The organism is Roseovarius amoyensis, from assembly GCF_003260265.1.
In the GTDB taxonomy this organism is placed as follows: domain Bacteria; phylum Pseudomonadota; class Alphaproteobacteria; order Rhodobacterales; family Rhodobacteraceae; genus Roseovarius; species Roseovarius amoyensis.
In genome coordinates, this window is the sequence record NZ_QITQ01000002.1 from 163552 (window position 1) to 276152 (window position 112601).

Annotated in this window: 104 protein-coding genes and 3 pseudogenes (2 of these 107 only partly in view); 43 read left to right on the plus strand and 64 right to left on the minus strand. The window is 65.7% G+C overall.

The window, feature by feature from the left end:
• Positions 1–1053, plus strand: the 3' portion of a protein-coding gene (locus DL899_RS02805) for a CaiB/BaiF CoA transferase family protein (protein ID WP_111732253.1). Its footprint begins 63 nt before the window's first position; the window shows 1053 of its 1116 coding nt (coding positions 64–1116); the start codon falls outside the window, past its left edge; it ends in the stop codon at positions 1051–1053.
• A 68-nt stretch (positions 1054–1121) separates the two neighbouring features.
• Here DL899_RS02805 and lpxK read toward each other — a convergent pair whose 3' ends face one another.
• From lpxK to DL899_RS02820, 3 genes are read right to left on the minus strand one after another with little or no spacing between them, the layout of a single operon-like run.
• Positions 1122–2117, minus strand: a complete 996-nt coding sequence (gene lpxK / locus DL899_RS02810; protein WP_111732254.1) for a tetraacyldisaccharide 4'-kinase — start codon at positions 2115–2117, stop codon at positions 1122–1124.
• Positions 2117–3313 carry a 3-deoxy-D-manno-octulosonic acid transferase gene (locus DL899_RS02815; protein WP_111732255.1) on the minus strand — a complete coding sequence of 399 codons (1197 nt, stop codon included), beginning with the start codon at positions 3311–3313 and terminating at the stop codon, positions 2117–2119. The genes lpxK and DL899_RS02815 overlap by 1 nt, the downstream gene beginning before the upstream one ends.
• A gap of 6 nt (positions 3314–3319) precedes the next feature.
• The gene (locus tag DL899_RS02820) at positions 3320–3562 is read right to left on the minus strand and encodes a DUF4170 domain-containing protein (protein WP_111732256.1); all 243 of its coding nucleotides are present in this window, start codon (positions 3560–3562) and stop codon (positions 3320–3322) included.
• 124 nt (positions 3563–3686) lie between these two features.
• On the opposite strand from DL899_RS02820, the gene DL899_RS02825 reads away from it, so the two are divergent.
• Positions 3687–4433 carry a glutamine amidotransferase gene (locus DL899_RS02825; protein ID WP_111732577.1) on the plus strand — a complete coding sequence of 249 codons (747 nt, stop codon included), beginning with the start codon at positions 3687–3689 and terminating at the stop codon, positions 4431–4433.
• Positions 4434–4528: 95 nt separating this feature from the next.
• On the opposite strand, the gene DL899_RS02830 is transcribed toward DL899_RS02825, so the two are convergent.
• The 6 genes from DL899_RS02830 to DL899_RS02855 all read right to left on the minus strand — a co-directional run bounded on the left by DL899_RS02830 (position 4529) and on the right by DL899_RS02855 (position 11263).
• Positions 4529–5869: a S41 family peptidase gene (locus DL899_RS02830; RefSeq protein ID WP_111732579.1), complete on the minus strand. Its 1341-nt coding sequence runs from the start codon at positions 5867–5869 to the stop codon at positions 4529–4531.
• 8 nt (positions 5870–5877) lie between these two features.
• On the minus strand, positions 5878–7023 hold the full coding sequence (locus tag DL899_RS02835) for a murein hydrolase activator EnvC family protein (protein ID WP_111732257.1): 1146 nt from the start codon (positions 7021–7023) through the stop codon (positions 5878–5880).
• Positions 7020–8537 carry a 2,3-bisphosphoglycerate-independent phosphoglycerate mutase gene (gene gpmI, locus DL899_RS02840; protein WP_111732258.1) on the minus strand — a complete coding sequence of 506 codons (1518 nt, stop codon included), beginning with the start codon at positions 8535–8537 and terminating at the stop codon, positions 7020–7022. Before gpmI ends, DL899_RS02835 begins: the two co-directional genes overlap by 4 nt.
• A 119-nt stretch (positions 8538–8656) precedes the next feature.
• Entirely contained in the window at positions 8657–9127 is a 471-nt protein-coding gene (gene rlmH, locus DL899_RS02845) for a 23S rRNA (pseudouridine(1915)-N(3))-methyltransferase RlmH (protein ID WP_111732259.1), read from the minus strand.
• Entirely contained in the window at positions 9128–9481 is a 354-nt protein-coding gene (rsfS, locus tag DL899_RS02850) for a ribosome silencing factor (protein WP_338049640.1), read from the minus strand. It abuts the gene before it with no gap.
• 414 nt (positions 9482–9895) lie between these two features.
• Positions 9896–11263, minus strand: a complete 1368-nt coding sequence (locus DL899_RS02855) for a mechanosensitive ion channel family protein (protein WP_111732260.1) — start codon at positions 11261–11263, stop codon at positions 9896–9898.
• A 92-nt stretch (positions 11264–11355) separates the two neighbouring features.
• Between DL899_RS02855 and DL899_RS02860 the strand changes: the two genes are divergently transcribed.
• Positions 11356–12282, plus strand: a complete 927-nt coding sequence (locus tag DL899_RS02860) for a histone deacetylase family protein (protein ID WP_111732261.1) — start codon at positions 11356–11358, stop codon at positions 12280–12282.
• 124 nt (positions 12283–12406) lie between these two features.
• On the opposite strand, the pseudogene DL899_RS20180 reads toward DL899_RS02860, so the two are convergent.
• The 5 genes and pseudogenes from DL899_RS20180 to DL899_RS02885 form a co-directional block, all read right to left on the minus strand.
• Positions 12407–12484: pseudogene (locus DL899_RS20180) on the minus strand (short-chain dehydrogenase); the annotation flags it as partial.
• Between the two features lie 35 nt (positions 12485–12519).
• A pseudogene (locus tag DL899_RS20185) lies at positions 12520–12585 on the minus strand (hypothetical protein); the annotation flags it as partial.
• Positions 12582–14111: an ATP-dependent DNA helicase gene (locus DL899_RS02875; protein ID WP_111732262.1), complete on the minus strand. Its 1530-nt coding sequence runs from the start codon at positions 14109–14111 to the stop codon at positions 12582–12584. The gene DL899_RS02875 and the pseudogene DL899_RS20185, both read right to left, overlap by 4 nt.
• A gap of 144 nt (positions 14112–14255) precedes the next feature.
• Entirely contained in the window at positions 14256–15542 is a 1287-nt protein-coding gene (gene ccrA, locus DL899_RS02880) for a crotonyl-CoA carboxylase/reductase (RefSeq protein ID WP_111732263.1), read from the minus strand.
• Between the two features lie 145 nt (positions 15543–15687).
• Positions 15688–17058 carry a 1-acyl-sn-glycerol-3-phosphate acyltransferase gene (locus tag DL899_RS02885; protein ID WP_111732583.1) on the minus strand — a complete coding sequence of 457 codons (1371 nt, stop codon included), beginning with the start codon at positions 17056–17058 and terminating at the stop codon, positions 15688–15690.
• Here DL899_RS02885 and DL899_RS02890 point away from each other — a divergent pair.
• Positions 17057–17728 carry a GNAT family N-acetyltransferase gene (locus DL899_RS02890; RefSeq protein ID WP_239494574.1) on the plus strand — a complete coding sequence of 224 codons (672 nt, stop codon included), beginning with the start codon at positions 17057–17059 and terminating at the stop codon, positions 17726–17728. The genes DL899_RS02885 and DL899_RS02890 overlap by 2 nt on opposite strands.
• 57 nt (positions 17729–17785) lie before the next feature.
• Here the strand turns inward: DL899_RS02890 and DL899_RS02895 are convergent, their stop codons facing one another.
• Positions 17786–18088, minus strand: coding sequence for a hypothetical protein (locus DL899_RS02895; protein WP_239494575.1), 303 nt, complete (start codon positions 18086–18088; stop codon positions 17786–17788).
• A 213-nt stretch (positions 18089–18301) separates the two neighbouring features.
• Between DL899_RS02895 and DL899_RS02900 the strand changes: the two are divergent.
• Positions 18302–20275, plus strand: a pseudogene (locus DL899_RS02900) (methylmalonyl-CoA mutase family protein); the annotation flags it as partial.
• Positions 20276–20292: 17 nt separating this feature from the next.
• Here the strand turns inward: DL899_RS02900 and DL899_RS02905 are convergent.
• Positions 20293–20751 (minus strand): DUF4168 domain-containing protein, encoded by a 459-nt coding sequence (locus DL899_RS02905; protein ID WP_111732267.1) that lies wholly within the window; start codon positions 20749–20751, stop codon positions 20293–20295.
• 156 nt (positions 20752–20907) lie between these two features.
• Between DL899_RS02905 and DL899_RS02910 the strand changes: the two genes are divergently transcribed.
• Complete coding sequence (locus DL899_RS02910) at positions 20908–21357, plus strand: GNAT family N-acetyltransferase (RefSeq protein WP_111732268.1); 450 nt, start codon at positions 20908–20910, stop codon at positions 21355–21357.
• A 94-nt stretch (positions 21358–21451) separates the two neighbouring features.
• Complete coding sequence (locus DL899_RS02915) at positions 21452–22696, plus strand: NAD(P)/FAD-dependent oxidoreductase (RefSeq protein WP_111732269.1); 1245 nt, start codon at positions 21452–21454, stop codon at positions 22694–22696.
• A 96-nt stretch (positions 22697–22792) separates the two neighbouring features.
• Here DL899_RS02915 and DL899_RS02920 read toward each other — a convergent pair whose 3' ends face one another.
• The gene (locus DL899_RS02920) at positions 22793–24013 is read right to left on the minus strand and encodes a phenylacetate--CoA ligase family protein (RefSeq protein ID WP_111732586.1); all 1221 of its coding nucleotides are present in this window, start codon (positions 24011–24013) and stop codon (positions 22793–22795) included.
• A 132-nt stretch (positions 24014–24145) separates the two neighbouring features.
• Here DL899_RS02920 and DL899_RS02925 point away from each other — a divergent pair, with 132 nt between their 5' ends.
• Positions 24146–24997 (plus strand): hypothetical protein, encoded by an 852-nt coding sequence (locus DL899_RS02925; RefSeq protein ID WP_111732270.1) that lies wholly within the window; start codon positions 24146–24148, stop codon positions 24995–24997.
• A 4-nt stretch (positions 24998–25001) separates the two neighbouring features.
• Here the strand turns inward: DL899_RS02925 and DL899_RS02930 are convergent, their stop codons facing one another.
• From DL899_RS02930 to DL899_RS02960, 6 genes are all read right to left on the minus strand, one after another.
• On the minus strand, positions 25002–25826 hold the full coding sequence (locus DL899_RS02930) for an ABC transporter ATP-binding protein (RefSeq protein ID WP_111732271.1): 825 nt from the start codon (positions 25824–25826) through the stop codon (positions 25002–25004).
• Positions 25827–25936: 110 nt separating this feature from the next.
• Entirely contained in the window at positions 25937–27220 is a 1284-nt protein-coding gene (locus DL899_RS02935; RefSeq protein WP_111732272.1) for an ABC transporter substrate-binding protein, read from the minus strand.
• Between the two features lie 76 nt (positions 27221–27296).
• Positions 27297–28406: a branched-chain amino acid ABC transporter permease gene (locus DL899_RS02940; protein ID WP_111732273.1), complete on the minus strand. Its 1110-nt coding sequence runs from the start codon at positions 28404–28406 to the stop codon at positions 27297–27299.
• Between the two features lie 3 nt (positions 28407–28409).
• Entirely contained in the window at positions 28410–29396 is a 987-nt protein-coding gene (locus DL899_RS02945; protein WP_111732274.1) for a branched-chain amino acid ABC transporter permease, read from the minus strand.
• Positions 29397–29560: 164 nt separating this feature from the next.
• Complete coding sequence (locus tag DL899_RS02955) at positions 29561–30379, minus strand: ABC transporter ATP-binding protein (RefSeq protein ID WP_111732276.1); 819 nt, start codon at positions 30377–30379, stop codon at positions 29561–29563.
• 175 nt (positions 30380–30554) lie between these two features.
• Complete coding sequence (locus tag DL899_RS02960; protein ID WP_111732277.1) at positions 30555–32525, minus strand: AMP-binding protein; 1971 nt, start codon at positions 32523–32525, stop codon at positions 30555–30557.
• Positions 32526–32754: 229 nt separating this feature from the next.
• Between DL899_RS02960 and DL899_RS02965 the strand changes: the two genes are divergently transcribed.
• Both DL899_RS02965 and DL899_RS02970 read left to right on the plus strand, forming a co-directional pair.
• The gene (locus tag DL899_RS02965) at positions 32755–34632 is read left to right on the plus strand and encodes a hybrid sensor histidine kinase/response regulator (RefSeq protein WP_239494576.1); all 1878 of its coding nucleotides are present in this window, start codon (positions 32755–32757) and stop codon (positions 34630–34632) included.
• A complete protein-coding gene (locus DL899_RS02970; RefSeq protein WP_111732278.1) occupies positions 34629–35330 on the plus strand; it encodes a response regulator transcription factor in 702 nt (233 codons plus the stop codon). The genes DL899_RS02965 and DL899_RS02970 overlap by 4 nt, the downstream gene beginning before the upstream one ends.
• A gap of 12 nt (positions 35331–35342) precedes the next feature.
• Here DL899_RS02970 and DL899_RS19575 read toward each other — a convergent pair whose 3' ends face one another.
• The 3 genes from DL899_RS19575 to DL899_RS02980 all read right to left on the minus strand — a co-directional run bounded on the left by DL899_RS19575 (position 35343) and on the right by DL899_RS02980 (position 39753).
• Positions 35343–35501, minus strand: coding sequence for a hypothetical protein (locus DL899_RS19575; RefSeq protein WP_204355235.1), 159 nt, complete (start codon positions 35499–35501; stop codon positions 35343–35345).
• Between the two features lie 144 nt (positions 35502–35645).
• Positions 35646–38429 (minus strand): formate dehydrogenase subunit alpha, encoded by a 2784-nt coding sequence (gene fdhF, locus DL899_RS02975; protein WP_111732279.1) that lies wholly within the window; start codon positions 38427–38429, stop codon positions 35646–35648.
• Between the two features lie 151 nt (positions 38430–38580).
• Entirely contained in the window at positions 38581–39753 is a 1173-nt protein-coding gene (locus tag DL899_RS02980; protein ID WP_111732590.1) for a thiolase family protein, read from the minus strand.
• A gap of 96 nt (positions 39754–39849) precedes the next feature.
• Between DL899_RS02980 and DL899_RS02985 the strand changes: the two genes are divergently transcribed.
• From DL899_RS02985 to DL899_RS02995, 3 genes are all read left to right on the plus strand, one after another.
• Entirely contained in the window at positions 39850–40188 is a 339-nt protein-coding gene (locus DL899_RS02985) for an STAS domain-containing protein (RefSeq protein ID WP_111732280.1), read from the plus strand.
• Positions 40154–40663, plus strand: coding sequence for an ATP-binding protein (locus DL899_RS02990; RefSeq protein WP_239494577.1), 510 nt, complete (start codon positions 40154–40156; stop codon positions 40661–40663). The genes DL899_RS02985 and DL899_RS02990 overlap by 35 nt, the downstream gene beginning before the upstream one ends.
• Before the next feature lie 245 nt (positions 40664–40908).
• On the plus strand, positions 40909–42486 hold the full coding sequence (locus tag DL899_RS02995) for a gamma-glutamyltransferase family protein (RefSeq protein WP_111732281.1): 1578 nt from the start codon (positions 40909–40911) through the stop codon (positions 42484–42486).
• An 18-nt stretch (positions 42487–42504) separates the two neighbouring features.
• Here DL899_RS02995 and hspQ read toward each other — a convergent pair whose 3' ends face one another.
• On the minus strand, positions 42505–42831 hold the full coding sequence (gene hspQ, locus DL899_RS03000; RefSeq protein WP_111732282.1) for a heat shock protein HspQ: 327 nt from the start codon (positions 42829–42831) through the stop codon (positions 42505–42507).
• A 190-nt stretch (positions 42832–43021) separates the two neighbouring features.
• Here hspQ and DL899_RS03005 point away from each other — a divergent pair, with 190 nt between their 5' ends.
• Positions 43022–43606, plus strand: a complete 585-nt coding sequence (locus DL899_RS03005; RefSeq protein WP_111732283.1) for a transglycosylase SLT domain-containing protein — start codon at positions 43022–43024, stop codon at positions 43604–43606.
• Positions 43607–43766: 160 nt separating this feature from the next.
• Here the strand turns inward: DL899_RS03005 and DL899_RS03010 are convergent, their stop codons facing one another.
• From DL899_RS03010 to DL899_RS03025, 4 genes are all read right to left on the minus strand, one after another.
• Positions 43767–44369 carry a LolA family protein gene (locus tag DL899_RS03010; RefSeq protein ID WP_111732284.1) on the minus strand — a complete coding sequence of 201 codons (603 nt, stop codon included), beginning with the start codon at positions 44367–44369 and terminating at the stop codon, positions 43767–43769.
• 81 nt (positions 44370–44450) lie between these two features.
• Positions 44451–47378 carry a DNA translocase FtsK gene (locus DL899_RS03015; protein ID WP_111732285.1) on the minus strand — a complete coding sequence of 976 codons (2928 nt, stop codon included), beginning with the start codon at positions 47376–47378 and terminating at the stop codon, positions 44451–44453.
• Positions 47379–47397: 19 nt separating this feature from the next.
• A complete protein-coding gene (locus DL899_RS03020) occupies positions 47398–48576 on the minus strand; it encodes an aminotransferase class I/II-fold pyridoxal phosphate-dependent enzyme (protein WP_111732286.1) in 1179 nt (392 codons plus the stop codon).
• 146 nt (positions 48577–48722) lie between these two features.
• The gene (locus DL899_RS03025) at positions 48723–50051 is read right to left on the minus strand and encodes an amidase (RefSeq protein ID WP_111732287.1); all 1329 of its coding nucleotides are present in this window, start codon (positions 50049–50051) and stop codon (positions 48723–48725) included.
• A gap of 100 nt (positions 50052–50151) precedes the next feature.
• Here DL899_RS03025 and DL899_RS03030 point away from each other — a divergent pair, with 100 nt between their 5' ends.
• Complete coding sequence (locus DL899_RS03030; protein WP_111732288.1) at positions 50152–51366, plus strand: FAD-dependent monooxygenase; 1215 nt, start codon at positions 50152–50154, stop codon at positions 51364–51366.
• A gap of 91 nt (positions 51367–51457) precedes the next feature.
• On the opposite strand, the gene rsmD is transcribed toward DL899_RS03030, so the two are convergent.
• Together rsmD and DL899_RS03040 are read right to left on the minus strand one after the other, a co-directional pair.
• Positions 51458–52009, minus strand: a complete 552-nt coding sequence (rsmD, locus tag DL899_RS03035; protein ID WP_111732289.1) for a 16S rRNA (guanine(966)-N(2))-methyltransferase RsmD — start codon at positions 52007–52009, stop codon at positions 51458–51460.
• Positions 52006–53217 carry an NAD(P)/FAD-dependent oxidoreductase gene (locus DL899_RS03040; RefSeq protein ID WP_111732290.1) on the minus strand — a complete coding sequence of 404 codons (1212 nt, stop codon included), beginning with the start codon at positions 53215–53217 and terminating at the stop codon, positions 52006–52008. The genes rsmD and DL899_RS03040 overlap by 4 nt, the downstream gene beginning before the upstream one ends.
• A 95-nt stretch (positions 53218–53312) precedes the next feature.
• Here DL899_RS03040 and DL899_RS03045 point away from each other — a divergent pair, with 95 nt between their 5' ends.
• Complete coding sequence (locus DL899_RS03045) at positions 53313–53801, plus strand: peroxiredoxin (protein WP_111732291.1); 489 nt, start codon at positions 53313–53315, stop codon at positions 53799–53801.
• A gap of 81 nt (positions 53802–53882) precedes the next feature.
• Positions 53883–55361 (plus strand): NAD-dependent succinate-semialdehyde dehydrogenase, encoded by a 1479-nt coding sequence (locus DL899_RS03050; RefSeq protein WP_111732292.1) that lies wholly within the window; start codon positions 53883–53885, stop codon positions 55359–55361.
• A gap of 124 nt (positions 55362–55485) precedes the next feature.
• Here DL899_RS03050 and DL899_RS03055 read toward each other — a convergent pair whose 3' ends face one another.
• The 5 genes from DL899_RS03055 to DL899_RS03075 all read right to left on the minus strand — a co-directional run bounded on the left by DL899_RS03055 (position 55486) and on the right by DL899_RS03075 (position 60885).
• The gene (locus tag DL899_RS03055; RefSeq protein ID WP_111732293.1) at positions 55486–55965 is read right to left on the minus strand and encodes an Hsp20 family protein; all 480 of its coding nucleotides are present in this window, start codon (positions 55963–55965) and stop codon (positions 55486–55488) included.
• 128 nt (positions 55966–56093) lie between these two features.
• Positions 56094–56897 carry a trypsin-like serine peptidase gene (locus DL899_RS03060; protein ID WP_111732294.1) on the minus strand — a complete coding sequence of 268 codons (804 nt, stop codon included), beginning with the start codon at positions 56895–56897 and terminating at the stop codon, positions 56094–56096.
• A gap of 51 nt (positions 56898–56948) precedes the next feature.
• Positions 56949–58268, minus strand: coding sequence for a glycolate oxidase subunit GlcF (gene glcF / locus DL899_RS03065; protein WP_111732296.1), 1320 nt, complete (start codon positions 58266–58268; stop codon positions 56949–56951).
• On the minus strand, positions 58265–59413 hold the full coding sequence (gene glcE, locus DL899_RS03070) for a glycolate oxidase subunit GlcE (protein WP_111732298.1): 1149 nt from the start codon (positions 59411–59413) through the stop codon (positions 58265–58267). The genes glcF and glcE overlap by 4 nt, the downstream gene beginning before the upstream one ends.
• Positions 59414–59445: 32 nt before the next feature.
• On the minus strand, positions 59446–60885 hold the full coding sequence (locus DL899_RS03075) for an FAD-linked oxidase C-terminal domain-containing protein (protein ID WP_111732300.1): 1440 nt from the start codon (positions 60883–60885) through the stop codon (positions 59446–59448).
• A 137-nt stretch (positions 60886–61022) separates the two neighbouring features.
• On the opposite strand from DL899_RS03075, the gene DL899_RS03080 reads away from it, so the two are divergent.
• Entirely contained in the window at positions 61023–61382 is a 360-nt protein-coding gene (locus tag DL899_RS03080) for a hypothetical protein (RefSeq protein ID WP_111732302.1), read from the plus strand.
• An 8-nt stretch (positions 61383–61390) separates the two neighbouring features.
• On the opposite strand, the gene DL899_RS03085 is transcribed toward DL899_RS03080, so the two are convergent.
• The 4 genes from DL899_RS03085 to DL899_RS03100 are packed head-to-tail and all read right to left on the minus strand — an operon-like array spanning position 61391 to position 68086.
• Positions 61391–63442 carry a hypothetical protein gene (locus DL899_RS03085; protein ID WP_111732304.1) on the minus strand — a complete coding sequence of 684 codons (2052 nt, stop codon included), beginning with the start codon at positions 63440–63442 and terminating at the stop codon, positions 61391–61393.
• Positions 63439–66189, minus strand: coding sequence for a DUF4159 domain-containing protein (locus DL899_RS03090; protein ID WP_111732306.1), 2751 nt, complete (start codon positions 66187–66189; stop codon positions 63439–63441). Before DL899_RS03090 ends, DL899_RS03085 begins: the two co-directional genes overlap by 4 nt.
• Complete coding sequence (locus DL899_RS03095; RefSeq protein WP_111732308.1) at positions 66186–67082, minus strand: DUF58 domain-containing protein; 897 nt, start codon at positions 67080–67082, stop codon at positions 66186–66188. Before DL899_RS03095 ends, DL899_RS03090 begins: the two co-directional genes overlap by 4 nt.
• On the minus strand, positions 67079–68086 hold the full coding sequence (locus tag DL899_RS03100) for an AAA family ATPase (RefSeq protein ID WP_111732309.1): 1008 nt from the start codon (positions 68084–68086) through the stop codon (positions 67079–67081). The genes DL899_RS03095 and DL899_RS03100 overlap by 4 nt, the downstream gene beginning before the upstream one ends.
• Before the next feature lie 67 nt (positions 68087–68153).
• Here DL899_RS03100 and DL899_RS03105 point away from each other — a divergent pair, with 67 nt between their 5' ends.
• Entirely contained in the window at positions 68154–68729 is a 576-nt protein-coding gene (locus tag DL899_RS03105; protein ID WP_111732311.1) for a DUF1285 domain-containing protein, read from the plus strand.
• Positions 68730–68793: 64 nt separating this feature from the next.
• On the opposite strand, the gene DL899_RS03110 is transcribed toward DL899_RS03105, so the two are convergent.
• Positions 68794–69369, minus strand: a complete 576-nt coding sequence (locus tag DL899_RS03110) for a DUF1523 family protein (RefSeq protein ID WP_111732313.1) — start codon at positions 69367–69369, stop codon at positions 68794–68796.
• A 180-nt stretch (positions 69370–69549) separates the two neighbouring features.
• Between DL899_RS03110 and DL899_RS03115 the strand changes: the two genes are divergently transcribed.
• Positions 69550–70101 (plus strand): hypothetical protein, encoded by a 552-nt coding sequence (locus tag DL899_RS03115; RefSeq protein WP_111732315.1) that lies wholly within the window; start codon positions 69550–69552, stop codon positions 70099–70101.
• A gap of 91 nt (positions 70102–70192) precedes the next feature.
• Here the strand turns inward: DL899_RS03115 and DL899_RS03120 are convergent, their stop codons facing one another.
• Positions 70193–71401: a M24 family metallopeptidase gene (locus DL899_RS03120; protein ID WP_111732317.1), complete on the minus strand. Its 1209-nt coding sequence runs from the start codon at positions 71399–71401 to the stop codon at positions 70193–70195.
• Between the two features lie 149 nt (positions 71402–71550).
• Between DL899_RS03120 and DL899_RS03125 the strand changes: the two genes are divergently transcribed.
• The 4 genes from DL899_RS03125 (at position 71551) to DL899_RS03140 (ending at position 75515) form a co-directional block, all read left to right on the plus strand.
• A complete protein-coding gene (locus tag DL899_RS03125) occupies positions 71551–72552 on the plus strand; it encodes a P1 family peptidase (RefSeq protein ID WP_239494578.1) in 1002 nt (333 codons plus the stop codon).
• A 99-nt stretch (positions 72553–72651) separates the two neighbouring features.
• Positions 72652–73302, plus strand: a complete 651-nt coding sequence (locus DL899_RS03130; RefSeq protein WP_111732594.1) for a histidine phosphatase family protein — start codon at positions 72652–72654, stop codon at positions 73300–73302.
• 17 nt (positions 73303–73319) lie between these two features.
• Positions 73320–74372, plus strand: a complete 1053-nt coding sequence (locus DL899_RS03135; protein ID WP_111732321.1) for a saccharopine dehydrogenase — start codon at positions 73320–73322, stop codon at positions 74370–74372.
• Positions 74373–74375: 3 nt separating this feature from the next.
• On the plus strand, positions 74376–75515 hold the full coding sequence (locus DL899_RS03140; protein ID WP_111732323.1) for a saccharopine dehydrogenase family protein: 1140 nt from the start codon (positions 74376–74378) through the stop codon (positions 75513–75515).
• A 114-nt stretch (positions 75516–75629) separates the two neighbouring features.
• Here the strand turns inward: DL899_RS03140 and DL899_RS03145 are convergent, their stop codons facing one another.
• From DL899_RS03145 to greA, 12 genes are all read right to left on the minus strand, one after another.
• Positions 75630–75956: a DUF3775 domain-containing protein gene (locus tag DL899_RS03145; RefSeq protein WP_111732325.1), complete on the minus strand. Its 327-nt coding sequence runs from the start codon at positions 75954–75956 to the stop codon at positions 75630–75632.
• Between the two features lie 123 nt (positions 75957–76079).
• On the minus strand, positions 76080–77429 hold the full coding sequence (locus DL899_RS03150) for a lytic murein transglycosylase (RefSeq protein ID WP_239494579.1): 1350 nt from the start codon (positions 77427–77429) through the stop codon (positions 76080–76082).
• A gap of 93 nt (positions 77430–77522) precedes the next feature.
• Positions 77523–79778, minus strand: a complete 2256-nt coding sequence (rnr, locus tag DL899_RS03155) for a ribonuclease R (protein WP_111732329.1) — start codon at positions 79776–79778, stop codon at positions 77523–77525.
• Positions 79779–80224: 446 nt separating this feature from the next.
• Entirely contained in the window at positions 80225–80989 is a 765-nt protein-coding gene (locus tag DL899_RS03160; RefSeq protein WP_111732331.1) for a TIGR02186 family protein, read from the minus strand.
• Entirely contained in the window at positions 80990–81907 is a 918-nt protein-coding gene (locus DL899_RS03165; protein ID WP_111732596.1) for a sulfite exporter TauE/SafE family protein, read from the minus strand.
• A gap of 180 nt (positions 81908–82087) precedes the next feature.
• Positions 82088–82507: a GNAT family N-acetyltransferase gene (locus tag DL899_RS03170; protein WP_111732333.1), complete on the minus strand. Its 420-nt coding sequence runs from the start codon at positions 82505–82507 to the stop codon at positions 82088–82090.
• Positions 82497–83087, minus strand: coding sequence for a tRNA (adenosine(37)-N6)-threonylcarbamoyltransferase complex dimerization subunit type 1 TsaB (gene tsaB, locus DL899_RS03175; protein WP_111732335.1), 591 nt, complete (start codon positions 83085–83087; stop codon positions 82497–82499). The genes DL899_RS03170 and tsaB overlap by 11 nt, the downstream gene beginning before the upstream one ends.
• The gene (locus DL899_RS03180) at positions 83077–83640 is read right to left on the minus strand and encodes a NifU family protein (protein WP_111732338.1); all 564 of its coding nucleotides are present in this window, start codon (positions 83638–83640) and stop codon (positions 83077–83079) included. The genes tsaB and DL899_RS03180 overlap by 11 nt, the downstream gene beginning before the upstream one ends.
• A 105-nt stretch (positions 83641–83745) precedes the next feature.
• Entirely contained in the window at positions 83746–84090 is a 345-nt protein-coding gene (locus tag DL899_RS03185) for a DUF2794 domain-containing protein (RefSeq protein ID WP_111732340.1), read from the minus strand.
• A 55-nt stretch (positions 84091–84145) separates the two neighbouring features.
• Positions 84146–84601, minus strand: a complete 456-nt coding sequence (locus DL899_RS03190) for a universal stress protein (protein ID WP_111732342.1) — start codon at positions 84599–84601, stop codon at positions 84146–84148.
• Positions 84602–84691: 90 nt separating this feature from the next.
• Positions 84692–85720 (minus strand): hypothetical protein, encoded by a 1029-nt coding sequence (locus tag DL899_RS03195; RefSeq protein ID WP_111732344.1) that lies wholly within the window; start codon positions 85718–85720, stop codon positions 84692–84694.
• A 12-nt stretch (positions 85721–85732) separates the two neighbouring features.
• Positions 85733–86203 (minus strand): transcription elongation factor GreA, encoded by a 471-nt coding sequence (gene greA, locus DL899_RS03200; RefSeq protein ID WP_111732346.1) that lies wholly within the window; start codon positions 86201–86203, stop codon positions 85733–85735.
• Positions 86204–86475: 272 nt separating this feature from the next.
• Here greA and DL899_RS03205 point away from each other — a divergent pair, with 272 nt between their 5' ends.
• The 3 genes from DL899_RS03205 to DL899_RS03215 all read left to right on the plus strand — a co-directional run bounded on the left by DL899_RS03205 (position 86476) and on the right by DL899_RS03215 (position 90776).
• Positions 86476–88122: an electron transfer flavoprotein-ubiquinone oxidoreductase gene (locus tag DL899_RS03205; protein ID WP_111732348.1), complete on the plus strand. Its 1647-nt coding sequence runs from the start codon at positions 86476–86478 to the stop codon at positions 88120–88122.
• 115 nt (positions 88123–88237) lie between these two features.
• Complete coding sequence (locus DL899_RS03210; RefSeq protein ID WP_111732350.1) at positions 88238–89944, plus strand: tetratricopeptide repeat protein; 1707 nt, start codon at positions 88238–88240, stop codon at positions 89942–89944.
• On the plus strand, positions 89931–90776 hold the full coding sequence (locus tag DL899_RS03215; RefSeq protein ID WP_111732352.1) for a 4-(cytidine 5'-diphospho)-2-C-methyl-D-erythritol kinase: 846 nt from the start codon (positions 89931–89933) through the stop codon (positions 90774–90776). Before DL899_RS03210 ends, DL899_RS03215 begins: the two co-directional genes overlap by 14 nt.
• 4 nt (positions 90777–90780) lie before the next feature.
• On the opposite strand, the gene DL899_RS03220 is transcribed toward DL899_RS03215, so the two are convergent.
• On the minus strand, positions 90781–91782 hold the full coding sequence (locus DL899_RS03220; protein WP_111732354.1) for a polyprenyl synthetase family protein: 1002 nt from the start codon (positions 91780–91782) through the stop codon (positions 90781–90783).
• A gap of 59 nt (positions 91783–91841) precedes the next feature.
• On the opposite strand from DL899_RS03220, the gene DL899_RS03225 reads away from it, so the two are divergent.
• From DL899_RS03225 to DL899_RS03235, 3 genes are all read left to right on the plus strand, one after another.
• Complete coding sequence (locus DL899_RS03225; RefSeq protein ID WP_111732356.1) at positions 91842–92063, plus strand: putative signal transducing protein; 222 nt, start codon at positions 91842–91844, stop codon at positions 92061–92063.
• Positions 92050–92823 carry a tRNA1(Val) (adenine(37)-N6)-methyltransferase gene (locus tag DL899_RS03230; RefSeq protein WP_111732358.1) on the plus strand — a complete coding sequence of 258 codons (774 nt, stop codon included), beginning with the start codon at positions 92050–92052 and terminating at the stop codon, positions 92821–92823. The genes DL899_RS03225 and DL899_RS03230 overlap by 14 nt, the downstream gene beginning before the upstream one ends.
• A 125-nt stretch (positions 92824–92948) precedes the next feature.
• Positions 92949–93119, plus strand: coding sequence for a YdcH family protein (locus DL899_RS03235; RefSeq protein WP_111732360.1), 171 nt, complete (start codon positions 92949–92951; stop codon positions 93117–93119).
• Positions 93120–93314: 195 nt separating this feature from the next.
• Here DL899_RS03235 and phbB read toward each other — a convergent pair whose 3' ends face one another.
• From phbB to DL899_RS03250, 3 genes are all read right to left on the minus strand, one after another.
• Positions 93315–94037, minus strand: a complete 723-nt coding sequence (gene phbB / locus DL899_RS03240; RefSeq protein WP_111732362.1) for an acetoacetyl-CoA reductase — start codon at positions 94035–94037, stop codon at positions 93315–93317.
• A gap of 383 nt (positions 94038–94420) precedes the next feature.
• On the minus strand, positions 94421–95596 hold the full coding sequence (locus DL899_RS03245; protein ID WP_111732363.1) for an acetyl-CoA C-acetyltransferase: 1176 nt from the start codon (positions 95594–95596) through the stop codon (positions 94421–94423).
• A gap of 175 nt (positions 95597–95771) precedes the next feature.
• Positions 95772–96611 (minus strand): EAL domain-containing protein, encoded by an 840-nt coding sequence (locus DL899_RS03250; RefSeq protein WP_111732365.1) that lies wholly within the window; start codon positions 96609–96611, stop codon positions 95772–95774.
• A 112-nt stretch (positions 96612–96723) separates the two neighbouring features.
• On the opposite strand from DL899_RS03250, the gene DL899_RS03255 reads away from it, so the two are divergent.
• From DL899_RS03255 to DL899_RS03275, 5 genes are all read left to right on the plus strand, one after another.
• Positions 96724–97296, plus strand: coding sequence for a DNA-3-methyladenine glycosylase I (locus DL899_RS03255; protein WP_111732367.1), 573 nt, complete (start codon positions 96724–96726; stop codon positions 97294–97296).
• A 130-nt stretch (positions 97297–97426) separates the two neighbouring features.
• On the plus strand, positions 97427–98605 hold the full coding sequence (gene rlmN, locus DL899_RS03260) for a dual-specificity RNA methyltransferase RlmN (protein WP_111732598.1): 1179 nt from the start codon (positions 97427–97429) through the stop codon (positions 98603–98605).
• Positions 98602–99591 (plus strand): amidoligase family protein, encoded by a 990-nt coding sequence (locus DL899_RS03265; protein WP_111732369.1) that lies wholly within the window; start codon positions 98602–98604, stop codon positions 99589–99591. Before rlmN ends, DL899_RS03265 begins: the two co-directional genes overlap by 4 nt.
• Positions 99588–100298 (plus strand): gamma-glutamyl-gamma-aminobutyrate hydrolase family protein, encoded by a 711-nt coding sequence (locus tag DL899_RS03270; RefSeq protein WP_111732371.1) that lies wholly within the window; start codon positions 99588–99590, stop codon positions 100296–100298. The genes DL899_RS03265 and DL899_RS03270 overlap by 4 nt, the downstream gene beginning before the upstream one ends.
• Positions 100299–100414: 116 nt before the next feature.
• A complete protein-coding gene (locus DL899_RS03275; protein WP_111732373.1) occupies positions 100415–100603 on the plus strand; it encodes a hypothetical protein in 189 nt (62 codons plus the stop codon).
• A 58-nt stretch (positions 100604–100661) separates the two neighbouring features.
• On the opposite strand, the gene DL899_RS03280 is transcribed toward DL899_RS03275, so the two are convergent.
• Complete coding sequence (locus tag DL899_RS03280) at positions 100662–101159, minus strand: YHS domain-containing (seleno)protein (RefSeq protein ID WP_239494580.1); 498 nt, start codon at positions 101157–101159, stop codon at positions 100662–100664.
• Positions 101160–101344: 185 nt separating this feature from the next.
• Here DL899_RS03280 and DL899_RS03285 point away from each other — a divergent pair, with 185 nt between their 5' ends.
• Genes DL899_RS03285 through DL899_RS03295 form a run of 3 tightly spaced genes read left to right on the plus strand, consistent with a single transcriptional unit; the run spans position 101345 to position 103443 of the window.
• Positions 101345–102217: an S-methyl-5'-thioadenosine phosphorylase gene (locus DL899_RS03285; protein ID WP_111732375.1), complete on the plus strand. Its 873-nt coding sequence runs from the start codon at positions 101345–101347 to the stop codon at positions 102215–102217.
• Positions 102218–102262: 45 nt separating this feature from the next.
• Positions 102263–102889, plus strand: a complete 627-nt coding sequence (locus DL899_RS03290) for a LysE family translocator (RefSeq protein WP_111732601.1) — start codon at positions 102263–102265, stop codon at positions 102887–102889.
• Between the two features lie 14 nt (positions 102890–102903).
• Positions 102904–103443 (plus strand): adenine phosphoribosyltransferase, encoded by a 540-nt coding sequence (locus DL899_RS03295; RefSeq protein WP_111732377.1) that lies wholly within the window; start codon positions 102904–102906, stop codon positions 103441–103443.
• A 9-nt stretch (positions 103444–103452) separates the two neighbouring features.
• Here the strand turns inward: DL899_RS03295 and DL899_RS03300 are convergent, their stop codons facing one another.
• A complete protein-coding gene (locus DL899_RS03300; protein WP_111732379.1) occupies positions 103453–104283 on the minus strand; it encodes an LOG family protein in 831 nt (276 codons plus the stop codon).
• A 79-nt stretch (positions 104284–104362) separates the two neighbouring features.
• Between DL899_RS03300 and DL899_RS03305 the strand changes: the two genes are divergently transcribed.
• The 4 genes from DL899_RS03305 (at position 104363) to DL899_RS20055 (ending at position 108771) form a co-directional block, all read left to right on the plus strand.
• A complete protein-coding gene (locus tag DL899_RS03305) occupies positions 104363–105280 on the plus strand; it encodes a threonine/serine dehydratase (protein ID WP_111732603.1) in 918 nt (305 codons plus the stop codon).
• A 140-nt stretch (positions 105281–105420) separates the two neighbouring features.
• Positions 105421–106248: a 2,3,4,5-tetrahydropyridine-2,6-dicarboxylate N-succinyltransferase gene (dapD, locus tag DL899_RS03310; RefSeq protein WP_111732381.1), complete on the plus strand. Its 828-nt coding sequence runs from the start codon at positions 105421–105423 to the stop codon at positions 106246–106248.
• Positions 106241–106576: a hypothetical protein gene (locus DL899_RS03315; protein ID WP_204355236.1), complete on the plus strand. Its 336-nt coding sequence runs from the start codon at positions 106241–106243 to the stop codon at positions 106574–106576. The genes dapD and DL899_RS03315 overlap by 8 nt, the downstream gene beginning before the upstream one ends.
• 101 nt (positions 106577–106677) lie before the next feature.
• A complete protein-coding gene (locus DL899_RS20055; protein WP_111732385.1) occupies positions 106678–108771 on the plus strand; it encodes a calcium-binding protein in 2094 nt (697 codons plus the stop codon).
• Between the two features lie 30 nt (positions 108772–108801).
• On the opposite strand, the gene DL899_RS03325 is transcribed toward DL899_RS20055, so the two are convergent.
• Positions 108802–109875 carry a Hint domain-containing protein gene (locus DL899_RS03325; protein WP_204355237.1) on the minus strand — a complete coding sequence of 358 codons (1074 nt, stop codon included), beginning with the start codon at positions 109873–109875 and terminating at the stop codon, positions 108802–108804.
• A 2-nt stretch (positions 109876–109877) separates the two neighbouring features.
• Positions 109878–111452 (minus strand): Hint domain-containing protein, encoded by a 1575-nt coding sequence (locus DL899_RS03330; RefSeq protein WP_111732387.1) that lies wholly within the window; start codon positions 111450–111452, stop codon positions 109878–109880.
• 276 nt (positions 111453–111728) lie between these two features.
• Here DL899_RS03330 and dapE point away from each other — a divergent pair, with 276 nt between their 5' ends.
• A protein-coding gene (dapE, locus tag DL899_RS03335) for a succinyl-diaminopimelate desuccinylase (protein WP_111732390.1) crosses the window boundary here: on the plus strand, positions 111729–112601 show its 5' portion. 279 nt of this gene lie beyond the right edge of the window; only the first 873 of its 1152 coding nucleotides appear in the window; it begins with the start codon at positions 111729–111731; its stop codon lies beyond the right edge, outside the window.

Below are 112601 nucleotides of genomic sequence, written 5' to 3' on the forward strand. Positions count from 1 at the left end.
TGGGCCGGTCAGACGCTGGCCGATCTCGGCGCAGAGGTGATCAAGGTCGAAAGCCCCGCAGGCGACGACACCCGCAAGTGGGGGCCGCCCTTCATCGACAGGGATGGCGAACGCTCGGCGGCCTATTTCCACGGCTGCAACCGTGGCAAGGCCAGTATCACCGCCGATTTCCGCACCGAAGAGGGGCGCGAAAAGGTGCGTGCGCTGGTGCGCGATGCCGATATCCTGATCGAGAATTTCAAGGTTGGTGGTCTGGTGCGCTATGGGCTGGATTACGACAGCCTGTCGGCGATCAACCCCGGCCTGATCTATTGTTCCATCACCGGTTTCGGGCAGGACGGGCCATATGCGCATCGCGCCGGGTACGACTATATCATCCAGGGGATGTCGGGGTTCATGTCGATCACCGGCGATCCTGACGGTCAGCCGCAGCGCGCCGGGGTAGCGGTGACGGACCTTTTCACCGGGCTTTATTCGGTGGCGGGGATACTGGCGGCGCTGCACCAGCGTGGGCAGACCGGCAAGGGGCAGCATATCGACATGGCGCTGCTGGATTGCGCCGTGGCGGCGACGGCCAACCAGGCGATGAACTATCTTGCCACCGGCACGCCGCCGGGGCGGACGGGGAATTCTCATCCCAACTTGGTACCCTACCAGGTTTTTGACTGTGCCGATGGTCATATCATCATCGCTACCGGCAACGACTCGCAATATCAGCGGCTTTGCGGGGTTCTGGGGTGTTCGGAACTGGCCGAGGCGCCCGAATACCTCACCAACGCTGACCGGGTGGCCAATCGGGAGGCGCTCATCGCCGCTCTGACAGAGCGCACCCGCCGGTTTTCCAAGCGCGACCTGCTGGCCGCCTGCGAGGAAAAGGGTATTCCCGCCGGGCCGATCAACGACATGACCGATGTGTTCGAAGATCCGCAGGTCAAGGCGCGTGGCCTGAAGGTGGAGCTGGACGGGGTACCGGGGGTGCGTGGCCCGTTCCGGTTCTCGGGAGCCGATCTGGTGCTGGACCGGCCCTCTCCCAGGCTGGGCGAGGACGACTGAGGCCCCGGCAGCAGCCCCTCGCGCGGAACCCAGGCGCGCCATGCGCGCCGCCGCGCGGGCGCCAGGCCTCAGCCAGACGCCACCCGGGCGAGCGCCACATCAAAAGGCGCCCAATCCCCCACCTCCAGCCGCACCGGAAGCGTAACCACCTTCTGGCGGAACGCCTGCGGCAGGCGCACCGCGTCCTTCTCGGTGGTCACCAGTTGCGCCCCCAGCAGCAGGGCCTCGTTTTCCAGCCGACTCATCAGCGCCGGGGTCAGCGGCTGGTGATCCTCCAGCGCCTCGGCCCGTACCAGGTCGGCGCCGAGCGCGCGCAGGGTAGCAAAGAACTTCTCGGGATAGCCGATGCCGGCAAAGGCCAGAAACCGGCCATCGGCCCAGTCCATGCCCGTGGGCAGGGGCGCCAGGTGCCCCCGCAGGCGCGTCAGCGTCAGCGCCTTGCCCCAGCGCGCGGCGAATTCGCGCTGCGCCGCGTCGGGGCCGATGGACAGCAGCAGATCGGCCCGCGCCAGCCCGGCCGCGACGGGTTCGCGCAAGGGGCCGGCGGGGATGCAGCGGCCATTGCCGAAACCCTTGGCCGCATCGACCACGATGATCGAGATATCCTTGGCCAGGGCAGGGTTCTGGAACCCGTCATCCATCACGATTACATCGGCATCCGACCCGGCGGCGGCGCGGGCGGCGGCGGCGCGATCGCGGCCCACCCAGACCGGCGCGAAGGCGGCGATCAGTAACGGCTCATCCCCTACATCGGCATGAGTATGGCTGCGCGGGTCGACCGCAACCGGCCCGGCCAGCGCCCCGCCATGACCGCGCGAAATGACCGCCGGGGTCATGCCCTGCGCCTTCAGCCGTTCGACAAGCGCGATCACGGTGGGTGTCTTGCCTGTGCCGCCCGCATGCAGGTTGCCCACGCAGATGACCGGCACACCGGGGCGCACCCCGCCGCCATGCGCCACGCGCCGGGCTGTGGCGCGCGCGTATAGCGCGCCAAGCGGGGCCAGCAGTCGCGGCCAGGGGCCGGGCGCCTCTGGCGGGTTGTCCCAGAATGCCGGCGCCCGCATCAGCCCGCCCCCCGTTCATCAAGGGCGGTCAGAACGACATCGACAAGGCGATCCATCACCGCAGCGTTCTGGGTGGCGACGTCCCAGGCGGCGTGCGCCATCCGCGCCGACTGGTCGGCCGGGATGGTCCGGCGCACCGCCCCGGCCAGTGTCGCGGCATCGCGCACGATGCGCGCCGCCCCGGCCCCGGCATAGTGGGCATAGGTGGCGACATGATCGCCGATATTGGGGCCGTACAGGATGGCCGAGCCATGCGCGGCCGGTTCGTCCGGATCGCTGCCGCGCCCGCCGGGCACCAGCGATCGGCCCATAAAGGTGATTGGCGCGACCCGGTACCACAGCCCCAGCTCGCCCTCGGTGTCGGCCAGGATGGCCTGGGTCGTCTCGTCGGGCAGCGCCCCCTGGGACCAGGTGATATACCGCAGATTGCCGGCCTTCAGCGCATCGTGGAAGGGGCCGCTTTCGCCGGGGTTCTCTGGTGCCATGATCAGCAGCGCGCGGTGCGAAACGCGCATGACCTCGGCATTGGACCGCACGATGATCCCGGCCTCTTCCGGGCGCAGATGCGCGGCCAACCAGACCGGGCGCGCCCGCAGAAGCACCGACAGCACTTCCTGATCGCCCTGGTCGTAGGGCAGCGGTTTAGAGGCCACCCGCAGCGGGCCGGTGACGGTTATCGCCGCCTCACGCGGTCTCAGCAGGCGGCGCAGGGCTGTCTCGGCGGCGGTGTCGCGGGCCATGATCAGCCTGAAACGCCGCAGCGTCGAACGTGTTGCGCTGGGAATGAGGCGCCAGCCGGCCCCCGGCAGATGCGCCTCGTCTGCATCGACAAGGTAAAGCGAAACGCCGCGTTTCTGCGCGGCCGCCAGCAATGCCGACCTGACATCGCCCGCCGTCCAGATGCAGATATTCGGCCTCCAGTACCCCAGAAAGGACTGCGCGGAAACGCCGTCCTCGCCCGGCAGCGGGCAGGTCAGCACGCCGGGGCAGGGCGCCCATTCGGCCAGAACGGCGGGTGAGCCGGTCAGCAGCACATGCAGCCCCGGCCGGGCCTGGGTCAGCCGTTCGCCGATTTCCTCGGCCAGCTCCGCATGGGCTGGGGTCGTGGCATGGTACCAGACGATTTCGCCCTCTGGCCGGGCCGCGCTTGGCCTTGCCGATGCCCGGCTGGCCCCCGGTCTGTGCGATCCGGCCATCGCCGGTCAGCCCAGCTCCTCGGTCGGCGAGGCCTCGGTTTCTTCGTCGCGCAGCCGGTGCAGATGGGCGATGAAATAGCGCATATGTGCATTGTCCACGGTGCGCTGGGCCTCGGCCTTCCAGGCGTTGTAGGCGCTGGCATAGTCGGGAAAGATGCCCACGATATGGATGTCGTCCACGTCCTTGAACGAGTTCTTTGCTGGGTCAATCAATTCGCCACCGAAAACGAGGTGAAGGCGCTGGGTCATCGGGCATCCTTTGGCCGGTATGAGGTCGCGCGCAGGGTATTCCTTTGCCCGGCGGGGTCAAGCCGCGTGCTTGACGGGGGCGGTGAAAGCAGCCAGTCAGGAACGGCATTTCAAGGAACCCAACATGCCCAAACCGTTTCTGGTCCTGCAGCTGCGCCCCGAGACAGAGGCCGCCGACGACGAATTCGCCGCGATACTGCGCAAGGGCGGGCTGGATGCCGGGCAGACCCGCCGCATCCGCCTGGACCAGCAGGCGCTGCCCGAGGGGTTGCGCCTTGACGATCATGCCGGGGTGATCGTCGGTGGTGGCCCGGGCTGCGTAAGCGACCCGCAAGAGGAAAAGACGCCCATCGAGGCGCGGATCGAGGCCGAGGTGCTGTCGCTCATGCCGCAGATCACCGAACGCGATTTTCCGTTTCTCGGCTGCTGCTACGGCATCGGCATCCTGGGCAGGCATCTGGGTGGTGACGTCGACAAGCGCGCCTATTCCGAGCCGGTGGGCACCTCGGCCTGCGAGGTGACGGCGGCGGGCAAGGACGATGCGCTGATGGCCGGTGTGCCGACCGCGTTCGACGCCTTCGTGGGCCACAAGGAGGCGCTGCAGGCGCTGCCGGACGGGTGTGTGCACCTGGTGCGCTCGGATGCGTGCCCATTCCAGATGCTGCGCCACGGGCAGAATGTCTATGCCACCCAGTTTCACCCCGAGGCCGACGCGGATGGTTTCGAGACCCGCATCCGCATCTACCGCAACAAGGGCTATTTCGCCCCCGAGGCGGCGGACGATCTGATCGCGATGTGCCGCGCGGCGGATGTATTCGCGCCCGAGATGATCCTGCGCAATTTCGTCACGCGGTTCTGCTCGCAAGCGTAGGCCGGGCTGATGCCCGGCCTGCGTTGTTCGGCGCCATCCGGTCTGCAGTCGCCTGAAAAGCGGCCTGCGGACGGCAAGGTGCCTGTTTGCCCGCGCTATTCGTCCACGTTCAGTTTCGCCAGCCCGCGCAGCACGTCGATGGCATAAGCCAACTGATAGTCGTCTTCGCGCAGTTTGGTGGCCTCTTCCTCGCGGCGGCGATCCTCTTCGATCTGGCGGATCTCGTCCTCGGTCAGGCTGTCATTGTCCAGCCGGCCGCGCAGATCGGCCTCTGACCGGGCGATGGGGCGCGTGGGTTTGTCCTCGGCCTCTTCCGCCTGTGCCGTGCGGCGCGGCTGTGGCACCAGGATGTCGGGCGAGATGCCCAGCGCCTGGATCGACCGGCCCGAAGGCGTGTAATAGCGCGCAGTGGTCAGGCGCATGGCGCCGTCGCCCCGCAGCGGCATCACCGTCTGCACCGACCCCTTGCCAAAACTCTTGGTGCCGACAACGATGGCGCGGTGGTGGTCCTGCAGCGCGCCGGCAACGATTTCGGACGCACTGGCCGAGCCGCCATTGATCAGTACCACCATCGGCAGCCCGTCGGAAATGTCGCCCTGGGTGGCGTTGAACCGCTCGCCATCCTCGGGGTTGCGGCCGCGGGTGCTGACGATTTCGCCCTTATCCAGGAACGCGTCTGACACCTTGATCGCCTGGGTCAGCAACCCGCCGGGGTTATTGCGCAGGTCGAGCACGACGCCCGACACCTTGTCGATGCCGCCGGCGGCCTCGATCTGTTCCAGCAAGCCGTTTTCGAGGTTCTTGAAGGTCTGATCGTTGAATGTGGTGATCCGCATCACCACCGCATCGCGTTCGAGGCGCGCGCGCACCGCCTTGATCTTGATGGTGTCGCGGATGATCGACACGTCGAACGGCTCGGCCTCGCCTTCGCGTACAACGGTGATCACGATCTCCGACCCGACCGGGCCGCGCATCAGATCGACGGCATCGTCCAGCGTCAGGCCAAGCACGCTCTCGCCGTCGATATGGGTGATGAAATCGCCCGCCTCGATACCGGCGGCGTCCGCCGGGGTGCCGTCGATGGGCGACACCACCTTGACGAAGCCCTCGTCCTGCGTGACCTCGATGCCGAGCCCGCCGAACTCGCCGCGGGTCTGCACCCGCATTTCTTCGGCGTCGTCGGGCGGCAGATAGCTTGAATGCGGATCAAGCGACGTCAGCATGCCGTTGATCGCCGCCTCGATCAGTTCCTTTTCGTCGACTTCTTCGACATACTGCGCGCGGATGCGCTCAAAGATGTCGCCAAAAAGGTCTAGCTGTTCATAGACATTGACGGTCTTTGCGGCCTCCTGCGCCAGCAGGGGCGCCGCGACCTGGGTTGTCACCACCACGCCACCCAGCGTGCCGGCGGCAGCCGCCATCAGGAATTTCTTCATGCGCATCGTCATCCTTTGTCCGTCCTGAACCACGTTTCGGGGTCGACTGGCGTGTTGTCCTGTCTGACTTCTATATAGAGCGTTTCGGTCTGCCCTGCATCCGTGCCCCCGGCGTTGCCGTTCAACAGCCCGTCAGGGTCTGTTTCGGGGCCGCCCATCAGGCCGACCGGACTGCCGCCGGGCAGCACCTCGCCCGTCTCACCATAGACCACATCCAGCCCAGCAATCACAAGCAAAATGCCCGCCTCAGGTTCCAGAATGATCACGTTGCCGAAATCCAGGAGCGGCCCGCGATAACGCACCGTCGCGGCGGCCGGGGTGGTGACCAGCGCCCTTGGCCGGGTGGCCACCACGATGCCGGGACGGGTGATGCCGGCGGCGTCCGCCTCGCCGGCGCGGCGCAGGATGGTGCCCTTGAGCGGCAGCGGCAGTGTGCCCTTGCGCTCGGCGATGCCGGGCAGGCTGCCGGGGGCCTCGTTCACGGCGATCTGGCTCAGCCCGCTGGCGAACCCTTCCAGCGTTTCGGTCGAGGCGACCAGCAGCGCGGTCTGAAGCGGGTCCTCGGTAAAGCGGCGGGGCAGGTCGGTGCGGTCGGCCATGGCCTGGCTCAGCGCCGTGCGCGCGGCCTGCGCGTTTTCCAGGCCCTCGCGCAGCTTGTCGGCGGCGCTTTCCTGCAGGGCACGCAAGACCGTGACCTCCTGCAGATCACGGCGCAGATCATGGGTCTGGGCCTCAAGCGCGGGCGTCACCTCTGCCAGCATCATCGCCGCGCGCGCGGTGCCCACGGGGCCCGAGGGATGCAGCATCAGCACCGGTGTGGGCGAGGCACCGATCCCCTGCAGCGCCCCCACGAGGCGTGCGATTTCGTCGTTGCGGGCGGCCAGTTCGCCGGCCAGCGCCTGTTCGCGGATGGCGGCGCGGCGCAGCCCCTCGCGCATGGCCTCGAGCCCGTCCTCATAGGCGCGAATCGCCTCGGTCAGGGCGCGGACGCGGTTGCGCGCGCCCTCGGCGCTGTCGACCATCTGGCCGGCCTCGGACAGCCTCTGGGCGGCGGCACGGGCGGCTTGTGCGGGGTCGACGGCGTCCTGCGCTGCGACCGGACCGGCCATCAGGCCGGCCAGCAACAGACTGCAAAGCGCCGCCGAAAGCCTCATGATACCAGGTTCTCGCCGGTCATCTCGTCTGGTTTTGGCAGCCCCATCAGCGCCAGCACCGTCGGCGCCAGGTCGGCCAGCCGGCCCGGTTTCAGCTTTGCCCCCTCCGGCCCGCCGACCAGGATGACCGGCACCGGGTTGGTGGTGTGGGCAGTGTGGGGCTTGCCGGTGGCGGGGTCCATCATCGTTTCGCAATTGCCGTGATCGGCGGTGACGATCATCGCCCCGCCGGCGCGTTTCAGTGCCTCCAGCACCCGGCCCAGGCCGCGGTCGACCTCTTCGCAGGCGGCGACGGCGGCGCCCAGATCGCCGGTATGGCCCACCATGTCGGGGTTGGCATAGTTGACCACGATCAGGTCATGGCCCGCCTCGATCGCCCCGATGACCTGATCGGTCACTTCCGCCGCCGACATCTCGGGGCAGAGATCATAGGTCGCGACCTTGGGCGAGGGGGCCATGTAGCGCTCTTCGCCCTCTTCCGGGGCCTCCTTGCCGCCGTTCAGGAAAAAGGTGACATGGGGGTATTTCTCGGTCTCGGCGGTATGGAACTGGCGCCGCCCGTGGCGGGCCACCCATTCGCTGAGCGTGTTGACCGGGCGCTCATCGGGAAAGATGCAGTCCATATAGGTGGAATGCCGGCGCGAATATTCGGTAAAGCCGCTGACGATGGCGAATTTCGGCCGCCGCCCGGTGTCGAAGCTGTTGAAATCGGGGTCGGCAAAGGCGGCGAGGATCTCGCGCGCCCGGTCAGCGCGGAAATTCAGGCACAGGATGCCGTCGCCGTCCTTCATGCCCTTGTAATCGCCCAGCACGCGCGGCTTGATGAATTCGTCGGTCCGCCCCTTGCCATAGGCGTCTGCAATGGCATCGGCGGCTGCTTGCGCGGTATAGCCCTCGCCCAGCGCCAGCGCGCGATAGGCCAGTTCGACCCGTTCCCAGCGGTTGTCGCGGTCCATCGCGTAGTAGCGTCCTGACACGGTGGCGATGAACGCGCCCTCGGGCAGCGACCGGCGCAGCGCCTCGAGATACGTCTTGGCCGAAACCGGCGCCACGTCGCGCCCGTCGGTAAAGGCGTGGATCGCCACGGGAATGCCGCGATCCGTCAGTGCCCGGACGGTGGCGATCATGTGGGTGATGTGCGAATGCACGCCACCATCGGACAGCACCCCCAGCAAGTGCGCGGTGCCGCCACTTTGTTTCATCTTTTCGGCAAAGCGCACCATTCCCGGCAGGTTGGCAAAGGCGCCGGTCTCGATCGCCCTGTCGATGCGGCGCAGGTCCATCTCGATCACGCGCCCGGCACCGATGTTCATGTGCCCGACCTCGGAATTGCCCATCTGCCCCTCGGGCAGGCCCACATCGGGGCCGTGAGTGATCAGCGTGGCATGCGGACAGTCAGACCAGATCCGGTCGAAATTGGGGGTGTCAGCCAGCGCCGGAGCGTTGGCCTCGGTCCGTTCGGACAGCCCCCAGCCATCGAGAATGCACAGAATTACCGGTTTGGGTACGCTCATGATTGCTCCTGCCTGAACGTGGCCCTTCTAGCGCCTTGTCAGGCAGAGGGAAAACCGTTTTGCGCAAACAGTCGCCCGATTGTCGTCTGGTCGCGCAATTGCCCGCTCATTCGCGGGCGTCAGGCCCGGTGATAGGGGGTGCCCGCCAGGATCGCCGCTGCGCGGTATAGCTGTTCGGTCAACATGACACGGGCCAGCATGTGCGGCCAGACCATAGGCCCAAAGGAAATGGCCATGTCGGCCCCCTTGCGCAGCGCAGGGTCCAGCCCGTCGGCACCGCCGATCAGGAACGCCACGTCAGAGCGGCCCTGATCGCGCCAGCGCGCCAGCATGTCGGCGAATTCCGGTGAGTTCAGCATGCGCCCGCGTTCGTCCAGCACCACCCGCGCGGCCCCCGCAGGAACGGCACGGTCCAGCAACGCCGCCTCGGCGGCGCGGCCACCGCCCTTGCGGTCTTCGACCTCGCGGATTTCGACCGGGCCCAGCCCCAGCGGCCGGCCCGTGCGCCCGAACCGGGCAATATAATCGTCACACAGATCGCGCTCGGGGCCGGAACGCAGCCGGCCCACGGCGCAGACATGGACGCGCATTCAACTTTGCAGTGTCGCGGCCTGCTGGTTGGGCAGCCACATCTTTTCAAGCTGATAAAAGGCGCGCACCTCGGGCCGGAAGACATGCACGATCACGTCACCAGTGTCGATCAGCACCCAGTCGCCGGCTTCCTTGCCTTCGATCTTGCACTGAACGCCAAGTTCGGTCTTCAGCCGTTCGGCCAGCTTGTCACTGATCGAACTCACATGACGGTTCGACCGGCCCGAGCAGATCACCATGAAATCGCCGATCTGCGTTTTTCCGCGCAGGTCGATCTGTACGATCTCTTCGGCCTTGTCTTCGTCGAGAGAGGAAAGGATGCGCTCAAGTTGCGCTTCGCTTGTTGCGGTCATCGCAGGCGCCACGCCTTGCGCCGCAGGGTCAGCGGCCATTGCCGCGTCAGCCGTAAAAGACAGGACATCGTCCTCCTTCGTTAAACACCGATCTGCCCCGGTGCCGGGCATACGCCAAAGGTAGCAACCACAAGGCGACATTTCAATGAAGCCGGATCAGACAACCGGCGGCGTGGCGATTTTGCGCCACGGTTGTGCAAAGGCCGGTAGTTCGGACCTGCGGGGGTGGTTTCAAGGAACGACGCAGAAACTGCCGGCCCCAACGCGGTGTCAGGTGCCTTGGGTTGCAGTCATTCCGCCCGGCGGGCACCGCCGGGCAGCGCCCGCCCGCCCCCCAAGCGGGCGCTCTCGCGCGCACCTCGGGCGGGCACTGCCCGGCGCTTGTACCAAGAGATTTCGCGCGAACGGCCGGGTTCAAGTGCGGGGTGTCTGCGATCCGCTCTCCGCTTCGCTGGCGCCGTCTGTGTCATCGCCCAGCATCCGCACCTCGCGCTGCGGGAAGGGGATCGAGATGCCGTTGTCGCGGAACGCATCCCAAAGCGCCAGGTAGACATTGCCGCGAATATTGGTCAGCCCGGCGGTGGGGTCCAATATCCAGAAGCGCAGGATATAGTCGACCGAGCTGTCGCCGAAGCCCACGATATGGCAGACCGGCTGTTTGCTGCTCAGCACCCTTTCGACCCGCTGCGCCGCCGCTATGGCTATGCGGCGCACCTCGTGCGGGTCGTTTTGGTAGGCGGTGCCGAAATAGACGTCGAGCCTGACGAAATCATTCGAATGCGACCAGTTGACCACCTGCCCCGTGATCAGATCCTCGTTGGGGATCAGGTATTCACGGCCGTCCCGCGTGGTGATCGAGACATAGCGCGCGCCCAGACTGTTGATCCAGCCGAAGGTATCGCCGAGCGAGATCACGTCGCCCGGCTTGATCGACTTGTCCAGCAGGATGATGATGCCCGAAACAAGGTTGGAAACCACCTTTTGCAGGCCAAAGCCCAGGCCAACGCCGATGGCGCCTGACAGCACCGCAAGGCCGGTCAGGTCCACCCCCACCGCCCTGAGCCCGATGAAAAAGGCGGCACCGTACAGCACGACTTGCAGGAACTTGATCGCAAGCACCTGCATCGAGGGCGAGATTTCGGCGTTGCGCCTGATCCGTGCGGCGGTCGTAATCGACACGAACCGCGCCGCGATGGTCAGCGCGACGATGACCGCCACCGCCTGCAGGATCAGCCATAGCGACAGTCGCATCTCGCCGGCTTCGATGGCGGCGCTGTCCAGCAGGCTTTGCGCCTCGTCGGTCAGACCCAGGATGGCCAGCGTCACCCATGTCCAGCCAACATAGCGCACCAACGAGCGGGCGAAACCGTTGACGATCAGCCGCGTGACGATGGCGATCACCAGCCAGGCCAGCGCCAGCTGCGCCACGAACACCAGCAGGTAGGACCGGCTGGGCCATGTCACCTCTCGCATCACCCAGATCAGCGGCCAGATCATGGCCACGAAAAACACCATCCGCAGCCTTCGGTGCAGCAGTACCAGGAAACGCATCCGCCACTTGGGCCAGCCTTCGCGCGCACGCATCCAGTCATAGATGTGCGGGCCGAGCACCTTCATCAGGATATGGGCGACGATGGCCAGGCCCACCACGATAAGCACCTGATAGGCGTTCCACGGCCTGAGCAGATCGTTGCCGAAGCTCAGTATCTGGCCCCAGACACCCAGGGCGATCTCCTGTGCGTTCGCCGCCGCATCCATCGGGGTCGCCGTTTCCTGGGCCATTGGGAAAGAGTTGCATGCGCATTCGTTTCCGGCAAGTCTAGACAATCGTTATATGCGGCGCAGGCTCGCGCCTGCATCCGCCGGAGGCCGAAATGACCACAATCCTTGTCACTCACGACGCCTGCCTGTCCCACCTGACCCCGCCCGGCCACCCCGAGCGCGTGGCGCGGCTGGAACATCTGTTGCCGGCGCTGGAGGGCAAGCCGCTGACACGGGTCGAGGCGCCCGAGGCGGCCGAGGATGACCTGTGCCTGGCGCATCCGCGCGGCTATGTGGCGCGCATCCGCGACGGCGCGCCGGCCGAGGGGCTGGCGCAGCTTGACGGCGATACGTTCCTGTCGCCCGGGTCGTGGCGCGCGGCGCTGCGGGCGGCCGGTGGGGCGATCAGGGCGGTGGAAATGGTGATGGCGGGGCAGGCAGCGAACGCCTTTGTCGCCGCCCGCCCGCCGGGGCATCACGCCGAGACCGAGACGCCGATGGGGTTCTGCCTGTTCGGGAATGTCGCCGTTGCCGCGAAACATGCGCTTGACCGGCACGGGCTGGCGCGGGTGGCGGTGGTCGATTTCGACGTGCATCACGGCAATGGCACTCAGGACCTGTTGCGAAACGATCCGCGCACGTTGGTGGTGTCGTCGCACCAGATGCCGCTCTGGCCCGGCACCGGCGAGGCCGAAGATCGCGGGCCGCATGGCAACCTGTTGAATGTGCCGCTGGCGCCGGGAACGGCCAGCGCCGCCTTTCGCACCGCCTATGAGGGGCAGGTTTTCCCGGCGCTAGAGGCATTCGCGCCAGAGCTGCTGTTCATCTCGGCGGGGTTCGACGCCCACAAGGCCGACCCGCTGGCCAACCTCATGCTGGAAACCGCCGATTTCGAATGGGTCACCGACCGGCTGTGCGAAATCGCGGCGCGCCGTTGTGGTGGCAGGGTCGTGTCGTGCCTTGAGGGGGGCTATGACCTGACCGCGCTGGCGCAAAGCGGCGCGGCGCATGTCGATGCGTTGATCCGCGCGGGTGGCTAGGGCAGATCGGCTTTACAACGGTTCCCGTCCCGGCCTTGAGCCGGAACCCTTTGGGGAGAAACGAGAGGCCCCGGGTCAGGCCCGGGGCGGGCGGGGGATAGCGCCCTAACCTGTCCGCTGCCCCTCAGCTGCGCCCGATATAGGGCATCTTGGTTGCCATCACGGTCATGAACTGCACGTTCGCCTCGGGCGGCGGATTGGCCCCACGCGCCAGCCCTTGGCCAACAGCGCCTCGGCCACGGCCCGGCCGATGCCGGAACTGGCGCCGGTCACGATTGCTGTCTTGCCGCCCTTTCCGGTCATGCCTGCGCCTCCAGCTTCAACTCCGTGGGTGCGACCTGCAGGTCATCCACCCTGAGCGGGCCGGTCGGTTTCGACAAGCGGTTGCGCACCACCCAGTGCAGCCGCGTTTCGGCCCGGGTCACCGCGACATAGGCCAGCCGTTTCCACAATGGCTGACCGGCCTCGGTGCGGCCCATGCGGGCGGCGGCATAGAGGTCAGGTGCAAACACCTGCACATCGGGCCATTGGCTGCCCTGCGCCTTGTGAATGGTCACCGCCGCCGCGTGCAGAAAGGTGGCGCCCATGCGCGCGGCAAAGGGGATAAAGGGTTCTTCCTCGTCCGGTTTCTCGATCTTGACGATCGAAGCGGCAGACAGCCGCGGTTCCTCTGCCCCCATCACGTGCAGGCGTGAAAAGCCGGGCTTCTTGCCCGGACCGAGATAGACCACCTGCGCGCCCTTGATCAGGCCGCGCGCTTCCAGGTCACGCCGTTTATCGCGGTGCTTGAGGGGCAGTTCGATCCCGTCGCAGATCAGCGGTTCGCCGGGCAGCAACGCATCCTCTGGCGCGCCATGCACGGCGCGGAAGGCGTGGATCAGGCGGATGCGCGTGGCGTTGCGCCATACCAGCACGGGCGAGCGCGCCATCAGGTCGACCTCGACCCTTTGCGCCCAACGCACCCGTTCGTCGCGGCGCGCCGCATCCTCGATCAGGCGCTCGAAATCCTCGAACCCCAGGTCAGGGTCGCCCAGCGCGTGGGCCAGGTCGAGGATCGGGTTATCGGCGGCTTGGCGATGGATGCGGTGCAGTTCCAGCCGGGCGGGGGCGGGCAGGGATTCGAATACCATGCCGCCATTGCCCTCGCTCTTGACCGGGGGCAACTGCGCGGGGTCACCGAACAGGATCAGCGTCGGAAAGATCTCTTTCAGGTCGTCCAGTTGCCGCGCGTCCAGCATCGACGCCTCATCTACCATGCCGATATCGAGCGGCGCCTCGCGGCGCTTCCAGCCGGTGATGAAATCCGACCCGCGCAGTCCGGCGGCGGCCAGCGCGCCGGGGACAGAGCGGGTGGTCTGGAAAAACGCCAGCGCCCGGTCAAGCGCGGCGTCGGTCAGCCCCTCGACCTGGGGGCGTTCGCCCTCGCCGGTCAGCCAGTCGGCAATGCGTTCGTATTCCGGGTCGTAGACCGGCGTGTAGAGGATGCGATGAATGGTGGTGGCGGGCACGCCGCGCATGCGCAGGACGCTGGCCGCCTTGTTGGTGGGTGCGAGGATCGCCAGCGTCCGGCGGTCGGGGCGCGGCTTGCCTTCCCAGTCGCCCGAAACCACGTTGACACCCGCCTCTTCGAGCGCGTGAAAGAGCGAGGCCAGCAGCAGCGTCTTGCCCGACCCGGCCTTGCCGATCACCGCCAGGACGGCGCTCTTGTCCCCGTTCGGGGGCGTCAGCAGACCCTCGTCGAGATCGACACCGGCGCCGCGCAGCATCTCGGCGATGCGGTCATAGGCCTCGGCCTGGTCGTCGGAATATACGGGTGCGGGCTGGGTCATGGCGCAACTTTAGCGCGGGGCTCTGACACGGGCCAGCGAAAGCGGCAGCCGGACCGCCCGCACAGATGGCAAAACGCCCCGGAGACGATCCGGGGCGTGTTACAATGGTTGGGCGGGGCCCGGGTCATGCCCGGGCGCGGGGGGTCAGCGGCCTGCTTCGAGCACGTCCTCGACCGTGCGCAACCCGGTTTTGGGGGCCTGCACCAGCACCGCCATGTTGCCGGGCTTGTGTTCGTTGCGCAGCATTTTCATATGCGCCTTGGGGATCTCGGCCCAGGGGAATACCTCTGACATCGAGGGGTCGAGCCGGCGCTCGATCATCAGCCGGTTCGCCGCCGCGGCCTGCTTGAGGTGGGCAAAGTGGCTGCCCTGCAGGCGTTTCTGGTGCATCCACATATAGCGCACGTCAAAGGTGCAGTTGAACCCGGATGTGCCGGCGCAGATCACGACCATGCCGCCTTTCTTGACCACAAGGGCCGAGACCGGAAATGTCGCCTCGCCGGGGTGTTCGAACACCATGTCGACGCTCACGCCTTTGCCGGTGACCTCCCAGATTGCCTTGCCGAACTTGCGCGCCTCTTTCAGCCAGGCGGCATATTCGGGGCTGTTGACCTTGGGCAGTTGGCCCCAGCAGTTGAAATCCTTGCGGTTGATCACGCCCTTGGCGCCCATCGCCATGACGAAGTCGCGCTTGCTTTCGTCCGAGATCACGCCGATGGCGTTGGCGCCGGCGGTATTGGCAAGCTGGATCGCGAATGACCCCAGCCCGCCCGAGGCGCCCCAGACCAGCACGTTCTGGCCCGGCTTCAGCTCGTGCGGGTGGTGGCCGAACAGCATCCGATAGGCGGTGGCCAGCGTCAGGGTGTAGCAGGCGCTTTCTTCCCATGTCAGGTGCTTGGGGCGCGGCATGAGCTGCTGCGCCTGCACCTTGGTGAACTGTGCGAAAGAGCCGTCGCCGGTCTCATACCCCCAGATGCGCTGGGTGGGTGACAGCATCGGGTCGCCGCCGTTGCATTCCTCGTCGTCGCCGTCGTCCTGGTTGCAGTGGATGACGACCTCATCGCCCACCTTCCAGCTTTTCACGGCAGAGCCGACCTTCCACACGACGCCCGCGGCGTCGGAACCGGCGATGTGATAGTCCTGCCCGTGCACGTCAAAGGGGCTGATCGGCTCGCCCAGCCCGGCCCAGATGCCGTTGTAGTTGACGCCCGCGGCCATCACCAGGACCAGCACCTCGTGGCTGTCGATGTCCCAGGTGTCGACGACCTCCGTCTGAAAAGATTTCTCGGGCTCGCCGTGGCGTTCGCGGCGGATCGTCCAAGCGTACATCTTTTTGGGCACATAGCCGAGCGGGGGCATTTCGCCGACTTCGTAAAGGTCCTTTTCCGGCGCGTCGTAGGGCGCGATGCCGGTGTCCGTATCCAGAGCCATGTGCCACCTCCTTGCGTCGAGATCGTTGCTGCAATGCAGAATCGCTGTTTGATTTCCCGGAAATATAAGGCGTCGCGCAACAATGCAATCCCTCAAGGGGCTAATTTTGTAATTATATAACCGTGCAATCGCAGAAAATCAGGTCTCACCCTGCTGTTGTCGGCGGCAGATGCGCGATGGAGTTCGCATAGTAGGCCAGCAGCGTACTGGCCTCGGCTGCCGGGGCGATGCGGCCATCTGTTTCCGCCAGCATTCCCCGACGGCGCATGATCTCCAACGCCGAGGATACCGTCAGTGCGACATCCGTGTCGGGCGTGATGCCGTGTGCGGGCGGCAGCCGGTCCAGCACCTCGCGCGCGCGGGCCACCAGCGCCTGTTCGGTAACCGGTCCGCCGGCCTGCACCAGAAGATGCGCCACCAGTGGCACCGGCAGGACAGGCACCTGTGCGCCGATCTCCTGCATCAGCCGCGCGCCCAGCGTCTCGACCGTGGCGCCGCCGTTGCGGGCGGTGAAATCGCGCAGCGACAGCGGCGCGCCAAAGCTGACCGCCGCCTGCCCGTGGCGGCGATGGCGTCGCGTCAGCCACAGCCGGACCTGCAGCAGGACAAAGCGCGCCACGACGCTGATTCGGGCCGGAAACCGACGTTTGCCGCGCTTGGACGCGGCGATCAGGACCCTGTCTTCGAACACGCGATCATAGTTCAGTGCCACAGGTATGAACACCACGTCGCGCCCTTCGGCCGAGCGTTCCTCGACGATGTATTTCAATATCCCCAGCCGTGGCTGCGCCAGTTTGCCGTCAAGGCTGAGCCCGCCCTCTGGGAAAACCGCCTGCGCCACCCCGCCATCGGTGGCCAGCCCGACATAGCGCGCCAGCACCCGGCGATAGAGGTCATCGGGCGATCTGCGGCGGATGAAATAGGCGCCCATCGCCCGGATCAGCGCGCTGAGCGGCCAGACCCGCGCCCATTCGCCCACCGCATAGGCCAGGGCCGAACGTTCCGCCGCGATCCAGGTGACAAGAACGTAATCCATGTTTGAGCGGTGATTCATCACGAACACCAGCGTCGCGTCACGCCCGATCCGGGTGAACGCGTCCTCGTCATGGGTGCCGATGCGCACCCGGTACAGCGTCAGGCTCAGCCATTTGGCCACGCGGGTGGCAAAGCCGAAATAGGCCGTGGCCGAAAACCGGGGCACGATTTCGCGGGCATAGCGGCGGGCCTGCTGAAAGGCGACGTTTTCGGGGACGCCTTTTTTCCTGGCATGCGCGGCGATGGCGCGGGCGACCTCTGGGTCATAGCACAGCCGCTGGATCATGTCGTAGCGGCGCGCCAGCTTGAACGGCTCTATCGGGCGTTCCAGCCGCTGGTTCAGCCGCGCCACCACCCGTTCCATCCGCCGGCGAAAAAACCAGCGCACAGAGGGAAACAGGAAATGCGACGCAAGGGTGACCGCCGCGAACAGGACGATCAGGACAAACAGCCAGATGGGCAGTTCGATGGTAGAGGTCATGCCGGTCCTTGCACGCGTGCCGAAAACACCATTTACCAGTGTCATGAAAGATCGGCCAGAACCACTTTCCCCGCAGATCGCCATCGGGTTTGCCCCCGAAGAGCGTCAGACAGCTGCATTGCTGTTCTGGTCGGCGTTTCGGGGCAAGCTCTGGCGGCTTCTGGCGCCCGAGGCAAGGGCGGTCGCCTTTATTGCCGATGTGCTAAGCCCCGATCATGCGATTTCCGCCCGTGCCAGCGACGGTACGCTGCTGGGCCTGGCAGGCTTCAAGACCGGCCGGGGCGGGCTGGTGGGCGGAGGTTTGCGCGACCTCGCCAGGGTTTACGGGTGGCCGGGCGCGCTGTGGCGCGAGCCGTTGCTGGCGCTGCTGGAACGGCGGGTCGAGCCGGGCGTGCTGTTGATGGACGGGATTTTCGTCGCCGAGGAGGCGCGCGGGCGCGGCGTGGGAACGGCGTTGCTCTCGGCCGTGAAATCGCATGCGGTTGCAGTGGGGGCGGATGCCGTTCGGCTGGACGTCGTCGACAGCAATCAGCGTGCCAAGGCGCTTTATCTTCGTGAGGGGTTTGTACCGACCGGAAACGAAGACCTGGGCGTTATGCGGCATGTCCTTGGTTTTCGCAGATCAACCCGGATGATCTGGCACAGCCGCGCAGGGGGCGCCGGGCGATAGGGTGGCGGGCAAGAAAATCGGCCCCAGGCCCATCGCGCGGCGCGGTCTTGAACGGAATCAGTTGTAGTAGAAATCGGCGATCTGGCAGATGTTCACGCCCTTCTTGACCAGCACGTCGCCATCTTCGAACGCGGCGCGGAAATCGAAGATGCAGTAACCCGTGCCATCGTCGAAGTTGATGTTGACGGATTGACCGGCTCTCAGAATGCTAGAGCCCAGAATATCTTCCTCCCAGGTTTTTGCGTCCCTGTGCGAGCTGTGAAACGTAACGATGTCGTATCCGGTGTTGTTATGAATGGTGACCCAACGATCTGCGGCGCTGGCTGGAAGCGTTGCGAGAAATGACAGCGCAATCGCCATCGCTCCGAAAATCGCAGTTCTTCTAAACATATGACTAAGTCTCCCTGTTAGGTTCGCGTAAACAATACAAATTTTCTGCGATCTGGCAATTTCTTCGATGCGCGGTTTTCAATTTCACGGGTCTTTCGCCGCGCCGCAGCGAATTGACATCCTTATTATATTCCAGCTATCAACTGCTCAACGTAACAAAATTGCGCAAACCGATTCACGAGGCCATCCATGTCGCAGACGCAGAAAGATCGTCCCTGGCTTATCCGCACCTATGCCGGCCATTCGACCGCCAAGGCATCGAACGCGCTTTACCGCGGCAACCTGACCAAGGGGCAGACCGGGCTTTCGGTGGCTTTCGACCTGCCCACACAGACCGGCTATGACAGCGATCATGCGCTCGCGCGTGGCGAGGTCGGCAAGGTCGGTGTGCCGGTCTGCCACCTGGGCGACATGCGCACACTGTTCGAGGGTATCCCGCTGGAGCAGATGAACACCTCGATGACGATCAACGCCACTGCGCCGTGGCTGCTGGCGCTTTATATCGCGGTGGCAGAGGAACAGGGCGCGGACATTTCCAAGCTGACCGGAACTGTGCAGAATGACCTGATCAAGGAATACCTCAGCCGGGGCACCTATATCTGCCCGCCCAAGCCCAGCCTGAAGATGATCGGTGACGTGGCCGAGTATTGCTATCGGAACATTCCGAAATGGAACCCGATGAACGTCTGTTCGTATCACCTGCAAGAGGCTGGCGCGACACCGGAACAAGAGCTGGCCTTTGCCCTGGCCACTGCCATCGCGGTGCTGGACGAGCTTAAGCCGCGCGTTCCGGCTGCGGATTTCCCGGCGCTGGCGGGGCGGATTTCGTTCTTCGTCAATGCCGGTATCCGGTTCGTGACCGAGATGTGCAAGATGCGGGCCTTCGTTGATCTGTGGGATGAAATCTTGCGTGACCGTTACGGCGTCGATGATCCGAAATTCCGCCGCTTTCGCTATGGGGTTCAGGTCAACAGCCTTGGCCTTACCGAGCAGCAGCCGGAAAACAACGTCTACCGCATCCTGATCGAGATGCTGGCGGTTACCCTGTCGAAAAATGCCCGTGCCCGCGCGGTGCAACTGCCTGCCTGGAACGAGGCGCTGGGCCTGCCCCGCCCGTGGGATCAGCAATGGTCGATGCGGATGCAGCAGATCCTGGCGTATGAGACCGACCTGCTGGAATATGACGACCTGTTCGATGGCAACCCGGCCGTCGACCGCAAAGTCGAGGCGTTGAAAGAAGGCGCGCGCCACGAGTTGCAGACCCTCGACGGGATGGGCGGTGCGATCGAGGCGATCGAGTACATGAAATCGCGCCTCGTCGAATGCAACGCTGAACGGCTGGGCCGCATTGAGGCGGGCGAAACCGTCGTCGTCGGTGTGAACCGCTGGACCGACGCCGAACCCAGCCCGCTGGTGGGCGAGGATGGTGGCATCATGACGGTCGATCCGGGCGTTGAGGCGGACCAGATCGCGCGGCTGAATGCGTGGCGCGCCGAGCGCGACAAGGGCGCGGTGCGGGCGGCGCTGGCGGCGCTGCGGCAGGCGGCGACCGAAGGCCGCAACATCATGCCAGCCTCGATAGAGGCGGCCCGCGCCGGGGTGACCACCGGCGAATGGGCGCAGGAGATGCGCAGCGTTCACGGCCAGTACCGTGGCCCCACCGGTGTGTCGGCAAGCCCCTCGAACAAGACCGAAGGACTGGAGGAAATCCGCGAGGCCGTCGATGCGGTGTCGGCGCGGCTGGGGCGGCGGCTGGGGGTGCTGGTCGGCAAGCCGGGGCTGGACGGCCATTCCAACGGTGCCGAACAGATCGCCTGCCGCGCCCGCGATTGCGGCATGGATATCGGCTATGACGGTATCCGCCTGACGCCCGAGGAAATCGTCGATGCCGCCCGCGAGCGGCAGCCGCATGTGTTGGGGCTGTCGATCCTGTCGGGGTCGCACCTGCCGCTGGTCGAAGAGATGATGACCCGCATGCAAGAGGCGGGGCTGGGCCATATCCCCGTCGTCGTCGGCGGCATCATTCCCGACGAAGACGCCGCGCGACTGGCCGAAATGGGCGTGGCCCGCGTCTATACGCCCAAGGATTTCGCGCTCAACACCATCATGATGGATATCGTCACGCTGGCCGATCCCAGGGCTGCGGCGGCCGAATAGACCGCCGCCCGCCGGGGTTACTGTTGTTCTGCCGGGGCGTCGGTTGCGGCGTCGGGCGCGGGTGTTTCAGACTGCGGTGCGATCCTGCTGCCTGACTGCTTGGCTCTCAACTCGGCCAGCCGATCGTTTATGCGCTGCATCAGGTCCTCATCCTCGGTGGCGGCGGCGATGATGGCAATGTATTCGGCGGGGCTGATGCCGGGGGTCTGTTCCACCAGAGCGATGGACTTTTCATCGGCCTCGGAGATCAATTCCTGGCGGGCGTCGTCGGTCTCGGCGGCCTCGATCATGGGCACGTATTCGCGCCGGATGCGGTCGACCGAGATCATGGCGTTGACGAAGCTCACGACCTGCCCGGTTGTGACATCCTCTGCCGCGATCTGGGGACCTTCCGGCGCGTCCTGCGCGGCGGCGGGAACGGCAAGCGCCGTGCCGGCGGCGGTCAGCAGCATGGCGAGGATCGTGCGATAGTTCATGAGGGGTCCTTTCCTCGGTCAGGGCGCGGTGTGTGCGCCCGATATGGCCCGGACATGGCCCCTGACGCGACCGATTGCAAACCATGGTGGCGAAAAAATGCTGCCGCGCAGGGGATTTCGGGCTAGAACGGGGCGTCACCAGCCGGAAATGCCGCCATGTCCACACCCGCCACGATCCGCCCCCTGACCGCCGCCGACCGGCCCGAATGGGCCGAGCTGTGGCGCGCCTATCTTGTATTCTACGAGACCACGCTGGACGAAGAGGTGTACGAGACCACCTTTACCCGCCTGATTTCGCCCGACCATCCCGATCAGAAGGCGCTGCTGGCGGTGTCGGACGGGCGGCCGGTGGGGCTGGTGCATACCATCTATCACCCGCACAACTGGCGGCTGGAAAAGGTGTGCTATCTGCAGGACCTTTACGTTGCGCCAGAAATGCGCGGCGCCGGCACCGGGCGCGCGCTGATCGAGGCGGTCTATGCCGCCGCCGACGCCGATGGCTGTCCTTCGGTCTATTGGCTGACGCAGGATTTCAACATCACCGCCCGGCAGCTTTATGACCGGGTCGCGGTGCTGACGCCGTTCATCAAGTACGTCCGCCCTTGATGGCAGCCCAGCCGCGCCGCTGGCCGGCGCGGCGCCAGGTCTTGTTCCTGCTTCGGCCTTGCGCTTATCTGCCGGCGGTTACCGGAGGGGGCCCATGAACAAATCGCTCAACGTCATCGTCATCGGCGCCGGCATCTGCGGGCTGAGTTCCGCCATCTGGCTGCGGCGCGCAGGGCATGCGGTCACGCTGATCGACCGCGAAGGCCCGGGCGCGGGCGCGTCATTCGGCAATGCCGGGCTCTTAGCGCAGTGGGCGGTGGTGCCGGTCAATACCCCCGACCTGCCGGTCACTGCGCTGAAATACATGGCCAACCCCCGCTCGCCGTTTTTCATGCAGTGGGGCGCGCTGCCACAGCTTGTGCCCTGGCTGGTGAAATTCGTTGCCAATTCCCGGCCCGCGCGGGTGCAGCACATGGTCAGCGGTATCGCCGGGATCGTGACCGACAGTGTCGAGCAGCATATCGCGCTGACCCGTGGCACCCGCGCCGAGCGGTGGATCGCGAACAGCGATCTCTCCTATGTCTATCCCTCTCGCCAGGCGTTCGAGGCCGACAGGCTGACCTGGGAATACAAGCGCACCGAGGGCTTTGAACCCGAGCTTATCGAGGGTTCCGCCGTGCAGGAGGCCGAGCCAATGCTCGCGCCCGGAATCGGCTGTCTTGCGGTGCTCAAGGGGCATGGTCACATCCTGAACCCCGGTGCCTATATGCAGGATCTCGCCCGTGTGCTGGAGGATGAGGGCGGGCGCGTCGTGCGGGCAGAAGCGCGCGATATCCACATCGAGGGCGGGCAGGTGCGCGCCGTCGACACCGACCAGGGGCGGATGGCGTGCGACAAGGCGGTGCTGGCTGCGGGCATCTGGTCGCGGCCGCTGATGAACAAGCTGGGGCTGAAGGTGCCGCTGGTGGCCGAGCGGGGCTATCACCTGCATTTCAGCGACCCCTCGCAGATGCCCCGCAACCCGATGATGATCACCCAGGGCAAGTTCGCGGTGAACCCGATGGCGACGGGGCTGCGCTGTGCCGGCACGGTCGAGTTGGGCAACGCGGACAAAGGGCCGTCGCGCAGGCCGCTGAAACACATCGCGCGGCATGTGAAACGCATCTTTCCGGGGTTGCGCCATGCCGGGGTAGAGGAATGGATGGGTTTTCGCCCATCGACCCCCGACAGCCTGCCGCTGATCGGCGAGATCGGCCAAACCGGCGTCTTCGCGGCTTTCGGTCACCAGCATATCGGGTTGACCGCCGGGCCAAAGACGGGGCGCATCGTGGCGGCGCAGATCGACGGGCAGCCGCCCAACATCGACCTTGCGCCCTATGACGCCAACCGCTTTGGCTGATTGCCGGGGCGTATGTGCTGCTGATCTCTGATCAGGCTGGGCGAGGCCCCGGGTCAGTCCCGGGGCGCGGCTGTCTCTGATTGAGCGCGAAACGCCCTAGTCATAGCTGCGGCGGTCTTCGATCACCTTGCCGTCATTGGGCAGGCTGCCAGGGGCGACAAGCTCGACCCGGCCCTTGAGTTTCAGCGCTTCTGTCACCGATCTGGCATAGCGTTCCGGGTTGTCGCCCTCGGCCTCGATCTGGACGGTCATGACGTCGCGTTCGCCCTCGCGGGTGGCGATCACCCGGGCGCGGGTGATTTCGTCGTGGCGGGCCACCAGCGCGGCAACCTGTTCAGGGCGCACGAACATGCCCTTGATCTTGGTCGTCTGGTCGGCGCGCCCCATCCAGCCCTTGATGCGCATGTTGGTGCGCCCGCAGGGGCTTTGCCCATCCATCACGGCGCTCATATCGCCGGTGGCGAAACGGATCAGCGGATAATCGGGGTTGAGGGTGGTCACCACGACCTCGCCCACCTCGCCGGGCGGAACCGGGTCGCCGGTGCCGGGGCGCACGATCTCGACCACGACGCCCTCGTCCACGATCATCCCTTCTTGTGCGGGGGTTTCATAGGCGATGTTGCCCAGATCGGCGGTGGCATAGTTCTGCAGGCACAGGATGCCCCGATCAGCGTATTCTTGGCGCAGCGACGGGAACAGCGCGCCGGCGCCCACGGCGGCCTTGGTGATGTTCAGGCTCAGCCCCATCTCGTCGGCCTTGTCGAGGATCATTTTCAGGAAATCGGGCGTGCCGGTATAGGTGCTTACGCCCAGGTCATGGGCGGCGCGCGCCTGCAATTCGGTCTGGCCGGTGCCGGCGGGCAGCACCGTCGCGCCCACCGCGCGCGCACCGTTTTCAAAAATCATGCCGGCAGGGACCAGGTGATAGGAAAAGCAGTTCTGCACGATGTCGCCCTTGCCGATGCCGCAGGCATGCAGGAACCGGCCCATCCGCCACCAGTCGTGCCCGGTGTTGCCGGGTTCGTAGATCGGCCCTGGCGACTGAAAGATGTGGGCGTACCCGGTCGCCTGCATGGCGCTGTAGCCGCCCAGTGGGGGCTGTGCGGATTGTTCCCGGCTCAGATCGGATTTGCGCAGCACCGGCAAACGGGCCAGCGCCGCCGCATCGGTGATGTCAGCCGGGTTCACATCGGCAAGGCTGTCGCCAAAGCCCGGCAGAGCGGCGGCCCGGGTGATCTGCTGTGGCAGGGCGCGGGCCAGATCGGCGGCGCGGCTGTCGGCCGACCGGGTTTCGAGATCGTCGAAGTAACTGCTCATATCGGCATCCTTCCGCCCAGGTACCGGGGCGTGCATCTGAAGTGTGTTGAGAATTTATGCTGCATTGCAGAAATTCTGCATACCTTTGTATGCGGTGTTTTTCGTGTATACTATCTGAGAAAGGACAGTGTCATGATCGACACAACGCAATCCTCTGGTGCCGTCCCTGTCGACATGGATCGCCGCATCGTCTTTCATCCCGCCGACCGGATCATGGAGGTCGACTTTTCGGGGTTTCATTTCGATGACAGCAAGGTGGTCAACGCCTTCTACGACCGGATCGAGGAACGTATCCAGGACACCGGCAAGGACGCGTGGTTTTTTCTGGTCAATCTCAGCGGCACCCGAATCGACCCGCCGGCATGGGTTGCCTATTCGCGGCGGGGCAAGGCGCTGAACCTGGCGCATTCCATGGGGTCCGTGCGGTTTGATGCCGCACCCGAAACCGCCGAGCAGATCAGCCGCGCCGCCGATACCGAGAATTTCGATCCCAACCTTTTTGCCGACCGCGACAGCGCCGTGGCCCGGCTGAAATCCCTGCCCGTCGTCCACCACGAAAAGCCCGTTCTGAAGCCCAGCCACACCCGGCAGGGGATTGCCGCGCGCGTCCGGTTCGACGAGGCGCGCATCATCATGGATGTCGATTTCTCGAACGTCGTCTTTCAGCACAGCCGCGACGTCGATGATGTCTACGACTACCTCGAAGAGGGCATCAAGCAGCGTGACCGCCGCTGGTTCTTTCTGGTCAATCTCAACGGTTGCCAGATCATGCCGGCGGCCTGGGTGCGCTATGCCTATCGCGGCAAGCGGCTGAACATCGCCGGCTCGCTCGGATCGGTGCGCTATGCCGCCGGTTCCGAAACCGAAGAGGTGATCCGCCAGCGCGCCGAAAGCCAGGGTTTTCGCCCCAACATCCGCAACACGCGGCAAGAGGCGCTGGCGCTGATCGAGGAAATGCGAACGGAGTTGTTGCAAGACAGATGACCCCTTAGCTGAGCCACCGCTTGCGGCGGCGATAGCTGCGAACGTCACGAAAGCTTTTTCGGCCCTCCTCGGACACGCCGAGATAGAATTCCTTTACATCCGGGTTCTCGCGCAGTTCGGCCGCCGGGCCGTCCATCACCACGCGGCCGTTTTCAAGGATATAGCCGTAATGGGCAAACCGCAGTGCGACATTGGTGTTCTGTTCGGCCAGAAGGAAGGTATAGCCCTCTTTCTCGTTGAGCGATTTGACGATCTGAAAGATCTGTTCGACCAGTTGCGGCGCCAGCCCCATGCTGGGTTCGTCCAGCAGGATCGTCTCGGGGCGGCTCATCAGTGCGCGGCCGATCGCCACCATCTGCTGTTCGCCGCCCGAAGTATAGCCCGCCTGACTGCGGCGGCGTTCCTTGAGCCGCGGAAAATACGAATAGACCAGTTCCAGGTCGGCGGCGATCGCGGCCTTTGACTCGCTGCGCGTATAGGCGCCGGTCAACAGGTTTTCCTCGACCGTAAGGTGCTCGAAGCAGTGCCGCCCCTCCATCACCTGGACGACGCCTGTCCGCACCAGTTCTGATGGCATCAGGTCTTGCACCCGTTTGCCGCGATAGATGATGCTGCCTTTGGTCACCTCGCCGCGCTCGGATCTCAGGAGGTTGGAAATCGCCTTGAGAGTGGTGGTCTTGCCGGCGCCGTTGCCGCCCAGCAATGCCGTGATCCCGCCCTTGGGAACTGACAGGCTGACCCCTTTCAGCACCAGGATCACGTGGTTGTAGATCACCTCGATGTTGTTGACCTCAAGAAGGGTATCGTTGGTGCCTTGCGTGTCCAGCATGCATCTGTCTCCGGCAGTGCGGGCAGGGGGTACCCCGTTTTCCGCTTTGCGTCTTTTCGAAATTGTCCGGTTCCCCGGCCGCGTATCAGGTCGCGGCCGGGGGCAAGGGCTTAGTTGCAGCCCGGTTCGATACCGCTCTCTTCGGCATAGGCCATCGAGTCGGCTTCGATCAGCGGCTGGATGATCTCCTGATCCGACTGCACATAATCGGTAATCAGGTTCCATTCGCCCGCTTTCGCATCCCACTGGGCGATAGCGGCATAGCCGTTCCCGCCATGGTTTTCGCAGGTGACGCTGAATTCGGGGCCGAATTTTGGCAGCCCGAGCGCGGTCATCGTCTCTTCGGTTATTTCCAGCGATTCCAGCCCGTCGCGCATCATCTCTGGGGTGATCTTGCTGGTGCCATGGATTTCCTGCGCGACCTTGGCGGCTTCTACCACCAGCATTGCGCCATAGAGACCACGGTTATAGACGGCGCTGCCGTGCTGATCACCCGCACCCGCGGCCAGACCCTTGTCGAATACATAGGTTTTCAGGTCGTCATAAAGCGGGTAATCGTCGCCCATGTTGTGAAAGGTCAGCGCCTTGTAACCATGCGCGCCGTCACCGACAGGAACCACGTCATTCTCGGAGCCCGACCACCAGATCCCGATGAACTTGTCCATCGGGAACCGGATGTTCGAGGCTTCCTGAATGGCCACCTGGTTCATCACGCCCCACCCCCACATGATCACATAATCGGGGCGCTCGCGGCGGATTTGCAGCCATTGCGATTTCTGTTCCTGGCCGGGGCTGTCCACCGGGATCAGGCTCAATTCAAAGCCGTGTTTCTCAGAAAGCTGTTCCAGTGTGCGGATCGGTTCCTTGCCATAGGCCGAGTTGTGATAGAGCAACGTGATCTTCGTGCCGCTGATATCGCCGCCTTGCTCGTCGAGGATATGCTTGATCGCGACCGAGGCCCCGTCCCAGTAGTTGGCCGGGAAGTTGAACACCCAGGGGAACACGGTGCCGTTCTTTGCCGATGTCCGACCCAGACCGGAGGTCAGCATCGGAATACCATCCGCCGTCACCTTGGGGATCAGCTGATAGGTGATCCCGGTCGAGAGCGGCTGATAGACCAGCGAGCCCAAGCCCTTGGTCGATTCGTAACACTCGACGCCCTTCTCGGTGTTGTAGGCGGTTTCGCATTCCGGCATTTGAATCTTCTCGCCGCCGATTCCGCCATCACGTTCATTGATCAGCGTAAAATAATCGGCATAGCCGTCGGCGAATGGAATCCCGCCGGGGGCATAGGGCCCGGTGCGATAACTCAGCGACGGGAAAACAAGATCTGCCATTGCCGGCGCCGCAGCCATGACTGCGCCCAATGCCAGTGTTGCGAGTTTCAGTTTCATCGGGTGTTTCCTCCCATTTGGTTAATTCCGATGTTGTCCGGGATTTGCCCCCCCGGAAAAGGGTTCGGCCCCCTCCTCAATGCGGGAAGGGCCACAGTCTCAGTTTTTCCTTGATGACTCTCCAGAGCTGCGCCAGCCCGTGCGGTTCGAGAATGAGGAAGGTCACGATCAGCCCGCCGACGATCATGATTTCCAGATGTGCCGCCAAGTCTGTGGGCCAGCCGAGCCCGCTTACCAGAACGTTTTTCAGAAGCACCGGCAGCAGCACCAGAAACGCTGCCCCTGCGAAGGATCCGAAGACCGAGCCCAGCCCGCCGACGATCACCATGAAGAGCACGAGGAAGCTCTTACTGATACCAAAGGCTTCACCCACCTCGGCCGCGCCGAGGTAGACGGCAAAGAACAGCGCCCCGGCGATGCCGATATAGAAGGACGACACGGCAAAGGCCGACAGCTTGGCCCTCAGCGGGTTCACACCGATGATCTCGGCGGCGATGTCCATATCGCGGATCGCCATCCATTTCCGGCCCATGCTGCCGCGGGTCAGGTTCCGCGCCATGATCGCAAGGATGGTCAGGAATACCAGACAGAAAAGATAGGCCGCCCAAGCATGGGTATTTGGCCCGGTCACCGCTACTCCGAAAACGCCTCGCTCCGGCGCGTTGATCTGGCCCGAGGCGGAATAGTTGAAGGACCATTCCCACTTGTTGAAAAGCCAGACCAGAAAGAACTGTGCCGCCAGCGTCGCCACCGCGAGGTAGAAGCCCTTGATCCGCAGGCTGGGCAGGCCGAACAGCATTCCCACGAAGGCCGTCACGATGCCCGCCAGGATGACCGAGAAGAAGATGTTGATTGGAGGCAGCGCGTATTGTTCTCCTCCAATCCAGATATCGACACCGGTCATGAACTTGTAGCAGGCATAGGCACCCACTGCCATGAACCCGCCGGTGCCCAGGCTGACCTGCCCACAATAGCCGGTCAGGATGTTCAGCCCGATCGCCGCGATGGCATAGATCAGGAACGGCAGAAAAATCGAGTTTACCCAGTAGTCGTTGATGACAAAGGGCACCACCGCGAACGCCACCACCAGCACCGCGTAATAGCGGTAGCGGTCGAACCGGATCGGAAAGGTCTGGCCGTCATCGACATAGGATGTCTTGAAGTCGCCCGCTTCGCGATAAAACATGTCTTACACCCTCTCGATGATTTTTTCGCCGAACAGGCCCTGCGGCCGGAAGACGAGGAACAGCAGCGCCAGCACATAGGCGAACCAGTTTTCGGTCGCGCCGCCCACCAGCGGCCCGATCAGGAATTCGAACATCTTCTCACCCACCCCGATGATCAGCCCGCCGACGATGGCACCGGGGATAGAGGTAAAGCCGCCCAGCATCAGCACCGGCAGCGCCTTGAGCGCGATCAGCGACAGCGAGAACTGCACGCCGGACTTGGTGCCCCACATGATGCCCGCCACCAGCGCCACGAAACCGGCCAGCGACCACACCATCACCCAGATGAAGTTGAGGCTGATGCCGACGCTCAGCGCCGCCTGGTGGTCGTCGGCCACCGCCCGCATGGCGCGGCCCTGTCTGGTGTACTGGGCAAAAATCACCAGAGCGGTCACCAGCAGCGCCGCCACGGCGGTGGCCACCAGGTCGAGGTTGTCGATGAAGAAGCCATAGCCGAGGGCGTCGAGGGTGATCTGGTCAATGAACCCGTTGATGCCCTGCGGCAGCCCGACATCGAGCTTCTTGATGTCGGCACCCCACATGATGTCGCCGAAACCTTCGAGGAAATAGGCCAGCCCGATCGTGGCCATGAACAGGATGATCGGCTCCTGATTGACTAGGTGGCGGAAGATCAGCGTGTTGACCAGCCAGGCCAGCACCACCATCACCACCATCGTCAGCGCGATCGCCAGCAGCGCCGGCACATGGAAACCGAAGTTATGTATCTCGGTCCCGAAGACGGCGTTGATCAGGTGCGAAAACGGCACCTGGCCTTCCATGATGCCCACTAGCGTCAGCGCGGCAAAGAGCGCCAGCACGCCCTGGGCGTAGTTGAAGATGCCGCTGGCCTTGTAGATCAGCACGAAACCCAGCGCCACCAGCGCATAAAGCACGCCGGCCATAAGCCCGTTGAGGAACACCTCTATGGCAAAGATCAACTGGTCAGGCATGGTGCATCTCCTTTTGCGCGCCCACCCCGCGGACCGCGTCCGTGGCCTTGTTGGCAAAGAGGTCCCGGGTCAGACCCGGGACGGGTGGGACGAAACGGGTGCTGCCCGCCCCGGACCCGATCCGGGGCCACCGGACGCGCCCGGGGCGGTTTTTGGTTGCAAGATCAGTCATGTGCCACCCCCAGATAGGCATCGATCACGGCCTGGTTGGTGCGCACCTCGTCGGGGGTGCCGTCGCCGATCTTGCGGCCGTAATCCATCACCACCACGCGGTCACTGAGGTCCATCACCACGCCCATGTCGTGCTCGATCAGCACGATGGTGGTGCCGAACTCGTCGTTCACGTCGAGGACAAAGCGGCTCATGTCCTCCTTTTCTTCGACGTTCATGCCCGCCATCGGTTCGTCCAGCAGCAGGATCGACGGCTCGGCGGCCAGCGCGCGCGCCAGTTCGACCCGCTTTTTCAGCCCATAGGGCAGTCGGCCCACCGGCGTCTTGCGGATGTGCTGGATTTCCAGGAAGTCGATGATCTTTTCGACCGCCCCGCGGTTTTCGACCTCTTCACGTTCGGCGCGGCCCTTCCACAGGGCTTGTGAGAACAGCCCCGCGTTCATCTGCCGGATGCGCCCGGTCATGATGTTGTCCAGCACGCTCATCCCGTCAAAAAGCGCGATGTTCTGGAACGTGCGGGCGATGCCCTGGCGGGCGACCTGATAGGGCTTCATCGGCGGGCGTTTTGCGCCCTTGTACCAGACCTCGCCCTCTTGCGGATTGTAGAAGCCGGAAATCACGTTCAGCATCGAGGATTTGCCGGCGCCGTTGGGGCCGATGATGGCGCGGATTTCGCCCTCGCGGATGTCGAACGATATGTCCTTGATCGCCACCACGCCGCCAAAGCGCAGGGTGATGTTCTTCATCTCCATCACCACGCCGCCGATCTTGCGGCCGTCCTCGGTGGTGTAACCTTCGGGTGCGTCTAACATATTAAAAAACCTCTGGAAAAACGCCCGTCATTTCCGCCGATGTCTGATTTTGCCGATCGGAGGGCGCGCGGCCGCCCGAGGGGGGCGCGGAACATGCCCGCCTGTGGGGCGGGCGGGTGCGTGCCCGGGCCGCAAGCGTCCCGGGACGGCATGCGGGAATGATGCGCCGTGACGGTCATTCCGCTGCCACCTGTTCTGGTGCCTCCACCGGCACCACCTCGGCCTCGCAGACTTTCAGCGTGGCGTTGATATAGCCCTTGCGCCCGTCCTCGTAGGTCACCTCGGTGCGGGTGCTGATCTCGTCCGAGCCGTCATAGAGCGCGTTCAGCAGGTCGGCGTATTTCTCCGAGATCACGCCGCGGCGGACCTTGCGGGTGCGGGTGATCTCGCCATCGTCGGGGTCCAGTTCCTTGTGCAGCACGATAAAGCGATGCACCTGGCAATGCGCCAGCATCGGGTCGCTGGCGAGGCTGCGGTTCACCTCTTCGACATGGCCGCGCATGATTTCCAGCACCTTGGGGTGGCCGGCCAGTTCCTGGTACGAGGCATAACCGATGTTGTTACGCTCGGCCCAGTTGCCCACGGCGTTGAGGTCGATGTTGACGAAGGCGGTGCATTTGTCGCGGTCGTTGCCGAACACGACGGCCTCTAGGATGTTGGGGAAGAACTTGAGCTTGTTTTCCACGTATTTGGGCGCGAACAGCCGGCCATCGGCCATCTTGCCCACATCCTTGGCGCGGTCGATGATGCGCAGGTGCCCGTTTTCCTTGTCGAAGAAACCTGCGTCGCCGGTGGCGACCCAACCCTCGGCATCCTTGGTCGAGGCGGTGCTTTCAGGGTTCTTGTAATACTCCTCGAACACGCCGGGGCCGCGATAATAGACCTCTCCGTTCTCGGCGATGCGGATTTCCACCCCCGGTGCGGCCACCCCGACGGTGTCGGAACGCACTTCGCCATCGGGGTGCAGCGTGATGAAAACGCTGGCCTCGGTCTGGCCGTAAAGCTGTTTGAGGTTGATCCCGAGCGAGCGGTAGAAGTCAAAGATTTCCGGCCCGATCGCCTCGCCCGCGGTATAGCCGACGCGCACCCGGCCAAAACCCAGCGTATCCTTGAGCGGGCCGTAGATCAGGATATTTCCCAGCGCGTATTTCAGCCGGTCCCACGCGCCAACTGGACGGCCGTCCAGAATCGCCGGGCCAACCTTGCGGGCATGGGCCATGAAGGTGTCAAAGAGCCACTTTTTCAGCCGCCCGGCATCTTCCATTCGGATCATGACGTTGGTCAACTGGCCCTCGAACACGCGCGGCGGGGCGAAGTAATAGGTCGGGCCGATCTCGCGCAGGTCGGTCTGCATGGTGTCGGCGCTTTCGGGGCAGTTGACGCAAAACCCGCACCAGTACGCCTGCCCGATGGAAAAGATGAAATCCCCCACCCAGGCCATCGGCAGATAGGCCAGCACCTCTTCGGCCTCGGTCAGGTTGTCGAATTCCGACGATGATTTCGACGCCTCGATGATGTTGCGGTTACTCAGCACCACGCCTTTGGGCTTGCCGGTGGTGCCCGAGGTGTAAAGCATCACGCAGGTGCTGTCGTAATCCAGCGCCTCGCGGCGCGATTTCAGCTCGGCGAGGAATTCCTCGCGCGCGGCGCGGCCCTGTTCCTGGACATGGGAAAACTGGTGCAGCCTGCGGTGGTCGTATTTGCGCAGGCCCCGGGGGTCGATATAGATCATGTGTTCGAACTGGTGCAGCTGGTCCTGGATATCGATCAGCTTGTCGACCTGTTCCTGGTCTTCGACCACGGCAAAGCGGGCGCCGCAGTGATCCATCACAAAGGCCATCTCTTCGGCGGCCGCATCCTGGTAGAGCGGCACCGGGATTGCGCCGACGGACTGTGCCGCGACCATCGCCCAATAGAAATGAGGCCGGTTGCGTCCGATGACGGATACGAAATCGCCACGGTTCACACCGAGGTTGAGCAACCCAAGCGCCAGTGTCTCGATTTCACGCTCGGTGTCTGCCCACGTCCAGCATTGCCAGATGCCGAATTCCTTTTCCCGATAGGCGGGGCGGTCGGCAAAACGGTGTGCGTTGCGTTGCAATAGCGCCGGAATGGAGCCTAGCCCCTCCGCCGCCTGTGACGACATGGCCAAATTCTTTCCTCCCTTTGTCCGCATAGCGAACGGTGCACGCTTATTGTTGGCTCTCCCTGCCAATAGAGTGCAGGCAGAACCGTCGCGGTCAACTTTTTCGTGAAGATTTCTCAAATCTTGCCAATTGTAACAGTGTCGCAGGCCCTTTTCGCGCCGGCCTGTGGGTGCTAGCCATGTCGTGGGAATGAACATCATGCACCCTTCGCCAAGCGATACCTCCGTCATGACGATGGCGGGTCTCAACCTGATCCAGCAGGCGCTGTCGATCTATGACAGCGATCTGCGGCTTGCGGTGTGCAACCGCCGTTTTCAGGAAGTGTTCGACCTTCCCGAGTGGCTGGTCACCCCCGGCGTCAGTTTCGAAGATACGATTCGTTTTCAGGTCACGCGCGGCGAATACGGACCGGTGGACGATGTCGAAGAGGCGATCCGCGCCCGGGTCGATGTCGCCCGCGCCTTTCGCCCGCATTATATGGAAAGGACGCGCTCGAACGGGCAGACGATCTCGGTCGAGGGGTCGCCGCTGCCGGAGGGCGGGTGGGTCACCGTCTATACCGACATCACCCGCACCAAGCAGCAAGAGGCGCTGCTGCGCGCGCGCTCCGAGGAACTGTCGGACCAGTTGCTGACCTATTCCGAGGAACTATCAGCCGCCAACCGCCAGCTGCAGGCCACTATTACCGCGCTGGAAGAGGCCCAGCGCCAGCTGACCGCGTCGGAGGCGCGGATGCGCCTGACGACCGAGATGATGCCGGCGCATATTGCCCATATCGGCCCGGACCGCCGCTATACCTATTCCAACAGGCGGCTGGGCGAGGTCATACCGGGCCTGCCGTCGGTCATTGTCGGGCTGACGATGAAAGAGGTGATGGGCCACGAGGGCTTTGCCCCCATCCACGACCGGCTGGAGGATGCCTTTGCCGGCACCGAATCGGTGTTCGAGTTCACGCATGAACCCAGCTCGCGGCGCATCCGCGCGGCCTTTACCCCCGACGGCGGGCAGGGCGGTGTCTATGTCATGTCGACGGACGTCACCGAAGAGGCCCAGACACGCGCGGCCCTGCAACAGACCCGCCGGCGCGAGATCGCCGCACAGCTGACCAGCGGCATGGCGCATGATTTTTCGAACCTGCTGACGATCATCCTGGGCCTGCAGGCCAAGCTGCGGCGGATGGACCTGCCCGACGAGGCTGCCGCGCTGATCTCGGCTACCATCTCGGCCGCGCGGCGCGGGGGGCGGCTGTTGAACCGCATCGGCGACATGACCGGCGAGCGCGAACACGAACCGCGCCCCATCAGCCTGCCGGCGTTCCTGCGCGACCTCGAAACGCTGGCGCTTTCGACCTTGCCCGACGGGGTGCAGTTCGCGATCAACAACCTTTGCGACACGACGGCCTATCGGCTGGATGCGGGGATGTTGCAGGGTTCGCTGCTGAACCTGGTGCTGAACGCACGCGACGCCTGCGGCGAGACCGGGCGAATCACGCTGAGCGCCCGTTGCCTGCGCGACACCTGGCTGGAATTCACCGTCACCGATACCGGCCCTGGCTTTTCCGAGCAGGCGCTCGAACACGCGCTGGAGCCGTTCTTTACCACCAAGGGCGGCGAAGGGTCCGGGTTGGGGCTGGCGATGGTTTATGACATGACCAAGCTGGCTGGCGGGCAGGTGCAGTTGTCGAACACCGACACCGGCGGGCGCGTGACCATCCGCCTGCCACTGCGCCGGGCCGAGGCGGACGCGGCGCCGGGGATGGTGCTGCTGGTCGAGGACAGCCCCGACCTGCGCGGAACGATCCGCGACATGCTGCGTGCTGACGGTCATTCGGTGGTCGAGGCCGCCAGCGCGACCGAGGCGCTGGCGCTGGTCCGTGAACTGCCCGAAATCTCGGCGATCCTGTCGGATATCTCGCTGGGCGGGGGGGAGACCGGGCTGGATCTGCTGGACGCGTTGCCGCCGGGGCATTGCCCGGCCAGCCTGATGACGTCGCTGCCGCCTGACGATCCTCTCTACCGCGCGGCGGCCGCCCGCGCGCCGGTGCTGCGCAAACCCTTTTCGGCGGCAGAACTGACCGCGCTTCTGGGCGCCGGGGCGGCACCATGAGCGCGCCGCTGGTCACCATCCTGGACGACGAGCCGGAAATCCGGGCGATGCTGTCGGAAGCACTGGAAGAGGCGGGGTTTTGCACCCTCACCTTTGCCCGTGCCACGGAATTCGAGGCGGCGCTGCGCAAGACCCGGCCAGATGTCTGCCTGGTCGACCTGTCGCTGCCCGACCGTGACGGGCTGACGCTGGTGCACCGGCTGGCGCTGGAACAGGGCGCGACGGTGATCATCATCTCGGGGCGCTCGCAGGTGCAGGACCGCGTGACCGGGCTGGAACTGGGCGCCGACGACTATATCATCAAGCCCTTCGACCCGGCCGAGGTAGTGGCCCGCATCCGCGCCCGCCTGCGGCGCGACGCGTCCACCCGGCAGACCAGTGAAACCGCCCGCTTCAACGGCTGGACGGCGCATTTCGACCGCTATGTGCTGGAGGATGAAAGCGGCGAGGAAACCCCGTTTTCCCATGCAGAGGGCGAGGTGCTGCGCCTGTTCCTGGAACGCCCGAAGCGGCTGATTTCCCGCCAGGCGATGCAAGAGGCACTGCGCGGCGGCGCCAGCGACAGTTTCGACCGGGCGATGGATGTGCGCATCTCGCGCCTGCGCACCAAGCTGCGCGAAGACCCCAAGAACCCGCGCCTGATCAAGACCATCTATGGCGCGGGTTATATATTTCTGGGAGATGTCGACTGGGGCTGAACCGGGGACGGGTCAGCTTAGCAGCGGTCGCAGGAACGGCAGCACCGAGGCGGCGGCCATGCCCACCGCAGCACCGATCGCCAGCCGCAGAACCGGCGCCCCAAGGCGCGGCGCGGCCCAACTCAGCGCCGCGCAGATCACGGCGTAGAACGCCAGGGTTGCGATGTCCATCTTACCTCCCCGCGCCCGCTGACGGGCGCCTTGTCACTGGCCGGATGCGCGGAGCATAGCACATCCGCGCCCCTTTTGCGCGCTGACGAAAATGCAGGAGTCACCGACCATACGACTGCGTATTGTTTGGCGGCTGGAGGTCCGCTATTCCGCCGCCACAGCGCCCGGCTCGACCACCTCGACCCGCACGGCGGAATACTTGAACTCGGGGATCTTGCCGTAGGGGTCCAGCGCCGGATTGGTCAGGATATTCGCTGCCGCCTCGACAAAGGCGAAGGGCAGGAACACCATGTCGGGGGCGACCGCGCGGTCGGCGCGCGCCATCACCTCGACCGAGCCGCGTTTGGTGGTCAGGCGGACCATGCCGCCCGGCTCTGCCCCCAGTTTGCGCAGCGTCGCCGGGTGGATCGAGCAGTTGGCCTCGGGCTCCACCGCGTCCAGCACCTTTGACCGCCGCGTCATCGACCCGGTGTGCCAGTGTTCCAGCTGCCGGCCCGTGGTCAGGATCATCGGGAATTCGGCGTCGGGCACGTCGTCGGGCGGGATGATGGCCGCCGGTGTGAACCGCGCGCGCCCCTCGGGGCGGGGAAAGCCGTCACCGAACACCACCGCCTCGCCGGGGCTGTCGGGGGTCTTGCAGGGGTAGGTCACCGCGCCTTCGCGTTCCAGACGTTCCCAGGTGATGTTGTCGAGCGAGCGCATGTTGATCTTCATCTCGGCAAAGATATCCGCCGGGCTGTCGTAGCGCCAGTCCAGCCCCAGCCGCCGCGCCAGATCGACGGTGATCTTCCAGTCCTCGCGCGCCTCGCCGGGCGGGGGCACGGCGGGGCGGCCGATCTGGACCTGCCGGTTGGTGTTGGTCACGGTGCCTGACTTTTCATAGAACGCCGAGGCCGGCAAAATCACGTCGGCATAGTTCGCCGTTTCAGTCAGAAAGATGTCCTGCACCACCAGGTGATCCAGCTTGGCCAGCGCGTCGCGGGCGTGTTCCACGTCGGGGTCGGACATGGCCGGGTTTTCCCCCAACACATACATGCCGCGGATCTGGCCGTCATGGACCGCATCCATGATCTCGGTCACGGTCAGGCCCTTTTCGGCGCTGAAATCGCCCGATTGCCAGACCTCGGTAAAGGCCGAGCGCACGCCATCGTCGGTCACGCTTTGATAATCGGGCAGGAACATGGGGATCAGCCCGGCGTCGGATGCGCCCTGCACGTTGTTCTGGCCCCTCAGCGGGTGCAGCCCGGTGCCCGGGCGCCCGACATGCCCGCACATCAGTGCGAGGCTGATCAGGCAGCGCGAATTGTCGGTGCCGTGGATGTGCTGGCTGACGCCCATGCCCCAGAATATCATCCCCGCCTTGGCGGTGGCGAAATCGCGGGCGACGGCGCGCAGTGTCTCGGCCGGGATGCCGCAGATCGGCTCCATCTTCTCGGGCGGGAACTGGGCCAGGTGGGCCTTTTCGGCCTCCCAATTCTCGGTGAAGGCCTCGATGTATTGCTGATCGTACAGCTTTTCCTCGACGATCACGTTCATGATCGCGTTCAGCATCGCCACGTCCGCGCCGGGACGGAATTGCAGCATGTGGGTGGCAAAGCGGCGCAACCCGACGCCGCGCGGGTCCATCACGATCAGCTTGCCGCCACGCTTGGTGAACTGCTTGAAATAGGTCGCCGCGACGGGGTGGTTTTCAATCGGGTTGCAGCCGATCATGATCGCCACATCGGCGTTTTCGATCTGGTTGAAGGTCGCCGTCACCGCGCCCGAGCCGACGTTTTCTATCAGCGCGACGACAGACGAGGCATGGCACAGCCGGGTGCAGTGATCGACGTTGTTGTGCCCGAATCCCTGGCGGATCAGTTTCTGAAACAGATACGCCTCTTCGTTGGTGCACTTGGCGCTGCCGAAACCCGCCACCGCCTTGCCGCCATGCGCATCACCCAGCCGTTTCAGCCCGCCGGCGGCAAAATCGAGCGCCTCGTCCCACTCTGCCTCGCGGAAGAATTCGCGCCAGTTGCCGGGATCGACGTTCAGGCCCTTTGCCGGCGCGTCCTCTCGCCGGATCAGCGGCTTTGTCAGGCGGTGCGGGTGGTGGATATAGTCAAAGCCGAACCGCCCCTTGACGCAAAGCCGCCCCTCATTGGCGGGGCCGTTGAGGCCATCGACATACTTTATACGGCCATCCTTGACCTTGAGGCTGACCTGGCAGCCGACCCCGCAGAAGGGGCAGACGCTGGCGACCTCGCTGTCATAGTCTGCGCTGTCGCCTTGCTGGGCATCGTCCAGCACCGTGGCCTCCATCAGGGCGCCGGTCGGGCAGGCCTGCACGCATTCGCCGCAGGCCACGCAGGTGCTCTGCCCCATCGGGTCGGCGAAATCAAAGGTGGGAAATGCGTCGTGCCCGCGCCCGGCCATGCCGATCACGTCGTTGACCTGCACCTCGCGGCAGGCGCGCACGCACAGCCCGCACTGGATGCAGGCATCAAGATTGACGCGCATCGCGACATGGCTGTCATCCAGCAGCGGCACGCGCTCGGGTTCAAGCCGGGGAAAGCGGCTTTCGCTGACGCCGTTCAGCTCTGCCATGGCCCACAGGTGGCTGGATCGGTCATGCGCGGCCTCGTGCTCTGGCTGGTCGGCCAGCAGCAGCTCGACCACCATCTTGCGCGCCTTCTCGGCGCGGGCCGAGTTGGTGGTCACCACCATGCCGTCGCGGGGTTCGCGGATGCAGGACGCCGCCAGCGTGCGCTCGCCCTCGATCTCGACCATGCAGGCGCGGCAGTTGCCATCCGGGCGATAACCCGTCGCGGGCTTGTGGCACAGATGCGGAATCACCAGCCCACGGCCGTTTGCCACTTCCCAGATGGTCTGGCCTGGTTCGGCCTCGACCTCGTGGCTATCGAGCGTGAATCGGATCGTCCCAGACATCGGCGCATCTCCCTTTCAGGGGCCCATGATACACCACTTAGGCCCAATTCCGGGCCTGCCAATCCCGACACCTGACTGCGGATTTGCGCCACGGGCGCAGGGCAGTTTCGGGCCTGACCCGCGCCAGGCCCGGCTGACACATAATCCGGCGTCAGACCCGTTCGATGGCGATCGCGGTGCCTTCGCCGCCGCCGATGCAGATCGCGGCGACGCCGCGTTTCAACCCGCGTTTTTCCAGCGCGTTGAGCAGCGTGACCATGATTCGCGCACCGCTGGCGCCGATGGGGTGGCCCAGTGCGCAGGCGCCGCCGTTGACGTTGACCTTGTCGCGCGGCAGTTTCATCTCGCGCATGAAGGCCATCGGCACCACGGCGAAGGCCTCGTTCACCTCCCACAGGTCGACATCGTCCTTGGACCAGCCGATCCGGGCCAGCAGTTTCTGCGCTGCGGGCACCGGCGCGGTGGTGAACCAGCCGGGCGCCTGGGCGTGGCTGGCATGCCCCATTATGCGGGCGCGGATGTTGAGCCCCCTTTCGCGTGCCACCTCGGCCGAGGCCAGCACCAGCGCCGCCGCGCCATCCGAGATCGACGACGAGTTGGCCGGCGTCACGGTGCCGTCCTTGCGAAAGGCGGGCTTGAGCTGCGGGATCTTTTCGGGCCGCGCCTTGGCGGGCTGTTCGTCTTGGGAAACTGTCACCTCGCCGTTGCGGGTGGCGATGGTGACCGGCGCGATCTCGCCCTCGAAAGCGCCCGATTTCTGCGCCTCCAGCGCGAACTTGAGCGAGCCGAGCGCATATTCATCCTGCATCTGGCGGGTGAACTGGAATTTCTCAGCGCAATCCTCGGCAAAGGTGCCCATCAGTCGGCCCTTGTCATAGGCGTCCTCCAGCCCGTCCAGGAACATGTGGTCCTTGACCTCGGCATGGCCCAGTCGGGCGCCGCCGCGCATCTTGGGCAGCAGGTAGGGCGCCATCGACATGCTTTCCATGCCGCCTGCCAGCACGGTTTCGGCAGCACCAAGCGCGATCTGGTCGAACCCGATCATCGCCGCCTTCATGCCGGATCCGCACATCTTGTTCAGCGTTGTGGCGGGCACCTCCTCGCCCAGTCCGGCGTCGAAGGCCGCCTGCCGCGCCGGGGCCTGGCCCTGGCCAGCGGGCAGGACGCAGCCCATCATCACCTCGTCCACCGTTTCGGTGCGCGCATCGGCAAGCGCGGCCCGAATCGCGGTGCCGCCCAGATGCGCGGCCTCGACGCCGTCGAAATCGCCCTGAAACCCACCCATCGGCGTGCGCGCGGCGCCGGCTATGACAACCTCTTTCATCTGCATGCTCCTCCTGCGAATTTCCGGCCGCCGAACACCGATTGGTAAGGATTGCTGCCTAACCTTGCCCCAATCACTAGCCGATGCGGAATGCTCATGGAACTGGAAAGCTATCTCCTTGGCGGCACCCAGGTTGTCGCCGTTCACGCGCAGCGAATCGATTCCGCTGCCGCGATCCGGTTCAAGGACGCGATGCGCGCCGTAACCGCCGATGGGCCGGCGCATGTGGTGCTTGACCTCAGCACGGTCGCCTTTGTCGATTCCAGCGGGCTGGGTGCGATCGTGGCGGTGATGAAATTCCTCGGTTCAGGGCGCAGGCTGGATCTTGCCGGGTTGACGCCGGATGTCGACAAGGTCTTTCGCCTGACGCGGATGGACACGGTTTTCGGCATATTCCGCGATGCCGATGCCGCCTGCCGCCGTGCTGCAGGCTGATCTGGCGGTCAGGTGCCGGGCCATTGCCATACGGGAGCGGGGAACGCGGCTGGTCACCCTGACCTTTCCGGCAACGGCAGAGGGCACGCGCCACGCGCTGTGTGACCTGTGTGTCGCGCTGACGAGGGCGGGCCTGGCGGCAGAGCTGTTGTCGCGGGTCGAAATGGCGCTGGCCGAGGTGCTCAACAATATCGCGGAACATGCCTATCGCGCCGGGCCTATCGCACCGGTCCGGCTGGCGGTGGAACAGTGTGGCGAGGAATTGTGTGTGTGCGTGCGCGACTGCGGCCGGCCCATGCCCGGCGGCGCGCTGCCCGATGGCGCCCTGCCAAGTCGCGACGTTCCCCGCGACCGCCTGCCAGAGGGTGGATTTGGCTGGTTTCTGATACGGGCGCAGTCGGATTTCCTGCTTTACCACCGCGAGGGTCGGAAAAACACGTTGGAGTTGTATTTCTGGCCGCGATCGGGCGGGTGAGCACACGAAAACTTATTATTGCCCAAATGAGAGCGAAAATCCGCCCGGATGCATGGGCAAAACTGTACCCGTAGCTGCATATAGCTTCCCTCGGCGCCGCGTGTAACAGCCCCCACCCAGTACGCGGCGTCGAGGTCTTCTCCCCCCCCAAACAAGCATTCCGAAACAGCCGCAGGCGCGGTGCGTTGGCAATCGCCCATGGCGCGACTAGTCTCGTGGGCGAGGATGGAACTCAGGGGGCTTTCATGCGCGATCTTCACCTGCCGGGGCGTTCGCCGGTTCTGGCCGAGAACGGCCTTTGCGCCACCTCGCACCCGCTGGTGGCCAAGTTGGCGGTGGACATGCTGGAACGCGGCGGCAACGCGGTCGATGCCGCCATCGCCGGCGCGATGGTGCTGAACGTTTGCGAACCTCACATGACCGGCCTTGGTGGTGACTGTTTCGTGCTCTTTACCGGGCCGGGCGGCAGCGATCTGCGCGGGCTGAACGGCTCGGGCCGGGCGCCGGCGGCGGCATCAGCCGCCGATCTGCGTGCCAGGGGGCACGAAACGGTGCCGCTGCGGGGCGCAGAGGCGGTGACAATGCCCGGCGCGGTCGATGCCTTTTGCCGGCTAAGCGCCGATCACGGGCGGATGGGGCTGGATGCGGTTCTTGCCCCCGCGATCCGCTATGCCGAGGCCGGTGTGCCGGTCGCCCCGCGCGTGGCCTTTGACTGGCCCACCGCGGGCCAGGCGTTGCAAGGGCACGGCCTGACGCATTTCACCCGTTCGGGCGAGCCGCTGAAAACCGGCGACATCTTTTGCGCGCCGGGGCAGGCCGAGGTGCTGCGCCGCATAGCGCGCGAGGGGCGCGACGGGTTCTATACCGGCGAGGTGGCTGACGACATGCTGGCGGCGCTGCGCCAGGCGGGCGGCGTGCACACGGCCGAGGATTTTGCCGCCGTCGCCTGCGACTATACCGATCCGGTGGCGGGCGAATATGCCGGGGTGGAATTGGTCGAGCATCCGCCGAACGGGCAGGGGGCGACCGCGATTCTGCTGCTAAACATCCTTTCCCACTTCGACATCAAGGCGATGGACCCACTGGGCGCCGAGCGCATCCATATCGAGGCCGAGGCGACCAAGCTGGCCTATGACGCGCGCAACCGCTTCATCGCCGACCCGGACCGCACCGCGCGGCTGGAACACATGCTGGCGCCGGAAACCGCCGCCCGGCTGGCCGCATTGATCGACCCGAAACGGGCGATGCCGGCGGCTGCATCGCTGACCGAGGCGGTGCACCGCGACACCGTCTATATCACCGTGGTCGACCGCGACCGGATGGCGGTTTCGCTGATCTATTCACTGTATCACGGTTTCGGCTCCGGCATCGCGTCGGAACGTTTCGGCATCCTGCTGCAAAACCGTGGCGCGGGTTTCAACCTGACCCCCGGCCACCCCAACGAGATGGAAGGGGGCAAGCGGCCGATGCACACCATCATCCCGGCCATGCTGCGCAGGGGTGGCAAGGTGTTCATGCCGTTCGGCGTGATGGGCGGGGCCTATCAGCCCGAGGGGCACGCGCGGTTCGTGTCGAACCTGCGCGATTTCGGGATGTCGCCACAGGCCGCGATTGACGCGCCGCGCAGCTTTGCCGATGCCGGCGTGCTGAAGCTCGAGCGCGGCTATGATCCGGCGGTGGGGCGGGAACTGGCCGCGATGGGACATGAAATCACCGTGCCCGATGCGCCGCTGGGCGGTGCGCAGGCGATCATGATTCACGACAGCGGTGTGCTGGAGGGCGGCAGCGACTCGCGCAAGGACGGCTGCGCGCTGGGGTACTGAACGTCCCCGCGCCGCGGGTCAGTTCAGCTGGAAATGCAGCGGGTAAAGGCCGTCCTGCAGCGGGCCGAAAAGCTCGGGCAGGTCGGGGTGTTCCACCGGTTCGCCCGAATAGTCGGCGATCAGATTCTGTTCGCTGACATAGGCCACGTAATAGCTTTGATCGTTTTCCGCCAGCAGGTGATAGAACGGCTGTTCCTTGGCCGGGCGGCTGTCCTCCGGCAAGGCCTCATACCATTCATCCGAGTTGGAGAATTGCGGATCGACGTCAAAGACAACACCCCGGAAAGGATGCCTGCGATGGCGCACGATCTGGCCAAGGTGATATTTTGCGCGTTTCGTTTGCATCTTCGTCAGCCCCTACCGATGGAGTCTAAGCCTTTCAAGGCCGATTTGTCCAACCCCGGTTTGAAATCTATCAAGAAACACTGTGTGAACACGCTTTCGACAGTGGCGGCGAGATTGGCGAATTGAGGATTTCCCCAGCCGCAGCTTTCCGTTACACTGAAAAGAAAAACGAACAACGAGCGAGAGGCAGATGAGCAGAACGCTACGCGCGATTCTACTGGTGTTGCTGGTGGGGTCCTGTGGTGGCCAAGGTGGGCCGCCGCCGGATCGGCTGGACAATGCCTGCACGATCCTTGACCAGCGCCCGCAATACGCGCGCGCCTTCCGCGCGACCGAGCGTCGCTGGGGCGTGCCGGTGCATGTGCAGATGGCGACCATCTATCAGGAAAGCAAGTTTGACGGAGAGGCGCGCACGCCCTTTCGCTGGGCGCTGGGGGTCATCCCGATGGGCCGGATGAGTTCGGCCTATGGCTATAGTCAGGCGCTGGATGGCACCTGGGACGAATACCGCGAGGAAACCGGAAGCCGGGGCGCAAGACGCAACGACATCCGCGACGCCACCGACTTCATGGGCTGGTACATGGACAAGTCGTCACAAAAGCTGGGGATTTCCAAGTACGACACCCGCAACCAGTACCTAGCCTATCACGAGGGGCGCGGCGGGTTCAGCCGGGGCAGCCACCAGGGCAAGCCGTGGCTGCTGCGCGTGGCCGACAAGACGGCGGCACGGGCAGAGATGTATCAGGCGCAACTGCGCAGCTGCCGGCGGTATTGAAGGCGCTTTGAAAATCAGGCGGGGGCCTCGGGTTTGCCGGGCTGAAGCCCGGCCTACGGCCCGGCCAACAGCCTGACCAGCATCGGCTTTTCGGTGCTTTTCGGGGCGCGGCGCGTGCAATTGGAAGTACCGGCCACGCACCTGATCTGGCGCGAAAAACCTAACGGTCGATCCTGTCTGCACCGACGCCGGGGATCACGAAGGCGTCGTCATCCAGCCTTACACCGGTTTCCAGATCGCCCAGCACGACCGTGGTGCGGCTGCCGCTGCCGTCATCGACCACCCATTGCCGCAGCTCGACCGGGTTGGCGGTAAATACCAGCTCCAGACTGCCGTATTCAGGGTTGTCGGGGTCCTGCGCGCGCACGGTCGTTGTCTTGTCGTCGCTATCGTGGCCGGTGACCATCCGCTCGCGGCTGAAATCGACCTTGCGCGCCAGGATGATCTTGAGCGGGGTGCGGTGCAGCGGATAGGCCTCGGGCCTGGTGTTGGATTTGCCGTCGATGATGCCGACACGGGTGCCGTCGGCGATCACCTGCATATCCTCGGGCGGGTTGTATTCGAACCGCACCTTGCCGGGGCGCTTGATGAATATCTGCCCGGTGCTGATGGTGCCGTCGTCGTTAATCTGGGTGAATTCACCCGACGCGGTGCGAAAACTGTTGAGATACTGCGATATCTCGGCCAGCGATAGCTTTTCGGCCGCCGCCGGCAAGGCCGCCAGGGTGGTGGCCGCAATCAGAAGGATGCGCAACGTTTTCATGGCTTACTATGTATGTCGGACCGGCGCGATTGCACCAGCCTGATCGCGCAAATGTGTGGCGGCGCGCAGGAACGCGCCACCCTATTGTTCGGGCACGAGGATTTCGCGCTTGCCGACATGGTTGGCCGAACTGACGATGCCCTGGTCTTCCATCTGTTCGACCAGCCGCGCGGCCTTGTTATAGCCGATCGCCAGCTTGCGCTGGATATAGGATGTCGAACATTTCCGGTCGGCAATCACGATCTGCACCGCCTGGTCATAAAGCGCGTCTTCGCCATCGGTGTTGCCACCCAGCCCCAGCACGGCGTCGATGTCGCCGGCCTTGTCGTCGTCGGGGCCGTCCTGCACGCCGCCGACATAGTCGGGCGGGCCATAGGCCTTGAGATGGTTGACGACTTCTTCGACCTCTTCATCCGACACGAACGGCGCGTGACAGCGAATGATCCGGCCGCCGCCCGCCATGTACAGCATGTCGCCCATACCCAGCAGCTGTTCGGCACCCATCTCGCCCAGGATGGTACGGCTGTCGATCTTGGACGTCACCTGGAACGAGATCCGGGTGGGGAAGTTGGCCTTGATCGTGCCGGTGATGACATCGACCGAGGGCCGCTGCGTCGCCATGATCAGGTGGATGCCGCTGGCGCGGGCCATCTGGGCCAGGCGCTGGATGCAGGCCTCGATCTCTTTGCCGGCGACCATCATCAGGTCGGCCATCTCGTCGACGATGACGACGATATAGGGCATCTTTTCGGGGGCGAATTCCTCGGTCTCGAAGACGGGTTCGCCGGTTTCGTCGGCAAAGCCGGTCTGCACCGTGCGGCTGAACATCTCGCCGCGCGACAAGGCGTCCTCGACCCGGCCATTGTAGCCGTCGATGTTGCGCACGCCCATCTTGGACATCTTGCGATAGCGCTCTTCCATCTCGGCCACGACCCATTTCAGCGCGACGACCGCCTTTTTCGGGTCGGTCACCACCGGGCTGAGCAGGTGCGGAATGCCGTCATAGACCGACAGTTCCAGCATTTTGGGGTCGATCATGATCAGCCGGCATTCGTCCGGGGTCAGCTTGTAGATCAGGCTGAGGATCATGGTGTTGATCGCCACCGACTTGCCCGAACCGGTGGTCCCGGCGATCAGCAGGTGGGGCATTTTGGAGAGGCTCGAAATCACCGGATCGCCGCCGATATCCTTGCCCAGCGCCAGCGGCAGGCGCATGTTGCTGTCGCCGAAATCGCGGGTGGCCAGCAATTCGCGCAGCACCACCATCTCGCGGTTGTCGTTGGGCAGCTCGATGCCGATAACGCTGCGGCCCGGTACCGTCGAAACCCGCGCTGAAAGGGCGCTCATCGACCGCGCGATATCGTCGGCCAGGCCGATGACGCGGCTGGCCTTCAGCCCCGGGGCGGGTTCCAGTTCGTACATCGTCACCACCGGGCCGGGGCGGACCGAAACAATCTCGCCCTTCACACCGTAATCGTCCAGCACGTTTTCCAGCATGCGGGCGTTTTCCTCCAGCGCGTCGTCGCTGAGGTGGTGCCGCTCGACCGTGTCGGGGCTGCGCAGCAGGCTGAGCGCGGGCAGCTCGAAGTCGAAACGCGGTTTTTCGTCGAACTGCAGCGCCGGCTGCGCCTCGGCCTGTGCCCGTTCCGATGGCTGCACGGCGCGGCGCGGCGGGTGCTGCACCACCTTGCGGGCGGTGGCCACAGGCGGGCGTATCGGGGCCGGTGCCGCCGTATCGGGCGCCTGATCGAAGGGGATTTCGATGTCCTCTACGACAGCCTCGTCGGCCGGGGCCGGCGGAATGTCGAGCGCTGCAGCCGCGGTCGCCGTAAGCGGCGGTTCGGGCGGCAACACCGTTGTGCGCGTGTCCTTCAGCACCAGCGGATCGGGTCCGCGGCCGCGGCCGCGGGTCAGCGGCTTGTCTGCGGGCGGTTCGGGCTCGACGTCGGGGGCTGTACGGCGGGTGCGGACCGCCTCGGCAATTTTTGCGCTGATGCGTTCGGGCGCGGGGGCGTCGGGCGCATCGCCGGGATAGGTCCGGTCGACCAGTTCGGGCTCCGGCGCGGGTTCGGGCCGGCGCATCAGACCGGGCATGCGCGCCAGCAGGCCGCCCTGACGTTCGGCCCTTTGGGGGGCGGGTTGTGCCTGTTCGACCGGTGCCGCGACTGCCACGGGGGCTGCTGACAATGCCGGTTCGGCGCGGGCGACGCGCGACTTGTTGTCCCGCACCAGCGCGGGTTCGGCCCGGTCGCGGGCCTTGCGTTCGGCCCGAGTTTCCGCCCTGCGTTCGGCCCTGTCGCGTATCCGTTCGCCCAGCGCCGACGACAACCCCTGCGAGGTGCGCAGCGTGCCCGATGCGCCATGTGCAAGCGCGGCGCGCAGCCCGGCATAGGTCATGACCACGCCGATCAGCAGGAACCGTGCCAGCGCCCTGATCTCGGCCCGCGAACAGCCCAGCACGAACAGGCCGAAACCGGCCGCCACCAGCGCCAGCGTCATCGCCAGCAGTTTGAGCCCGAATTCGGGGTCGAACGGCAGCAGGTTCAGCAGCGTCGCCAGCACCGTGTCGCCGAAAAGTCCGCCCAGGCCAAAACTGTGCGCCGCGCTCCATTCCGCGCCGGGGGTCAGCGTGGCGGCATACAGCGACAGGAGCGCCGGCCAGATCGGTGCAAAGACCAGCCGCCCGATGGCGCGCCCTTCGCCCTGATGCAGTACCAGCCGCAGCCCCCAGGCGCCGACCAGCGCCGGCAGGGCCAGTCCGCCCCAGCCCAGGATCATGAAGATGGTCGCCGCCGCCGAGGCGCCGATATGCCCGGCCCAGTTGTGGATCGGCGCATCGGTGGCCGACATCCAGCTGGGATCGTCGGGGTGATAGGACAGGATGGCCGCCGCCATGACTGCGGCAACCGCCAACAACACCAACCCGGCAAGTTCCTTGCCGCGCTTTTCGATCGCCTCTGCCATCGAGCTGTCTAGCAGCGGTTCGCGCCCGCGTGTCTGGTATGCCATGCGTGTTCCTCGTCCTCGTTCATTCGTAAAGACAGTTGCGCAGGCGGCCAAGCCCCTGCTTCATCTCGTCACTCGGGGCGACAAGCGCGACCCGGATATAACCATTGCCGGGGTTTTTCCCGTCCACCTCGCGGCCCAGATAAGCGCCGGGCAAAACCCGGATACCAGTCTCTTGCCACAGTTTCAGCGCCGCCGCCTCACTATCCTCGACCGGCAGCCACAGGAAAAAGCCCGCCTCGGTCGGCTCATACCCCGGAACATCGCCCAGGATATCGTCGGCCAGCGCGTATTTCTCGCGATAAAGGCGGCGGTTTTCGGTGACATGCGCCTCGTCGTCCCAGATCCGTTCGGCGGCGTGTTGCAGCGGCATCGGCAGCGGGCTGCCGGCATAGGCGCGCAACTGCTTCATCCGGCGAATCGATTCCGGCCCGCCCGCAACAAAGCCCGACCGCAACCCCGGCAGGTTCGATCGCTTGGAAAGGCTGTGAAAGATCACCACGCGTTCGGGGTCGGCGCCCATCTCGCGGGCCACTTCCAGCGCGCCGGTGGGCGGCGTGTCGCGGTAGATCTCGGAATAGCATTCGTCGGCGAAGACCTTGAAATCATAAAGCTCGGCCAGCCCGATCAGGTGCTGCCAGTCCTCACGCGTGGCCACCGCCCCCTGCGGGTTCGAGGGCGAACACATCCACGCCACCGTCACCTGGTTCAGGGTCTGGGCCGAAAGCGCGCTGAAATCGGGCAGAAACCCGGTGCCGCGCGTGGCGGGCACGAACAGCGGCTCGGCCCCGACGCTGAGCGCGCCGACCATGTAAACCTGGTAGAACGGGTTGGGGATCAGCACCATCGGCCACTTGCCGCCCTTGGATTCGGGGCAGAGCGCCATCATCGCGTTGTAAAGCCCCTCGCGCGTGCCGTTGAGCGCCATGACCTGGGCTTCGGGGTCAAGCGTCACGCCATAGCGCCGCGCCACCCAGTCGCAGATTGCCCGCCGCAGGCCCGGCGTGCCCTCGTTGATGGGGTAGCGGCCGAATTCGTCTGCGTGTTCGGTGATGATGTCGGTGACCCAGGGCGGAAACGGGTGCCGGGGCTCGCCAATCGACATATGCAGCACGTCACCGCCCGGCGGATGACCGTCGAGCAGCGCCCGCAAACGCGGAAACGCATATTCCGGTAGGTTCGAAAACCGCTCGGGAAACATTATGTCCTGCCTCGAATGCCGGGATCGTTATCGCCCCGTTTGCGCCAAAGCCTATAGAAACGGCGCTGACAGGTCCAGTAATTCCAGTGCGCTTGCAAGCAGTTGTGGCATTTTGGCAGAGCGTCCGCCGACGGGCGCCGCAGGCGCTATCGCAGGGCCATTTCCGCCGCAGAGGCGACCCGCAGCAGCGCCTCTTCGTCATTGGGGCGCCCGCACAGCATCAGCCCGCAGGACGGGGTGCCCGTGGGCAGGGTGATCGCCGGCAGGCCCATCAGGTTGGCGACGCGGGTGTTGCGCAGGGTCAGCAGGTTCTCGGTGACGTAATAGTCGCCGTCATTCAGCAGGCGGGCGCAATCGGGCGGCAGGTTGGGCGCGGAGGGCATCAGCACAGCGTCGAAACCGGTGGCGCGCGCGTGCCAAGCCTGTCGCAAAACCTCCAGCCGCCGCCAGGCGGCGACATAACTGGCCGCCGTCACGTCGCGCCCGCCGCGGAAACGTTCCAGGATCGGGGCGAACATCTTGTCCGGCGCGGCCTCGATCGTCTCGGCCCAGATGCCATAGGCCTCGGCAGTGAACAAATTGCCCGACAGGGGCAATGCCTCGGCCACCTCTGGCGCGTCCATCTCGACCACCTCGGCCCCGGCGTCACGCAATCGCGCAACGGATTCGTTCCACGCTTTTTCCGGGGTTTCGCGGATGTCGTCGAACACCACCGTCTGCAACGCGGCAAGGCGCAGCCCCTTTGGCGTCGCGCCGCCCAGGTCGGCCACGCGCCCGCCCTCAAGCGCGGCCAGCACCAGGGCGCAATCCTCGACCGACCGTGCCAGCGGGCCGACGGTGTCGAAGCGTTCGCACAGCGGCACTACCCCGTCGAGCGGCAGCCGCCCGGCGGTTGTCTTGAGGCCGACAAGATCGTTCCAGGCAGAGGGGACGCGCACCGACCCGCCAGTGTCGCTGCCGATGCCGCAAGCGGCAAGGCCAAGTGCCACGCTGACCGCCGCGCCAGATGACGACCCGCCCGGTGCCAGCCCGGCCCCGTGGCGGTTGGGCGGTGTCGCAGCCATCGGGTTCAGGCCCAGCCCCGAAAAGGCCAGCTCGCTCATATGTGTCTTGCCAAGGCAGACAAGCCCGGCGCGCGTGGCGGTTTCCAGCACCCTTGCATCGTGGTCGGGCACCCGCCCGGCCAGCAGTTTCGAGCCCGCCTCGGTGGGCGTGCCGGTGCTGTCGAAAAGGTCTTTCCAGCTGACCGGCACCCCGTCGAGCGGGCCGCGACGCATCCCGGCGGCGGCGCGCTGTTCGGCGCCGCGGGCCTCTGCCAGCGCGCGGTCGGCGGTGACGGCGGAATAGATGCGTTCGCGGTCGGGATGAGCCTGGATCGCGCCTAGATATGTCTCGCACAGCGCTACGGGGCCGATTTCGCCCCGCGCGATGCCCCGGCCCAGATCGGCCGCCGTCATCCATATCCAATCCTGCATGATCCGTCCCCCGTTTCGTGCCTCGGCAAAAGCCTAGCCGCCCCCCGTGCGATGGACAATGGCGCATGGACAATCCCGGCCCCGTGGCCATATTGGGGGCATGAACGAGATGCGTGATATCCTGATCGTGGGTGGCGGGCTGAACGGCCCGGCGCTGGCATTGGCGCTGGCGCGGCAGGGGCTTGGCGTGACCGTGATCGACGCGCTGCCCGAAAAGGCGCGCCGAGCCGCAGATTTCGACGGGCGCGCCTATTCGCTGGCGCTGGCGTCAGTACGGCTCTTGCGTGCCATCGGGGTGTGGGAGCGGGTCGAGGAAAAGGCACAGCCGATTCTGCAGATCAAGGTGTCCGACGGGCGCGCGGGCGAGGGGCCGGCACCCTTTTTCGTGCAGTTCGATCACGGTGAGATTGAGGAAGGCCCGATGGGCCACATGGTCGAGGACCGGTTCCTGCGCCGCGCCCTGCTGGACGCGATGAAGGACGAGCCGGGCATCACCCGTGTCACCGGCACCGTCGAAAGCCAGGAGGTCACGCAGTCAGGCATGCGTTTGCGTCTTGCCTCGGGGCGGGACCTGACGGGGCGGATGATCGTCGGCTGCGACGGGCGCGCGTCGGCTACGGCAGGTCGGGCGGGGATTGCCCGCACCGGCTGGGGCTATGGGCAGACGGCGCTGGTGGCCTCGGTCCAGCACGAACGCCCGCATGGTGGCGTGGCGCACCAGTTCTTCATGCCGCCGGGGCCGCTGGCCATTTTGCCTCTGCCCGGCAACATGAGCTCCATCGTCTGGAGCGAAAGTGACGCCACCGCGGCCGGGTTCGCCGCACTTGACGACGATGAGTTCATGTCGGTGCTGCGCCCGCGTTTCGGTGATTTCCTGGGCGAGATCAGCCTGCGCGGCAAGCGGTTCAGCTATCCGCTGGGGCTGAGCGTCGCCAATCGATTCGTCGCTGACCGGCTGGTGCTGGTGGGGGATGCGGCGCACGGGATGCACCCCATCGCCGGGCAGGGGCTGAATGCCGGGCTGCGCGATGTCGGCGCGCTGGCCGAGGTGGTGACCCAGGCCGCGCGGCGGGGTGAAGATTTCACCGCCCCCGACGTGCTGGAACGCTATCAGCGCTGGCGGCGGTTCGACACCGCCACGCTGGCGATGATGACGGATGTCACCAATCGCCTGTTTTCCAACGATAACCCGCTGCTGCGGTTGGGGCGTGATCTGGGGCTGGGGGCGGTGAACGCGCTGCCCGGCCTGCGCCGCGGCCTGATCCGCGAGGCGGCGGGCCTGACAGGCGAGCTGCCCGAGCTGATGCGCGGCTGAGGTCGGGGAGCGTGGGGCGCTGCCCCCGTCGCGCGCGATGCGCGCGCCTCCCCCGGGATATTTTTCCAACAGAAGAAGGCAGGCGCGGGGCTCAGGGTGTGAAACGGTAGAGCCGGATCGTGGTGTCGCCGTAGCGGCGTTCGTCGACTTGGGTCAGCCCCGGCGGCGGGGCGACTGCCGCGCCTTCCTCCCATACGATGAGCGCGTCCTTGTCGAGCCAGCCGCCGGCGATGGCAGCAGTGAGCGCGGCCTCGCCCAGCCCCTTGCCATAGGGCGGGTCGAGAAAGACCAGAGAGCAGGGCGCGGGCGCCGGGCCGGGGCGGCGGGCGTCGCGTGGCAGGATGCGGGACTGGTCATCGGCGTTGCAAAGGCCGATGTTTTCGCGCAGCAGCCGCAGTGCGGTGCGGCCGTTTTCAACGAATGTCGCCTGCGCGGCCCCGCGCGACAGCGCCTCGAGCCCCAGCGCGCCGGTGCCGGCGAAAAGGTCCAGGACGTGCGCGTCCGCGATAACGCCATGACCGGACAGGATGTTGAACAGGCTTTCGCGCACGCGGTCGGCGGTGGGGCGCAGATGTGCGCGCTGATCCCCCTTGCCGAGGCTTGCCAGGCGCCGACCGCGAAACGCGCCACCGACGATCCTCACGACCGCAAGAGCGCCTTGAGATCGGTGGCGGGGTCGGCCACGGCCTTTGCCGAGGGCGATTTACCGGCGTCGATCAGCCGTTTGCCAACCATGTAGGCGCGGGCGTCGTTCATGGCGTCGACGGCAAGCAGACGGTCGCCGGCATAGTACCAGAACGAGGTGCTGCCCTCGCCATCGCCCGGGCGGGTAATGACGCGGGTATAGCCGGTGTTGAGCCCGGCGATCTGCAGCTTGACGTCGTACTGGTCCGACCAGAACCATGGCTGGGGAACATAGCGTTTTTCAGCGCCTATGATGTTGTCGGCCACGCATTCCGCCATGTCGATGGCGTTTGGCACGCTTTCCAGCCGCAGCCGCCCGCCGTCATGCGGGAACGAGGCGCAATCCCCCGCCGCCCAGATCGCCGGGTCGGAGGTGCGGCCGAATTCATCGACCGCGATGCCGTTGGCGATGGTCAGGCCCGCCGCCTCTGCCAGGGCGGTCGCGGGGGCAATGCCGATCCCGGCGATGACGAAATCCACCGCCAGTTCGGTGCCGTCCGACAGGCGTGCACCGGTGACGCGTGTGTCGCCGGTCAGGGTTTCCAGCCCGGTGCCCTCGCGGATGTCGACGTCGTGGGCGGTGTGCAGGGCGCGGAAATAGTCGGATGTTTCCCTGGCGGCGACCCGCTGCAGGATGCGCTCTGCCGCCTCGATCAGAGTAACCTTCAGACCGCGCGACGCCGCCACCGCCGCCGCCTCGAGCCCGATATAGCCGCCGCCGACGATGAGCACATGCGCGCCCTCGCGGAACCCGGGCGCCATGGTGTCGACGTCCTGGAGGTTGCGGACGACGTAGACACCTTGCAGATCGCCGCCGATGTTGCTGGGCAGGCGGCGGGGCACTGCCCCGGTGGTCAGCGCCAGCTGGTCATAAGGAATGGTTTTTCCGTCGGCGACCACCACCTTGCCGGCGCGGTCGATGGAAATGGCGGTTTCGCTCAGGCGCAGATCTATCGCGTTTTCGGAGTAGAAGCTTTCGGGGCGCAGGTAGAGGCGTTCGAGATCCATCTCGCCCAGCAGGTATTTCTTGGACAGGGGCGGGCGCTGATAGGGGGGAACCGGCTCTTTCCCGATCAGGGTTATGGCACCATCGAACCCCTTTGCGCGCAGCCGCGCCACCAGCGACGAGCCAGCCTGACCGGCCCCGATCACGACAATGCTGGCCATTCTTTCCCTCCGCGCGCTGAAGTGGCATGGTGAGCCGCCGCGCAGAGCCTATATCCTGCATGTGGCGAAACGCAATCGAATGATGGAGGCGAGAGATGACGATATCAACAGGTGACAGGCTGCCCGAGGCAACGCTGGCCCAGATGGGGACCGATGGCCCCGAGGCGGTGACGCTGAGCGAGCGCACCAAAGGCCGCAAGGTGGTGATCTTTGCGGTGCCGGGCGCATTCACGCCGACCTGCCATTCGGCGCATGTGCCCAGTTTCGTGCGCACCAAGGACCAGTTCGCGCAAAAAGGCGTGGACGAGGTCATCTGCGTCAGCGTCAACGACCCCTTCGTGATGAAAAGCTGGGGCGAGGCGACCGGCGCCACCGAGGCCGGCATCACCATGCTGGGCGATCCCGAGGCGGCCTTTACCAAGGCGCTGGGGATGGATTTTTCAGCCCCGCCCGCCGGGCTGATCGACCGCTCGAAACGCTATGCGATGCTGGTTGACGACGGGGTGGTCAAGCTGATGCATGTCGAGGAAAGCCCCGGCACCTGCGAGGTTTCGGCGGGCGAGGCACTGCTGGCGGCGATGTAGGCGGCGGCCGGGCGGGACATCTGGACTTTCCGCCGGGCAGGTGTTTTTCCTGTCGTCAATTCATTGCCGGGAGGACTGAACATGCCTGACACAGCCACCAATCTGAAATCGCTTTTGAAAGACCCCAGCCTGCTGGCTGAACGCGCCTATGCCGGGGGGAAATGGGTCGAGGGCGATGGCGGCACCTTTGCGGTGTCCAACCCTGCGCGCGGTGACGTGATCGCGAATGTCGCCGATCTCAGCCGTGCGCAGGTGACCGACGCGATAGCTGCCGCCGAAGCGGCGCAAAAGGAATGGGCGCAGTGGACCGGCAAGGAACGCGCCCAGGTTCTGCGCCGCTGGTTTGACCTGATGATGGAAAACCAGGACGACCTGGCCACCATCCTGACCGCCGAGCAGGGCAAGCCGCTGGCCGAGGCGAAGGGCGAGATCGCCTATGGCGCATCCTTCGTTGAATTCTTTGCCGAAGAGGCCAAGCGCATCTATGGCGAAACCATTCCCGGCCACCAGCGCGACAAGCGCATCACCGTGATCAAGCAGCCGATCGGGGTGGCCGCCTCGATCACGCCTTGGAACTTTCCCAACGCGATGATCACCCGCAAGGCCGGGCCGGCGCTGGCAGCGGGCTGTGCCTTTGTCGGGCGTCCCGCTGCAGAAACGCCGCTGTCGGCCACGGTTCTGGGCGTTCTGGCGGAACGTGCGGGCATTCCGAAGGGGGTGTTCAGCATCGTCACCTCGTCGCGTTCCAGCGAAATCGGCAAGGAATTCTGCGAAAACCCCGCCGTGCGCAAGCTGACCTTTACCGGCTCGACCGAGGTCGGGCGCATCCTGCTGCGGCAGGCCGCCGACCAGGTGATGAAGTGTTCGATGGAGCTGGGCGGTAACGCGCCCTTCATCGTCTTTGACGACGCGGATCTGGATGCCGCCGTCGAGGGCGCGATCATGTGCAAGTTCCGCAACAACGGCCAGACCTGTGTCTGCGCCAACCGCATCTATGTGCAGGCCGGGGTCTATGACGTCTTTGCCGAAAAGCTGAAGGCGGCGGTCGAAAAGCTGAAGATGGGCGACGGGCTGGAGCCCGGCACCGACCTGGGGCCGCTGATCAACGGCGACGCCATCACCAAGGTGCAGGAACATGTGGCCGACGCCAAGGCTAAGGGCGCACAGGTGATGATGGGCGGTGGCGATCCGGTGCAGGGGCAGGGTTATTTCCTGCCCCCCACCATCATCACCGGCGTCACGCAGGAGATGCAGGTTGCCACGGACGAAACCTTTGGCCCGCTGGCGCCGCTGTTCAAGTTCGAGGATGTGGACGATGTGATCGCCATGGCCAACGATACCATCTTTGGCCTGGCCAGCTATTTTTACGCCCGCGACCTGTCGCGCGTGACCAAGGTGGCAGAGGCGCTGGAATACGGGATCGTGGGCGTGAACACCGGCATCATCTCGACCGAGGTGGCGCCGTTCGGCGGCGTAAAGCAATCCGGCCTCGGCCGCGAGGGCAGCCATCACGGCATCGACGAGTTCCTGGAGATGAAATACATCTGCACCTCGGTCTGAGGGCAGAAAAACGACCCCCCCCGGCCGGGATGCCGGCCGGGGGGGAAATGACTGGCGGGAGGGCGGCATGCCTGACGCTGGTCATGCGCCCGCCCCCCGGGGCCGGGGCGCGGCAGACCGGTTGTCAGTTCACGGGTTTGGCGTCAACCACATCCGTTTCGATGCTGCCATCCACCGTGTCACTGCGGGCGATCTCGATCCGGCGGGGTTTCAGTGCCTCAGGCACCTCTCGGGTCAGATCGATATGCAGCATGCCGTCGGCATGGCTCGCGTCTGTCACCTTGACGTGATCGGCCAGCTGGAACTTGCGTTCAAAGGCGCGTGTTGCAATCCCGCGATGCAGGAAAGTGCGGTTCTCGTCGCTTTCGGCCTTGCGGGCCGAGACGACCAGCGCGCCATCCCTGACCTCTACTGACAGCTCATCGGCCGAAAAACCGGCGACGGCCACCGAGATGCGATAGGAATCGTCATCGGTCTTTTCGATGTTGTAGGGCGGATATGTGGACTGGTTCACGTCAGCGGACAGTACCCTGTCCATCATGTCGGCAAGCTGGTCAAAGCCGACGGTTGCACGGTACAGCGGTGCAAGGTCAAAGTTTCGCATGGCTTATCCTCCTTTGAGCGATACCATCATGTAAGCGCCCTCCCGGCGGGACGGGCGTGGAATTCCGGCCCGCAACGCGGCGCCGGATCAAACAAATCTGGTGGTGGTGACGGGCGTATTCAAGCCCTTCAGGGGCGGGCGAACTTGGCCCCGGTGTCGCGCCGTTCGCCGGCTATGGCCATGCTGGGGGCGGGAGGCTGGAAATAACCCTGCCCGTCGGCCAGTGCCCTGGTCAGCACCTGCAGCGGCTGTTGCAACTGGGTGCCCAGCGACACCTTGCGTCCTTCGACCTCGGCCATCGCCGAGACCACCGAGACGACCCGCACCTGTCCGGAGGCAAAGCTAAGCACCGGCGCGCCGGACGAGCCGTAGTCGACATCGCAGGACATCACCAGAACGCCCTGCTGGCGGGCCATGACGTTGCAGACCTCTTGCAGGGCGGGGGCCTCGGCGCGGTCCCGACCGTAGGAGACGACGCCGATTTCCTGCCCCTTGCGGGGGCGGTCGTCGGTGGCCAGCGGGGTGACGCGAGTGTTGCGGATCGGGTGGAAAAGTTCGAGCAGGGCGACATCGTTGCGCACGCGATCGGCGCTGACGGCGGCCTGAAAAACATAGTCGGGATGCGCCACCGCGCGGCGGATGCGGCGCTGGGCCGAGGCGCGGCCATTGCGCCAGCCGGCCAGGAACTCGATCTCGGCCGGGTCGATGCGCTGGCCGGTGCTGCGGTCATAAAGGCAATGCGCGGCGGTCAGAACCCGGTCGGGGGCGATCAGCGTGCCGGTGCAAAATCCGCGCCCGCCGATATCCAGCCGGCCAACGGCCTCGTAGCCGCGGCCCTCGTCGCCGGTATCAAGACGCTTCAGCGCACTGTCGGCCTGCGCCGCGCTTGCGAGCAACACTATCCCGATTGCCGCCGTGATGACCTTGAACATGTCTGCTCCATTCCTGACTTGCGGTCCGGGTAGCAGGGTTTCGGGGCCAAATTAGGGCGTTCGCAGGTCCGGTATCCGGCTGTCAGCGCCCTGCAACGCGGGCGGCACCGGCCCGCCCGTGGCCCAGTCCAGCAGTTCGACCGTGTGCACCACCGGCACCTGCGTGCCCGATCCGATCTGCATCATGCAGCCGATATTGCCGGCGGCGATCACGTCGGGTTCGCGCGCCTCCAGCGTGCGCACCTTGCGCTCTTTCAGATGCTTCGAGATTTCCGGCTGCATCAGGTTGTAGGTGCCCGCCGAGCCGCAGCAAAGATGGCTGTCGGCGGGTTCGACCACCTCGAACCCGGCGCGTTTGAGCAGGGTCTTGGGCGCCGCGGTGATCTTTTGCCCGTGTTGCAGCGAACAGGCGGCGTGATAGCCGACGCGCAGCCCCTTGGCCGTGCCCTCGGGCAGGTCGAGCTGCATCAGCACCTCGGTGATGTCCATCGCCCGCGCGGCCACCTGCGCGGCCTCTTCAGCCAGCGGGTCGCCCTGGAACATGTGGCCGTAATCCTTGACCGTAGTGCCGCAGCCGGAGGTGTTGATCACGATCGCGTCCAGCCCGTCGCCGGCGATCTCGGCGCTCCAGGCGCGGATGTTTTTCGCGGCGCTGGCATGGCTTTCGTCGGTGCGCCCCATGTGATGGGTCAGCGCCCCGCAACAGCCCGCGCCCTGCGCCACCACCACCTCGCAGCCCAGCCGGGTCAGCAGGCGGATGGTGGCGTCGTTGATATCGGTGTTGAGCGCACGCTGCGCGCAGCCTGTCATCAGCACCACCCGCATCCGGCGTTCGCCCCTGGGGGCAAAGCTTTGCGGGTCGTCATTGCGGCTGACCGGCGGGATGTGTCTGGGCGCCATTTCCAGCATCGCCTTCAGCCGCGCGTCGGGCATCAGAAAGGCAAGGGGCCGGGCGGCCTTGGCCCCCAGCAGGGCCAGGCGAAAGCGGGTCGGATAGGGCAGGATGCGCGCCAGCGTCCAGCGCAGCATCCGTTCGAACAGCGGGCGGCGATAGCGGGCCTCGATATATTCGCGCGCATGGTCCACGAGGTGCATGTAATGCACGCCCGAGGGGCAGGTGGTCATGCAGGCAAGGCAGCTCAGGCAGCGGTCGATGTGCTTGACGGTTTTGGGGTCTGGGTCGCGGCCCGTTTCCAGCATCTCCTTGATCAGGTAGATGCGCCCGCGCGGGCTGTCCAATTCGTCGCCCAGAACCTGGTAGGTAGGGCAGGTGGCGGTGCAGAAACCGCAATGCACGCAGGCGCGCAATATCTCGTTCGAGCGCGCCAGCGCCGGGTCGCGCAGCTGTTCCTCGGTGAACTCGGTCCTCATGCCGCCGCCCCCTGGTCCATCAGCCCGGGGTTGAGGATGCCGCGCGGGTCAAAACGTTGCTTCAACCCATCTTGCAGCGCCGCCACGGCGGGGGCGAGCGGCTGAAACGCGCCGCCAGACCTGTCGCCACGGATCAGTGTTGCATGTCCACCGGCCCTGGCCACCGCCTGCCAGATATTGCCGCCCGGCGTGCCCTTGGGCACCAGCAGCCAGACAAGGCCCCCGCCCCAGTCATAGACCGCCTCGGCGCCCTCGATCCCGGCGACGATGCCGGGCGCGTCGGTGGGCTTGAGCGACAGCCGCCAGACATCGCCCGCCCGGTCGTGAAAGGGCGCGACATCGCGGATACGCTGCCAGTCGGCGGCGGTGCGTTCGGGATCGGTCTCGACCGTGAAATCGCCATGGGGCGCCAGCAGCTTGCGCAACTCGCCGGTGCGGTAGGCGAGGGAGGCTTCGGTTCCTTCCAGCCGGATCATCGTCACCGCGTCGCCATCCGGGCCGCGTTGCAGATGGGCCGCGCCGCTAACCTCGAAGGGCGAACCCAGCGCCCGGCACAGCGCGGCGACCGCCTGCTTGTCATCCAGCCCCGTGCAGTGCAGCGTGACAGAGGCCCGGCTGGTCGGCAGCACCTTCAGCGCCAGTTCCGTCAGCACCCCCAGCGTGCCGCAACTGCCCGCCATCAGCTTGACCAGGTCATAGCCGGTGACGTTCTTCATCACCCGCCCGCCATTGCGGATCACCTCGCCTTGCCCGTCGACCAGGCGCACGCCCAGCAGGAAGTCGCGCGCCGCGCCCACCTGGATGCGCCTGGGACCAGAGACATTGGCGGCGATCACCCCGCCGATGGTGGGTGTGCCGGTGGTGCCAAGCAGGCCGCGATGATCCATCGGTTCAAACGCCAGCCTCTGGCCCTCGGTCGCCAGAGTGGTCTCGACCTCGGCCAGTGGAGTGCCCGCACGCACCACGAGTGTCAGCGCGCCGGGCTCATAGAGTTCGACACCGCGCAGCCCACTGACGCTGAGCTCCTGGCCATCGACGGGCCGGCCCAGCGGGCGCGTGCCTCCGCCCCGGATGCCAAGCGGCGCGCGCGCCTCTTTCACGATCCCGGCCAGTTCGGCCTCGGTTTCGGGTATGAGCACGTTCATCCTTTCTCGATGATTCCGGCGGGCCTGCGCCCCTATTCGGCGGCGGTGCGGTGTGCCTGGGCCGTGGCCAGCGGGAACACCTTGGCCGGGTTGAGCAGCCACTTGGGGTCAAAGACATCCTTGACCGCCATCTGTGCCGCCAGGTCGGGAGGGGCGTACTGGTACCCCATCAAATCGCGCTTTTCGATGCCGACACCGTGTTCGCCGGTCAGGCAACCGCCGACCTCGACACACAGCTTGAGGATCTCGGCACCCAGCGCCTCGCATTTCTCCAGCTCGCCGGGGGCGTTGGCGTCATACAGGATCAGCGGGTGCATGTTGCCGTCGCCGGCGTGAAAGACATTTGCGACCTCCAGCCCGTATTCGCGGGACATCTCGCCGATGCGGCGCAGCACCTCGGGCAGGCGGCTGACGGGGATGGTGCCGTCTAGGCACATGTAGTCGGCGATGCGCCCCATCGCGCCAAAGGCCGATTTGCGCCCCAGCCAGATCCGCGCGCTTTCCTCGTCCGAGCGGCTTTGGCGCAGTTCCACCGGGTTGTGGCGGCGGGCGATCTCGGAAATGGTTTCAAGCTGTTCGTCGATTTCGGCCTCGGAACCCTCGACCTCGACGATCAACAGCGCCTCGCAATCGGGATAGCCGGCGCCGGAAAAATCCTCGGTGGCGCGGATGCAGGGGCGGTCCATGAATTCGATCGCCACCGGCAGCAGACCGGCGCGGATGATGTCGCTGACGCACGCGCCGGCAACCTCGCTGCTGTCGAACCCGATCAACACCGGGCGCGCGCCCTCGGGCTTGTGCAGGATGCGCAACGTCGCCTCGGTCACGACGCCCAACTGCCCCTCGGAGCCGCAGATCAGCCCCAGCAGGTCATAGCCCGCGGCATCCAGGTGCGCGCCGCCCAGGTCGACCACGGTGCCATCCATCTGCACCATGCGCACGCCCATCAGGTTGTTGGTGGTGACGCCGTATTTCAGGCAGTGTGCGCCGCCGGAATTCATCGCGATATTGCCCGCGATGGCGCAGGCGAGCTGGCTGGACGGGTCCGGCGCGTAAAAGAAGCCATCCTCTTCGACCGCGCCGGTCACCGACAGGTTGGTGCGCCCGGTTTGTACCCGGACAAAGCGGTTGTCATAGTCCACCTCAATCACCGCGTTCATCCGCGCAACGCCCAGAATGACGCTGTCGGCGGTGGGCAGCGCCCCCCCGGCAAGCGAGGTGCCCGCCCCGCGCGGAACCACCGGTACGCCCAGCTCGTGGCAGACCTTCAGCGCGGCGGAAACCTCTTCGGTGGTGGTGGGCAGGACCACCGCCATTGGCGGGCACCTGTAGGCGGTCAGCGCATCGCATTCATAGGCGCGGGTTTCCGCAGGGTCGGTGATGACCGCGTCCCTTGGCAGCACGGCGTCGAGGCGCGCCACCAGTTCGGCCTTTCGCGACAGGATGGCGGGGTCGGGTGCGGGCATGTCCATGTGCGTGTTCCTTAATTGGTAAATTAATATAACCAATCTCAATGTTCAGCAAGCCGGTACATCGTGCCACAGGTTTGCGAGGCATGCACACACAGACGTGACCCCCTGCAACAGGGATTTGCCCCTAATGTGCGGCCATGCACCTGATTCTTCTTACCGCCCTGACCGTCCTGCTTGCCATACCCGCCCTTGCCGACGCGCCCGAGGTCGTGCGCGTTAAAACGCAAAAGGCCGGCATGGTTTGGAATTTTCGCGTCACGATTTTGCACCCCGATACCGGCTGGGACCATTACGCTGACGGGTGGGAAGTGCTCGACACCCAGGGTCAGCGGCTGGGGTATCGTGAACTGATGCACCCGCATGTGGACGAACAGCCATTTACCCGCTCGCTGAGCGGCGTCGCCATCCCTGACGGCACGCATGAGGTCATGATCCGTACCCGCTGTTCGCGCGATGGCTGGTCGGATGCGCTGGTGCGGGTCGAACTGAAGCGCTGAGCCGCCCCTTACCGCCGCCCTTCGCGCAGCCAGCCGCCCAAAATCAATGCCAAGGCCAGCAGCAGCGTCAGCCATGCCGGCAACAGCGGCAGCTGCATGACGCCGCGCGTTTCATACGCGCCGCGCGGGGTGATCCCGATCCAGCCGCGCCCGGCCGCCGGTCGGCCCGAACGGACCTCGCGGATGCGGGGCAGCCCGTCGGCCAGCGCCATCGCGCCGCCGCCCGTGGCCGCGATTGTCCCAGCCAGCGGCCCTTCGCTGGCGATAGTCTGTTCGAACTCGACGGGGGCCGAGGGCCCCAGCCCGATCACCGCGCTCTGGTCGTCGTTCGTCAGCCGGTAAAGCCCGATCTCGGGGCCGTCGAAAAGCGCCTCGAAACGCCCCGGCGACACCTCGTCCAGTTCCAGTTCAAAGACCTCGCCGGATGGCGTCTCAACCGTCACCGGGCCAACGCCTTCGGTCAGCGAACGGCGGATGATGCGCATCTGCTGGCCTGCGGCCTCGGCCCACAGCGCCTCTTCCTCCAGCTCGGGTTCCTGCATGCTCCAATGCGCAAGGCGGCGCAGCAGTTCCAGTTGCGGGCCGCCGCCCTCGAACCCGCGATGCCACAGCCAGGCGTGATCCGAGGCCAGCAGCGCAATCCGCCCCTCGCCCACCCGGTCGAGCACCAGCAGCGGGCTGTCGTCAGCGCCGGTCATCACCACGTCGCCGGTGGCATCGGCCAGTTCGATCTGGCGCATCCAGCGGCCCCATTCGGTGCCACCCTGCGGTGTGTCCAGCCCGGCCGTGACCGGGTGGCGGGCACCCAGGTCCGTGACCTCGGGGCGAAAACGGCGTTCGATCACCCGCGCTGTCGGCCGGGCCGGCACGACCGCCTCCAGCGGGCCGCGATAGATGCTTTCGGCGCCGGCGAAATCGGGCCCCGCCACCAGCAGCACCGCGCCGCCCTGTTCGACATACTGGCGCACATTGTCGAGATAGATCGCCGGCAGGATGCCGCGCCGCTTGTAGCGGTCAAAGATGATCAGGTCGAAATCGTCGATCTTTTCCAGGAACAGCTCTCGCGTGGGAAAGGCGATCAGCGACAGTTCTTGCACCGGCACGCCGTCCTGTTTCTCGGGCGGGCGCAGAATGGTGAAATGCACCAGATCGACCGAGGCATCGGATTTCAGCAGGTTGCGCCAGGTGCGCGTGCCTGGGTTGGGCTCGCCCGAAACCAGCAGCACGCTGAGCCGGTCGCGCACGCCGTTGATCTGCACCAGCGCGGTGTTGTTGCGGTCGGTCAGTTCGCCCTCGGCCGGCGGGGTCGAGAACTGCAACACGTTGCGCCCGCCATGGGGCAGCTTGAGCGGCAGGTCAATGTCACGCCCGACCGGCACCTGAAAGCGCTGCGGCTCTTCGCCATCGACCGAGACATCGACCGGCACGGTGATCACGTCGCCGGGGGCGGCGCCGTCATCGTCGATGCGCAGTTTCATGACGATCTCTTCGCCCAGGATGCCGAATGCCGGCGCCCCGGTGATGGTCAGCTTGCGGTCCCAGTCGGTGGGCTGGCCGGTGTGCAGCAGGTGCAGCGGCGCGGGCATGTCGGGCGCGCGGTCGATGTCGTGAACGCGCCCGTCCGACAGCAGGATCACCCCGGCGATGTGACCCGACGGTTCGCGGGCCAGCGCCTCGGACAGGGCCGACATCAGGCGGGTGCCGGTGTTGTCTTCGCCGTCGGGCACGGCGATGCGGCGGACCTCGGTGTTGTCGCGCGCCTCCAGCCGCCTTGACAGGGCTTCGGCGGCTTCTCTTGTTGCGCCGGCGCGCTCGGCCAGTTGCTGGCTGGCGCTTTCATCCTCGACCAGCAGCACGATGTCGGACAGCGGATCGCGTTCCTCGCGCTGGTAGACCGGGCCGCAGAGCGCCGCGATCACCAGCATCAATGCCAGCCCCCGCAGCGCCCAGCCCGACAGCCCGCGCCACAGCGCCAGCGTAACGCCTGCCAGCACCATGCCGGCCAGTACCGCGATCAGCCACCAGGGCAGCAGCGGGTCGAATACCACCGCGCCGGTCATTGGCCGAGCCTGTCAAGCAGGGCCGGCACGTGCACCTGGTCGGATTTGTAGTTGCCGGTCAGCACATGCATCACCAGGTTGACGCCAAAACGATAGGCCATCTCGCGCTGGCGTTCTCCGGCATAGCCGCGGCCCACCGGGTAGATCGGGTTGCCGGCCTCGTTGATCGCCCAGGCCGTCGCCCAGTCGTTGCCGCCGATCAGCACCGGGGTGACGTTGTCGTTGAGGTTGCGAAACGGCATCCCTTCGACCCGTTCGGCATCCGGCGGCGCGGCCTCGACCCAGACCTGGCGGCCGGCATAACGGCCGGGAAAGTCCTGCAACAGATAGAAGGTGCGGGTCAGAACATGGTCTGCCGGCACCGGTTCCAGCGGCGGAATGTCGAGCGGGCGCGCCAGGCGCTGCAGTTTTTGCCCGTTGGGCGAGGCCGCGCCGAACCCGGCGATGTCGGCGTCGCGGGTGTCGAACAGGATCAGCCCGCCGGTACGCAGATAGGCGTTAAGCCTTGCATAGGCCTCGGCCGAGGGGATTGGCTGTTCCGGCGTCACCGGCCAGTAGAGCAGGGGATAGACCGACAGCTCGTCGGTTTCCAGGTCGACGCCGGCGGGTTCGGCCGGTTCGACCGAGGTGCGGAAATGCAACGTATCGCCCAGCCCGCGCAGGCCGGCATGGGCGGTTTCGTCAACGCGCCTGTTGCCGGTCAGCACATGGGCCAGCGTCACCTCTGACGCGGCGGCCAGTGCCTTGTCGATTTCCTGGGCATCGACCGGCTGCGGCAGGGCCAGCAACGCCGCCAGCACCAGTGCCGCCGCACGCGTCGGCCACAGCCGCCCCGACAGGGCCAGGGTGGCGGCGATGTCGGCGCAAAGAAGCAGCAGCGCCGCCGCCAGCAGCCACCCGCCCAGCGGCGTCTGCGCAGGTTTTTCCAGCCCGGTCACTGTCATGCTAGCGGGCCACGCGACCGGCGCCAGCACCTTGCCGGGGGTCATCACGTTCAGCGCCAGCCGCCTGTCCGGACCCTCGTACAGCCCTGGCCGCAAGCCTGGCCCGACCGGCCCCGTAACCAGCGCCGCGCCATCAACACCGGGCAGGGTGCCGGCATCGGCCTGGTCGCCCGACGCGTCCAGCACCTGCACCGGCTGCCAGGTGGTGCCCTCGACCTGCGCCAGGTCGGGCAGTGCCACCGTCGAAGAGACGGCAAGCCGTTCAAGCATCTGCACGAAGAGGCCCGACAGCGGCAGGGTGGACCATTCGGCATTGGCGGTGACATGGAACAGCACGACCTGCCCGGTGCCGATGCGCTTGCGCGTCACCAGCGGCGTGCCGTCGGAAAGCTGGGCGATGACCCGGTCGGCCAGCGTCGGGTCGGGCTGGGCCATGACCTGGGCCGAGACCGTGACATCGCCGGGGATATCGAGGCCGAAGAACGGGCTTTGCTCGGGGAAGGGCGCCAGCGATTTGGGCTCGCCCCAGCTCATCGTGCCGCCGACGCTGCGGCCGCCCGCGCGCAGGCGCACCGGCATCAACGGCGCCTCTTCGCTGCGCGACACATCGCTTGCCGCCAGCCGCGGCCCGGCAAAGCGTACCAGCAGGCCGCCGGCCTCGGCCCATTCCAGCAGACCGGCCTGTTCGGCCCCCGACAGCGTTGCCACGTCGGCCAGCACGATCACGTCGGGGTTGGCTGGCAGGATGTCGGTCAGCGCCGCGTCCAGCAGGTCGGCTGTCGGTTCCAACGCGCGTTCGAGGTAATGCAGTTGCGACAGCAGTTCGAGCCCTTCGCGGTCCTCGCGCCCGGCGATCAGCGCTACCTCGCGCCGGCGCAGGCTGTCGTCGGTCAGGCTTACCGCGCCGGCGTGGTGCTGGCCGGCGATCTCAAGGCGCGACAGGCGCGCGCGCAGCTCGGCGGGCAGCGACAGCGCGCCCTGTGCCTCGGTTTCATCCTGCGCAAAGGTCAGCGGCAGGGTTGCCAGCACACGCGGCGTGCCCGACGGGTCTCGGCCATGCGCCTCGACGGTGATTTCACGTTCCGTGCCGGGGCGGGCGCGCAGCGCGGTCACCTCGACCGCGCCGTCATTGATGCGCGCGGGCCGCAGGCCAAGGATGGGTGCGGGGCTTTCATGCACGGTGACCGGTCCGCGCGCCCTGAGTGCCGTCAGCAGCGTCTCGCGCCCTTCGCGGTTTAGCCCGTCCGACAGCCAGCGGGTTTCGAACGTGCCCTCGCCTAGCATGTCAGCGGCCCGGACCATCGCGTCGGGCGCGGGCTCCCACGGCAGGGGGGCCGCACCCGACAGCAGCCCGCGCCAGGCATCGGCGGCGCGAAAAACCGGCGGTTCGGGATCGGTCAGGCGCATCAGCGCCACAGGCCGCGCCGCGCGTGCGGCATCGTCCAGCAGCGTTTCGATCAGTGCCTGCCGTGTCGGCCAGTCGCGGGCCGAGGCCCATGACCCGTCCAGCACGATCAGCATCGGCCCGCTGGCAGCCGCCTCATCCTGCTGGGGTTTCAGCACCGGCCCGGCCAGCCCGACGATCAGCGCCGCCACCGCCAGCATCCGCATCAGAAGCAGCCACCAGGGCGTGCGGTCGGTGACCGAATCGTCGTCCCTCAGCCCCAGCAGTAGCGCCACGCCGGGGAACCGCCGCCGCACCGGCGCCGGCGGCACCGCGCGCAGCAGCAGCCACAGCACCGGCAGCGCCGCCAGCGCCAGCAGCAGCCAGGGCGCGGTAAAGCCGATGGCGCCGAGGGTCATCGCGCGCCCCCGGTTCCGGCCTCGAACGCACGGTAGAGCCACAACAGCGCCGATTGCGCGCTGTCAGAGGTATGATGCAGCCCGTATTGCCAGCCGGTGCCGGTGCAAAGCGTGCGCAGTTCGGCCTTTCGCGCCGCCAGCCGCGCCTGATAGCGGTCGCGCAGTTCCGACGCCTTCAGCGTCTCATGGCGCAGCGTGCCGCCCATGCTTTCGAATATGGTCCGCCCGCGATAGGGAAACGCCTCTTCCGCCGGGTCGAGCACCTGCAACAGGATGCCCTGCACACCGCGATCTGCGGCGGCGGTCAGCGCTGTGCGCACGGCGTCGATGTCGCCCAAGAAATCCGAAACGAACAGTGCCCGGCCATGGGCGGCAATGCCGGTGCTTTGCGGGTGCCCGAAATCGATGTCGCTGTCATGGGTCAGCGCCTCTGCCAGCCGCATCATCTGGGCGTTGCCGCGACGGGGCGGCAGATCGGTGCCGGCAAGGCCGACCCGTTCGCCCGCGCGGTTGAGCAGGATCGCCACCGCCAGCGCCAGCAGGCGGGCGCGGTCGGCCTTTGGCGGCAGGGCTTTGTCGGACGCAAACCGCATGGCGGCAGAGTTGTCGACCCAGATCGCCACGCTTTGCGCGATCTGCCATTCGCGCTGGCGCACGAACTGGCTGTCGGATCGGGCAGAGCGGCGCCAGTCGATATGGCGGCGTTCGTCCCCGGCCTGAACCGGGCGGTATTGCCAGAAATCGTCGCCCATCCCAGCGCGCCGCCGGCCGTGTTCGCCCAGCAGGACGGTCCCGGCAAGGTGTTCCGCCCGGGCCAGCAGCGCCGGCAGGCGGGCGGCCTCGGCCTCGGCCCGGGATCGCAACGAGGCGCTAAGGGGGGCGGCGTGGTTCACGCCGCCGCCTCGGCCCGCGTGACCTGTGCGGTGGTGTCGGCGATCAGCCGCTCAAGGCTTTCGCCGCTGGCGCGCGCGGCAAAGTTCAGCGCCATGCGGTGGCTCAGCACCGGGCGCGCCATCGCCGCGACGTCATCGGCGTCGGGGGCCAGCCGCCCGCCCAAAAGGGCGCGCGCGCGCACCGTCAGCATCAGCGCCTGCGCCGCACGGGGCCCCGGGCCCCAGGACACCGCCTCGCGCACCGCCGCTGTGGCGGCCGGCTCTTTGGGGCGGAAAGCGCGCACCAGGTCGAGGATCATCTCCATTACGCTTTCGCCCACCGGCATCCGCCGCAGCAGCGCCTGCGCCGCCAGCAGTTCTTCGGCGGTAAAGACCTGGTGCGCGGTGTCCTCTTCGGCGCCGGTGGTGGCCAGCAGGATCGCGCGTTCGGTGTCGCGATCGGGATAGTCCACGTCGATGCGAACCAGGAAGCGGTCAAGCTGTGCCTCGGGCAGGGGGTAGGTGCCTTCCTGCTCGATCGGGTTCTGGGTCGCCAGAACGTGAAAGGGCGGCGCCAGCGGCCGGTCCTGCCCGGCGACGGTGACCTGGCGTTCCTGCATCGCCTGCAGCAGCGCCGACTGGGTGCGCGGGCTAGCGCGGTTGATCTCGTCCGCCATCAGCAACTGGCAGAAAATCGGGCCGGGAATGAACTTGAAACCCCTGCTGCCATCGGCGCCGGTTTCCAGCACCTCGGACCCAAGGATGTCGGCCGGCATCAGGTCGGGTGTGAACTGGATGCGCTGGCCGTTCAGCCCCATTACCGTCGACAGGGTTTCGACCAGCCGGGTCTTGCCCAGCCCCGGCAGCCCGATCAACAGCCCGTGCCCGCCGCACAGCAGCGCGGTCAGCGCAAGGTCGACGACCTGCTCCTGCCCGATGAAGCGACGGGTGATCGAAGCGCGCGCGGCGGCAAGCTTTTGCTCCAGCGCGTCGATCTCTTGCAGCAGTTCGTCCGTATCGGACATGGTGGGACTCCCTTGACTTTCCTATATACTCTCAAGTGTATAGCGCGGCGCGTAAATGGCAAAAGCAATGAGCAAGGAAATGGTCACGCCCCCGTCAATAAGCAGCCTGGCCGAGGCGGCGGAACGGGCCCGCGCCAGGGGCACGCCGCCGGTGCATCTGTGGACGCCCGATTTCACCGGCGATATCGACATGCGCATTGCCCGGGATGGAAGCTGGTTTTACCAGGGCACGCCCATCGGGCGGCCTGAAATGGTGGCGCTTTTCGCCTCGATCCTGCGGCGCGAGGGCGATCGCCATTTCCTTGTCACCCCGGTCGAAAAGGTCGGGATCAAAGTCGAGGATGCGCCGTTTCTTGCCGTCGATGTCGAGGCCAGCGGCGAGGGCCGGGAACAGGAACTGACCTTTACCACCAACCTGGGTGAGCGAACGACCGCCGGTCCGGACCACCCGATTCGGGTCGAGATCGACCCCAAGAGCGACGAGCCCGCACCCTATGTCACCGTGCGCGACGGGCTGGAGGCGCGGATCGACCGCAAGAGCTTTTACCGGCTGGTCGAGTGGGGCGAGGAAAGGGATGGCTGGTTCGGCCTCTGGTCTGGCGGGGCGTTCTTTCCCATAACCGCGTCAGAGGACATGGCGTAGGGGCTTTCGCGCCTGATCGCGCGGTGCGAAACCTCACGATACAGCAGCGGCCAGCCTCGTGCGTTCAGCCCCAGCCATCGGTCCAGTCGTCGATGGCCGGATCCATCCGGTTCTTGCGAAACCGCTTCCACCGCACGCGGATCGCCCAGAAGATCGCGAACAGCACCGTCAGCAGGATGATATTGAACCACGGGATGATCCGGGTGTCGGGGCCATCGACCCGCCAGAGGCTGACAGCGTTGGGATAGATCGACATGAATTCATTGCGCCAGCCATAATGGCGCAATGCCACCCATTTGGGGTTTTCCTCGGTTGAACGCAGATCCGTCGCCTCGGCCTGCAGGTTCGAGGTATCGAACTTGAAATAGGGCGGCCAGCCCCAGCCGGTATCCTCGTTGCGGTAAACCATCACCCCGCCCGAGGCGCGCACGGTCTGGATGAAGAATACGTCGCGGTTGGGGGTGCCTTCGGCCTCGCCCGTGCCCTGGTTGGCCCAGAATAGCGCGTTTTCGCCGAAATCGACGCGCTTTTCATAGGTGTCGGTGATGCGCACGATGTCGGTCTGCGGCAGGGTGTAGTGAAGGAACCCCGCGACGAGCAGCCAGAAGAGCAGGATGAACCCCCATTTGACATAGACCATCACCTTCGCCCCGCTCCGTTTATCATTGCGCCTGCAAGCCATATAGGCATTCGCGGGCCGGAGCGAAAAGGGATCGTGGCGCCGCGACGTGAATTTCTTGCAAAAGCAGGGGGGCGCGATACGATGAATGCGCGCCGGGCAGAGGGACCGGCGCAGGCAATTCGACAAGAGGATTTCACAATGAGAATTCTGGCAGCCGCGGCGGCGGTGCTCGTGGCAGCGCAGCCGCTGATGGCAGACGAGATTTCGGACACGCTGCAAAGCGCGCTTGACGCCTATGCGGAAGGCGATGCGCAATACGCGCTGGAGGAGCTCGATTTCGCCCGCCAGTTGCTGCTGGCGCTCAAGACCGACGCACTGGCAGAATTCCTGCCCGCCGCGCCCGATGGCTGGACCCGCGAAGTGAACACAGAGATGAACGCGGGGCTGGCGATGATGGGCGGCGGCACCGGGGCCGAGGCCACCTATGAAGGTGATGACAAGCGCATAACCGTCACCATCATGGCGGACAACCCGATGGTGGGGGCGATGGCCGGCATGATCTCGAATGCTGCCATGATGGGGGCCAAGGTCGAACGTGTGGGGCGTGAAAAGTTCATGATCAAGGACGGCGAGGTCACCGGCCTGGTCGACAATCTCATCCTGGTCAAGGGCAACGGCGGTGAGGTAGAGACCATCCTCGAACTGCTGGGCATGATGGATTTCCGCGAACTCAAGCGGTTCGGCACCTGACAGATTCTTTGAAATAGGCCCGCCCCGGCCATCGCGCCGGGGCCTCGCGGTTGTTTAAGGCCCGGGCCATCCCGGGGCGGGCACCGGGCACTTAGCCCACGATGTTGAAATCCGGCCCGTAGGGATAGCCGGTGATATTCTCGTTGCTGTCTTCGGTGATGATCAGGATGTCATGCTCACGATAGCCGCCCGCGCCCGGCTTGCCCTCGGGCAGGGTCAGCATCGGCTCCATCGAGATCACCATGCCGGGCTCCAGCACGGTGTCGATGTCCTCGCGCAGCTCCAGCCCGGCCTCGCGCCCGTAGTAGTGGCTGAGGATGCCGAAGGAATGCCCATAGCCGAAGGTGCGGTATTGCAGCAGGTCGCGTTCCTGAAGGAAGGCGTTGATGCGATGGGTGACCTCGGCGCATGAAATGCCGGGCCTGAGCAGCGATTGCCCGTATTCATGCGCGGCGACGTTGGCCCGCCAGATCGCGAGCGATGCGTCGTCCACCTCGCCCAGGAACATCGTTCGTTCCAGCGCGACGTAATAGCCCGACACCATCGGAAAGGTGTTGAGGCTCAGGATATCGCCCCGTTGCAGCTTGCGCGCGGTCACCGGGTTGTGGGCGCCGTCGGTGTTCAGTCCCGACTGGAACCACACCCAGCTGTCGCGGTACTCGGCATCGGGGAAAACGCTTGCGATCTCCGCCTCCATCGCGTCGCGGCCCGCCATGGCCACGTCGATTTCGCGCGTGCCCTCGCGGATGGCGTCCTTGATGGCATAGCCGCCGACATCGGCGATGGCGGTGCATTTGCGGATCAACGCGATCTCGGCGGGCGATTTGTGCATACGCTGGCGCATGGTGGCGGGGGCCAGGTCGCGCGTCGAGGCTGGTTTGAGAAAATGCTCCAGCTTGCCATGCTGCACCAGCGTCAGGTGATCGCCCTCGTAGCCGATCACCGCGCCCTCGCCGGTGACCGAACGCACGGCGCGCCAGAAATTGTCGCGCGCCCAGTCGGTATAGGTGATGTTGTCACCGGCTGAGCGCCGCCACGGCTGGCCCGCGTCGATGCCGGCGCTGATGGTGACACAGTCGGTCGGGGTCACGACGCAGGCATAGGGCCGTCCGAACGAGCAATAGAGAAAGCCCGAGTAATAGGCGACGTTGTGCATCGAAGTGAGGACGCAGGCGGTGACACCGGTCTCGGCCATGATCTTGCGCAGACCGGCAAGACGCGCCTCGTATTCGGCGGTATCAAACGGCAGCGGCGCCTTGCCGCCGTTGTGGAAGCGGTAGAATTCTGGACGGGCAGTCATTTCAGACCCTCCTTTTACAAGAAGGTCCCGGCGTTCAGGACTGTTGGGAACAGGTCAATTCTGGGCGACGCCATCGCCCGGACCCAAGACGCATCTTGCCGATTCCGCGCCGCCGGGCAACACTGTTTGCGACCGTTGGAGGGCGCGAATTGACCGGAATCTATGACACGGGGCCGAAAAACCTGATCACCGACGTGGCGGGGCTGGTTGTGGGCAACGCCGCCGACGACGGGCTGCGCAGCGGCGCGACGGTGCTGGTGGGCGAGCGCCCTTTTACCGCCGGGGTGCATGTGATGGGCGGCGCGCCCGGCACCCGCGAAACCGACCTGCTGGCGCCCGACAAGACGGTGCAGGAGGTCGACGCGCTGGTGCTGGCGGGCGGATCGGCCTTCGGGCTGGATGCGGCGTCGGGCGTGGCCGATGCACTGCGGGCGCGCGGGCGCGGGTTCGAGGTGGGCGGCGTGCGGGTGCCGATCGTGCCCGGCGCGATCCTGTTCGACTTGCTCAATGGCGGCGACAAGGACTGGCCGGAAAACCCCTATCGGCGGCTCGGGGCCGCGGCGCTGGATGCGGCGGGGCGCGATTTCGCGCTGGGCACCGCCGGGGCGGGCACCGGGGCCACGACCGCGACGCTGAAGGGGGGGCTTGGATCAGCCTCGTTGCGGCTGGCGTCGGGGCATGTGGTGGGCGCGCTGGTGGCGGTCAACGCGCTGGGGTCCGCCATCGTCGGGGAAGGGCCGCATTTCTGGGCCGCGCCGTTCGAGATCGGTACTGAATTCGGCGGGCGGGGGCCGGCGCCATCATTTCCCGCGCCCGCCCCCCCGGTAACCAAGCTGGGGCCGGGCGGCAACACAACCATCGGCATCGTGGCCGCCGACGCGGCCCTGACGCAGGCGCAATGCACCCGGCTGGCCACCGCCGCGCATGACGGGTTCGCGCGCGCGCTGATGCCCGCGCATACGCCCCTTGATGGCGATCTGATCTTTGCCACGGCGACGGGGCAGCGGCCGCTTGACGACCCTGTTGCCGATACGCTGGAACTGGGGCATGCGGCGGCCATCTGCATGGCCCGGGCGGTGGCGCGCGGCGTGTACGAGGCGACGCAGGCAGCGGGTGACACGCTGCCCTGCTGGCGCGCCCGCTTTGGCTGAAAGGCTCGTTCGCAGTTTTCTGAAAAAGCGCGTCCGCCGGCTTTCACCCCGCCGCGACTGGCGCTAGGGTGCGTGCGCGAACCGGCAAAGAGGGCGAGCGTGGCGGAAATCATCCTGGTACGGCACGGGCAGGCGATGAGCCATGCGACCGACGAGAAAAGCTATGACCGGCTGTCCGATCTGGGGCGCGAACAGGCGCGTTGGCTGGGCGAGCATATGCGCGACACCAACCCCCATTTCGACGCGGTCATCACCGGCACGCTGAGTCGCCAGGTCGATACCGCCCGCGCCATGGGCTATGAGATCACCGTGCAGGACCCCCGGCTGGACGAGCTGAGCTATTTCGCTCTTGCCGGCGCGATGGAGGCGCAGCACGGCCTGCCCGCGCCGCGTGACGCGACCGAGTTCGCCATTCACCTGCCGCAGGTGATCGAACACTGGACATCCGACCGCCTGGCCGATGTGCCCGAAACTTATGCCCAGTTCGCTGCGCGGGTTTGTGGGCTGATCGACGAAACCTGCCAGCATGGCGGGCGCATTCTGGTGGTCACCTCGGGCGGGGTGATCGGCATGGCGATGCGCCATGCGCTGGGGCTGGAAAACGGCGGCATGGCCAAGCTGATGTTGCAGGTCATGAACAGCTCGCTGCACCGGCTGGAATACGTGCAGGAGTCGCTGATGGTCGGGGCCTTCAACGCCACGCCGCATCTTGACCACCCCGGGCGGGAGCATGCCCGCACCTTTATCTGACATCAGAGGGCGCGCACATGACGCATATCTGGCTTCGCGCGGAAAGCCGCGACAACGAGAGGCGGGTGGGCCTGACACCCGAAGGCGCTGCAACGCTGATCGCGCAGGGCTTTCGCATCACGGTCGAGGACAGCCCCGCGCGCGTGCTGCCGACATCCGGCTATGCCGCCGTGGGTTGTGACATCGCTGCCGAGGGCAGCTGGCCCGACGCCCCGCAAGAGGCCATCATTCTGGGGCTGAAGGAGTTGCCCGATGACGGCACCCCGCTGCGGCACCGGCACATCATGTTCGGCCACGCCTTCAAGGGGCAGCATTCCGGGCGGCGGCTGTTGAAACGCTTTGCCGCCGGGGGTGGGGCGCTCTACGATCTGGAATATCTGGTGGATGAAAACGGGCGTCGGCTGGCGGCATTCGGCTATTGGGCGGGCTATGCCGGCGCGGCTGTGTCGCTCAAGGCATGGGCGGCGCAGCGGCAGGGCGGCATCTGTCCGCCGGTCACGACCTGGGCCGACAAGGATGCATTGCTGTCCGAACTGGCCGGTGACCTTGACCGCGCCGGCGCGCGCCCCACGGCCATCGTGATCGGTGCGCTGGGCCGGGTGGGCACCGGCGCGTCCGATCTGTGCACGGCAATGGGGATCGATCCGACCCGCTGGGACATCGAGGAAACCAGCAAGGGCGGGCCGTTCCCGGAAATCCTTGCGCATGACATGTTCTTCAACTGCATCCTCGCACGGCCGGGCACGCCCGTGTTCGTGCCGCGCTCGGCGATGACGGCGGATCGGCGACTGACGGTGGTGGGCGATATCGCCTGCGACCCCGACAGCGATTATAACCCGGTGCCGGTCTATTCGCGCGCCACCACATGGGCGGCGCCGGTAACGCGGGTGCATGATGCGCCGCCGCTGGATATCATGGCGATCGACAATTTGCCGTCGCTGCTACCGCGCGAGTCATCGTTTGATTTCGCAGAGCAGCTCTTGCCCGTGCTGCAAACCCTCGACCGGCTGGATCAGGGGGCCTGGGCACGCGCCGCGGCGGTATTTCAGGAACATGTCAGGGAGATCTGAGAGATGACGATTCACTGGTGCGGGACCGGCCTTTCGGCCATTCCGGGGCTGAGGCGCCTGATCGGGGCCGGCCATGACGTGCAGGTCTGGAACCGCAGCGTCGACAAGGCGCAGGCGGCGGTGGGCGACCTGACCGACCGCATAACCGCCTTCGATTTCGACACGCTGTCGGCAGAGGTCGGCGAGGGTGACGTGGTGGTGTCGATGCTACCTGGCGACTGGCATGTGCCGCTGGCGGACATGTGCATCAACAAGGGGGCGCATTTCGTCTCGTCCTCCTACATCGCGCCGGAAATGCGTGAACTGAACGCCAGGGCGCTGTTGCGCGGGGTCTGCGTAGTCAACGAGATCGGGCTGGACCCGGGCATCGACCACCTGATGGCGCATCACCTGGTCGACGACTACCGCGCATCGGCGGCGTTCGATGCCGGTAACGATTTGTCATTCACCTCCTATTGCGGCGGCATTCCCAAGCACGCAAACGCCTTTCGCTACAAGTTCAGTTGGTCGCCGCTGGGCGTGCTCAAGGCGCTGCGCTCGCCCTCTCGGTCGATCCGCAACTATACTGAGTTGGAGGTCGCAAGGCCCTGGGACGCGATTTCAACCTATAGCGCGCCCCTGCCGCAGCCCGAGACATTCGAGGTTTATCCCAACCGCGACAGCCTGCCCTTTATCGAGGATTACCGGTTCGAGCCATCCTGGCGGATCAAGGAGTTCGTGCGCGGCACGCTGCGGCTGAACGGCTGGACCGAGGCATGGAAGGACGTCTTTGCCGAGGTGGAAACCCTGCAGGGCCCCGAGGGCGACGAGCGGCTGCGCGAAATGGCCGAAGGGTTCTGGCGCGACAACGCCTATGGCGAAGATGACCCCGACCGGGTGGTGCTGTGCGTGTCGCTCAAGGCCGAAAAGGATGGCGTTCCTGTCTGGCACAAGACCTATGTCATGGATGCCTGGGGCGATGCGCGCGGCACCGCGATGGCGCGGCTGGTGTCGGTGCCGGTGTCGCTGGCGGTCGAGGCGGTGCTGAACCGCGAAATCCCCGCCGGTGTCACACCCGCGCCGCACGACCCCAAGCTGGTGCAGCGGTTCCTGTCAGAGGTCGACGTTCTGGCGCAGCACCTTCAGGTGGTTGACCACCTCTAGGCCTGCGCCCCGACCAATAGACCGGGGCCTGTTCGTCATGTTTTGGCGGGGCCCCGGGTCAGGCCCGGGGCGGGCATTGAAAGAGGTTAAGGGCAGGGCGTATTGGGCGCGCCCTCAGCCGCCGCGAACGAGGTCATCCTCGTCGTCGATCACCGAGATACCCAGCGCGTCGAGCCCGTTTTCCAGGTGGTCCGACAGGTGCGGCGTGCCCAGCAGGTAATCGGCGGTGGGGGTGGTCGCCTCGGCCATGGCGGTTTTCTTGGCGTCTTCGATGTCCTCGGCCTCGAACGCGCCGCGCCCGACCCACATCACCGCAACCAGGCTGGCCTGTTCCTCTTCTGTCAGGCGGTCGATGAAGGCGCGCAACTCTGCCTCGGCGCGGTCCAGTTCACGCGCCATCAGGATTACCTGGGCGATCTTGTAAGTGCTGATCTCAAGCATTCGGGTTCTCCTGTCGGCGGACCTTTGAAACGACTCATGATGTCAGGGTACAGGCAGTCCGTGATCTTGCGCAAACGGTCAATCGGGTACGGGTGAAAGTCGCCGGCTTGTACGCGGGTGCGCTCAGCCCCCGCCCAGGTGCCGCAGCACCTGTTGCGAGGGGTGGCCGTCCGGCGTGATCCCGCGGTCGCGCTGAAAGGCGCGGATCGCATCGACGGTGTTGGGCCCGATCAGCCCGTCGATCTTTTCCACCCCGTAGCCGCGCCGCTTGAGCCGCCTTTGCAGTTCTTTCTTCTGATCAAAGCTGAGCGGATCATACCCGCGCGGCCAGGCAGAGCGGATCGGCGGGCCGCCATTGATGCGGTCCGACAGGTGCCCGACCGCAATCGCATAGGCGTCGGCGTTGTTGTAGCGCTTGATGACGTCGAAATTGGCAAAGACCATGAACGAGGCACCCGCCGGGCCGGCGGGCTGGATGATGCGCGCGGCCCCGAAATCGCGCACCGCCCGGCCATCCATGCCGACAACGCCGCGCTTGGCCCAGTCCGACGGCATCCGCTTGGCACCGCCGACCGTTGCGCCGCGCGGCACCTTGACCTCGACCCCCCAGGGCATGCCCTTGCGCCAGCCGAAACGCTTGAGATAGGCGGCGGTCGAGGCCAGCGCATCCGCCGGGTTGTCCGACCAGATGTCGCGCCGCCCGTCGCCGGTGAAATCTACCGCATAGGCCAGGTAAGAGGTGGGGATGAACTGGGTATGCCCCATCGCCCCGGCCCAGGAACCGGTGAAGTCGCGCAGCCGCACGTCGCCCGATTGCAGGATCTTCAGCGCCGCGACAAGCTGATCCTCGAAAAACCGCCCCCGGCGGCCGTCAAAGGCCAGCGTCGCCAGCGCGTCGATCATCGGATAGTCGCCCATGCGCGTGCCATAGCGGCTTTCCAGCCCCCAGACCGCGACCACGACCTTGGCCTCGACGCCATAGGCCGCCTCGATCCGGCTCAGGGTGCGGGAATGGCGGCGCAGCGCCTTGCGGCCCTCGTCGACGCGGGGCGGGGCGGCGGCGTTGTCCAGGTAATCCCAGATTTCCGTGCGGAACTCGGTCTGATTGCGGTCCTTGGCGATGACCTCGGGCTCGTAGCGCGCATTGCGAAAGGCGGCGTCAAAGACCCGGGCCGAAATGCCGCGCCCCAGCGCCCGACCCCGGAACCCCTGTATCCAGCGGGTGAATGCGGGGTTGTTGGCCGAAACCGGCGTGGCGCGCGTGGCCAGCCCCTCGGGCCGGGCCAGCGGGCGCAGGACGGTGGCGGGCAGGGCGGTGCTGGCAACGCGTACGGCCTGTACCGCCGGTTCGGTGCCGCCGGGGCGCGCCTTGGGCCGCGGCGAGGTTTCGACCGGGGCCGCCATTGCCGCCCCTGCCAGCGCCAGCGCCGCCGCCAGTCCCGCGATCATCGCCGATACATGTCTGCTGCTCATGCCTGCCCCCTGTCGGGTGTTTCGGTCAAGATAGCAACTTTGCCAGCTGCGCAAAAGCGCCCTCTGCGCGCCTCGGCCCGTTCCCGCCGCCGGTCAGCGGCGGGTGCGGCGTTCCTTGCGATTGACCTTGGCGGCCTTCTTGCCGGCGCGCGCCACCTTGCGGCGGGGGGCCTTGCCGCGCCCCTTTGCCGGGCCGCGCGGGGGTGTTCCGCCCTCGTGGCTGACAAGGTCGAAGGCCAGCCCGCCGGTGACCGGCGCCGCCTCGGACAGGCGCACGCTGACCCGCTGGCCCAACCCGATGACAACCCCGGTATCGGCCCCCATCAGCGTGCCGGATTCGGGGTCGAAATGGAAATATTCGCGCCCCAGCGCGCGCATCGGGATCAACCCGTCCGCCCCGGTTTCATCCAGCTTTACGAAAACGCCGAACCGCGCCACGCCGCTGATGCGCCCGGTAAAGACATCGCCCACCCGGTCGGACAGGTAGGCGGCAAGGTAGCGATCGTTGGTGTCGCGCTCTGCCGCCATCGAGCGGCGTTCGGTTTCGCTGATATGTTCGGCGATGCTGTCCAGCCGCTCGATATCGGCCGGGCTAAGCCCGTCATCGCCCCAGCCATGCGCCGAGATCAGCGCGCGATGCACCACCAGGTCGGCATAGCGCCGGATGGGCGAGGTGAAATGGGCATAGGCCTGCAACGCCAGCCCGAAATGGCCGAAATTCGACGGCGCATAATAGGCCTGTGTCATCGCCCTGAGCGTCGACAGGTTGATCACCTCGGCATGTTCGCTGCCGGCGGCGGCGTGCAACAGACGGTTGAGGTGCTCGGTTTTCAGCACCTGTCCCTTGGCCAGGGTCAGGCCGGCGGCGTCGGCCACGTCGCGCAGGGTGTCCAGCTTTTCGGGCGGCGGTTCTTCGTGCACGCGAAAGATCAGCGGCGATTTGCGCGCGATCAGGGTCTCGGCGGCGGCGACATTGGCCAGCACCATGAATTCCTCGATCAGCTTGTGCGCCTCCAGCCGCTCGGCAAAGCGCACCGACAGCACCTTGCCCTCTTCGCTCAGCTCGACCTTGCGTTCCGGCAGGTTGAGGTCGAGCGGCTGGCGGCGGGCGCGCGCATCGGCCAGCGCGGCGTGGGCGGCATAGAGCGGGCGGATCACCTCGTCCATCAGCGGCGTGCAACGCTCGTTGGGTTCGCCATCCATCGCCGCCTGCACTTCGTGGTAGGTCAGCGACGCGGCCGAGCGCATCAGCCCGCGCACGAAGCGGTGGCTGATCTTTTGCCCATGCGCGTCGATCTGCATCCGCACCGCGATGCACGCGCGTGGTACGCCCTCGTGCAGGCTGCACAGGTCGCCAGACAGCCGGTCGGGCAACATCGGCACCACGCGGTCGGGGAAATAGCTGGAATTGCCGCGCTTGCGCGCCTCGGCATCCACTGCCGAGCCCGGGCGCACGTAATAGGCCACATCGGCAATCGCCACCCAGATCACATGCCCGCCGTCGTTGGCGGGGTCGTCGTCGGCATGGGCCCAGACGGCATCGTCATGGTCGCGCGCATCGGCCGGGTCGATGGTGATCAGCGGCAGGTCGCGCAGGTCTTCGCGCCCCGACAGGCCGGCAGGCTTCATCGCGTCGGCCTCGGCGACAACCGGGTCGGGGAAATCGTCGGGGATGCCGTGCTGGTGAATGGCGATCAGCGACACCGCACGGGGCGCGCTCGGGTCGCCCAGCCGCGCCAGAATGCGCGCGCGTGGCAACCCCATCCGCCCGGCGGGGCCGGATTGCTCGGCCTCGACCAGTTCGCCATCCTGGGCGCCGCCGGTAGAGCCTGCCGGGACCATCCATTCCTTGTTGGCGCCCTTGTCGACCGGCACGATACGGCCGCCCTCGGCCCGCTTGCGATAGACGCCCAGCACCTTGCGCGGGTTGGTGCCGATGCGCCGGATGAGTCGGCCCTCGTAATGGTGATCTTCGCCCTTCACCTCTTGCAGGCGGGCAAGGATGCGGTCGCCCTCGCCCAGGGCGGGGTCGGTGGCGCGCTCGATCATCAGCACCACGGGTTCCACGCCTTCGCCCTGCCATTCCAGCGGACGGGCCAGCAACTCGCCATCGCTGGTCTGGCCGGACACCTGCAGCACCCCTACAGGGGGCAGCTTGTCGGGGTCTCGATAGCTTTTCTTGCGCTTTTCCAGGTGGCCTTCGGCCTCAAGCTCCTTGAGGATACGCTTGAGGTCGATCCGCGCCGCGCCCTTGATGCCAAAGGCACGGGCTATGTCCCGCTTGGAATTCAGCGTCGGATTCTCGGAAATCCATTCCAGGATCTCGGATTTGGAGGGCACATGGCTCATGCGCGCGGCCTATCATGGCTGTAGGCAAGCGTCATCCGCCAAAATGCGCGGGGCGGCGGCGGTGGCTGTTGCCGCAAAAAGGCCACGTTTCACCTGTAGTTTTGTTCGCCTGTTACCAATAACACAAGGCCGGAAGGCCGCGCCTCTGCCCTGTGCAGCTGCGGCTTCCGGGGGTCAACGTGACGCAAACAGTGTATCGCAAACCCCGTGAAACGCATCCGCCGGTGCGCTGTCACCGCTGCGCCGGTACCGGGCGCGCGCCCTGCCAGGTCTGTTATGGATCGGGCGAAATCAGGACCGGCCGCGACAGGTACGGGCGCGACATCAAGGTGCGCTGCTCGGGATGTTTCGGTGTCCGCACCCATCGTTGCACCCACTGTGCTGGCGAAGGGTTCGTGTAGCGCGCCGCGTGCATTGCCCGGTGATTGTGGGCATCGCGGCCCGGCTCAGCGTTCCCGCAAGACCCGGAACGCGGCCGATGCGCCCCAGCCGGCGATAATGGCGATTGCCAGCGACATCAGCCCATAGAGCAGCGGCTGCTCGCGCGAGAGATTGAAGAGCCACCTTTCCAACCCGACCTTGCGCACGTCGATCGCCGTTTCGTACTGCGACACCACCCTGCCGCCACGGGTCAGAAGGATGCGCGCCGCATACATGCCTTCGGTCAGGTTCGCCGGCATGTCGATGGCGGTTCTGAACAGCGTCTGCTCATCCACCGCCACAGCATTCTCTTCGATCCGGTAGAGGCCTTCATTCCTGCGGATGCGGATGACGGCGTCGGCAAAGTCCTGCACGCCCTCTGTTCCCGTCGCGGCGCCGACGGACCGGATCGCCCGTTCGACCGATACCCGTTGGCGCAGATCCTCGACATTGGTCAGCACCTCGCCAAAGGGGCCGCTGGTGGCCACAGCGTAAAAGCTGGGCGCGGCCCCCAAGATCACGCTGTCGGTATTGATCCAGATGCCAAAGCGGCGTTCCTTGCGCCGCACCAGAACAGGCTGGGACGGGCCTGAGATCGTGACCACCACTTCCAGCGGCGGGCCTTCGGGGATCGGCTCCTCGCGCTTGACCGCACCGAAAACAAGAATGTCAGAACCGTCAAAATTGGCGGTGATCGCCACTTTGTCCCGGCTGAGGCCCAGCACCACCTCTTCGGCGCGTGCGGGCAGGGCGGCAAGGACAAACAGGAAAAGACCGATGCGCCACATCATTCAGCCATTCCCCGCAGAGGCGATGGAATACAGTTCGGCCGGTTGCAGCAGCAGGTCGAGCGCCAGCTTGCCGCAGACCGCCAGAACCAGGACCGCCAGCAGGATGCGCAGCTGTTCGGCCTTCAGGCGCAGGCCGATGGTGGTGCCGAACTGCGCCCCGATCACGCCCCCGATCAGCAGCAGAACGGCCAGTGCAATATCCACGGTATAGTTCGTCGTGGCATGCAGCAGCGTCGTGAAAGCGGTGACAAAGATGATCTGAAACAGCGAGGTGCCGACCACCACCTTGGTCGGCATCCCCAGGATATAGATCATCGCCGGCACCATGATGAACCCGCCGCCGACGCCCATCACCGCCGTCAGCACGCCCACCGCCAGCCCGATCATCACCGGGGGGATGACGCTGATATACATGCCGGCGGTGCGAAAGCGCATCTTGAGCGGCATCTTGTGCACCCAGGTATGCTTCTTGCGCCGCGGAACCCCGCCGCCGTGGCGCGCGCGGCGCAGGGCGCGCAGGCTCTCGGCGAACATCATCGAGCCGATGATGCCAAGGAACACCACATAACAAAGCCGCACCAGCAGATCGACCTGGCCGAGCGACTTGAGATAGTTGAAGATCAGCACGCCCAAGGCGGCGCCGATCAGACCACCCGCCAGCAGCACCGTGCCCATGCGCAGATCGACCGTCTTGCGCCGCAGATGCGCCAGCACCGCGGAAATTGAAGAGGCGACGATCTGGTTGGCGCCGGTCGCCACCGCCACGGGCGGCGGGATGCCGATGAAAAAGAGCAGCGGCGTCATCAGGAATCCGCCTCCGACACCGAACATTCCGGACAGCATTCCCACCATTCCGCCCAGTCCCAACAGCAGGAAGGCGTTGACCGAAACCTCGGCGATAGGAAGGTAAATCTGCATGATGATCCTTATCGTCAAGTTTTCGTCCATTGCAAGCCGCCAACACCGGCCCCGGCAAGGGGTGGACGATCACAGATTGTAACCGTTCCTCGCATTGCGTGATGGCCCGCCGGCCATATGGCTGCCCTGCTTCTTTCTGGTTTGAAATACCCGGTCCCGCCGCTGGCAGCGGCGCAGCGGTCAGGGGGTAAGACCGCGCTCAAGCACCAGTGCATCCTCGCGCTGGCCGTCCGGGTGGGCGTAATATCCCGCGCGCAGCCCCACCTGCCGGTATCCCAGCGCCTGGTAAAGCGCGCGTGCGGCGTGGTTGCCGGCGCCGACCTCCAGGAAAACCCGGTCTGCCCCGCGCCGGGCGGCCTCGGCGTGCAGTGCGTCCAGCGCGGCGCGCGCCAGGCCCCGGCGGCGGGCCGCCGGTTCGGTGGCCACGGTCAGGATTTCGGCCTCTCCGGCCACGATTCGCGCCAGGGCGAATCCCTCGGCGGTGCCGGCCACAATCACCTGCGGGTCGGCCAGCAATTGCGCGAGTTCATCCGCCCGCCAGGCCCGGCCGCGCCCGGCAAAGGCGCGCGCGTGGCAGGCGGCCAGCGCCTCAGGCGTCATCGTCCAGGATCAACGGCGGCGCCTCGCGCGGGGGGGCGGCGTCGGCGGGACGGATATAGAGCGGGGCTGGGGCTGCAAAGGGCGGTGCTGCTTTCGCGGCGATGCGGGCGATGGCTGTGGCCAGGCCGGCCGGGTCGGGCGGCAGGGCCAGCGGCAGATCGCGTGCCGCGTCGGCAGGCACCAGGCACGGCGCGGCGCCAGGTTCGAGGATATACATCTGGTCACGCGGGGCGGGGACCGCTGGCAGATGCGCATCGTTCCGGGTGCAGGAGATTGCATCGAACATCGTCACCCCCACGGCGGGGATATCCAGCGCCAGCGCCAGCCCGCGCGCCGCGGCGACGGAAATGCGGATGCCGGTAAAATTCCCCGGCCCGACGCCGACGCCCAGCCGGGCCAAGTCGCGCCATTCGGCGCCGCCCTCGTGCAGCACCTCTTTCAGCAGCGGCATCAGCCGCTCGGCCTGGCCCCGGCCCATCGCCTCGGACCGGGCGACGAGAACCCTGTCGCCGGACAGCAAAGCGGCCGCGCAATGCGCGGCCGACGTGTCGAACCCGAGAACCAGCGCGTCAGAGACCAACCGGGCGCACCTCGGTCACTTCGGGGATGTAGTGGCGCAGCAGGTTCTCGATTCCCATCTTCAGCGTGATGGTCGAGGACGGGCAGCCGGCGCAGGCGCCCTGCATGTGCAGGTAGACAACGCCGCGATCGAAACCGTGAAAGGTGATGTCGCCACCATCCTGCGCCACAGCCGGGCGCACGCGGGTGTCCAGCAGTTCCTTGATCTGACCGACGATCTCGGAATCCTCGCCGCTATGCTCGGCATGTCCCGAACTTGCAGCCTCGTCGCCATGCATCACCGGCTGGCCGGACTGGAAATGTTCCATGATCGCGCCGAGGATGGCGGGCTTCATGTGGTCCCATTCGCTGCCTTCGGCCTTGGTCACGGTGACGAAATCATTGCCGAAGAACACGCCCGTCACCCCCTGCACCTTGAACAGCCGTTCCGCCAGGGGCGAACGCGCGGCCGTCTCGGCCGACGGGAAATCGGCAGTGCCTGCCTCCAGCACGGTCTGGCCGGGCAGGAATTTCAGTGTTGCGGGGTTGGGGGTGGATTCGGTCTGGATGAACATGGGGGATGCCCTTTTCGCGTGGCTGCTCTGGATATGCGCCCGGGGACAGCGCCTGTCAAGGTTTGGAACGATTCTAAGAATACGCCTGCCGGCGCGGCGCTGGCGTCAATCCACCGCGCGGATCAGCTTGAGTTCGAGCACCCGTATCACCGTGCGCAGGTCGTGGCCGCGGCGCAGCACGCGCCCGTCCATGGCGATCACAGCGTACTGGCCTTGGCGCGCACGCAGGCGCGGGCGCTTTTCGATCCGGTAGAGCGGTGTTTCGGCGGTGCGTCTGAATACCGAAAACACCGCCACGTCGCGCAGGTGGGAAATGCCGTAATCGCGCCATTCGCCGGCGGCGACCATGCGCCCGTATAGCGACAGTATGACGCTCAGCTCTGCCCGTCCAAAGGCCACCTGCGTATTTCCCGTTGATGCCTGAAATGGGGTCGGGGTCTGGATCGTCATGGCTCGACATTTGCCCCTGCTGGCAAGAAAGGCAAGGAAATTGCTTTCATGCGGGTCAGGTGATGGCCTCCAGCCGTTCCTTGGACAGATTGCCAGGCACAATGGTGACCGGGATCGGCAGCGAGCCGGAATTGCGTGAAAGCTGCGTGACCAGCGGCCCCGGCCCCTTGTTGTCGCTACCGGCGCCCAGCACCAGGACACCGATATGGGGGTCGTCGTTCACCTGGACGATGATCTCGGTTACCGGCTCACCCTCGCGGATCACCAACTGGGGGTCGATCCCCTGCCGGTCGCGCATCCACTTGGCAAAAACCTCGAAATGGGCGTGGATACGTTCGCGCGCCTCTTCGCGCATGATGTCGCTGACGCCGATCCAGTGGTTGAATTCCTCTGGCGGGATGACCGCCAGCACCTCGACGCCCGCACCCGTATTGGCGGCGCGCATCGCGGCGAATCGCATTGCGTTCAGGCATTCCCTGCTGTCGTCCAGCACCACCAGGAATTTGCGCATGCATCCTCTCCTTGCCGCACCGACGCCGCATCATGCCCCGAAGCACAGGGTCTGGCAACAGACCCCGTGTCGCGGCCGGTCACTGCCCGTTCAGTCGAAGGTGCCCGTCACCCGGCCCAGCAGCATGAAGGCGCGCGCGGTCCGGGTGTTCGACATCTCGCTCAGTTCCGCGTCGGTCGCGGTTTCGGCAAAGGCGAAAATACCGCGGTCGAAAAGCCGCAGGAAATGATGCGCCGTATCGCGGAAAATGGGGTCCTTCTTCATCCGGGCCGCCGTCAGCGCCAGCGATGTGCGGTCGCGGATGCCGCCCAGCATGGCCACCGCGCGCCCGCGTTCACCGGCGGCGAAACGGCGCCAAATCTCGGGGCGGGCCAGGTCGGGGCGCAGATCGTCCATGTAGATACCGTCCTGCGACATCAGCGTCAGCACGTCCTGCGCCGCCCGGATCAGCCTGGTGGCGTCGCGGTCCTTGAGCGCCCGGCGCAGGGCGGCAAACCCGTCCTTGTCCTCGGCGGTGTCGGGAAAGTTCAGCGCGCGGATGAAATCGGCATTGTCCAGCGGCGGGCGCATCTCTTCGGCCCGGGTGCCTAGGGGCAGGGCCGCCTGGTCGGTGCCATCGTCCGCCTGCGGTTCGGGGGCGGGTGGCCTGGCAGGTGCCGGCGCGGGCGTTGCGGTGCGCGACGATGAGAACATGGCCAGCGCGGTTTCCGTCTTACGCTGGGCTGCGGCGATTTCTTCCAGCTTGCGCGCGACCGAGGGCTCTGCCTGGGCGTTCCGGTTCTGGGACTGGGTGATATAGGCGTGGCGGATCGCGTCGATGGCGACCTGCAACCGCTGGCTTTCGTCACGCATCACCTTTGACGCGCGCGCCGCCGTCGCCGCCACCCAGATCATGCCCACCGGCATGAAGACCGCCAGCATCACCACCAGGAACCACACCGCGCCGCCCTGTCCGCCAAATGCCGCTGCCGGATCGCCCAGCAGAAAGAACGCCGCCGCCAGGGCAAGCCACAGCACCGACAGGATGATGGCGGTCATCTCTGTCGCGGTGATCCGCGCACGTTCTGTTTTCGGTTTGATCGCCATCGGCGTTGGCAGGGGTTCCTGACGGTCGGGCATGGTCCTGACCTGCTAGATATAGGCGATCTTTATCACCTCATAGCATTTCTCGCCACCGGGCGTGCGCACTTCGACGCTGTCGCCTTCTTCCTTGCCGATCAGGGCGCGTGCGATGGGCGATTTCATGTTCAGCAGGCCCTTTTCGATATTGGCTTCGTATTCTCCGACGATCTGCCAGGTCTTTTCCTCGTCGGTGTCCTCGTCGACCAGCGTCACGGTGGCGCCGAACTTGATCGAGCCGGACAGCTTGGACGGGTCGATCACCTCGGCCAGGCTGATCGCGCCCTCGAGTTCCTTGATCCGCCCCTCGATGAAGGACTGCTTTTCCTTGGCCGAATGATATTCGGCGTTCTCGCTGAGGTCGCCATGCTCTCGCGCCTCTGAAATCGCACGGATGATCGCCGGGCGTTCAACCGATTTGAGCTGCTTCAGCTCGGCTTCGATGGCGGCGAAGCCTTGGCGTGTCATCGGTAATTTTTCCATCGGGGATGCCCCTTCGTGATGACGGGGCCGCGCTATGCGGCCCCGGCAGATGATTGCGTACAGAGTGCTGATGCAATCTTTCCCGAGCGGGGGGCGCAATGCAAGAGGCTAAGCGCCGGCAGCGGGGGCTGAGGCCCCAAAAACGCGGGAAAATGCCAGTTTTGGTGTGCTTTGGCGTCGCGTTGCAATTGACGCGGGGCTTTGTGAGACGATAACCACGTGCGGAAGTCTGTCAGGCGGTTGCCCGCCATGCTTAAGAGGGAAGGCGCAGGATGTCCGAGATCGAACGTGAAGCCATGGAATACGACGTCGTTATCGTCGGCGCTGGGCCGGCGGGGCTTTCCGCCGCGATCCGGCTGAAACAGCTTGACCCCGACCGCGCGGTGGTGGTGCTGGAAAAGGGCTCCGAAGTGGGTGCGCATATCCTGTCGGGTGCGGTGCTCGACCCCTGCGGGCTGGATGCGCTCATCCCCGACTGGAAGGAAAAGGGCGCGCCGCTCAACACGCCTGTCACCTCGGACCGGTTCTACATGCTGGGCGAGGGCGGAGGCATCCGCGTGCCCAACTGGCCGATGCCGCCGCTGATGAACAATCACGGCAACTATATCGTCTCGATGGGCAATGTCTGTCGCTGGATGGCCGAACAGGCCGAGGCGCTGGGGGTCGAGGTCTTTCCCGGCATGGCCTGTTCCGAAATCGTCTATGGCGAATCGGGTGAGGTAAAGGGCGTCGTCGCCGGTGAATTCGGCCGCAATCCCGATGGCACGCCGGGCCCGTCCTATGAGCCTGGGATGGAACTGCACGGCAAATACGTTTTTCTATCCGAAGGTGTGCGCGGATCGCTGTCGAAACAGGTGATCGCCAAATATGACCTGTCCGACGGGCATGAGCCGCAGAAATATGGCCTCGGCATGAAAGAGATCTGGGAAATCGACCCCGACAAGCACCGCCCCGGCAGCGTCACCCACACGATGGGCTGGCCGCTGGGCAAGAATGCCGGCGGTGGGTCGTTCATCTATCACCTTGAAAACAATCAGGTCTATGTCGGGTTCGTGGTTCATCTGAACTACAAGAATCCGCATCTCTTTCCCTACATGGAATTCCAGCGGTTCAAACATCACCCGATGGTCGCCGAGCTGCTGAAGGGCGGCAAACGCGTGGCCTATGGCGCGCGGGCGATTTCCGAGGGCGGCTGGCAGTCGCTGCCCAAGATGGTGATGCCGGGGGCGGCGCTGTTGGGGTGTTCGGCCGGCATGGTCAACGTCCCGCGCATCAAGGGCAATCACAACGCCATGCTGTCGGGCAAGGCCGCGGCCGAGGCCGCCGATGCCGCCATCGAGGCCGGCCGCGCCGGTGACGAGCTGACCGATTACGAGCGCGACGTGCGCGAGGGCGCCATCGGCAAGGACCTGAAAAAGGTCCGCAACGTCAAGCCGATGTGGTCGAAATGGGGCCTGAACGCCAGCCTGGTGCTGGGCGGGATCGACATGTGGACCAACACGCTTGGATTTTCGCTGTTCGGAACGCTGGGCCACGGCAAGACCGACGCCGCCGCCACAGAGCCGGCCGACCGGCACAAGCCGATCGACTATCCCAAGCCCGATGGCACGCTCAGCTTTGACCGGCTGACCAATGTCAGTTTTTCCATGACCAACCACGAGGAAAGCCAGCCCTGCCACCTGCGGCTTGCGGACCCGAACATACCGGTCGAGGTCAACCTGCCGAAATATGCCGGCCCTTCGGCCCGGTATTGCCCGGCCGGGGTCTATGAGTTCGTGGAAAAGGATGGCAAGCCCGAGTTCGTCATCAACTTCCAGAACTGCGTGCACTGCAAGACCTGCGACATCAAGGACCCGGCCCAGAACATCAACTGGACCACCCCGCAGGGCGGCGACGGGCCGAACTATCCCAACATGTGACGGCTGTGGCGGGTCGGCGCCTGTTCACTGGCTGCGTGCCCGCCCCGCGATTGCGTTGCGGGGCGGCGCGGTCTACCCTGCGCGCGATATCATACCAAGAGGCAGCCCCCTTACTGTGAAACGCGCATACTTTACCGCCCTTATCCTTGCAGCCGCCATCGCCTCGCCCGTCCGCGCAGATGAGGCGGTGGGCGCCTATCTGGCCGCGCGGCACGCCAGCCTGAACAAGGACTACGTTGTCGCGGCGGAGTATTTCACCAGGGCCCTTGCCGAAGACCCGTCAAACCCCGCCATCCTCGAAAGCGCGGTGGTGGCGGATGTCTCGCTGGGCCGGATCGACCGGACGCTGCCGGTAGCCCGCAAGATCGAAGACGATGGTCTGCTCAGCCAGATTGCGTTCATGGCGCTGATGGCCGACGAGGTGAAGCGCGGCGATTACGACGCCGTGCTTGACCGTATCGAGCGCGAGCGCGGCATCGGCCAGTTGGCCGACGGGCTGATCGCGGCATGGGTGTATCTGGGCAAGGGCGACATGAGCGAGGCGCTGCGCCGGTTTGACGATGTCGCCGACGACCGCGGGTTGCGCAGCTTTGCGATCTATCACAAGGCGCTGGCGCTGGCGTCGGTGGGCGATTTCGAAACCGCCGAACGGATATTCGCCGGCGAATCCGATGGCCCGATGCAGCGCACCCGGCGCGGGGCCCTGGCATGGGCCGAGATACTCGGTCAGCTCGATCGCCAGGAAGAGGCGGTTGCGATGATCGACGACCTGTTCGGCGCCGATGCCGACCCGCAGGTCAACCAGCTGCGCGATCGTCTGATGGCCGGTGAAACCGTGCCGTTCAGCCTGATCAGCGGTGCCAGCGACGGGGTGGCGGAGGTCTATTATTCACTGGGCCGCGCGCTGATTGCGGATACCAGCAGCGACTATGTGCTGCTATATGCGCGCCTCGCCGAATACCTGAACCCCGCCCATGTCGATGCGGTGATGATGAGCGCGGATCTTTTCGAATCGCTGCGCCAGTACGACCTGGCCGAGGCGGCCTACAAGTCGGTGCCACGCGATCATCCGGCCTTTGCCGCCGCCGAGATGGGCCGCGCCGAGGCGCTGCGCCGCGCGGACAAGGCCGATGCTGCGGTCGAGGTGCTGGAACAGCTTGCCCGCCAGCATCCCGACCTGGCGATGGTGCATGTTTCGCTGGGCGACCTCTATCGTCAGCTGGAGCGGTTCAAGGACGCCGCCGCCGCCTATGACCGCGCGCTCGACCTCTATTCGCCGGACGCGCGCGAGACATGGTTCATCCATTACGCCCGGGCGATCTGTTACGAACGCCTCGGCGTCTGGGAAAAGGCCGAAGCCGATTTTCGCCGCGCGCTGGAAATCAACCCGGACAACCCGCAGGTGCTGAACTATCTCGGGTATTCGCTGGTCGAACAGCAGAGCAAGCTGGACGAGGCGCTGGGCATGATCGAACGCGCAGTCGAGCGCCAGCCCGACAGCGGCTATATCGTCGACAGTCTCGGCTGGGTGCTGTTCCGGCTGGGCCGGTACGAAGAGGCCGTGGCCCACATGGAGCGCGCCGCCGAACTGATGCCGGTCGATCCGGTGGTGAACGACCACCTGGGCGATGTCCTGTGGGCCGTGGGCCGGCGCAACGAGGCCCGTTTCCAGTGGAGCCGTGCGCTGTCTTTCGTCGACGAGGAAAAGCCTGCACCCGACATCGAACCAGACCGCATCCGCCGCAAGTTGGAGGTCGGGCTGGACGCGGTGTTGCACGAAGAAGGCGCACCGCCGCTGGAGGTTGCCGATGACGGTGGTTGAGGCCTTCGTTCCGGCCAAGGTCAACCTGACGCTGCATGTCACCGGTCAGCGCGATGACGGCTATCACCTGATCGATTCGCTGGCCTTGTTCGCCGATGTGGGTGATCGGCTGCGCATCACCTTGCCCGGCGATTGCCGGCTGACGGTCGAGGGGCCGATGGCCGATGGCGTGCCTGTCGATGACAGCAACCTGGTGTTGCGCGCCGCGCGTCTGACCGGGGTGCGTGCCGATTTCATGCTGGAAAAGCACCTGCCATGCGCCGCCGGGCTGGGCGGCGGGTCGGGTGACGCCGCGGCGACGCTGCGGATCCTGGCGGGCTTTGCCGGCCGGCCGGTGCCCGGCAACGGGATCGAGCTTGGCGCCGATCTGCCGCTTTGCATGCTGGGACACGCGGCACGGGTCAGCGGCATCGGTGATGTCGTCACCCCGCTGCACGATCTGCCGACGCTCGATGCGGTGCTGGTCAACCCGAACCTGCCGGTGCTGACAACAGAGGTGTTCGCGCGGCTGGGCCAGAAACAGAACCCGCAGATGCCGGAACAGATGCCGTCATTCGACAGCGCCACCGACCTGATCGACTGGCTGAGCGGGCAGCGCAACGACCTGGAGGGCCCGGCGATAGAGGCCGAGCCGGTGATCGGGCAGGTTTTCGAAACGCTGCAAAAGACGCCGGGGTGCCAACTGACCCGAATGTCGGGGTCGGGCGGCACCTGTTTTGGCCTATACCAGGATGCCGAAACCGCCGGATCGGCCGCCGGCCGGTTGAAAGAGGCGTTTCCGGGCTGGTGGGTGGCTGTGACGCGGCTGAACGCGCCGGGCCGGCCGGGCTGAACCGTCAGGCCACCCGCGCGACCACGTAATCTGCCAGATCGGTCAGGATGCGCCGTACCGGATGGTCGGGCAGGTGCGCCATCGACGCCTTTGCCCGTTCGGCCCAGCCGGTTGCATCATCCCGCGTGCGCGCCAGGGCATCGTGGCGGTCAAGGATCGCCAGCGCCTGTTCAAGGTCGTCCTCGCGCTGGTCGCCCTTTTCGATCGTGCGCCGCCAGAATGCGCGCTCTTCGTCGCTGGCGTCGGCTATCGCCTTGATCAGCGGCAGGGTCAGCTTGCGTTCGCGGAAATCGTCGCCCACGTTCTTGCCGGTGGCGGTTGCATCGCCCTGGTAATCCAGCAGGTCGTCGGCAATCTGAAAGGCGATACCCAGCGCATCGCCATAATCGTAAAGCGCATGCTCTATATATTCGTCCACCCCGGCCAGCACCCCGCCGACCTGGGTCGCGGCGGAAAACAGCGCCGCCGTCTTGCCGCGCACCACCTGCAGATAGGTCTCTTCGCCGGTGGCCAGGTCGCGCGCGGCGCTCAGTTGCAGCACCTCGCCCTCGGCGATGGTGGCGGCGGCGTTCGACAGTATGTCGAGCACCTTCAGCGAGCCGGGCTCGACCATCAACTGAAAGGCGCGGGCAAACAGGTAATCGCCCACCAGCACGCTGGACTTGTTGTCCCACAACAGGTTGGCGGTGGGCCGGCCGCGCCGCTGGCTGCTTTCATCGACGACATCGTCATGCAGCAAGGTGGCGGTGTGGATGAATTCCACCGTCGCGGCCAGGTGCACGTCATAGGGGCCGTCATAGCCGCACAGTTCCGCCGTCGCCAGCGTCAGCATCGGGCGCAGGCGTTTGCCGCCGGCCTCGACCAGGTGCGCGGTCACCTCGGGGATGCGCGGGGCGTGGCGCGAGGCCATGCGTTCGCGGATGAGGGCGTTGACGGACACAAGCCGTTCGGACAGGCGCGCGGCCAGTTCCTCGTGCGGCTTGGTGGCGGCGTGATCCAATCCCATTGCTCTCTCCAGCACGCTTCGGCTCGACAAACATGCGCCTGACGCCGTAAGCCTTGGCTATGAAACAACTGCTGCGCACCAATGACCCGACCGCGATCGCCTTTGCCAAGGCGCTGCTTCAGGGCGAGGGTATAGACTGCTTTGAAATGGACGTAAATATGAGCGTTCTGGAAGGCTCTATCGGCGTATTCCCGCGCCGCATCATGGTGGTCGATGCCGATCATGCCGCTGCGGTGCGCACGCTGCGCGACAACGGGATTGACGTGGATGACACAGCTTGAGCACGAAGCAGGCGATCTGACTTGTGACGCGTTTCTGGGCGGGCGGCTGCGTATCTGGCAGCCCGCGCGCGGCTATCGCGCCGGTGTCGACCCGGTGCTGCTGGCCGCCGCCGTACCCGCCAAGCCGGGGCAAAGCGTGCTGGAGCTGGGCTGCGGGGCCGGGGCTGCGGTATTTTGTCTCGGGCGCCGGGTGCCGGAACTGTGCCTGACCGGGCTGGAACGGCAGGCCGATTATGCCGATCTTGCCCGCCGGAATGCCGCCGAGAACGATATCGGGCTGGAGGTGGTGACCGGCGACCTGGCATTGATGCCCGCCTGCCTGCGCGAGCGCCGTTTCGACCACGTCATCGCCAACCCGCCCTATTACGACCCCACCCGCCGCACGGCCGCCACCGACCTGGGGCGCGAGGCCGCGCTGGCCGAGGTTACGCCCCTGACCGACTGGGTGGCGCAGGCCGCGCGCCGCTGTGCCCCCGGCGGATATGTAAGCATCATCCAGGCGGCCGAACGCCTGCCCGAACTGCTGTCCGCTGCGGCGCGGCATCTGGGCAGTATCGAGGTTCTGCCGCTTATCCCGCGGCGCGGGCGGGCCGCCCGCCGGATGCTGATGCGGGCGCGCAAGGGCGGGCGCGCAGATTTTCGCCTGCATGACGGCTGGCTGTTGCACGCCGGCGCGGCCCATGACGGAGACCGGGAAAATTACACGCCAACAACGGCTTCGGTCCTGCGCGAGGGCGAGGCGCTGCCGTTTCCCGGCTGAATTTTCGAAAAATGCCAGATGATTTGCCGGCTGATCATGCTGCGAATGCGGCGTGACAGAATTGTAAATCTGTGGTGCACTACCTACGTCTGAATTGTAAGGCAGCAAATGAGAGGAGACGGCCCATGAGCTTGGTTTCGCATGTCGAGGAACTTAAGAGAAAACACCAAACCCTCTCCGAACAAGTCGAAGCAGCACAGCGTTCACCCGGCGCATCTGACTACGAAATCATGGAACTCAAGAAACAGAAACTGCGGCTGAAGGAAGAGATCGCGCGCTTGGCGCTCGACGCCTAGGCGGGACGCAGTTCGCCGGTGTCGACCGGCTTGAATTCGCCGGGCAGCGGGTTTGCAGAGCGACGGCGCGTACCGATTGATGATCGCGCGTTGCCACCCGTGGCCAAGGCAATTCTCTCGACAGACAAAAATTCAGGGCCGGTCTTGGTGACCGGCCCTTTTTGTTGGCAAGATCCGTTACCCGGTCAGCCCGGGTCAGGCAAAGAACTGTGCCCCGTTGGCGGTAATTGTCGATCCGTTGATGAACTGGGCATCATCCGAGGTCAGGAAGGTCACGCAGCGGGCGATTTCTTCGGGCTCGCCCAATCGACCGGTCGGGATCTGGGCGATGATAGCCTCGCGCACCTTTTCGGGAACAGCCATCACCATTTCGGTGGCGATATAGCCGGGGCACACGGCGTTGGCGGTGATGCCGCTGCGCGCGCCCTCTTGCGCCAGAGAGCGGATGATGCCGAGGTCGCCCGCCTTGGTGGCGGCATAGTTGACCTGGGCAAACTGGCCCTTCTGCCCGTTGATCGAGCTGATGACGACCACGCGGCCGAACTTGCGTTCGCGCATGCCGGGCCACACCGGGTGGATCGTGTTGAACACGCCGGTCAGGTTGGTGTCGATGACTTCGCGCCACTGTTCGGGGGTCATCTTGTGGAAAGGCGCGTCGCGGGTGATGCCGGCGTTGGCCACGACGATGTCGATCGGGCCAAGCTCTGCCTCGACCTTGGCGATGCCGGCCTTCGACGCCTCGTAGTCGGCCACGTTCCACTTATAGGTCTCGATGCCGGTTGCCTTGGTAAAGGCCGCCGCCTTTTCGTCATTGCCGGCATAGGTGGCGGCGACGGTGCATCCTTCGGCCTTCAACGCCTTGGAAATGGCCTCGCCAATGCCGCGTGTGCCGCCGGTAACAAGTGCAACTCTTGCCATGGAATCCTCCGTCCGTTTGTATGTGGCCTGATTGTTTTGTTACGTTGTCATGCCTGGAAGCGCAATAATGTTGCGGAAACTATTTCAATTTTTTGTTGAGATTCCTCATCACAATAGCGATGCTGGCGAGAATCCGCCTGTTGGTCAACACGAACGGGACCGGACAGCGCAATGCCGCGCGCCGGGCGATACCAGCCGTGTTTTGCCGTGTCGGTGTTGTGTGGGGGGGGCGGCGGCAAGATACCTGCGCCACGTGGCCGGGCGCTGCCGGGATATTGACCACAATCCCGCCGCCGGGCGGCGGAATCATGCAAGGTATTGTCAGGGACAACCTCGCCACGCGCGGCACCATGATCCCACCTGAGCCGTTGCCGGATGGGGGGTTACGGGCGTTCCAGGCACATGGCAACGCCCATGCCGCCGCCGATGCACAGCGTGGCGAGGCCCTTCTTGGCGTCGCGCCGCTGCATCTCGAACAGCATGGTGTTGAGGATGCGCGCGCCGCTGGCGCCGATGGGGTGGCCGATGGCGATGGCGCCGCCGTTCACGTTCACGACCTCGGGGTTCCAGCCCATGTCCTTGTTGACCGCGCAGGCCTGGGCGGCAAAAGCCTCGTTTGCCTCGACCAAGTCCAGGTCCTCGGCCTTCCATCCGGCCTTTTCCAGCGCCTTTCGGCTGGCGCTGATCGGGCCCACGCCCATGATCGAGGGGTCGACCCCGGCCGTGGCGTAGGAGGCGATGCGCGCCATCGGCTCGATGCCGCGCTTTTCGGCCTCGTCCGCGCTCATCAGCAGGACGGCGGCAGCGCCGTCATTGATGCCACTGGCGTTGCCAGCGGTGACGGAACCGTCCTTGACAAAGGCGGGGCGCAGTTTCTGCATCGCCTCGATGGTGACGCCGTGGCGGATATATTCGTCCTTGTCGACCACGATGTCGCCCTTGCGGGTCTTGATGGTAAAGGCGACCACCTCGTCGTCGAAGCGGCCGGCCTTCTGCGCGGCTTCGGCCTTGTTCTGGCTGGCGACGGCGAATTCGTCCTGTTGTTCGCGGCTGATCTGCCATTTTTCGGCGACGTTCTCGGCTGTCTGGCCCATGTGGTAGCCGTTGAAGGCGTCCCACAGCCCGTCGCGGATCATGGTGTCGATGTATTTCATGTCGCCCATCTTGTGGCCGGCGCGCAGGTTGGCGGCGTGGGGCGAAAGGGTCATGTTTTCCTGGCCGCCGGCGGCGACGATCTGGGCATCGCCGAGCTGGATGTGCTGGGCGCCCAGCGCCACAGCCCGCAGGCCCGAACCGCAGACCTGGTTGATGCCCCAAGCCGCCGATTCGATCGGCAGGCCGGCGTTGATGTGGGCCTGGCGGGCGGGGTTTTGCCCTTGCGCCGCGGTCAGCACCTGGCCGAGGATGGTTTCCGACACTTCGGCCTTTTCGATGCCGGCGCGGGCGACGATGGCCTCCAGCACGGCGGCGCCGAGGTCGTGCGCCGGGGTGTTGGCGAACGCGCCGTTGAACGAACCGACGGCGGTGCGCGCCGCGGATGCGATGACGATGTTGGTCATGATCTTCCTCCACCAGGTGTGAGCATGGGCGCGGAAGCCGTTGGAAATCACATCCGAAGTGTCCCGGTCGCCTCGCCGTTGCCAAAGATCTTACCGTATACGCCGCGATGCGGCAACGGTAGGATTGTCACATTGGGGCGAGCCGGCGGTTGCGGGCCTGCCGTGGAACGAAAGCTCAGGCGGTGACGCTGTTCCAGGCGTTTTCATCCCAGGGCGGGCGGATGGTGGGGGCACCGAAATAATACCCCTGCAGACAGTCCATCCCCATATCGGCAAGATAGGCCGCGTCCTCGGCCGTTTCGACGTTTTCAGCGACGCAGACCATGTCGAACTGCTGCGCGATGGACAAGAGCGCGGCGGTCAGGATCTGGTTGTCGGGGTCGTGCGCCACCCCGCGGATGAACTGGCCATCGACTTTGAGGATGTCGAAATAAAACTGCTTGAGGTAGCGGAAAGAGGTATAGCCCGACCCGAAATCATCGAGCGCAAAGCTGATCCCCTGCCGTTGCAGGCCGCTCATAAAGCTGACCACCAGTTCCGGCACCAATATGGCCGAGTTTTCGGTGATCTCTAGGATCAGGCGCTCGCCCGCGGTCGGATCGCCCTGCAGGCCCTGGTGCAGGATGTCGTTCCAGCGCCCGTAGCCGATGGACCGGGCCGACATGTTGATTGCCAGCCGCAGGTCGGGGTATTCGTGCATCGCACGCAGCCCCTGTTCCAGCGCGATGCAGTCGATCAGCCGCCCGGTTTCGGTTGCTTCGATCTCGGATATGAAATCCTGTGCCGGGATAATACGGCCGGTGTCGTCCATCACCCGGATGAGCCCTTCGTAGAACGCCGGGCGGGCGGGGTCGCCGGCGGGAACGACCGACTGATAGGCCAGCATCGCGCGGCCCTTGCGCACCGCGCCATCGACCATCTGAACGACTAACCGGTCGCGGCTGGTCACCGCGAAATTCAGCGGGCTGTCGTGGCCCGCCGGAATGTCGGACCATATCCCCGAATCGTCCCGCATGAGCATGCTCCGTTCTTCGTGCGCTTCACAGGCTGGGGCCGAGCGGCTAATGAATCCTTAAAGTGCGGATTTTAGAGATCCGGCGGCGAAAACGGCAAAAAGGCAGGGTGCGATGGCGGAAAGATGCGGCTGGGTGGGGGCCGATCCCATCTACGAGGTCTATCACGACACCGAATGGGGCGTGCCCGAATACGACAGCCGCGCGCTGTGGGAAAAGCTGGTTCTCGACGGGTTCCAGGCGGGGCTGAGCTGGATCACGATCCTGCGCAAGCGTGACAATTTCCGCGCGGCTTTCCAAGGCTTTGATCCGTATGTCATCGCCGGCTGGGGCGAGGCCGAGGTCACCCGCCTGCTGGCCGATCCGGGCATCGTCCGGCACCGGGGCAAGATCGAGGCGACGATCACCAATGCGCGCGCCTGGACCGCGATAGAGGCCGAAGGCGGCTTTGACCGTTATCTGTGGGACCATGTCGACGGCAAGCCGATCCAGAACCGCTGGCGCAGCCTGGATGAGGTGCCGACCGAGACCGATATTTCCCGCGCAATCTCGAAGGATTTGAAGAAAAAGGGCTTCAAGTTCTGTGGGCCCACCATCGTTTATGCCTTCATGCAGGCGGTTGGGATGGTCAACGACCACCTGGTGAGTTGCCCGTGCCATGAGAGCGTGGCGCGGCTGGGGCGATAGCACGGCGTCTTCGGCGCTGTTCGCGCGGGTGGCGGATTGCCCTCTACGTGCCTGCGTCCCCCCGCGAAACATTTTGGAATCGTCCCACATGTCCTATATGGGAGGCCATCCGCCCAAAGGATTGCCCGCGATGACCGACGCCGCCCCCATCACCCAGGATGTGCTGACCATCCCCCGAAAGCTGCCCGAAGGGCCAGTGAACCTGGTCGGGCTGACCCGCGAGGGGCTGCGCGCGGCGCTGATCGAGCATGGCACCCCGGAAAAACAGGCCCGCATGCGCGTTGATCAGATCTGGCAGTGGATCTACCAGTGGGGCGAGCGCGACTTTCACGCCATGACCAACCTGTCCAAGGCCTATCGCGCCGAACTGGCGGATAATTTCGTCATCGAGATACCCGAGCTGGTCGACCGCCAGGTCAGTGCCGATGGCACCCGCAAATACCTTGTCCGTATCGCCGGCGGGCACGAGGTCGAGGTGGTCTATATCCCCGAAGAGGATCGCGGCACCCTGTGCATCTCGTCCCAGGTGGGGTGCACGCTGACCTGTTCGTTCTGCCACACCGGCACGCAGAAACTGGTGCGCAACCTGACCGCGGCCGAGATCGTGGGCCAGATCATGATGGCGCGCGACGACCTGGACGAATGGCCGCGCCGGGGCGAAGGTACGGGCGAACGCCCCCGTTTGCTGAGCAACATCGTGCTGATGGGCATGGGCGAGCCGCTTTACAATTTCGAGAACGTGCGCGACGCGATGAAGATCGCCATGGATGGCGAGGGCATCAGCCTCAGCCGCCGGCGGATCACGCTGTCGACCAGCGGCGTGGTGCCCGAGATCGCCAAGACGGCCGAGGAAATCGGCTGTATGCTGGCGGTCAGCTTTCACGCCACCACCGACGAGGTGCGCGACAAGCTGGTGCCGATCAACAAGAAATGGAACATCGCGGCGCTGCTGGATGCGCTGCGGGAATATCCCAAGGTGTCGAACTCCGAACGGATCACCTTTGAATACGTGATGCTGAAGGGCGTGAACGACAGTGATGCCGATGCCCGCCGCCTGGTGCAGCTGATCAAGGGCATCCCGGCCAAGATCAACCTGATCCCCTTCAACGAATGGCCCGGCGCACCCTATCAGCGGTCCGACTGGAACCGGATCGAGAAATTCGCCGACATCATCTACAAGGCCGGCTATGCCAGCCCGATCCGCACCCCGCGTGGTGAAGACATCATGGCCGCCTGCGGCCAGCTGAAATCGGCCAGCGAACGTGTCCGCAAGGCGCGGCGGCAGGTCGGGGCCGTGCCCGCCCCGTGAAAGATGATCGTTTCGCGCCGCTGCCCGTGCCCCTGAACGCCCTGGGGCGCCCGCGCCTGACCGGGGTCGAGATCGAACTGGGCGGGGTGGACGAGGCAGCCTGTGCCACGCTCTGCGCCCGGCACCTGGGTGGCGTCGCCTGCCAGGTGGACGAGACGATCTGGCGTGTCGAGGATACGCGGATAGGTATGCTCAAGGTCTATCTCGACACCGCGTTGCGCCATGCTGATAAATCGGCGTTACGGGATGCGGCGCTGTCGCTGGGGCGTGAGCTGGTACCGGTCGAGATCGTAACCGAACCGCTGGACCGCGACGGGTTGATCGCGCTTGACGGTCTGCGCGAGGAATTGCGCCTTGCCGGCGCGGTGGGCAGCGGCGGCGGGCTGTTCTTTGGCTTCGGGGTGCATCTGAATGTCGAGATCGCCGCTGAAACCGCCGGCGCCGTGGTGCCGCCGCTGCTGGCCTTTGCGCTGATCGAGGACTGGCTGCGCGATGCCAACCCCATCGACCAGACACGCCGGGTGCTGCCCTTTGCCTCGCCCTACCCGACGCGGCTGGTGCAGCGGCTGGTCACTATGGGGCCCGGGGCAGACCTGCGCCATGTAATGGATGCCTATGCGCAAGAGGCCCCGTCGCGTAACTACGGGCTGGATATGCTGCCTGTTTTTGCCCATCTGGACGCCGAACGCATCGCGCCGGTTCTGGGGGCGGCGACGTCGGCGCGTCCCGCCTATCATTTCCGCCTGCCCGACAGCCGGATCGACGACCCGGACTGGAACCTCGATCAGGAATGGCGCCGCTGGCGAACGGTCGAGCGGGTGGCGGCAGATGCCGGAATACTGGCCGAACTGTCGCGCGAATGGATGGCCCTGCATACGGGGCTGACACTGTCGCGCACCCGCTGGGCGCGGCGTTGCGGCGCGATCCTGCACGCACACGGGCTGGACGATGCCGGGGGGGCATTGCCGGGGGGCGCCGCCCAATGACCCGTCCGCGCATAGCCGTGACGGTGTCGCGCCGGTCGGGCTGGCGCATCTTTCCGCTTTTCGCCTTCAGCCTGTGGCTGGCCGGCGGGCGGGCGGTGCGCTGGGATGAGGACCACAAGGTCGATATCGACGGGGTCGACGGGGTGGTGATCGGCGGCGGCGACGACATCTCGCCCGACCTTTATGGCGGGCGACTGGTGGCCTCGGCCCGGTTCGATGCCGAGCGGGACGCGATGGAACGGGCGATCGTCAGGGCGGCCTTTGAAGCTAGCAAGCCGGTTCTGGGGGTCTGCCGTGGCGCGCAGATGCTGAACGTGGCGCTGGGCGGTACGCTGCACCAGGATGCCTATGGGGTCTTTGACCAAAGCCGCCGGCACCGCACCGTGCTGCCACGCAAGGATGTCCGGATAGAGCCGGGAACGCGGCTGGCCGCCATCGCCGGGCCCGGGCGCATGCGCGTCAACGCCCTGCACAGCCAGGCGGTCGACGGGTTGGGCCGGGGCCTGCGGGTGGCAGCGCGCGACCCCGGCGGCATGGTGCAGGCGGTCGAGCGTGTGCGCGAACCCTTTGCGCTGGGTGTTCAGTGGCACCCCGAACATCTGTTCTATGCCCGGCGTCAGCGTCGCCTGTTCGCGGCCCTCGTGGCGGCGGCGACGGCCGCGCACGAGCACGAGCCGCAGCTCGCCCAGGTCGATGCCAAGATGTGAGCATCACCGCCTGCCGCGATGATTCCGCGCCGCCGCCGCAATTGAGCGGAATTGTTGCCACATCCGGTGACTATCCCTGTCTTTAACGTGAAACTGGACAGAGATGCGAAACAACCATGGAACGGATCGAAAGCACGAAAATCCAGGCGCTGGTGATGCGCGAACGTAATCTGGCGGTGTCCGAGCGCGAATGGCAGCATCGCCTGCGCGGCTATGGCTACGGCCTGCGCGACAGCGACGAGGGGCGGATCGTCACCTCGCTGTTGCGCGGCGACGATCTGTGCGTTCTCGCCGCCGCGGCCTGAACCCGGCCTGCGGGGCCGCGCGACGGCGGCCCCATCTTGTTGCCAGACAGCGAAAGGCTCAGTTCGCTTCGAGCTGATCTGCAGGAACGTCACGGATCTTCGCCCATTTGGCGTCGGCGTTGGCGATATGGCCGGGCACGTCACTTTGCCAGCGGCTTTGCGCCTGCTCATGCACGTTGAGATACAGCTTGCCATCCACCACGCGGAAAAGCTGCGGGTCGATGTCCAGCTTGAGCCCCATCGCCGCGCCCATGGCGCAATGCCCGCCATAGGCCGGCATGTATTTCGCAGGGTTGGTCTGGAACATGTCACGGTGCTCTGCAGAGCTGAAACGATAGGTCGCGCCGTCATGCTGCGCGGTGAACTCGTCCCTGCCCGGAACGGCGGTATCCTGCGTGAAATAGGCGACCGGATCATAGCCGTGCAGCATCACCCCGTCGGCATCGGTGTTCAGCCCGTGCGACTTGCGCGAGCCGGCGAGCGCTGGCAGCGGACTGGCCGCCAGCAGGCCGGACGCGGCAAGAACAAGGGCGGTGCGTCGCGTGATTGTTTTCATGGAAATTCCTCCTCGGACAGGGTTTGCGTTGTGGGCTGAAACCTCGGTGTCGTGCCCCCGGATCGCAAATCACAACCGCCCACTGGTTCGTCACGTCATGGCGAGCCGTTCGTGAAGGCGCGAAAGCCCCGTTCCATATCCTGCCGTCAGGCCCTAAGAAGGGTGCCGGGAAAGCGGAGAAAACGATGGCCAATACCATGATCGGGGTAATCGGCGGATCGGGTATCTACCAGATCGACGGGTTGCAGGATGCGCGCTGGCAGCGGGTTGAAACCCCTTGGGGGGCGCCGTCGGATGAGATCCTGACCGGCACGCTGAACGGTGTGCCGATGGCGTTTCTGCCCCGCCACGGGCGCGGCCATGTGCATGCGCCCGGCACCATCCCCTATCGCGCCAATATCGACGCGCTCAAGCGGCTGGGCGTCAGCGACGTGATCGCGCTGTCGGCCTGCGGGTCGTTCCGCGAGGAAATGGCGCCAGGCGACTTCGTCATCGTCGATCAGTTCATCGACCGCACCGTTGGCCGCGACTCCAGCTTTTTCGGCACCGGCTGCGTGGCGCATGTGGGGCTGGCGCATCCGGTCTGCGCACGGCTGGGCACGGCCTGTGCCGAGGCGGCCGAGGCGGCGGGCGCCAGAGTTCATCGCGGCGGCACCTACCTGGCGATGGAGGGGGCGCAATTCTCGACCCTGGCGGAATCGCATATGTACCGCACCGCGTGGGGGGCAGACGTGATCGGCATGACCAACATGCCCGAGGCCAAGCTCGCCCGCGAGGCAGAGCTTTGTTATGCCTCGGTGGCGATGATCACTGATTACGACAGCTGGCACCCCGACCATGGCGAGGTGGACGTCACCCGGATACTGGCGACGCTGACGGGCAATGCCGACAAGGGACGCGACGTGGTCCGGCGGCTACCTGCGCTGCTGAGCGATGCGCGCGCGCCATGCCAGCATGGCTGCGACCGGGCGCTTGATTTTGCCATCCTGACCGCGCCCGAGGCGCGCGACCCCGAATTGGTGGCCCGTCTTGACGCGGTGGCGGGGCGGGTGCTTTGAGGGGGCGCCGGGGCAATGCCCGGTCCGAACAAAAGGATGACCGCGATGCCGCTTGACCTCTGGCTGACCTTCGTTGCGGCCTCGACCGCCCTGTTGCTGATCCCCGGGCCGACGGTTCTGCTGGTGCTCAGCTATGCGCTGTCACAGGGGCGGCGGGTGGCTGTCGCGTCTGCCACCGGGGTGGCGCTGGGGGACCTGATCGCGATGACGGCGTCGCTGGCGGGGCTGGGCGCGCTGGTGCTGGCCTCTGCCACGCTCTTTACGGTGTTGAAATGGGCCGGCGCCGTCTACCTGGTCTGGATGGGCATAAAGCTGTTGCGCGCGCGCGCCGCCACCGGGCTGGAGGCCCACACCCGCCCCGACAGCACCGGGCGGCATGTGTTCTGGCACGCCGCGTCGGTAACGGCGCTGAACCCCAAATCCATCGCCTTTTTCATTGCCTTCGTGCCCCAGTTCGTTCGGGTGGACAGCCCGCTGGCGCCGCAGTTCGCCATCCTGATTGCCACCTTTGTCGGGCTGGCGGCGGTGAACGCACTGGCCTATGCGCTGGCCGCCGATCGCCTGCGCCGCACCATCCGCCGCCCCGGCGTGATCACCTGGCTGACCCGCAGTGGCGGGTTGGCCCTGATCGGCATGGGCGTTCTGACCGCCACCATGCGCCGCGCCGCCTGACCCCCGGAGACCCGATGCGAAACCAGAAGACCGTCAAGGATTACATCCGCACCATCGCCGATTTCCCGCAAGAGGGGATACTCTTTCGCGATGTCACCTCGCTCTTTGCCGATGCGCGCGGCTTTCGCATGGCTGTTGATCAGATGCTGCACCCCTGGGCCGGCCAGCCCATCGACAAGGTCGTCGGGCTTGAGGCGCGGGGCTTTATCCTGGGCGGCGCGGTGGCGCACCAGCTTTCGGTGGGCTTTGTCCCCGTGCGCAAAAAGGGCAAGCTGCCCGGCACGGTGATTTCCGAAGATTACCGCCTGGAATACGGCGAGGCGGTGGTGGAAATCCACGACGACGCCATCAAGGCGGGCGAGCGCGTGCTGGTGGTCGACGACCTGCTGGCCACCGGCGGCACCGCCGAGGCCGGCATCCGCCTGATCGAGCGCCTGGGAGGAGAGATCACCGGCTGCGCCTTCATCATAGACCTGCCCGATCTGGGCGGTCGCAAAAGGCTGGAGGCGATGGGCATGGACGTGCATGCGCTTTGCGCCTTCGAGGGGGCGTGAGACGCGCGTTCAGTCGCAGTCTTGCGCCGTGGCCTCCCATTCCTCGATGATCTCGACGGCCTGTTGCGCCGTTTCGACAAAGCGGAAAAGATCCAGATCCTTGGCCGAGATCGTGCCGGCTTCGACCAGCGCATCCCAGTTGATGATGCGGCGCCAGAATTCCTCGCCAAACAGCAGGAAAGGCACCCGCTTCATCCGGTCGGTCTGAATCAGCGTCAGCGCCTCGAACGTCTCGTCCAGCGTTCCGAAACCGCCGGGAAAAACGCAGACCGCCCGCGCGCGCATCAGGAAGTGCATCTTGCGGATGGCGAAATAGTGAAAGTTGAAGCAGAGCCCCGGCGTCACATACTCGTTGGGCGCCTGTTCATGTGGCAGCACGATGTTGAAACCGATGGTGGCGCCGCCAGCCTCGGCTGCGCCGCGATTGCCGGCCTCCATCACGCCGGGGCCGCCGCCGGTGGCGATGACATAGTCCCTGCCGTAGCTTTCGATGGATTTCGTCGTCATCAGCCGTGCGAATTCGCGTGCTTCGTCGTAATACCGCGACAGATCCGCCAGCGTTTCGGTGCGTGCCTCGTCGCGCCCTTGGGATTCGCGAATGCGCGAGCCGCCGAACAGCACCACGGTACCTTCGATGCCGCGTTCGTTCAGGATCATCTCGGGTTTCAGCAGTTCAAGCTGCAGCCGTACCGGGCGCAGTTCGTCCCGGCACAGGAAATCGTCGTCGGCAAAGGCCAGTCGATAGGCGGGCGCACGCGTCTGTGGCGTGTCGGGCACCTGTTCGGCGGTACTGCGGTCTGCCTGGGCATCGCGAAACTGGCTGTTGCGGTCTTCTTGCATGGCGCAAAACTTCCCTGCTTGGGTCTGTCTGCCAGCCAGTATAGGCTTCGCCCGGATTTTACCAGCGGGGGCAAGCATGATGGATTGGCAGGCCGAAATCGAGGCGGCGCAGGCGCGTATTTCCCCGTATGTGCGCCGTACCCCGGTGATGGAGGTCGCAGGCCTTGGCCGGTCCGACGCGGTGACGGTAAAGCTGGAACAGACGCAGCTGACCGGCAGCTTCAAGGTGCGCGGCGCGTTCAACACGCTCTTGTCGCAGCCGGTGCCGGCGGCGGGGCTGGTGGCGGCCTCGGGCGGCAATCACGGTGCTGCGGTGGCCCATGCGGGGGCGCGGCTGGGCCACCGGGCGCGTATCTTCGTGCCCGAGATGGCGGGACCGACCAAGATCGGGCTGATCGAGCGGTTGGGCGCCGATCTGACGGTTGTATCGGGCGCCTATGCCAATGCGCTGGAGGCCGCGCGCACATACGAGGCCGAGACCGGAGCGATGCAGATACACGCCTATGACGCGCCCGGCACCGTGATCGGGCAGGGCACCTGCATGGCCGAGTGGGAGGATCAGCGACTGGACGCCGACACGGTGCTGATCGCGGTGGGCGGCGGCGGGCTGATCGCGGGGGCGCTGGCGTGGCTGCAGGGCCGGCGCAAGGTGGTGGCGGTCGAACCCGAGCAGGCGCCGACGCTGAATGCCGCGCTGGCCGCGGGCGCGCCGGTAGATGTCGAGGTATCAGGCGTGGCCGCCAATGCGCTGGGCGCGCGGCGGATCGGCAATATCTGCCTGGGGCTGGTGCAGAACCACCTGGGACAGAGTGTGCTGGTGTCCGACGACGCCATCACCGCCGCACAACAGGCGCTGTGGCGCGAACTGCGGCAGTTGGTAGAGCCGGCGGGCGCAGCGGCACTGGCGGCACTGATGTCGGGCGCCTATGTGCCGGAGCCGGGCGAGAAGGTGGCGGTGCTGATCTGCGGCGGCAACATCGCGCCGGAGCCGTTCTGATCCGCCTTCAGGGCAATCTGTCTTGCAACAGCCGGCTCGGGTCGCAATCCAACCCGGCGTCGCCGCATTGCAGTGTGCGCCCGGCGGCCTTATAGGCGACGGACAACACGATCCAATGACAGACCGGGGAAACGTCAACAATGTCCAACGCCGATTTGCAGACCGCCATCGAAGCCGCCTGGGAGGCGCGCGACACCATCACCCCCGCCACCGGCGGCGAAACCCGCCAGGCGATCGAGGCGACGCTCAATGCGCTCGATACCGGCCACCTGCGCGTGGCCGAACGGCGCGACAATGGCGATTGGCATGTCAACCAGTGGGCCAAAAAGGCGGTGTTGCTGGGCTTTCGTCTGAACGACATGACCACCCAGGATGGCGGCCCGCAGGGTGGCCACTGGTGGGACAAGGTCGATTCCAAGTTCAAGGGCTGGGGCGAAAGCGAATGGCGCGAGGCAGGGTTCCGTGCGGTGCCCAACTGTGTTGTTCGCCGCTCGGCCTATATCGCGCCGGGGGTGGTGCTGATGCCCAGCTTCGTCAACCTCGGTGCCTATGTCGACGAGGGCACGATGGTCGATACCTGGGCGACGGTCGGGTCCTGCGCGCAGATCGGCAAGGGCGTGCACCTGTCGGGCGGTGTCGGTATCGGCGGGGTGCTGGAACCGATGCAGGCCGGCCCGACGATCATTGAGGACAACTGCTTTATCGGTGCGCGTTCCGAGGTGGTCGAGGGCTGCATCGTGCGTGAAGGCTCGGTGCTGGGTATGGGCGTCTATATCGGCCGCTCGACCAAGATCGTCGACCGCGAGACCGGCGAAGTGACCTATGGCGAGGTGCCGCCCTATTCGGTGGTGGTCTCGGGGTCGATGCCGACGAAAAACAACCTCAACCTCTACTGCGCGGTGATCGTCAAGCGGGTGGACGCCAGAACCCGCTCCAAGACTGGCATCAACGAGCTGCTGCGTGACTGACGACACAGGCGGCAAGCGCGCCCGCCACCAGATCTATACCCTGCTGGTCGAGGTCGGACGCAAGACGGGCGACGGGCTGCCCAAGGGTGCCACGGGTGCCGCGCTGATGGTCTATGCCAGCGGCGTGAACGAGGCCGAGGCGGTGAACGAAACCGTCGTCACGCTGCGTCGCGCCGACATGGCCCCGCTTGATGTCACAAGTTATGGCACGGCCGAAGAGCGCGAGGCCGAGGGCCATGACATCGCGGAGGACGAGCGCGCGCTGATGGCCCGCGCGCTTGATGACAACGCGGTGGTGGTGGCACAGGTGACGCCGTTTTACGACTGACGGCGGACGCGCCGACAGGCCCTGGCCGACCCCCGGATTAGCCATTTTCCGCGATTTAGTGTATGAATTGAGCATTCATTTCATGCGCGGGGGGGCTTGAGATGTCGGTGCCGGAGTGGGAAGTCACGCCATTGGGCGGGGAGATACTGGTCAATACGACGACGGGATCAGGCCAGGATAACCAGGTGATCACGACGCTGGCTGGTGGCGGTTTTGTAATCACCTGGACGGACAACAGCGCGACCGGCGGGGATACATCCCTCTCGGCCGTGCGCGCCCAGGTCTTCGCTGCTGACGGTACGCCGGTCGGCACCGAGATACTGGTCAATTCGACAACACAGGACCGTCAGCAGACCCAGCAAATCATCGCCCTCGACGGTGGCGGATTTGTCATCACCTGGCAGGATTGGCACGTCGGTGGCGGCGACATCCGCGCGCAGGTGTTCACCGCCAACGGCACGGCGGTTGGCGGGGAGATACTGGTCAATTCGACAACGCTGGACAACCAGTGGGGTCCGCAGATCACCGCGCTGAACGGGGGCGGTTTTGCGGTTTCCTGGACCGACTGGAGCAGCGGTGACCAGGACGTCCGCGCGCAGGTTTTCGCCGCAGATGGCACGCCGGTGGGCGGGGAGGTCCTGGTCAACACGACGACGACAGGCAGTCAGGGCTCACAGCAAGAGATCACGGCGCTGGCGGGCGGCGGTTTTGTGATCACCTGGCAGGACAGCAGCGAAACCGGCGGGGATACATCTGATACCGCCGTGCGCGCACAGGTCATTGCCGCTGATGGCACGCCGGTTGGTGGGGAGGTTCTGGTCAACACGACGACGACAGACATCCAGTTCAACCCGAATATCGCGCCGCTCGCGGGGGGCGGCTTCGTGATCATATGGGAGGACCAGAGCAGCGATCTGGCGGATATCCGCGCGCAGGTATTCGCGGCGGACGGCACGCCGGTTGGTTCGGAATTCCTGGTCAATGCGACAACGGTGCTACAACAGTGGAATCCGCAGATTACGGCGCTTGAGGGCGGTGGCTTTGTGGTCACCTGGCAGGATAGCAGCTTCACCGGCGGCGATACATCTTCGCCGGGCGTGCGCGCGCAGGTCTTCACGGCCGATGGCACGCCGGTTGGCGGAGAGTTGCAGGTTAACACAACCACGACTGGCGGCCAGGGCACACAGCAGATCACCGCGCTGGAGGGCGGCGGCTTTGTCATAACCTGGCAGGACTTGAGCGAGACCGGCGGCGACACATCGGGTGCAGCCATCCGCGCGCAGGTGTTCGCGGCCGACGGGACGCCGATTGGTGATGAATTGCTGGTCAACACGACGACGTCGGGTACCCAGGCCTATCCGGAAGTCACGGCGCTTGCAGGCGGGGGTTTCACGATCACCTGGACCGACGCGAGCAGCGGCGACACCGACATCCGCGCGCAGGTCTTCGAGGTGATCGATGGCAGCGTCAACGCCGCACCCGAAGCCAGCGGCAACGACGCCATCGCCGCGCCCGGGACGAGCATCCCGCTGTCGGTGCTCTTTGACTGGTCGGATGCCGACGGCATCGAGGACATCGCCGCCTTTCTGGTGCGCGACGCCGATCTCGGCGGCGGTTATCTGACCTTGAACGGGGTACCGGTGGCCGAAGGCACCATCCTGGGCCCGATTTTGATCGAGGATATCGACGACTGGGCCTTTGTCCCCCGCGGCTTTGGCGACAACACCGTCGACTTTCTGGTCATCGACGCCGATGGCGCGCAGAGCGTTCCGGTCAGTGCGACGGTGACGACAAGCTGGTTCTTCGGGTTGAACGGAGGCGCGGATAATGACCTCATATTTGGGGGAAGCGGCAACGACAGCATGAACGGAAACGGCGGCAACGACACCCTTTTGGGCGGGGCCGGAAACGACACCCTTAGGGGAGGGCCGGGCGACGATATCGCGAGCGGAGGCGCGGGCGCCGACGTTTTCGTTTTCGAGATGGGCGACGGCACCATGCGCATCACCGATTTCGAGGCGGGCGTCGACAGGCTGGCCATCGCGGGCCTGCGGGACGGGTTTACAGTGGCGGACCTTCTGCCCTTTGTTTCGCAGGATGGCGATGACGTGGTGATTGCCTCGGGCGGTCTGGAGATCCGGTTCGAGGATACGCTGCTGCCCGACCTCAGCGCCAGCGACGTGGTCTTCGTCTGAGACTGGCAGAACGGGCGCTTGGCGGGCGTGTTACGCCGCCCGTTCCGCGGCCAGGGTTACCGCCTCGAAAGGCTTGAGAACCGGCCAGGCCGGCTGGGCGTGCTCGGGCAGGCGCGCGCGCTCGAAGCCGGCCAGCACGCTGGCGGCCAGGTCATCGGGCTTGCGCCGGATCCGCCCGATAAAGAGGCTGGCAAGCGCACAACCCGCTGCCGTCACCGTTTCGTGCCCCGGCAGCAGCAGCTGGTAGTAGCAGACGGTTTCAGGCCCGTTGGCCCATCGCGCGGCGACGTTGTTGACCAGGTGCCGTGCGGGTACCAGCACGGCCTCGCTTCCGAACATGTACTCGACCTGCGAGCCGCGCATCACTAGTTTCTGGCAGGGGGCGACCACGATGTCGCGGCGCAGCCCAAAATAGCCGGCGCGCAGGCGGATCGGGCGGAAACTCCCGCGCGCGGGCACGGTGCGGCGCACCACCTGCAGCACCGGCACCCCTTCGCCGGTATCGGTCAGCACTACGTCGCCACGGCGGATCCGGCTGACTGGTTTTTCACCCAGATGCGTCATCACCGGCGTCTGTGCCGTCAGTCCCGGCATCGGGCCGACCGGTTCGACCCGGTCGGAAATGGCGGCAAAGATCACCTCGGTGTCCATCTCGCGGCGGCCGGGGTGGCACATGATCGCCTGCAGGTCGTCCACCGCCATGGGCCGTGCGGCGGGCAGGGTGACGGAGTGGGTGTGCCCGGGATGCGTTCGCTCGATGGTCAGACGACCGTATCTGGCGGGACCATCCCAGCTATAGCTGAGGCGCACGATGTCGGTGCGGTCCTCATAGGGGCAGGGCAGGACGGTGCTGCGGGGGTCATTGCCCTGGGCCTCGACCATCACGACGCTGCCGCCGGGCAGGGCCTGTAGCGAAAAGCGCCCCGGCCATGGATGCGCGCGCTCGAACGCCAGCAGGGTCTGCGGACGGTTTCCCGGTGCCAGCCGAGCCTCGAGCATCAGCGTGCCGCGCGGCAACAGGGTGCCGGGATGTACCACGCCGCCCGCAGAGGCGCCGGGCGAAAACCAGCCGCCGCCGCAGTCGGTTACGCCGAGCCAGGCCACGCTCAGGCGGCCCCGCCGGTGGCCAGCAACCGCGCCTCGCGGCTTTTCAGCATCAGACGTGCGGCAGGACTGTATCCGGCTCCGGTTTCGGGCTGAAGTTCGGGAAAGATCGAGCAAATTTCATCGACCATCCCGGCCTCGAAACTGCGGATGATCTGCGGTCCGGGCAGGAAGCTTTCGGTTTGCAGCCCCTCGGAATAGACCACTTGGTGCCGGTCAAAGAGAATGTGCACATAGTCCACCCATCCCCCCTCGACCCGGCAGATGCGGTCGCCATCGACAAGGTCACGCGCGGCGACCAGTACCTCGGGCTCGGCGAACAGCAGCTCGGCGCGCGGATCGCGGATCAGCACGCGGTGCAGCGGCGAGACCCACAATTCGCCATGCTTGCCAAAACGCCCGGCGGCGATGCGGATGGGGGCGAACGCGCCCTCGGCCCGCACCTGGCGCCGGCCGATCCAGCGCAGCGGCTGCGGGCCGTCATCGCGGGTCAGCACCATGTCGCCGGGGCGCAGCGTTTCGATCGGTATTTCGCCGCCTGTCGTGCGGATGCGGGTGCCGGCAACGAAACAGGGAACGGAATCGACCGTGACATAGCCGGTGTCGGTGGTGCCCGTGGTGCTTTCGATCGTGTAGGTGAAGTTCACCGTTTCGGTGTCGCCGTCGCCGATGACCGTCAGTGTGCCGTCGGGATTGACCTGTACCTGCTGGCCCGAGGGCAGGGTGACGGTATCGCCCGAGACCACCGCCTGCCCGTTGACATGGGTGATGGTCAATGTGCCGCCGGTGCTGTTGTCATCATTTGCCAGCACGTCGACGGTCTTTTCCCCGTCGGGATTGACCGACACGGTGTCGTCATTCGCGATCAGCGCGGTCTGCGCACTGTCGGCGGCGATGATCAGGGTGGAATCATAGTTGGCGTCCGAGACATCGGCGACGCCGATCTTGATGGTGTTTTCCTCGCCGGCGTTGACCGGCACGGTCAGCGTCAGGGTAATGGTGATGCCGTCCATCTCGGTATTGAAGGCATCGTTAGTGTTGTCCTGAAAAAGGTTCTCGTTGCGGTCGTCGTTCAGGTTGCCGGGGTCGATGTCGCCATTGCCGACCGATATCTCGACGAATTCGCCATTGACCCATACGCCGACGAAATCCTGGAACACGCTGTCGGTGTATTCGGGGTATTCGTCGGACGCGAACACGATCTGCATGGTCAGCGTGTCGCCGGTCGGAACGAACGTCGCCTCGAGATATGAGGCGTCATAGGTGTTGGTGCCGGCCGCGGCGTTGAAGTCGGCATCGTTATTGGGGCCGCTGGAGTTGGAGGTGGTGCTGGCACTCTGGTTCGATTGCCAGGAATCATTGGTGAAGTAACGCAGGTCGCCGGTCGAAAACATCACCCCGGTATCCGAGGGCATCACGCCGGGTGCGATGCTGTCGCCATCCGAATAGATGCCCGAACTGTCGCGGTCACCGGTATAGGTGGCGCTGACAACCGTCACGCCATCGCCAAAGATCGTCTCCGCCATTTCGTCGGCGGAGGCGAACCTGTCTATGGGAAGTTCGACACCTGCAACCATGCCCGCTCGCTCCTCATATGTTTCGCGGTCACCGCAAGACATACGGACGGGCGCGCCTGTCGCGTCCGAACGAATGGGATCTGATCTGTGCCAGTCCTGTTGACAGGTTGTTTACGCCCTGCCAGTTCCTGCCGTGCCTCGTTTTTTATGACTAAGGCGCTAGCAGATTTGCCCTTGATTGTTAAGCCTTATTCACAGCCCCGGCGAAACCCGATAGACCCTGTGGCCAAGGAACACAGGCCGAGATTTCGTCAAAAACCCCGTAAGAGGAACCCGATGGCCCATACCCCCCTTGACCCCGCCCTGCTGACCGCCGAATTGATCCGCTGCCCGTCGGTCACGCCGGATGAGGGTGGTGCGCTGACGCTGCTGGCCGACCGGCTGGGCGCGGCTGGGTTCGATTGCACGCGCATAGACCGCGGCGGAGTGGCGAACCTTTTTGCCCGCTGGGGCGACAAGGGCGCGGCGCGAACCTTTGGTTTCAACGGGCATACCGACGTGGTGCCCGTGGGCGACGAGGCAGCGTGGAGCGTGCTGCCCTTCGGCGCGGTTGAAAGGGACGGTTTCCTGTGGGGGCGCGGCGCGACCGACATGAAATCGGGCGTGGCGGCCTTTGCCGCCGCCGCCATCGACCTTGTTGCCGAAACCCCGCCCGACGGCGCGGTAATCTTGACCATCACCGGTGACGAAGAGGGTGACGCCATCGACGGCACGCGCGCGATCCTCGACTGGATGAAAGAGGCGGGCGAGCGGATGGATGCCTGCCTGGTGGGAGAGCCCACCTGCCCCGAGCGCATGGGCGAGATGATCAAGATCGGGCGGCGCGGGTCGCTGTCGGCCTGGATCACGCTGATCGGTGTGCAGGGGCATGTCGCCTATCCCCACCGCGCCAGGAACCCGGTGCCGGCGATGGCGCGGCTGATCGACCGGCTGTCGTCGCATGAACTGGATACCGGCACCGCGCATTTCGACCCCTCGACGCTGGCGGCGGTGACCATCGACACCGGCAACCCGGCAACCAATGTCATCCCCGCGCGCTGCAGCGCCACCGTCAACATCCGCTTTAACGACGCCCATGACGGCGCCGGGTTGACGCGCTGGCTGCAGGCCGAGCTAGACCGCGTGGCAGAGGAATTCGGGCTGGCGGGT

Excerpts from the sequence above, each read along its gene's own strand:
- DL899_RS02955 (WP_111732276.1), bottom strand. The coding sequence starts at position 30,379 with ATGTTAGACGCACCCGAAGGTTACACCACCGAGGACGGCCGCAAGATC.
- DL899_RS02890 (WP_239494574.1), top strand. The coding sequence starts at position 17,057 with ATGCCGGTCCTTGCACGCGTGCCGAAAACACCATTTACCAGTGTCATG.
- DL899_RS03255 (WP_111732367.1), top strand. The coding sequence starts at position 96,724 with ATGGCGGAAAGATGCGGCTGGGTGGGGGCCGATCCCATCTACGAGGTC.
- DL899_RS20055 (WP_111732385.1), top strand. The coding sequence starts at position 106,678 with ATGTCGGTGCCGGAGTGGGAAGTCACGCCATTGGGCGGGGAGATACTG.
- ccrA (WP_111732263.1), bottom strand. The coding sequence starts at position 15,542 with ATGGCTCTGGATACGGACACCGGCATCGCGCCCTACGACGCGCCGGAA.
- DL899_RS02995 (WP_111732281.1), top strand. The coding sequence starts at position 40,909 with ATGCGCGATCTTCACCTGCCGGGGCGTTCGCCGGTTCTGGCCGAGAAC.
- DL899_RS02860 (WP_111732261.1), top strand. The coding sequence starts at position 11,356 with ATGACCACAATCCTTGTCACTCACGACGCCTGCCTGTCCCACCTGACC.
- DL899_RS02835 (WP_111732257.1), bottom strand. The coding sequence starts at position 7,023 with ATGAGGCTTTCGGCGGCGCTTTGCAGTCTGTTGCTGGCCGGCCTGATG.
- rsfS (WP_338049640.1), bottom strand. The coding sequence starts at position 9,481 with ATGACCGCAACAAGCGAAGCGCAACTTGAGCGCATCCTTTCCTCTCTC.
- DL899_RS03075 (WP_111732300.1), bottom strand. The coding sequence starts at position 60,885 with ATGGACATGCCCGCACCCGACCCCGCCATCCTGTCGCGAAAGGCCGAA.
- DL899_RS02910 (WP_111732268.1), top strand. The coding sequence starts at position 20,908 with ATGTCCACACCCGCCACGATCCGCCCCCTGACCGCCGCCGACCGGCCC.
- DL899_RS03115 (WP_111732315.1), top strand. The coding sequence starts at position 69,550 with ATGAGAATTCTGGCAGCCGCGGCGGCGGTGCTCGTGGCAGCGCAGCCG.
- DL899_RS02885 (WP_111732583.1), bottom strand. The coding sequence starts at position 17,058 with ATGACCTCTACCATCGAACTGCCCATCTGGCTGTTTGTCCTGATCGTC.
- glcF (WP_111732296.1), bottom strand. The coding sequence starts at position 58,268 with ATGAGGACCGAGTTCACCGAGGAACAGCTGCGCGACCCGGCGCTGGCG.
- glcE (WP_111732298.1), bottom strand. The coding sequence starts at position 59,413 with ATGAACGTGCTCATACCCGAAACCGAGGCCGAACTGGCCGGGATCGTG.
- DL899_RS03085 (WP_111732304.1), bottom strand. The coding sequence starts at position 63,442 with ATGACCGGCGCGGTGGTATTCGACCCGCTGCTGCCCTGGTGGCTGATC.
- DL899_RS02855 (WP_111732260.1), bottom strand. The coding sequence starts at position 11,263 with ATGGCCCAGGAAACGGCGACCCCGATGGATGCGGCGGCGAACGCACAG.
- DL899_RS03220 (WP_111732354.1), bottom strand. The coding sequence starts at position 91,782 with ATGGGATTGGATCACGCCGCCACCAAGCCGCACGAGGAACTGGCCGCG.
- DL899_RS03205 (WP_111732348.1), top strand. The coding sequence starts at position 86,476 with ATGTCCGAGATCGAACGTGAAGCCATGGAATACGACGTCGTTATCGTC.
- DL899_RS03015 (WP_111732285.1), bottom strand. The coding sequence starts at position 47,378 with ATGGCATACCAGACACGCGGGCGCGAACCGCTGCTAGACAGCTCGATG.
- DL899_RS02820 (WP_111732256.1), bottom strand. The coding sequence starts at position 3,562 with ATGACCCAGCGCCTTCACCTCGTTTTCGGTGGCGAATTGATTGACCCA.
- DL899_RS03055 (WP_111732293.1), bottom strand. The coding sequence starts at position 55,965 with ATGCGAAACTTTGACCTTGCACCGCTGTACCGTGCAACCGTCGGCTTT.
- DL899_RS19575 (WP_204355235.1), bottom strand. The coding sequence starts at position 35,501 with ATGGACATCGCAACCCTGGCGTTCTACGCCGTGATCTGCGCGGCGCTG.
- DL899_RS03305 (WP_111732603.1), top strand. The coding sequence starts at position 104,363 with ATGGATTGGCAGGCCGAAATCGAGGCGGCGCAGGCGCGTATTTCCCCG.
- DL899_RS02965 (WP_239494576.1), top strand. The coding sequence starts at position 32,755 with ATGACGATGGCGGGTCTCAACCTGATCCAGCAGGCGCTGTCGATCTAT.
- DL899_RS02815 (WP_111732255.1), bottom strand. The coding sequence starts at position 3,313 with ATGGCCGGATCGCACAGACCGGGGGCCAGCCGGGCATCGGCAAGGCCA.
- rlmH (WP_111732259.1), bottom strand. The coding sequence starts at position 9,127 with ATGCGCGTCCATGTCTGCGCCGTGGGCCGGCTGCGTTCCGGCCCCGAG.
- DL899_RS03090 (WP_111732306.1), bottom strand. The coding sequence starts at position 66,189 with ATGACCCTCGGCGCCATCGGCTTTACCGCGCCCTGGCTGCTGCTGGCG.
- DL899_RS03150 (WP_239494579.1), bottom strand. The coding sequence starts at position 77,429 with ATGAGCAGCAGACATGTATCGGCGATGATCGCGGGACTGGCGGCGGCG.
- DL899_RS03180 (WP_111732338.1), bottom strand. The coding sequence starts at position 83,640 with ATGTTCATCCAGACCGAATCCACCCCCAACCCCGCAACACTGAAATTC.
- DL899_RS03165 (WP_111732596.1), bottom strand. The coding sequence starts at position 81,907 with ATGCAGATTTACCTTCCTATCGCCGAGGTTTCGGTCAACGCCTTCCTG.
- DL899_RS02905 (WP_111732267.1), bottom strand. The coding sequence starts at position 20,751 with ATGAACTATCGCACGATCCTCGCCATGCTGCTGACCGCCGCCGGCACG.
- DL899_RS02830 (WP_111732579.1), bottom strand. The coding sequence starts at position 5,869 with ATGAAGAAATTCCTGATGGCGGCTGCCGCCGGCACGCTGGGTGGCGTG.
- DL899_RS03330 (WP_111732387.1), bottom strand. The coding sequence starts at position 111,452 with ATGGTTGCAGGTGTCGAACTTCCCATAGACAGGTTCGCCTCCGCCGAC.
- DL899_RS03185 (WP_111732340.1), bottom strand. The coding sequence starts at position 84,090 with ATGACGATCCAGACCCCGACCCCATTTCAGGCATCAACGGGAAATACG.
- DL899_RS03030 (WP_111732288.1), top strand. The coding sequence starts at position 50,152 with ATGAACGAGATGCGTGATATCCTGATCGTGGGTGGCGGGCTGAACGGC.
- DL899_RS03100 (WP_111732309.1), bottom strand. The coding sequence starts at position 68,086 with ATGTCCGATACGGACGAACTGCTGCAAGAGATCGACGCGCTGGAGCAA.
- rnr (WP_111732329.1), bottom strand. The coding sequence starts at position 79,778 with ATGAGCCATGTGCCCTCCAAATCCGAGATCCTGGAATGGATTTCCGAG.
- rlmN (WP_111732598.1), top strand. The coding sequence starts at position 97,427 with ATGACCGACGCCGCCCCCATCACCCAGGATGTGCTGACCATCCCCCGA.
- DL899_RS03275 (WP_111732373.1), top strand. The coding sequence starts at position 100,415 with ATGGAACGGATCGAAAGCACGAAAATCCAGGCGCTGGTGATGCGCGAA.
- DL899_RS03105 (WP_111732311.1), top strand. The coding sequence starts at position 68,154 with ATGAGCAAGGAAATGGTCACGCCCCCGTCAATAAGCAGCCTGGCCGAG.
- DL899_RS03045 (WP_111732291.1), top strand. The coding sequence starts at position 53,313 with ATGACGATATCAACAGGTGACAGGCTGCCCGAGGCAACGCTGGCCCAG.
- DL899_RS03005 (WP_111732283.1), top strand. The coding sequence starts at position 43,022 with ATGAGCAGAACGCTACGCGCGATTCTACTGGTGTTGCTGGTGGGGTCC.
- lpxK (WP_111732254.1), bottom strand. The coding sequence starts at position 2,117 with ATGCGGGCGCCGGCATTCTGGGACAACCCGCCAGAGGCGCCCGGCCCC.
- DL899_RS03290 (WP_111732601.1), top strand. The coding sequence starts at position 102,263 with ATGCCGCTTGACCTCTGGCTGACCTTCGTTGCGGCCTCGACCGCCCTG.
- DL899_RS03110 (WP_111732313.1), bottom strand. The coding sequence starts at position 69,369 with ATGGTCTATGTCAAATGGGGGTTCATCCTGCTCTTCTGGCTGCTCGTC.
- DL899_RS03135 (WP_111732321.1), top strand. The coding sequence starts at position 73,320 with ATGACGCATATCTGGCTTCGCGCGGAAAGCCGCGACAACGAGAGGCGG.
- DL899_RS03230 (WP_111732358.1), top strand. The coding sequence starts at position 92,050 with ATGACACAGCTTGAGCACGAAGCAGGCGATCTGACTTGTGACGCGTTT.
- DL899_RS02990 (WP_239494577.1), top strand. The coding sequence starts at position 40,154 with ATGCCGATGCCGCCTGCCGCCGTGCTGCAGGCTGATCTGGCGGTCAGG.
- DL899_RS03190 (WP_111732342.1), bottom strand. The coding sequence starts at position 84,601 with ATGCGCAAATTCCTGGTGGTGCTGGACGACAGCAGGGAATGCCTGAAC.
- DL899_RS02930 (WP_111732271.1), bottom strand. The coding sequence starts at position 25,826 with ATGCTGGACACGCAAGGCACCAACGATACCCTTCTTGAGGTCAACAAC.
- DL899_RS03225 (WP_111732356.1), top strand. The coding sequence starts at position 91,842 with ATGAAACAACTGCTGCGCACCAATGACCCGACCGCGATCGCCTTTGCC.
- greA (WP_111732346.1), bottom strand. The coding sequence starts at position 86,203 with ATGGAAAAATTACCGATGACACGCCAAGGCTTCGCCGCCATCGAAGCC.
- DL899_RS02935 (WP_111732272.1), bottom strand. The coding sequence starts at position 27,220 with ATGAAACTGAAACTCGCAACACTGGCATTGGGCGCAGTCATGGCTGCG.
- DL899_RS02925 (WP_111732270.1), top strand. The coding sequence starts at position 24,146 with ATGATCGACACAACGCAATCCTCTGGTGCCGTCCCTGTCGACATGGAT.
- DL899_RS02980 (WP_111732590.1), bottom strand. The coding sequence starts at position 39,753 with ATGAAAGAGGTTGTCATAGCCGGCGCCGCGCGCACGCCGATGGGTGGG.
- DL899_RS03170 (WP_111732333.1), bottom strand. The coding sequence starts at position 82,507 with ATGACGCCTGAGGCGCTGGCCGCCTGCCACGCGCGCGCCTTTGCCGGG.
- DL899_RS03295 (WP_111732377.1), top strand. The coding sequence starts at position 102,904 with ATGCGAAACCAGAAGACCGTCAAGGATTACATCCGCACCATCGCCGAT.
- fdhF (WP_111732279.1), bottom strand. The coding sequence starts at position 38,429 with ATGTCTGGGACGATCCGATTCACGCTCGATAGCCACGAGGTCGAGGCC.
- DL899_RS03300 (WP_111732379.1), bottom strand. The coding sequence starts at position 104,283 with ATGCAAGAAGACCGCAACAGCCAGTTTCGCGATGCCCAGGCAGACCGC.
- DL899_RS03010 (WP_111732284.1), bottom strand. The coding sequence starts at position 44,369 with ATGAAAACGTTGCGCATCCTTCTGATTGCGGCCACCACCCTGGCGGCC.
- DL899_RS02940 (WP_111732273.1), bottom strand. The coding sequence starts at position 28,406 with ATGTTTTATCGCGAAGCGGGCGACTTCAAGACATCCTATGTCGATGAC.
- DL899_RS02985 (WP_111732280.1), top strand. The coding sequence starts at position 39,850 with ATGGAACTGGAAAGCTATCTCCTTGGCGGCACCCAGGTTGTCGCCGTT.
- DL899_RS02875 (WP_111732262.1), bottom strand. The coding sequence starts at position 14,111 with ATGACCCAGCCCGCACCCGTATATTCCGACGACCAGGCCGAGGCCTAT.
- DL899_RS03140 (WP_111732323.1), top strand. The coding sequence starts at position 74,376 with ATGACGATTCACTGGTGCGGGACCGGCCTTTCGGCCATTCCGGGGCTG.
- DL899_RS03160 (WP_111732331.1), bottom strand. The coding sequence starts at position 80,989 with ATGATGTGGCGCATCGGTCTTTTCCTGTTTGTCCTTGCCGCCCTGCCC.
- DL899_RS03235 (WP_111732360.1), top strand. The coding sequence starts at position 92,949 with ATGAGCTTGGTTTCGCATGTCGAGGAACTTAAGAGAAAACACCAAACC.
- DL899_RS03025 (WP_111732287.1), bottom strand. The coding sequence starts at position 50,051 with ATGCAGGATTGGATATGGATGACGGCGGCCGATCTGGGCCGGGGCATC.
- DL899_RS03285 (WP_111732375.1), top strand. The coding sequence starts at position 101,345 with ATGGCCAATACCATGATCGGGGTAATCGGCGGATCGGGTATCTACCAG.
- DL899_RS02915 (WP_111732269.1), top strand. The coding sequence starts at position 21,452 with ATGAACAAATCGCTCAACGTCATCGTCATCGGCGCCGGCATCTGCGGG.
- DL899_RS03020 (WP_111732286.1), bottom strand. The coding sequence starts at position 48,576 with ATGTTTCCCGAGCGGTTTTCGAACCTACCGGAATATGCGTTTCCGCGT.
- DL899_RS03250 (WP_111732365.1), bottom strand. The coding sequence starts at position 96,611 with ATGCGGGACGATTCGGGGATATGGTCCGACATTCCGGCGGGCCACGAC.
- DL899_RS03145 (WP_111732325.1), bottom strand. The coding sequence starts at position 75,956 with ATGCTTGAGATCAGCACTTACAAGATCGCCCAGGTAATCCTGATGGCG.
- DL899_RS03245 (WP_111732363.1), bottom strand. The coding sequence starts at position 95,596 with ATGACCAACATCGTCATCGCATCCGCGGCGCGCACCGCCGTCGGTTCG.
- DL899_RS02920 (WP_111732586.1), bottom strand. The coding sequence starts at position 24,013 with ATGAGCAGTTACTTCGACGATCTCGAAACCCGGTCGGCCGACAGCCGC.
- DL899_RS03060 (WP_111732294.1), bottom strand. The coding sequence starts at position 56,897 with ATGTTCAAGGTCATCACGGCGGCAATCGGGATAGTGTTGCTCGCAAGC.
- gpmI (WP_111732258.1), bottom strand. The coding sequence starts at position 8,537 with ATGAGCGTACCCAAACCGGTAATTCTGTGCATTCTCGATGGCTGGGGG.
- DL899_RS02825 (WP_111732577.1), top strand. The coding sequence starts at position 3,687 with ATGCCCAAACCGTTTCTGGTCCTGCAGCTGCGCCCCGAGACAGAGGCC.
- phbB (WP_111732362.1), bottom strand. The coding sequence starts at position 94,037 with ATGGCAAGAGTTGCACTTGTTACCGGCGGCACACGCGGCATTGGCGAG.
- DL899_RS03120 (WP_111732317.1), bottom strand. The coding sequence starts at position 71,401 with ATGACTGCCCGTCCAGAATTCTACCGCTTCCACAACGGCGGCAAGGCG.
- DL899_RS02970 (WP_111732278.1), top strand. The coding sequence starts at position 34,629 with ATGAGCGCGCCGCTGGTCACCATCCTGGACGACGAGCCGGAAATCCGG.
- DL899_RS03215 (WP_111732352.1), top strand. The coding sequence starts at position 89,931 with ATGACGGTGGTTGAGGCCTTCGTTCCGGCCAAGGTCAACCTGACGCTG.
- DL899_RS03195 (WP_111732344.1), bottom strand. The coding sequence starts at position 85,720 with ATGCCCGACCGTCAGGAACCCCTGCCAACGCCGATGGCGATCAAACCG.
- hspQ (WP_111732282.1), bottom strand. The coding sequence starts at position 42,831 with ATGCAAACGAAACGCGCAAAATATCACCTTGGCCAGATCGTGCGCCAT.
- DL899_RS02960 (WP_111732277.1), bottom strand. The coding sequence starts at position 32,525 with ATGTCGTCACAGGCGGCGGAGGGGCTAGGCTCCATTCCGGCGCTATTG.
- DL899_RS03080 (WP_111732302.1), top strand. The coding sequence starts at position 61,023 with ATGCACCTGATTCTTCTTACCGCCCTGACCGTCCTGCTTGCCATACCC.
- DL899_RS03280 (WP_239494580.1), bottom strand. The coding sequence starts at position 101,159 with ATGAAAACAATCACGCGACGCACCGCCCTTGTTCTTGCCGCGTCCGGC.
- DL899_RS02895 (WP_239494575.1), bottom strand. The coding sequence starts at position 18,088 with ATGGCGATTGCGCTGTCATTTCTCGCAACGCTTCCAGCCAGCGCCGCA.
- DL899_RS03040 (WP_111732290.1), bottom strand. The coding sequence starts at position 53,217 with ATGGCCAGCATTGTCGTGATCGGGGCCGGTCAGGCTGGCTCGTCGCTG.
- DL899_RS02945 (WP_111732274.1), bottom strand. The coding sequence starts at position 29,396 with ATGCCTGACCAGTTGATCTTTGCCATAGAGGTGTTCCTCAACGGGCTT.
- DL899_RS03050 (WP_111732292.1), top strand. The coding sequence starts at position 53,883 with ATGCCTGACACAGCCACCAATCTGAAATCGCTTTTGAAAGACCCCAGC.
- dapD (WP_111732381.1), top strand. The coding sequence starts at position 105,421 with ATGTCCAACGCCGATTTGCAGACCGCCATCGAAGCCGCCTGGGAGGCG.
- DL899_RS03270 (WP_111732371.1), top strand. The coding sequence starts at position 99,588 with ATGACCCGTCCGCGCATAGCCGTGACGGTGTCGCGCCGGTCGGGCTGG.